The sequence below is a fragment of the Streptomyces sp. NPDC007983 genome, from assembly GCF_042958345.1.
GTDB lineage: Bacteria > Actinomycetota > Actinomycetes > Streptomycetales > Streptomycetaceae > Streptomyces.
Window position 1 is genome coordinate 57,672 of the sequence record NZ_JBIBJI010000013.1, and the last position, 111,172, is coordinate 168,843.

108 protein-coding genes and 2 tRNA genes (2 of these 110 only partly in view) are annotated in these 111,172 nt (G+C 71.4%); 69 read left to right on the top strand and 41 right to left on the bottom strand.

All coding sequences use genetic code 11. The features are described from left to right. The 6 genes from ACFZCY_RS31645 to ACFZCY_RS31670 form a co-directional block, all read right to left on the bottom strand. Positions 1–3,391, bottom strand: the 5' portion of a protein-coding gene (locus tag ACFZCY_RS31645) for a hypothetical protein (RefSeq protein WP_391180906.1). The gene continues 1,139 nt to the left of window position 1, outside the view; the window shows 3,391 of its 4,530 coding nt (coding positions 1–3,391); it begins with the start codon at positions 3,389–3,391; its stop codon lies beyond the left edge, outside the window. Then, positions 3,388–3,840 (bottom strand): hypothetical protein, encoded by a 453-nt coding sequence (locus ACFZCY_RS31650; protein WP_391180908.1) that lies wholly within the window; start codon positions 3,838–3,840, stop codon positions 3,388–3,390. The genes ACFZCY_RS31645 and ACFZCY_RS31650 overlap by 4 nt, the downstream gene beginning before the upstream one ends. A gap of 102 nt (positions 3,841–3,942) precedes the next feature. Beyond that, positions 3,943–5,118, bottom strand: coding sequence for an ATP-grasp peptide maturase system methyltransferase (gene tgmC, locus ACFZCY_RS31655; RefSeq protein ID WP_391180910.1), 1,176 nt, complete (start codon positions 5,116–5,118; stop codon positions 3,943–3,945). Then, a complete protein-coding gene (gene tgmB / locus ACFZCY_RS31660) occupies positions 5,115–6,086 on the bottom strand; it encodes an ATP-grasp ribosomal peptide maturase (protein ID WP_391180913.1) in 972 nt (323 codons plus the stop codon). Before tgmB ends, tgmC begins: the two co-directional genes overlap by 4 nt. An 8-nt stretch (positions 6,087–6,094) precedes the next feature. Then, positions 6,095–6,361 carry a putative ATP-grasp-modified RiPP gene (tgmA, locus tag ACFZCY_RS31665; RefSeq protein WP_391180915.1) on the bottom strand — a complete coding sequence of 89 codons (267 nt, stop codon included), beginning with the start codon at positions 6,359–6,361 and terminating at the stop codon, positions 6,095–6,097. Between the two features lie 119 nt (positions 6,362–6,480). After that, positions 6,481–6,927, bottom strand: a complete 447-nt coding sequence (locus ACFZCY_RS31670) for an ATP-binding protein (protein WP_391180917.1) — start codon at positions 6,925–6,927, stop codon at positions 6,481–6,483. 206 nt (positions 6,928–7,133) lie between these two features. Here ACFZCY_RS31670 and ACFZCY_RS31675 point away from each other — a divergent pair, with 206 nt between their 5' ends. After that, entirely contained in the window at positions 7,134–8,420 is a 1,287-nt protein-coding gene (locus ACFZCY_RS31675; RefSeq protein ID WP_391180919.1) for a helix-turn-helix domain-containing protein, read from the top strand. Beyond that, complete coding sequence (locus ACFZCY_RS31680) at positions 8,417–8,935, top strand: GNAT family N-acetyltransferase (protein WP_391180923.1); 519 nt, start codon at positions 8,417–8,419, stop codon at positions 8,933–8,935. Before ACFZCY_RS31675 ends, ACFZCY_RS31680 begins: the two co-directional genes overlap by 4 nt. Here the strand turns inward: ACFZCY_RS31680 and ACFZCY_RS31685 are convergent. Beyond that, entirely contained in the window at positions 8,928–9,854 is a 927-nt protein-coding gene (locus ACFZCY_RS31685; RefSeq protein WP_391180926.1) for a zinc-binding dehydrogenase, read from the bottom strand. The genes ACFZCY_RS31680 and ACFZCY_RS31685 overlap by 8 nt on opposite strands. Positions 9,855–9,952: 98 nt before the next feature. On the opposite strand from ACFZCY_RS31685, the gene ACFZCY_RS31690 reads away from it, so the two are divergent. After that, a complete protein-coding gene (locus ACFZCY_RS31690; RefSeq protein ID WP_391180929.1) occupies positions 9,953–10,597 on the top strand; it encodes a TetR family transcriptional regulator in 645 nt (214 codons plus the stop codon). Between the two features lie 3 nt (positions 10,598–10,600). Then, positions 10,601–11,035 carry a glutaredoxin domain-containing protein gene (locus ACFZCY_RS31695; RefSeq protein ID WP_391180931.1) on the top strand — a complete coding sequence of 145 codons (435 nt, stop codon included), beginning with the start codon at positions 10,601–10,603 and terminating at the stop codon, positions 11,033–11,035. 9 nt (positions 11,036–11,044) lie between these two features. On the opposite strand, the gene ACFZCY_RS31700 is transcribed toward ACFZCY_RS31695, so the two are convergent. Beyond that, positions 11,045–11,503: a DUF3592 domain-containing protein gene (locus ACFZCY_RS31700; protein ID WP_391180933.1), complete on the bottom strand. Its 459-nt coding sequence runs from the start codon at positions 11,501–11,503 to the stop codon at positions 11,045–11,047. 106 nt (positions 11,504–11,609) lie between these two features. On the opposite strand from ACFZCY_RS31700, the gene dacB reads away from it, so the two are divergent. Next, positions 11,610–13,172, top strand: coding sequence for a D-alanyl-D-alanine carboxypeptidase/D-alanyl-D-alanine-endopeptidase (gene dacB / locus ACFZCY_RS31705; protein ID WP_391180936.1), 1,563 nt, complete (start codon positions 11,610–11,612; stop codon positions 13,170–13,172). Here dacB and yicI read toward each other — a convergent pair. The 4 genes from yicI to ACFZCY_RS31725 are packed head-to-tail and all read right to left on the bottom strand — an operon-like array spanning position 13,153 to position 18,472. Continuing rightward, positions 13,153–15,441 carry an alpha-xylosidase gene (gene yicI / locus ACFZCY_RS31710; RefSeq protein WP_391180938.1) on the bottom strand — a complete coding sequence of 763 codons (2,289 nt, stop codon included), beginning with the start codon at positions 15,439–15,441 and terminating at the stop codon, positions 13,153–13,155. The genes dacB and yicI overlap by 20 nt on opposite strands. Before the next feature lie 15 nt (positions 15,442–15,456). Further along, positions 15,457–16,221 carry an ABC transporter permease subunit gene (locus tag ACFZCY_RS31715; RefSeq protein ID WP_391181303.1) on the bottom strand — a complete coding sequence of 255 codons (765 nt, stop codon included), beginning with the start codon at positions 16,219–16,221 and terminating at the stop codon, positions 15,457–15,459. 53 nt (positions 16,222–16,274) lie between these two features. Next, the gene (locus ACFZCY_RS31720; protein WP_391180940.1) at positions 16,275–17,171 is read right to left on the bottom strand and encodes an ABC transporter permease subunit; all 897 of its coding nucleotides are present in this window, start codon (positions 17,169–17,171) and stop codon (positions 16,275–16,277) included. After that, positions 17,168–18,472 (bottom strand): extracellular solute-binding protein, encoded by a 1,305-nt coding sequence (locus tag ACFZCY_RS31725; protein WP_391180944.1) that lies wholly within the window; start codon positions 18,470–18,472, stop codon positions 17,168–17,170. The genes ACFZCY_RS31720 and ACFZCY_RS31725 overlap by 4 nt, the downstream gene beginning before the upstream one ends. A 269-nt stretch (positions 18,473–18,741) precedes the next feature. Here ACFZCY_RS31725 and ACFZCY_RS31730 point away from each other — a divergent pair, with 269 nt between their 5' ends. The 6 genes from ACFZCY_RS31730 (at position 18,742) to ACFZCY_RS31755 (ending at position 26,485) form a co-directional block, all read left to right on the top strand. After that, the gene (locus ACFZCY_RS31730) at positions 18,742–20,136 is read left to right on the top strand and encodes an MFS transporter (protein ID WP_391180946.1); all 1,395 of its coding nucleotides are present in this window, start codon (positions 18,742–18,744) and stop codon (positions 20,134–20,136) included. A gap of 170 nt (positions 20,137–20,306) precedes the next feature. Beyond that, entirely contained in the window at positions 20,307–21,446 is a 1,140-nt protein-coding gene (locus ACFZCY_RS31735) for a uroporphyrinogen-III synthase (protein ID WP_391180950.1), read from the top strand. A gap of 352 nt (positions 21,447–21,798) precedes the next feature. Further along, entirely contained in the window at positions 21,799–22,425 is a 627-nt protein-coding gene (locus ACFZCY_RS31740; RefSeq protein ID WP_391180952.1) for an ABATE domain-containing protein, read from the top strand. Between the two features lie 265 nt (positions 22,426–22,690). Beyond that, the gene (locus tag ACFZCY_RS31745; RefSeq protein ID WP_391181306.1) at positions 22,691–23,179 is read left to right on the top strand and encodes a sigma-70 family RNA polymerase sigma factor; all 489 of its coding nucleotides are present in this window, start codon (positions 22,691–22,693) and stop codon (positions 23,177–23,179) included. Further along, positions 23,176–23,949, top strand: coding sequence for a zf-HC2 domain-containing protein (locus ACFZCY_RS31750; RefSeq protein WP_391180955.1), 774 nt, complete (start codon positions 23,176–23,178; stop codon positions 23,947–23,949). The genes ACFZCY_RS31745 and ACFZCY_RS31750 overlap by 4 nt, the downstream gene beginning before the upstream one ends. 61 nt (positions 23,950–24,010) lie before the next feature. Continuing rightward, complete coding sequence (locus ACFZCY_RS31755) at positions 24,011–26,485, top strand: UvrD-helicase domain-containing protein (protein ID WP_391180958.1); 2,475 nt, start codon at positions 24,011–24,013, stop codon at positions 26,483–26,485. Positions 26,486–26,683: 198 nt separating this feature from the next. Here ACFZCY_RS31755 and ACFZCY_RS31760 read toward each other — a convergent pair whose 3' ends face one another. Further along, positions 26,684–26,890 carry a cold-shock protein gene (locus tag ACFZCY_RS31760; protein ID WP_055555416.1) on the bottom strand — a complete coding sequence of 69 codons (207 nt, stop codon included), beginning with the start codon at positions 26,888–26,890 and terminating at the stop codon, positions 26,684–26,686. 285 nt (positions 26,891–27,175) lie between these two features. On the opposite strand from ACFZCY_RS31760, the gene ACFZCY_RS31765 reads away from it, so the two are divergent. Continuing rightward, on the top strand, positions 27,176–28,597 hold the full coding sequence (locus ACFZCY_RS31765) for a malic enzyme-like NAD(P)-binding protein (protein ID WP_391180960.1): 1,422 nt from the start codon (positions 27,176–27,178) through the stop codon (positions 28,595–28,597). Between the two features lie 255 nt (positions 28,598–28,852). Beyond that, on the top strand, positions 28,853–29,134 hold the full coding sequence (locus ACFZCY_RS31770; RefSeq protein WP_009717479.1) for an HU family DNA-binding protein: 282 nt from the start codon (positions 28,853–28,855) through the stop codon (positions 29,132–29,134). A 352-nt stretch (positions 29,135–29,486) separates the two neighbouring features. Here ACFZCY_RS31770 and murA read toward each other — a convergent pair whose 3' ends face one another. After that, entirely contained in the window at positions 29,487–30,830 is a 1,344-nt protein-coding gene (murA, locus tag ACFZCY_RS31775; RefSeq protein ID WP_391180962.1) for a UDP-N-acetylglucosamine 1-carboxyvinyltransferase, read from the bottom strand. A 240-nt stretch (positions 30,831–31,070) separates the two neighbouring features. On the opposite strand from murA, the gene ACFZCY_RS31780 reads away from it, so the two are divergent. Continuing rightward, the gene (locus ACFZCY_RS31780) at positions 31,071–31,661 is read left to right on the top strand and encodes a YqgE/AlgH family protein (RefSeq protein ID WP_055555530.1); all 591 of its coding nucleotides are present in this window, start codon (positions 31,071–31,073) and stop codon (positions 31,659–31,661) included. Here the strand turns inward: ACFZCY_RS31780 and ACFZCY_RS31785 are convergent. Further along, entirely contained in the window at positions 31,658–32,575 is a 918-nt protein-coding gene (locus tag ACFZCY_RS31785) for a LysR family transcriptional regulator (protein ID WP_391180964.1), read from the bottom strand. The genes ACFZCY_RS31780 and ACFZCY_RS31785 overlap by 4 nt on opposite strands. A 99-nt stretch (positions 32,576–32,674) precedes the next feature. Between ACFZCY_RS31785 and ACFZCY_RS31790 the strand changes: the two genes are divergently transcribed. The 11 genes from ACFZCY_RS31790 (at position 32,675) to ACFZCY_RS31840 (ending at position 46,025) form a co-directional block, all read left to right on the top strand. Beyond that, entirely contained in the window at positions 32,675–33,865 is a 1,191-nt protein-coding gene (locus ACFZCY_RS31790) for an MFS transporter (protein ID WP_391180967.1), read from the top strand. A gap of 15 nt (positions 33,866–33,880) precedes the next feature. Next, a complete protein-coding gene (locus ACFZCY_RS31795; protein WP_079038663.1) occupies positions 33,881–34,177 on the top strand; it encodes a DUF3039 domain-containing protein in 297 nt (98 codons plus the stop codon). A gap of 135 nt (positions 34,178–34,312) precedes the next feature. Continuing rightward, a complete protein-coding gene (locus ACFZCY_RS31800) occupies positions 34,313–34,783 on the top strand; it encodes a hypothetical protein (protein WP_391180972.1) in 471 nt (156 codons plus the stop codon). Between the two features lie 181 nt (positions 34,784–34,964). Continuing rightward, positions 34,965–36,293 carry an extracellular solute-binding protein gene (locus ACFZCY_RS31805; RefSeq protein WP_391180975.1) on the top strand — a complete coding sequence of 443 codons (1,329 nt, stop codon included), beginning with the start codon at positions 34,965–34,967 and terminating at the stop codon, positions 36,291–36,293. Then, positions 36,290–37,276, top strand: coding sequence for an ABC transporter permease subunit (locus tag ACFZCY_RS31810; RefSeq protein ID WP_391180977.1), 987 nt, complete (start codon positions 36,290–36,292; stop codon positions 37,274–37,276). Before ACFZCY_RS31805 ends, ACFZCY_RS31810 begins: the two co-directional genes overlap by 4 nt. Beyond that, entirely contained in the window at positions 37,273–38,157 is an 885-nt protein-coding gene (locus ACFZCY_RS31815; protein WP_391180980.1) for an ABC transporter permease subunit, read from the top strand. The genes ACFZCY_RS31810 and ACFZCY_RS31815 overlap by 4 nt, the downstream gene beginning before the upstream one ends. Before the next feature lie 4 nt (positions 38,158–38,161). Continuing rightward, a complete protein-coding gene (locus tag ACFZCY_RS31820) occupies positions 38,162–39,823 on the top strand; it encodes a family 20 glycosylhydrolase (protein ID WP_391180983.1) in 1,662 nt (553 codons plus the stop codon). Between the two features lie 275 nt (positions 39,824–40,098). Beyond that, a complete protein-coding gene (locus ACFZCY_RS31825; RefSeq protein WP_391180986.1) occupies positions 40,099–40,998 on the top strand; it encodes an FAD binding domain-containing protein in 900 nt (299 codons plus the stop codon). Beyond that, entirely contained in the window at positions 40,995–43,211 is a 2,217-nt protein-coding gene (locus tag ACFZCY_RS31830) for a 2Fe-2S iron-sulfur cluster-binding protein (RefSeq protein ID WP_391180989.1), read from the top strand. The genes ACFZCY_RS31825 and ACFZCY_RS31830 overlap by 4 nt, the downstream gene beginning before the upstream one ends. Beyond that, the gene (locus ACFZCY_RS31835; protein WP_391180991.1) at positions 43,208–45,529 is read left to right on the top strand and encodes a molybdopterin cofactor-binding domain-containing protein; all 2,322 of its coding nucleotides are present in this window, start codon (positions 43,208–43,210) and stop codon (positions 45,527–45,529) included. Before ACFZCY_RS31830 ends, ACFZCY_RS31835 begins: the two co-directional genes overlap by 4 nt. Before the next feature lie 106 nt (positions 45,530–45,635). Then, complete coding sequence (locus ACFZCY_RS31840) at positions 45,636–46,025, top strand: DUF3592 domain-containing protein (RefSeq protein ID WP_391180994.1); 390 nt, start codon at positions 45,636–45,638, stop codon at positions 46,023–46,025. A 15-nt stretch (positions 46,026–46,040) separates the two neighbouring features. Here the strand turns inward: ACFZCY_RS31840 and ACFZCY_RS31845 are convergent, their stop codons facing one another. Next, on the bottom strand, positions 46,041–46,694 hold the full coding sequence (locus ACFZCY_RS31845; RefSeq protein ID WP_391181309.1) for a DUF4232 domain-containing protein: 654 nt from the start codon (positions 46,692–46,694) through the stop codon (positions 46,041–46,043). A 181-nt stretch (positions 46,695–46,875) separates the two neighbouring features. Here ACFZCY_RS31845 and ACFZCY_RS31850 point away from each other — a divergent pair, with 181 nt between their 5' ends. Continuing rightward, complete coding sequence (locus ACFZCY_RS31850; protein WP_391180997.1) at positions 46,876–47,637, top strand: SDR family oxidoreductase; 762 nt, start codon at positions 46,876–46,878, stop codon at positions 47,635–47,637. 1 nt (position 47,638) lies between these two features. On the opposite strand, the gene ACFZCY_RS31855 is transcribed toward ACFZCY_RS31850, so the two are convergent. The 4 genes from ACFZCY_RS31855 to ACFZCY_RS31870 all read right to left on the bottom strand — a co-directional run bounded on the left by ACFZCY_RS31855 (position 47,639) and on the right by ACFZCY_RS31870 (position 53,946). Then, positions 47,639–48,409 (bottom strand): TSUP family transporter, encoded by a 771-nt coding sequence (locus ACFZCY_RS31855; protein WP_391180999.1) that lies wholly within the window; start codon positions 48,407–48,409, stop codon positions 47,639–47,641. A gap of 134 nt (positions 48,410–48,543) precedes the next feature. After that, positions 48,544–52,551: an amino acid adenylation domain-containing protein gene (locus tag ACFZCY_RS31860; RefSeq protein ID WP_391181002.1), complete on the bottom strand. Its 4,008-nt coding sequence runs from the start codon at positions 52,549–52,551 to the stop codon at positions 48,544–48,546. A 320-nt stretch (positions 52,552–52,871) separates the two neighbouring features. Beyond that, positions 52,872–52,946 (bottom strand) — tRNA-Cys (locus tag ACFZCY_RS31865). A 115-nt stretch (positions 52,947–53,061) separates the two neighbouring features. After that, positions 53,062–53,946, bottom strand: coding sequence for an alpha/beta fold hydrolase (locus ACFZCY_RS31870; RefSeq protein WP_391181005.1), 885 nt, complete (start codon positions 53,944–53,946; stop codon positions 53,062–53,064). A gap of 157 nt (positions 53,947–54,103) precedes the next feature. Here ACFZCY_RS31870 and ACFZCY_RS31875 point away from each other — a divergent pair, with 157 nt between their 5' ends. The 9 genes from ACFZCY_RS31875 (at position 54,104) to ACFZCY_RS31915 (ending at position 62,653) form a co-directional block, all read left to right on the top strand. Next, positions 54,104–55,009, top strand: coding sequence for a LysR substrate-binding domain-containing protein (locus ACFZCY_RS31875; RefSeq protein ID WP_391181007.1), 906 nt, complete (start codon positions 54,104–54,106; stop codon positions 55,007–55,009). A 107-nt stretch (positions 55,010–55,116) separates the two neighbouring features. Further along, on the top strand, positions 55,117–55,677 hold the full coding sequence (locus ACFZCY_RS31880; RefSeq protein ID WP_391181011.1) for a cysteine dioxygenase: 561 nt from the start codon (positions 55,117–55,119) through the stop codon (positions 55,675–55,677). 37 nt (positions 55,678–55,714) lie between these two features. Beyond that, on the top strand, positions 55,715–56,779 hold the full coding sequence (locus ACFZCY_RS31885) for a putative sulfate exporter family transporter (RefSeq protein ID WP_391181013.1): 1,065 nt from the start codon (positions 55,715–55,717) through the stop codon (positions 56,777–56,779). A 131-nt stretch (positions 56,780–56,910) separates the two neighbouring features. Then, on the top strand, positions 56,911–58,389 hold the full coding sequence (locus ACFZCY_RS31890; protein ID WP_391181016.1) for an MFS transporter: 1,479 nt from the start codon (positions 56,911–56,913) through the stop codon (positions 58,387–58,389). 33 nt (positions 58,390–58,422) lie between these two features. Further along, positions 58,423–58,620 carry a hypothetical protein gene (locus ACFZCY_RS31895; protein WP_391181018.1) on the top strand — a complete coding sequence of 66 codons (198 nt, stop codon included), beginning with the start codon at positions 58,423–58,425 and terminating at the stop codon, positions 58,618–58,620. Next, positions 58,620–58,994, top strand: a complete 375-nt coding sequence (locus ACFZCY_RS31900) for a type II toxin-antitoxin system death-on-curing family toxin (RefSeq protein WP_391181020.1) — start codon at positions 58,620–58,622, stop codon at positions 58,992–58,994. Before ACFZCY_RS31895 ends, ACFZCY_RS31900 begins: the two co-directional genes overlap by 1 nt. 112 nt (positions 58,995–59,106) lie before the next feature. Next, entirely contained in the window at positions 59,107–60,903 is a 1,797-nt protein-coding gene (locus ACFZCY_RS31905; RefSeq protein WP_391181023.1) for a DEAD/DEAH box helicase family protein, read from the top strand. 226 nt (positions 60,904–61,129) lie between these two features. Continuing rightward, the gene (locus ACFZCY_RS31910) at positions 61,130–61,771 is read left to right on the top strand and encodes a helix-turn-helix domain-containing protein (protein ID WP_361487424.1); all 642 of its coding nucleotides are present in this window, start codon (positions 61,130–61,132) and stop codon (positions 61,769–61,771) included. A gap of 81 nt (positions 61,772–61,852) precedes the next feature. Next, complete coding sequence (locus ACFZCY_RS31915; RefSeq protein WP_391181025.1) at positions 61,853–62,653, top strand: S16 family serine protease; 801 nt, start codon at positions 61,853–61,855, stop codon at positions 62,651–62,653. Positions 62,654–62,667: 14 nt separating this feature from the next. Here the strand turns inward: ACFZCY_RS31915 and ACFZCY_RS31920 are convergent, their stop codons facing one another. Then, complete coding sequence (locus ACFZCY_RS31920; protein ID WP_391181027.1) at positions 62,668–64,269, bottom strand: methyltransferase domain-containing protein; 1,602 nt, start codon at positions 64,267–64,269, stop codon at positions 62,668–62,670. Continuing rightward, entirely contained in the window at positions 64,266–64,454 is a 189-nt protein-coding gene (locus ACFZCY_RS31925; protein ID WP_391181029.1) for a hypothetical protein, read from the bottom strand. Before ACFZCY_RS31925 ends, ACFZCY_RS31920 begins: the two co-directional genes overlap by 4 nt. 162 nt (positions 64,455–64,616) lie before the next feature. Between ACFZCY_RS31925 and ACFZCY_RS31930 the strand changes: the two genes are divergently transcribed. Next, the gene (locus tag ACFZCY_RS31930) at positions 64,617–65,444 is read left to right on the top strand and encodes a Scr1 family TA system antitoxin-like transcriptional regulator (RefSeq protein ID WP_391181312.1); all 828 of its coding nucleotides are present in this window, start codon (positions 64,617–64,619) and stop codon (positions 65,442–65,444) included. Beyond that, positions 65,441–65,650, top strand: coding sequence for a DUF397 domain-containing protein (locus tag ACFZCY_RS31935; protein WP_361487435.1), 210 nt, complete (start codon positions 65,441–65,443; stop codon positions 65,648–65,650). Before ACFZCY_RS31930 ends, ACFZCY_RS31935 begins: the two co-directional genes overlap by 4 nt. A gap of 54 nt (positions 65,651–65,704) precedes the next feature. Here the strand turns inward: ACFZCY_RS31935 and ACFZCY_RS31940 are convergent, their stop codons facing one another. From ACFZCY_RS31940 to ACFZCY_RS31955, 4 genes are all read right to left on the bottom strand, one after another. Further along, positions 65,705–67,663: a right-handed parallel beta-helix repeat-containing protein gene (locus ACFZCY_RS31940; protein ID WP_391181033.1), complete on the bottom strand. Its 1,959-nt coding sequence runs from the start codon at positions 67,661–67,663 to the stop codon at positions 65,705–65,707. A 137-nt stretch (positions 67,664–67,800) separates the two neighbouring features. Then, positions 67,801–68,001 (bottom strand): hypothetical protein, encoded by a 201-nt coding sequence (locus ACFZCY_RS31945; protein ID WP_391181035.1) that lies wholly within the window; start codon positions 67,999–68,001, stop codon positions 67,801–67,803. 20 nt (positions 68,002–68,021) lie between these two features. Next, positions 68,022–68,618, bottom strand: coding sequence for a helix-turn-helix domain-containing protein (locus ACFZCY_RS31950; RefSeq protein ID WP_391181037.1), 597 nt, complete (start codon positions 68,616–68,618; stop codon positions 68,022–68,024). A gap of 69 nt (positions 68,619–68,687) precedes the next feature. Continuing rightward, a complete protein-coding gene (locus ACFZCY_RS31955) occupies positions 68,688–69,155 on the bottom strand; it encodes an Lrp/AsnC ligand binding domain-containing protein (RefSeq protein WP_391181317.1) in 468 nt (155 codons plus the stop codon). 134 nt (positions 69,156–69,289) lie between these two features. Here ACFZCY_RS31955 and hppD point away from each other — a divergent pair, with 134 nt between their 5' ends. Continuing rightward, positions 69,290–70,435 carry a 4-hydroxyphenylpyruvate dioxygenase gene (hppD, locus tag ACFZCY_RS31960; protein ID WP_391181040.1) on the top strand — a complete coding sequence of 382 codons (1,146 nt, stop codon included), beginning with the start codon at positions 69,290–69,292 and terminating at the stop codon, positions 70,433–70,435. A gap of 45 nt (positions 70,436–70,480) precedes the next feature. Here hppD and ACFZCY_RS31965 read toward each other — a convergent pair whose 3' ends face one another. From ACFZCY_RS31965 to ACFZCY_RS31975, 3 genes are all read right to left on the bottom strand, one after another. Then, positions 70,481–71,707, bottom strand: coding sequence for a mannosyltransferase family protein (locus tag ACFZCY_RS31965; RefSeq protein WP_391181044.1), 1,227 nt, complete (start codon positions 71,705–71,707; stop codon positions 70,481–70,483). A gap of 73 nt (positions 71,708–71,780) precedes the next feature. Continuing rightward, positions 71,781–72,236 (bottom strand): hypothetical protein, encoded by a 456-nt coding sequence (locus tag ACFZCY_RS31970; RefSeq protein WP_391181046.1) that lies wholly within the window; start codon positions 72,234–72,236, stop codon positions 71,781–71,783. Further along, on the bottom strand, positions 72,229–72,729 hold the full coding sequence (locus tag ACFZCY_RS31975) for a SigE family RNA polymerase sigma factor (protein WP_391181049.1): 501 nt from the start codon (positions 72,727–72,729) through the stop codon (positions 72,229–72,231). Before ACFZCY_RS31975 ends, ACFZCY_RS31970 begins: the two co-directional genes overlap by 8 nt. A 246-nt stretch (positions 72,730–72,975) precedes the next feature. Between ACFZCY_RS31975 and ACFZCY_RS31980 the strand changes: the two genes are divergently transcribed. From ACFZCY_RS31980 to ACFZCY_RS32000, 5 genes are all read left to right on the top strand, one after another. After that, complete coding sequence (locus ACFZCY_RS31980) at positions 72,976–74,013, top strand: teichoic acid biosynthesis protein C (RefSeq protein WP_391181052.1); 1,038 nt, start codon at positions 72,976–72,978, stop codon at positions 74,011–74,013. An 80-nt stretch (positions 74,014–74,093) separates the two neighbouring features. Further along, on the top strand, positions 74,094–75,461 hold the full coding sequence (locus ACFZCY_RS31985; RefSeq protein WP_391181054.1) for an FAD-linked oxidase C-terminal domain-containing protein: 1,368 nt from the start codon (positions 74,094–74,096) through the stop codon (positions 75,459–75,461). A gap of 178 nt (positions 75,462–75,639) precedes the next feature. Then, positions 75,640–77,316: an RDD family protein gene (locus ACFZCY_RS31990; protein WP_391181057.1), complete on the top strand. Its 1,677-nt coding sequence runs from the start codon at positions 75,640–75,642 to the stop codon at positions 77,314–77,316. 90 nt (positions 77,317–77,406) lie between these two features. Continuing rightward, the gene (locus tag ACFZCY_RS31995) at positions 77,407–77,985 is read left to right on the top strand and encodes an RDD family protein (RefSeq protein ID WP_391181060.1); all 579 of its coding nucleotides are present in this window, start codon (positions 77,407–77,409) and stop codon (positions 77,983–77,985) included. A gap of 52 nt (positions 77,986–78,037) precedes the next feature. Then, positions 78,038–78,544 carry an RDD family protein gene (locus ACFZCY_RS32000; RefSeq protein ID WP_391181062.1) on the top strand — a complete coding sequence of 169 codons (507 nt, stop codon included), beginning with the start codon at positions 78,038–78,040 and terminating at the stop codon, positions 78,542–78,544. Here ACFZCY_RS32000 and ACFZCY_RS32005 read toward each other — a convergent pair. Further along, positions 78,530–78,802 carry a hypothetical protein gene (locus ACFZCY_RS32005; RefSeq protein ID WP_391181065.1) on the bottom strand — a complete coding sequence of 91 codons (273 nt, stop codon included), beginning with the start codon at positions 78,800–78,802 and terminating at the stop codon, positions 78,530–78,532. The two genes, ACFZCY_RS32000 and ACFZCY_RS32005, sit on opposite strands and share 15 nt — an antisense overlap. Positions 78,803–79,142: 340 nt before the next feature. On the opposite strand from ACFZCY_RS32005, the gene ACFZCY_RS32010 reads away from it, so the two are divergent. Both ACFZCY_RS32010 and ACFZCY_RS32015 read left to right on the top strand, forming a co-directional pair. Further along, positions 79,143–81,530, top strand: a complete 2,388-nt coding sequence (locus ACFZCY_RS32010) for an immune inhibitor A domain-containing protein (RefSeq protein WP_391181068.1) — start codon at positions 79,143–79,145, stop codon at positions 81,528–81,530. A gap of 112 nt (positions 81,531–81,642) precedes the next feature. Then, positions 81,643–81,954: a hypothetical protein gene (locus ACFZCY_RS32015; RefSeq protein ID WP_361487473.1), complete on the top strand. Its 312-nt coding sequence runs from the start codon at positions 81,643–81,645 to the stop codon at positions 81,952–81,954. Between the two features lie 66 nt (positions 81,955–82,020). Here the strand turns inward: ACFZCY_RS32015 and ACFZCY_RS32020 are convergent, their stop codons facing one another. Continuing rightward, positions 82,021–82,605, bottom strand: coding sequence for an isochorismatase family protein (locus tag ACFZCY_RS32020; RefSeq protein ID WP_391181072.1), 585 nt, complete (start codon positions 82,603–82,605; stop codon positions 82,021–82,023). Between the two features lie 100 nt (positions 82,606–82,705). After that, complete coding sequence (locus ACFZCY_RS32025; protein ID WP_391181075.1) at positions 82,706–84,040, bottom strand: nicotinate phosphoribosyltransferase; 1,335 nt, start codon at positions 84,038–84,040, stop codon at positions 82,706–82,708. 82 nt (positions 84,041–84,122) lie between these two features. Between ACFZCY_RS32025 and clpS the strand changes: the two genes are divergently transcribed. From clpS to ACFZCY_RS32065, 8 genes are all read left to right on the top strand, one after another. Then, on the top strand, positions 84,123–84,434 hold the full coding sequence (clpS, locus tag ACFZCY_RS32030) for an ATP-dependent Clp protease adapter ClpS (protein WP_063735273.1): 312 nt from the start codon (positions 84,123–84,125) through the stop codon (positions 84,432–84,434). Further along, positions 84,434–85,042 carry a DUF2017 family protein gene (locus ACFZCY_RS32035; RefSeq protein ID WP_391181077.1) on the top strand — a complete coding sequence of 203 codons (609 nt, stop codon included), beginning with the start codon at positions 84,434–84,436 and terminating at the stop codon, positions 85,040–85,042. Before clpS ends, ACFZCY_RS32035 begins: the two co-directional genes overlap by 1 nt. A gap of 223 nt (positions 85,043–85,265) precedes the next feature. After that, positions 85,266–86,672, top strand: coding sequence for an amino acid permease (locus ACFZCY_RS32040; RefSeq protein WP_391181080.1), 1,407 nt, complete (start codon positions 85,266–85,268; stop codon positions 86,670–86,672). Positions 86,673–86,752: 80 nt separating this feature from the next. Continuing rightward, the gene (locus tag ACFZCY_RS32045) at positions 86,753–87,175 is read left to right on the top strand and encodes a Mov34/MPN/PAD-1 family protein (RefSeq protein ID WP_391181083.1); all 423 of its coding nucleotides are present in this window, start codon (positions 86,753–86,755) and stop codon (positions 87,173–87,175) included. Between the two features lie 93 nt (positions 87,176–87,268). Beyond that, complete coding sequence (locus ACFZCY_RS32050) at positions 87,269–87,385, top strand: putative leader peptide (RefSeq protein WP_361487485.1); 117 nt, start codon at positions 87,269–87,271, stop codon at positions 87,383–87,385. 104 nt (positions 87,386–87,489) lie between these two features. Next, positions 87,490–87,768 (top strand): MoaD/ThiS family protein, encoded by a 279-nt coding sequence (locus tag ACFZCY_RS32055; RefSeq protein WP_055555341.1) that lies wholly within the window; start codon positions 87,490–87,492, stop codon positions 87,766–87,768. Next, a complete protein-coding gene (locus ACFZCY_RS32060; protein WP_391181087.1) occupies positions 87,768–88,718 on the top strand; it encodes a cysteine synthase in 951 nt (316 codons plus the stop codon). The genes ACFZCY_RS32055 and ACFZCY_RS32060 overlap by 1 nt, the downstream gene beginning before the upstream one ends. Positions 88,719–88,911: 193 nt before the next feature. After that, positions 88,912–89,664 (top strand): MBL fold metallo-hydrolase, encoded by a 753-nt coding sequence (locus tag ACFZCY_RS32065; protein WP_391181090.1) that lies wholly within the window; start codon positions 88,912–88,914, stop codon positions 89,662–89,664. Positions 89,665–89,724: 60 nt separating this feature from the next. On the opposite strand, the gene ACFZCY_RS32070 is transcribed toward ACFZCY_RS32065, so the two are convergent. Then, positions 89,725–90,960, bottom strand: coding sequence for a PTS transporter subunit EIIC (locus tag ACFZCY_RS32070; protein WP_391181092.1), 1,236 nt, complete (start codon positions 90,958–90,960; stop codon positions 89,725–89,727). Between the two features lie 196 nt (positions 90,961–91,156). On the opposite strand from ACFZCY_RS32070, the gene ACFZCY_RS32075 reads away from it, so the two are divergent. The 4 genes from ACFZCY_RS32075 (at position 91,157) to rdgB (ending at position 93,431) form a co-directional block, all read left to right on the top strand. Further along, on the top strand, positions 91,157–91,450 hold the full coding sequence (locus tag ACFZCY_RS32075) for a PTS glucose/sucrose transporter subunit IIB (protein ID WP_361487530.1): 294 nt from the start codon (positions 91,157–91,159) through the stop codon (positions 91,448–91,450). Positions 91,451–91,566: 116 nt separating this feature from the next. Further along, positions 91,567–92,292, top strand: coding sequence for a ribonuclease PH (gene rph / locus ACFZCY_RS32080; protein WP_055555335.1), 726 nt, complete (start codon positions 91,567–91,569; stop codon positions 92,290–92,292). A gap of 64 nt (positions 92,293–92,356) precedes the next feature. Beyond that, positions 92,357–92,761, top strand: coding sequence for a hypothetical protein (locus ACFZCY_RS32085; RefSeq protein ID WP_391181094.1), 405 nt, complete (start codon positions 92,357–92,359; stop codon positions 92,759–92,761). A gap of 28 nt (positions 92,762–92,789) precedes the next feature. After that, positions 92,790–93,431: an RdgB/HAM1 family non-canonical purine NTP pyrophosphatase gene (rdgB, locus tag ACFZCY_RS32090; protein ID WP_391181097.1), complete on the top strand. Its 642-nt coding sequence runs from the start codon at positions 92,790–92,792 to the stop codon at positions 93,429–93,431. A 56-nt stretch (positions 93,432–93,487) separates the two neighbouring features. Here the strand turns inward: rdgB and ACFZCY_RS32095 are convergent. The 5 genes from ACFZCY_RS32095 to ACFZCY_RS32115 form a co-directional block, all read right to left on the bottom strand. Next, positions 93,488–93,571 (bottom strand) — tRNA-Leu (locus tag ACFZCY_RS32095). 53 nt (positions 93,572–93,624) lie between these two features. Further along, positions 93,625–94,296 (bottom strand): HNH endonuclease, encoded by a 672-nt coding sequence (locus tag ACFZCY_RS32100; RefSeq protein WP_391181099.1) that lies wholly within the window; start codon positions 94,294–94,296, stop codon positions 93,625–93,627. Then, positions 94,293–94,982 carry an HNH endonuclease gene (locus tag ACFZCY_RS32105; protein ID WP_391181102.1) on the bottom strand — a complete coding sequence of 230 codons (690 nt, stop codon included), beginning with the start codon at positions 94,980–94,982 and terminating at the stop codon, positions 94,293–94,295. Before ACFZCY_RS32105 ends, ACFZCY_RS32100 begins: the two co-directional genes overlap by 4 nt. A 746-nt stretch (positions 94,983–95,728) precedes the next feature. Beyond that, positions 95,729–97,072 carry a hypothetical protein gene (locus tag ACFZCY_RS32110; protein ID WP_391181105.1) on the bottom strand — a complete coding sequence of 448 codons (1,344 nt, stop codon included), beginning with the start codon at positions 97,070–97,072 and terminating at the stop codon, positions 95,729–95,731. 25 nt (positions 97,073–97,097) lie between these two features. Further along, a complete protein-coding gene (locus ACFZCY_RS32115) occupies positions 97,098–97,556 on the bottom strand; it encodes a hypothetical protein (RefSeq protein ID WP_391181107.1) in 459 nt (152 codons plus the stop codon). Positions 97,557–97,678: 122 nt separating this feature from the next. Here ACFZCY_RS32115 and ACFZCY_RS32120 point away from each other — a divergent pair, with 122 nt between their 5' ends. Beyond that, the gene (locus tag ACFZCY_RS32120) at positions 97,679–98,095 is read left to right on the top strand and encodes a hypothetical protein (protein WP_391181110.1); all 417 of its coding nucleotides are present in this window, start codon (positions 97,679–97,681) and stop codon (positions 98,093–98,095) included. Beyond that, positions 98,092–98,286: a hypothetical protein gene (locus tag ACFZCY_RS32125; RefSeq protein ID WP_391181113.1), complete on the top strand. Its 195-nt coding sequence runs from the start codon at positions 98,092–98,094 to the stop codon at positions 98,284–98,286. The genes ACFZCY_RS32120 and ACFZCY_RS32125 overlap by 4 nt, the downstream gene beginning before the upstream one ends. A 457-nt stretch (positions 98,287–98,743) precedes the next feature. Here the strand turns inward: ACFZCY_RS32125 and bcp are convergent, their stop codons facing one another. Then, entirely contained in the window at positions 98,744–99,211 is a 468-nt protein-coding gene (gene bcp, locus ACFZCY_RS32130) for a thioredoxin-dependent thiol peroxidase (protein WP_391181116.1), read from the bottom strand. A 194-nt stretch (positions 99,212–99,405) separates the two neighbouring features. Between bcp and ACFZCY_RS32135 the strand changes: the two genes are divergently transcribed. Continuing rightward, positions 99,406–99,762 (top strand): DUF3618 domain-containing protein, encoded by a 357-nt coding sequence (locus tag ACFZCY_RS32135; RefSeq protein ID WP_391181118.1) that lies wholly within the window; start codon positions 99,406–99,408, stop codon positions 99,760–99,762. Positions 99,763–99,820: 58 nt separating this feature from the next. Beyond that, positions 99,821–100,168: a co-chaperone GroES gene (locus ACFZCY_RS32140; RefSeq protein ID WP_055555322.1), complete on the top strand. Its 348-nt coding sequence runs from the start codon at positions 99,821–99,823 to the stop codon at positions 100,166–100,168. An 88-nt stretch (positions 100,169–100,256) separates the two neighbouring features. Here ACFZCY_RS32140 and ACFZCY_RS32145 read toward each other — a convergent pair whose 3' ends face one another. Further along, positions 100,257–102,548, bottom strand: coding sequence for a transglycosylase domain-containing protein (locus ACFZCY_RS32145; RefSeq protein ID WP_391181121.1), 2,292 nt, complete (start codon positions 102,546–102,548; stop codon positions 100,257–100,259). A 269-nt stretch (positions 102,549–102,817) separates the two neighbouring features. Between ACFZCY_RS32145 and ACFZCY_RS32150 the strand changes: the two genes are divergently transcribed. The 4 genes from ACFZCY_RS32150 to ACFZCY_RS32165 all read left to right on the top strand — a co-directional run bounded on the left by ACFZCY_RS32150 (position 102,818) and on the right by ACFZCY_RS32165 (position 106,313). After that, positions 102,818–103,618, top strand: a complete 801-nt coding sequence (locus tag ACFZCY_RS32150; protein ID WP_391181124.1) for an ABC-2 family transporter protein — start codon at positions 102,818–102,820, stop codon at positions 103,616–103,618. 73 nt (positions 103,619–103,691) lie between these two features. Next, entirely contained in the window at positions 103,692–104,456 is a 765-nt protein-coding gene (locus ACFZCY_RS32155; protein ID WP_391181322.1) for an ABC-2 family transporter protein, read from the top strand. Between the two features lie 6 nt (positions 104,457–104,462). Continuing rightward, on the top strand, positions 104,463–105,506 hold the full coding sequence (locus tag ACFZCY_RS32160) for an ATP-binding cassette domain-containing protein (protein WP_391181127.1): 1,044 nt from the start codon (positions 104,463–104,465) through the stop codon (positions 105,504–105,506). Between the two features lie 9 nt (positions 105,507–105,515). Further along, positions 105,516–106,313, top strand: a complete 798-nt coding sequence (locus ACFZCY_RS32165; RefSeq protein WP_391181129.1) for a DUF1707 domain-containing protein — start codon at positions 105,516–105,518, stop codon at positions 106,311–106,313. A gap of 19 nt (positions 106,314–106,332) precedes the next feature. Here ACFZCY_RS32165 and ACFZCY_RS32170 read toward each other — a convergent pair whose 3' ends face one another. Then, positions 106,333–107,640 carry a GDSL-type esterase/lipase family protein gene (locus ACFZCY_RS32170; RefSeq protein WP_391181131.1) on the bottom strand — a complete coding sequence of 436 codons (1,308 nt, stop codon included), beginning with the start codon at positions 107,638–107,640 and terminating at the stop codon, positions 106,333–106,335. Between the two features lie 274 nt (positions 107,641–107,914). Here ACFZCY_RS32170 and ACFZCY_RS32175 point away from each other — a divergent pair, with 274 nt between their 5' ends. From ACFZCY_RS32175 to ACFZCY_RS32190, 4 genes are all read left to right on the top strand, one after another. Continuing rightward, positions 107,915–109,252: a DUF445 family protein gene (locus ACFZCY_RS32175; RefSeq protein WP_391181324.1), complete on the top strand. Its 1,338-nt coding sequence runs from the start codon at positions 107,915–107,917 to the stop codon at positions 109,250–109,252. A 75-nt stretch (positions 109,253–109,327) separates the two neighbouring features. Next, entirely contained in the window at positions 109,328–110,128 is an 801-nt protein-coding gene (locus ACFZCY_RS32180) for a class E sortase (protein WP_391181134.1), read from the top strand. Between the two features lie 33 nt (positions 110,129–110,161). Next, positions 110,162–110,482, top strand: coding sequence for a DUF6412 domain-containing protein (locus ACFZCY_RS32185; RefSeq protein ID WP_055555308.1), 321 nt, complete (start codon positions 110,162–110,164; stop codon positions 110,480–110,482). A gap of 235 nt (positions 110,483–110,717) precedes the next feature. After that, positions 110,718–111,172 carry the 5' portion of a membrane protein insertase YidC gene (locus ACFZCY_RS32190; protein WP_391181138.1) on the top strand. 232 nt of this gene lie beyond the right edge of the window, so the window shows 455 of its 687 coding nt (coding positions 1–455); it begins with the start codon at positions 110,718–110,720; its stop codon lies off the right edge, out of view.

A 111,172-nucleotide genomic window follows, 5' to 3' on the forward strand; every position in this document is an offset into this window, starting at 1 on the left:
AGCCGCTGACCGATCCGGCCACATCGGTGGTGCCGGGAACCGAGCCCGGTGGCGGATTCCACAGGTGGACCAGGCCGTCGGAGCCGCCGACGGCGATGCCGCGTCCGTCCGGGCGGAAGGTGAGGGACAGGTCCCTCTCGGCGGCCTTGCCCATGCGGGGCAGCGCGGCCAACTCCAGCAGCGGATCCGAGGTGTACGTGTCGTCACGCACTCTGAACAGGTGCGGCCTGCCGTCATACGAGGAGGCCGCCGCGTACTGTCCGTCCGGGCTGAAGGCGATCGACGTCAGGACCTTGTTGGTGACCGATCCCGTGCCGGGGTATCTGTGGGGGCGTTCCGGGTCGGTCACCTTCCAGACGGCCACTTCCCCCGATGCGCCGCCGCCCGCCAGCTGCCGTCCGTTCGGGCTGAAGGCCAGGGACAGTACGCGGGCGTCGCGGATGACCGTGCCCGGCTTCGGGTGGTGGGCGTCCGCGGTGTTCCACAGCTGCACGGTGCCGTCTCCCACCGCCGTGGCCATGACCTTGCCGCCGGGTTTGAACGCGATGGCTTCCACGGGCTTTCCGCGCCTCGATCCCGCCACCACGGTGCGGACCGGACGCCGGGGGTCGCGCAGGTCCCAGAACCACACCCGGCCGTGCTCCGAGCCGACCGCCAGCGTACGGCCGTCCGGGCTGAAGGCCGCCGCGAAGACGCGTCCGTCACGCACCGGCACCCGGGCGACGCGCCGGGGATGCCGGGCGTCGCGGACGTCCCAGACGTACAGCGCATCTCTGGTGCTCGCGGTGAGGTGACGGCCGTCCGGATGCCAGGCGAGGGCCGGGGGACCGCCCACCTTCAGTACGGAACCCGGGGCCGGGCGGTAGGGGTTGGCCGTGTGCCACAGGCGGACCGTGCGGTCGGTCGAGGAGCTGGCCAGCACCTTTCCGTCCGCCCGGTACGCGAGGTTGATCACCTCGCGGGAGTGCCCCCGCAGTGCCACCGGCGGGGTGAGGGAGAACGCCGACTGGAGCACGGCGGACCGCGCGTCGACGGTGGGGGAGCGGCGGTAGGCGGCCAGGCTCAGGTCGAGCGCCGTCACCGGGTCCTCGTCCCGCAGCGAGTCGGCCTGGGCGGCGACGCGCTTCGAGGCCAACTCGTCCGCCCGCTTCCTCGACTCGCTCCGTTCGACGTACGCCACCGTGCCGATCGCGACGAGCAGCAGCGCGACGCAAGCGGCCACGCCGCGCCACAGCATGCGCAGGCGGCGGCCGCGCCGCGCGGCCTCGGCCCCGGCCGTCAGGAACTCCCGCTCGACGGCGGTGAGCGCGATGCCGGGGGTGTTCCCGGGGCGGTCCGGATCCAGGCGTCCGCGCGCCTGGGCCAGCTGCGAACCGGTGTAGAGGTAATGGGGGTCGCGGTCGTGCTCCTCCCAGACGGCGGCCGACTCCGCGAGCCGCTGGTGCTCCAGCAGGTCGGCGTGGGCGTCGCGGATCCACGACCGCAGCTCGGGCCAGGCGTGCAGCAACGCGTCGTGGGAGAACCGCGCGCCGTCGTGATCGACCGTGACCAGCCGGGTCCGGACCAGATGGTCCCAGACGGTCCGTACGCCCTCGGCGCTTCCTTCCTCCAGCAGGTCCGCCGGGGCGACCTCGCGGCGCACCACCTCACCGGCCGGGGTGAGGTGCACCATGCTCAGCAGCAGACGGCGCAGGATGTGCCGCTGGGGTTCCCGTAACGCCTGGTACAGCGTGTCGGTCGAGGTGGTCACGGACTGCCAGATCCCGCCGGTGCGCTGGTACCCGGCCAGGGTCAGGACCGTTCCGCTGCGCTCCCGCCATGTCTCCACGAGGACATGGGCGAGGAACGGGGCCGCCGCGCCCCGCGCCGTCCCCGGGGCCCCGCCCCGGCGCAGGTCCGACAGCAGCCGGTCGACGAGACCGTCCTCCAGAGTGAGGCCCGCCCGCGCGGCCGGGCGCTCGATCGCGGCGCGGAGGGTGTCCAGGTCCATCGGCGCCACGGTGAACTGCCCGTGGTCCAGGGCGTCGACCAGCTCCGGGTGGGCCAGACAGTCGCCGTAGTGGTCGGCGCGCAGCGCCAGGACCACCGTGGGCCGGTCGCCCGGGTCGGCCGGGTCGGTCGGCCGCCCGCACAGCAGCCGGATGAAGCCGCTCCGCCGTTCGGCGTCCTCGCAGCGGGTGAAGACCTCCTCGAACTGGTCGACCACGAGCAGCCGACAGGCCCGGCGGCCGGGCGCCGGGCCGGGGAACCGGCCCGCTTCGAAGGCCTCCCGTACCTCCTCCGGGCGCCGTCCCGTGGCCGACGCCCAGCGTTCGGCGAGGGCCTGCAGCGGGTCGGCGCCGGGGGCCGGCAGCAGCAGCGCGGGCCAGGGGATCGCGTCGCGTCCGACGCCGTGCCGGGTCTCCAGGCCTGCCAGCAGCCCCGCGCCCAGCAGCGACGACTTGCCCGAGCCCGACGCGCCCACCAGCACGACCGGACGGTCCAGTGCCGGATCGCACACCGTCGCGACGAGTTGCTCCGTCAGCTCTTCGCGCCCGAAGAACCACTCCTGGTCGGCCGCCCCGAACGACCGCATGCCCGGGTAGGGGCACGGCACATCGGCCGGTGGCTCGCCGGGCGGCACCGCGTCGGTGCGGTAGGCGGCGTTGCGGGCCACCACCAGCCCGCCGAGCCTGCCCTCGCTCTGCCCGTGCGGACGTACCGGCCCGTCCCGGAACGCACGGTCCAGCGCTCCGTGCAGGTAGTCGACCGTCAGCCAGGGCGGGCCGCCCGGGTCGCCGTTCTCCAGCAGCCGCAGCAGCTGCCCGCTGAACAGCGTGTGCCGGGCGCCCTCGGGGGCGAAGGAGAGCGCGAACTGCGAGGCGGAGGTGAGCAGGAAGCTGCCGTCCGGGCGTGCGGAGGCGTAGGGGCTGCGTTCGCCTCCGCCCGGGGCCGTGGCACGGCCGGAGAAGCAGCAGTCGAGCACGACCACGCTGCCGCCCAGGGCGCCGCCGAGCAGATCCTTGACGGTCCGGTAAGGAACGGAGCCGGAAATCCGGTCGTCGGCCAGGCTGGCGTGAGTGGCGAGGTAGAGCTCGTCCCGCGGGCCGAGGATGCCGTGGCCCACGTACGCGAAGAACACCGGCCCGGTGGCTTCGGCGACGGCGTCCTCCACGGCGGCCACGACTTCCGCCTGCGCGGCGCCCGCCGGAACCCGGTGCACGTGTGCCATGCCGCAGACGTCGCGCAGCACCCGCTCCAGGTCGTCCAGCGTGGTCCCGACGCTCGGCAAGGGCGGCAGCGCGGAACCAGCCACGTGCTCACCGGTCCCGACCAGCACCGCGCGGGCCCCCGGCGCGGCCAGCCCGGTCGGGGACGGGGGCGTGCCGGGCAGGGGGCGGGCGTCGGTCATGACGCCGGTGGCACACCGTCGGACGGCCCCCCGCCTCCGGCCTCCGGGGCGCGCGCGTCCGGTTCAAGGGCGGCCGCGAGCCGCGCCGCCAGCTCACTGGCCTGTTGTGCGTCGAGCGGTCCGACCTCTGTGGAGCTCACGGAGATCTCCGTACCGTCGGGGCGCGTGATGGTGACGGTCCGGCTCCCACGGCGGGTCTGCAGCCAGGCCACCACGGCCCCGGCCAGCACCGTGGCGACGCCACCGGGCTCCAGCAGCGCGAGGATCACGTCCGTCCCCGCGCCCATGGCCCCCGGCGGCGGGCCGGAGTCGGTGGCTCTGCGCACCCTGCCACGCAGCCCCGGCTGACCGGCCAGCCAACGTCGCAGATCGTCGGGTCCGGCACCGGCGGTGTCCGCCCCCGGAGATGGGTTCCGCTCGTCGGCACGGACGGTCAAACCGATACGCATGGGCTCCCCCGGTGGCCTGGTTCGCGTAGGTTGCCCCGGGAGGGTAGCGGTAGTCGTGGCTGAGGAGAGAGACCGGTTCACGCCATGACGGCCGATGTTCGCTCAGGCGATGCGGTGTTCCCAGCGCAACGCGGGCCGGTCGCCGATCCGGTACGTGTGGGAGCGGGCGGTGACGCGGAGCCGCACGGTGCCGATGCCGGGGCGTCCGGCGTCCTGCCAGGCGATGAGCGCCCGCTCGATGTCGTCCCACAGCGCCACGGGTCCGCCCTGCCGGACGGTCCAGCCCGAGCCGTTCTCGGCGAACGCGGCGAAGGATTCGCGGTCCGCATCGAACAGGTAGCGCTGCCGGGCGCCGTCGCCCCGGGTGGCGCGCACGAACTGGGCGCCGGGCGCGGCGAGCTGGGCGAGGAAGGCGGGCATCCACTCTTCCAGCAGCGTCGGCGACACCTTCGCTTCGCGCGCGCTGTCCGCGTAGGCGGTACGTGCCGACAGGTCCCCGGCGAGCGGTACGACGGCTTGGGAGCGAGCTTGCATGAACGACGACTCCCCGACGATCCGCCCCTCGGCCGTGCCGTCGCCGTTCACGGTGATCCTGGCGAGACCGGTGCCGTATGCCCACGAGCCGGGGGCGAGGGTGGCGAGGACGACGCCGCCCGGCGTGGTCTGGCGTACCCAGGTGTAGGGGACGCGGCGTACCGCGCACGTGGCGATGACACGGTCGTACGGGGCGCGGCGGGGGTGGCCGAGGAGTCCGTCGCCGGTCATGGTCCAGGTGGAGTATCCGGCGGCTTCCAGGGCGGCATCCGCACGGGCGGCCACGCCCGGGTCCACTTCGATCGTGGTGACGTTGTCCTCTCCGAGCCGGTGGCACATCAGGGCGCTGGAGTAGCCGGTACCGGTACCGATCTCCAGCACGGTGTGACCGTCCTCGACATCCAGGGCCTCGATCATGCCGACGACCGTCACGGGCGTGGTGGACGACGATGTGGGCACGCCGGGGACGGGTGCGGCGGTCTGGTCGGCGGTGAGGTGGCCATCCAGCTGCGTCACCAGGGACTCATCGCGGTAGGCGATCTCGGACCATTCCTCCGGGTCGGTGCCGAGCGCGGTGACGGGCCGCCAGCGGCCGTCGTCGGTGGGCAGGAACACGCCGGGCTGCAGGAACAGTTCACGGGGTACGGCCTCGACCGCCGCGCGCCACTTCGGGTGGGTGAGAACTCCGGCCTCCTGGAGCCGGTCGGCGAGGGCGCGCCGTTCAGGTGCGGTATCGGGCATCATGCGGGGTTGTCTCCTTGAGCGAGCAGATCGGCGAAGGCGGCGGCCATCGGCAGGCCGGTCTTCTCCTCCAGCCACCCCCATTGGCCGTTCGGGTTCAGTTCAAGCCAGTGGGGTTCGCCGTCGCGGTCGAGGGCGAGGTCGAAGCTCCCGGAGGGGAGGCCGAAATGGTCGAGGCAGGCGAATAGCGCCTTTTCCAGCCGATCCGGCAGGTCTACCACGCTGTACGACAGGGCGGAGTGGTCCTTGCGCCAGTCCAGCAGGCCGGAGTCGATGCGGACGGCGAACGACCGTCGGCGGACGACCAGCACCCGGAGGTCGGCCACCTTGTCCACTCGGGCCTGGAACAGGTGCGGTGCCGCCGTCACGGTGTCGTCGACTTCATCGGCGGTGACGGGCTCGGCCCAGCTCGTCAGACCGACGCCGTCTCGCTCGTACGGGGTCCATCGCAGCGTCTTGCTGATCACTTGCCTGTGCGTGGCGATGAACCGGCGAGCCTCGACAGGGTCGTTGGTGACCAGCGTCGCGGGCACGGTGAGGCCGAGGCGTACGGCTGTGGCGAGTTGGGTGGGTTTGTGGTCAGCTGCCGCAGCGCGGGCGGGATGGTTGACCCACAGGGGGCGATCGAGGGCGTAGAGGGTGCCGGCGAGCCCGTGACGGATCTGCGCGGCGGAGTAGCGCGCGTCGTCCGCGTCCAGGTGCTCGAAGGCGGGCCAGGTGGGGCGGCGCCAGTACACCGCCCGTACCTGCTCCAGGCCGGCGGTCCTCGACGGGGTGCGGAGCTGCCCGGCCACCGGAGTGGAGGCCGGGCAGCCGCCGAACCGAGCCGAGACCGTCAGCTCCCCGACAGGAAGGTCTGCGGGGTTGAAGCGGACCACCGGAACGCCGCGCTCGTTGAGGTGGGTGATCACCATGTCGGCGGTGATGTCGAGCGGTTCCGTGACTACCAGGACGGGGTTCGTGTCGGTCATCGGGGCTGTCAGTCCTGCTGCGAGTCCTGGTCGGAGCCCGCGTCGTTGCGCGAGTCCAGGTTCGTCACGGTCGATGTCGAGGTGGCGGAGCTGGTGCCGTGCTTGCCCATCTCGACCACCAGGCCGTCGCGGTCGCGGAATACGCCGGTCTGGGTGTCCGGGTCGATGGTGACGGTGGTGAACGGCATCTGCGTCGCTGTGGGGTACGGGCCGAGTCGGCGCAGGCCCCACGGGCGGACGGGGGTGGCGTGGCGGGGAACGGCGGACGTGGCCATGGCTTCTCCGGTCGGGTAGGTGGGCGTGGTGTGTCCGTCCCCGCTCACGGCTGAGGGACGTGCGGGCTGTGTGCGGGCGATGAGGTGGGCCGGGCTGCCGGCCCCGTGCAGGTCGGGCGTCACGGCAGGTGGCCCCGGACGGCGCACTCTGCCCAGACGCCCTTGCTCCAGGGCCTCGGGTCGATGCCCCACCGGCAGGCGAGGGCTTCCACCACGGCCATGCCGCGTCCGGACTCGGCGGTCTCGCTCGCCTGGAGGACGCGGGGTACGGTCCGGGACCGGTCGAACGTCGAGATGCGTACCAGGTGATCGCCGGGGCGTTCGACCTTGAGGCGGAAGTTGCCACGCCGCTCCGGGTCGGGGATGCGGTGGACGGCGTGCCGGACCGCGTTGGTGGCCAGCTCCGAGGCAATCAAGCGGGCGTCGTCCACCAGGTCCTCCAGCCCCCAGGCGCGCAGGGTCGCGGCGACGGACAGGCGCGCGATGCCCACGGACTCCTCGGTGCACGGGAGCGACTGGGAGTAGGCCGGATGGCCTGTTCCGGTGGGGGTGAGCAGTGTGGTCATTTCGTCGGCCTTCTGGTGGGCGGGCCACGTAGTGCGGGGCTCTGGGCGTGGCATCACCATGGCGGTTCACCGCGTCGTGCGGGGGCGTGAAGCGTCCTTCCGCACACCGTGTGCCGGACCCGCATACGGCGTGCTTCTGTACGCCCTCCTCACCCGCTAACGGTGCCGCTAGCGTCGTGTCTCTCGTTGTTCCTCGGGAGGTACCTATGGACTTAGGCTCAGCGAGAGTTGACATCGGGTCGATCCTTCGCGGTGCCCGCTGCGCTGCCCGTCTCACCCAGGCGCAAGTCGGCAAGGCGTGTGGCTACTCCGCGTCGGCCGTTTCCCGGATCGAGTCCGGCCGCATGCGGCTCGACTACGCCGCGCTGGTGCGGTTCGCCGCGTTCTTGAACCTTCCACTCGACCGGCTGACGACGACTTCTGTGCCGGACGGACCCGCGGTCGATACGGTGGAGTGTCCATCGGGCGAGGAGGATGCGGTGCGTCGTAGGGAACTGCTCACCGGTGCGTTGGCGGCCGGGGCAACGGCCGTTGCGGGTGCTGCCCCAGCCGGTGCCGCTTCCGGACCCTTCGACCCGGCGGCCGGTCTTGAGGACGCTCTCTTCCGGCTCCCCTCCGCTGCCCCGGTGCCACAGGCCCGTCTCGTCCAGCAGACGGCGGCCGCACGGGCGGACTTCTGCGCTGCTCGCTACGCCTCTCTCGGCCGCGCGCTCCCGGGTCTGCTCGCCGCGGCCTCGGCGACGCGGGACGCGTCGAGCGGGCGGGCGCGAGAGCAGGCGAGCATGGTGCTCGCGCGGGCATACGTGCTGGCTGCCGAGTTGGCGCTCAAACAGCACAACGACTCGGCCTGGGTGGCTGCCGACCGTGCGCTGTCGGCGGCCCGGGCCAGCGGCCACCCGGTTCCGATCGGTGAGGCTTCGCGGGTGCTCGCGATCACCATGCGGCGGTCGGGGCGGTGCCCGGCTGCGGTTCGGCTGCTCACCCAGGAGGCGGCCGATTTGGATGCCGACCAGTCCGCGACCGGGGCTGTGCGTACGACGCTGATGCTGACGGCTGCGTACACGGCGGCCACCAGGAGGGACCGCGCCACGGCGCTGGGCCTGCTGGACGAGGCTCAGGAGGAGACGGAGCGGCGCCAGGCGGTACCGGGGCTGTACACCGTGGACGTCAGCCAGACGCAGGTGGACGTGTACCGGATCGGCGTGCTCAACGCCCTCGGCACGCCTGATGAGGGCGTGAAGGTCGCCGCACGGCTGAACATCGATTCCATGCCCACGGCGGAGCGTCGCGCCCGCGCCTGGACGGATACAGCGCGCATGTGGCACGCCCTCGGCGACCAGCCGCAGACCTTCGCGGCGCTCCGCAGGGTGGAGCAGGAGGCGCCGCAGGAAGTGCGGCGGCCTGCGCTGAGGGCGCTGACGGCGGACCTGTTGTACACGTCCGCCCGCGTGCCGGGAGTGCGGGAATTCGCGGCCCGCACCGGGGCCCTGTGAGCCTCGTCCGGATCGGCGACGTGGAGTCCGTGTGGGATGACCTGATGGGCATCTACAAGGAGTGCTGGGCGCACAAGCTCCACCTGCCGCACTACGACCCAGAGACGTTCGGGGAGCGGCTGCACCGGCATGCCGCCGAGCCGGGATGGGAGGCCGTGGTGGCGTACGACTCGGGCGAGCCGGTCGGCTACCTCTACGCCAACCGGCTCGATGGAGCGGAGGACCGCTGGTGGCGCCGCACCCGTCCGGAGCCCGAGCCGAGCATTGCGGGGGCTTCGACGGTGGCGGTGAAGGAGATGATGGTCCGTCGGCGATGGCGCAGGCAGGGGATCGCCCGCAAGCTGCATGACGTTCTGCTGGCCGGGCGGGTCGAGGCGCAGGCCTCGTTGATGGTGAACCCGCTGAACCAGGACGGGAAGGTGCAGGCCCTCTACACGGCGTGGGGATACCGGGCTGTGGGCACCGCGCAGTCCTCGCCGGAGGCGCCGGTCCTGACGGTGATGGTTCTCAGGTGATCTCCAGGACGGCCTTGCCGTGGAGGCGGCGGTCCAGGAGGGTCGCGATGGCTTCGTCCGCCCGGTCCCAGCCGCCGCGCCAGGAGATCTGCGGGTCCAGGTCGCCCGCCGCGAGGCGCTCGGCGAGCCAGGTCAGGTCCGGGCCGATGTCGGGGCGTTCCAGCAGGTAGAAGGTGACGATCGAGCGGTCGTGGCGGCCGTCGTTCCCGTAGAGGGCGCCGAAGGGGAAGGTCTCGGGCTGGCCCGTCACATGGCCGACGGAGACCAGGGTGCCGTGGGTGCCGAGCGTGTCGTACGCAGCCACGAGTTGCGGGCCGCCGACGAGGTCCAGCACGCCGTGCACCGGGGCGTCGGCCTCTTCCGGTGCCGCGATCACCTCATGGGCGCCGAGGGCGCGCAGGCCGTTGCCGTGGGCCGCCGGGTCGCCGGTGGTGGCGATGACGTACGCGCCGCCGAGGCGGGCGAGTTGGACGGCGTAGCGGCCGACGCCGCCGGTGGCGCCCGTGATCAGGATGCGGCGGCCGAGGGTGTCGCCGATCCGGCGCAGGGCGCGCAGCGCACTGCCGCCCGCGACCGGGAGGGTGCTGAGGGCGGCGGGGTCGGCGCCCGCGGGCGGGATGCCGATCAGGCCGGTGTGTACGGCGCGCAGTTCGGCCCATCCACCTGCCTCGCCGATGGTGACGACGGGGGTCCCGGCGGCGGGTCCGGAGCCATCGGCGGCGGCGCGCTCGATCACCCCGGCGGCGTCCCAGCCGAGCACTGTGCCGTCGGGGGCCTCGTCGCGGTGGGCCACCTCGCCGTAGTTGAGGGAGGTGGCGGTCACCCGGACGAGCGCCTCGTGCGGGGCGGGTTCGGGGTCGGCGGTCTCGCCGAGGCGGAGACCGGAGGGGGAGGTGGAGTCGACGAGCAGCGCGCGCATGGGGGTTCGGCCTTCCGGAAGGGGGCGTGGGGCTTATTTATGCCACTGAGTGGCAGAAGCGTGCAAGTGGCATTCGCGTTCGCGTTAGACTCGTCGTCGTGACTGCCGCCGCCCCCACCCCGTCGCTGCGCGAACGCAAGAAGCGGCGCACCCGTCAGGCGCTGATCGACACCGCACTGGAGCTGTTCACCGAGCGCGGCTTCGGCGGTGTCACGCTGGATGAGCTGTGCGAGGAGGTGGAGGTCTCCAAGCGCACCTTCTTCCGGTACTTCACCGGCAAGGAAGACGTCGCCATGGCCGCCGACCAGGACCTGTGGCGGGCCTTCCTGGAGGAGCTGGAGAGCGTGGAGCCGGGCCCACGGACGCTGGTGGAGCTGGGGCGGGACGCGCTGCTGGCCGCGTTGGACCGCATGGACGACGAGGGCTGGGCCCGCCGGGTCCTGCTCAGCCGCCGACTGGCCGAGCGGACCCCCTCGATGGCGGCGCACGGACTGCAGTTCTGCGAGGCCGCGACCCAGCGGGCGCTGGAGATCCTGCACCGCCGGTTCGGGGTCGGGGCGCCGGGCGACGTACGGCCCCGACTGGCCGTGGACATGCTGATCGCCGCGCACCACTGCGCCGTCGCGGGCTGGGTGGCCCGGGCGGGCAGTGCCGCGCCCCCGGCCACGCGGGACTTGGCCGTACGCCTCCGGGAGGCCGTCGCCGCCCTGCCGGGCAGCCTCACGATGTCCGTGGAGGGCTGACCGATGCGCGCGTGGACCCTGCCGGTGCTGCTGGTGCTCTGCGGTTCCGGCCTCGCGACCGCGCTGGCCTTCCGGGGGAATCCCGGTGGGGCCGCAGTGCTCCTGCTGGGGTTCGTGCTGCTCGCGGGCGTGAACTCGCCGCTGGTCTTCCCGAGGTCGATCGGCGCGCTGGAGGCACAGCGCCGCAGCGCGGCCGACGGACGGCCCGTCGTCTACTGGCGGCCGGGCTGCGCGTACTGCGTCCGGCTGCGCACCCGGCTGGGCCGCCGCGCCCGCCGGGCGCATTGGGTCGACATCTGGCGCGACCCGCAGGGAGCGGCGGCGGTGCGGGTGGCCAACGACGGCAACGAGACTGTGCCCACGGTCGTCGTGGCGGGCCAGCCGCACACCAACCCCGATCCTGGATGGGTGCGCGAACAGCTCTCCGGCGGGATCTGACGGCTGGCGTCAGCTGAGGGCGACCAGCAGGCCGAAGCCGAGGAAGAGCGTGCCGCCCAGGATCATGCCCAGCGCCGGGCCCACCAGCTGGCGCCGCATCCATACCCGGGCCTTCTGCGACTCGCCCGGGAGGTACATCACCTCCACCCTCCGGCCGGTCGCCAGCCCCAGGCCGATGCCCTGGATCGCGGTCGTGAACTCCACCTCGTGGCCCTGACGGTCGTGGAACTGGATGACCGGTGTCGGGATCGTATTCCGGTTCTGCTTCTGCTTCTGCTTCTGCTTCAGGTTCTGGTTCTGCTTCCGGTTCTGGTTCCGGGCCTGGTGGTCCACGTTGGCGACCACCAGCCCCTCCGTACGGACTCCCTCGCGGCGCAGCCGCCACACCAGCCGGGCGTCGCGCAGGGCGTATGCGTAGAGGAACAGGCCGATCGCGATGCACAGCAGATCGGCTCCGGGCATGCCCATTGGTGGTTCGCCTCTCGTCGTGTTCGGTATCCCCCGATCCGGAACCCAGGTTGTCACCTCCGGGCGCTCTGTCGCGAAGTGACGGGGTGCGGGATCCTGCCGTCGCATGAGGAGACCTGTGAACCGTCGTGCGCGTGCCTGGAGCTGGCCCCTCGTCATCGGGCTGGTCTTTACCCTCACCTGGAGTTCCCCGGCCGGGGCCGACGCCTCGCGTGCCGGGCTCGGCGAGGCGGTCGACCGCATTCTCGCCGACCCCCTGCTGAGGGGCGGGGCCGCCGGGGTGGTGGTGGCCGACGCCGACTCCGGCGACATCCTGTACCGGCACCGGGCCGACGACCGGCTGATGCCCGCCTCCAACACCAAGCTGTTCACCTCGGCCGCCGCCATGGGGCTGCTCGGTCCCGACCACACGTTCGGGACCGATGTCCTGGGCGAGGGGACCCGCCACGGGCGGACGCTGCGTGGGGATCTGTATCTTCGGGGGACCGGTGATCCGACCCTGCTCGCGAAGGACTACGACCGCCTGGCCAAGGACGTCGCCGACGCGGGGATCACCCGGGTCACCGGGCGGCTGATCGCCGACGACACCCGGTTCGACGCGCAGCGCGCGGGCCGCTCCTGGGCGGCCGACGACGAGTCCTCGTACTACGCGGCGCAGATCTCCCCGCTCACCGTCGCCCCCGACACCGACTACGACGCGGGCAGCGTCATCGTGGAGGTCGCGCCCGGTGCCGCCACGGGGGAGCGGCCGAAGGTCACGGTCACGCCCAAGACCGCGTATGTACGTATCGACAACCGGGCGACCACCGGCAGCGGCGGTCTCACCATCGAGCGGCGGCACGGCAGCAACACGATCACCGTCAGTGGCGCCATCGCGGCCGGGGCGCAGACCGCCAAGGAGTGGGTCAGCGTCTGGGAGCCCACCGGGTATGCCGCGGCCGTGTTCGCCGATGCGCTCGACAGGCACGGCGTACGGGTGGGAAGGGCCACTCGGCTTGGGGAGGGCACACCGGCGGATGCGCGCACGATCGCTTCGCACCGGTCGATGCCGCTCAAGAAGCTGCTGATCCCGTTCATGAAGCTGTCGAACAACATCCACGCCGAAGTGCTCACCAAGGCCATCGGCTACGAGACGGCGGGCCGGGGCACCTGGAGCGCGGGCCTGGCCGCGATCGCCGACTGGCTGAAGAAGCAGGGCGTGGATACCGGGGCGATGTTCCAGGTGGACGGCTCGGGGCTGTCCCGGATGGACAACATCGCGGCCGGGCAGCTCACCGAGCTGCTGCTGTCGGTCCGTCAGCAGCCCTGGTACCCGGACTGGTACGGCTCGCTGCCGGTGGCCTGCGCCCCGGACCGCTTCGTCGGCGGCACGCTGCGCTCGCGCATGTGCGGCACCCCGGCGGCGGGCAACGCGCGCGGCAAGACCGGCTCCCTGACCGGCGCCTCCGCGCTCTCCGGGTACGTCACCGACGCGGACGGCCGGGAGCTGGTCTACAGCATCGTGCTCAACAACTACCTCGCGCCGTCGGTGAAGAGCCTGGAGGACGCGATCGTGGTGACGCTGGCGAAGTCCGGCGAGGGCCGCACCGGGGCGGTGCGGCCCCGCGCCGTGAGGGGCGCACGGACAGCGGACCTGGAGTGCTCCTGGGTCAAGCCCCGGCGCTGCTGAGCTCCAGCGTGAGGGCGGCCGTCCCCGCCTCCGCGTCGGCGGACGGCCCGCCCACCACCTCCACACGCCACGGCCCCGGTGCCCGATCCGCCTCGGCGCGCAGGGTGTCCCCGTCCCGTACGACGGTGAACGCGACGGCCGTCGAGCCGTCCGGGGCCGGGACCCGCACCGTGACCCCGGTGCCGGGCAGGGCGGAGGGTTCGTACACCCGCAGCGTGACGCCGTCCGCCCAGTCCGCGTCCGGCCGGTCGTACGCCGCGCCGAACGGGATCACCGATCCCGGCCGGGCCAGCAGCGGCACGCTCAGGAAGCCGTGCCGCTCGCGCACCCAGCGCGGGCCGCGCACGGTCCGGCCGCTCAGCACCTGGGTCCAGGTGCCCTCCGGGACGTAGTACGCGACCTCGCCCTCGTCGTCGAAGACCGGCGCGACCAGCAGATCCCCGCCGAGCATGTACTGCCGCTCCAGACCCGCGCACCCCGGGTCGCCGGGGAATTCGAGGACCATGGCGCGCATCACGGGCAGGCCCTCGCCGTGCGCCTGGCGCGCCGCCTCGTACAGATACGGCATCAGCCGCAGCTTCAGCCGGGTGAAGAAGCGCAGCACCGCGACCGACTCCTCGTCGAAGTGCCACGGCACGCGGTACGAGGACGAGCCGTGCAGCCTGCTGTGCGAGGACAGCAGCCCGAAGGCGATCCACCGCTTGAAGAGCGCGGGGTCGGGGGTGCCCTCGAAGCCGCCGATGTCATGGCTCCAGAAACCGAAGCCGGACAGCCCGAGGGACAGCCCGCCGCGCAGCGACTCGGCCATCGCCTCGTACGTGGACTCGCAGTCGCCGCCCCAGTGCACCGGGAACCGCTGACCGCCCGCGGTCGCGGAGCGCGCGAAGACGACGGCCTCGCGCTCGCCCCGCCGCTCGCGCAGCGCCTCGAAGACGGTGCGGTTGTAGAGGTGGGTGTAGTAGTTGTGCATACGCTCCGGGTCGGAGCCGTCCGCGTACACCACGTCCAACGGCACCCGCTCGCCGAAGTCGGTCTTGAAGCAGTCCACGCCCATGTCGAGCAGCGCGGTCAGCTTCCCGGCGTACCAGGCCCGCGCGGCGGGGCTGGTGAAGTCGACCAGGGCCATGCCGGGCTGCCACAGGTCCCACTGCCACACCGAGCCGTCCGGCCGCTTCAGGAGATGACCGGCCGCCTTGCCCTCGGCGAAGAGCGGGGAGCGCTGCGCGATGTACGGGTTGATCCATACGCAGACGCGCAGGCCCCGGTCGCGCAGCCGCCGCAGCATGCCCGCCGGGTCGGGGAAGACCTGTGGATCCCAGGTGAAGTCGCACCAGTGGTGCTCGCGCATCCAGAAGCAGTCGAAGTGGAAGACGGACAGCGGCAGGTCGCGCTCCGCCATCCCGGCCACGAAGCCGGTGACGGTCTCCTCGTCGTAGGAGGTGGTGAAGGAGGTGGACAGCCACAGCCCGAAGGACCAGGCGGGCGGCAGCGCGGGGCGGCCGGTGAGGGCGGTGTATTTCCGGAGGATCTCCTTCGGCGTCGGCCCGTGGATGACGTAGTACGTCAGCTCCTGGCACTCGGCGCTGAACTGGATGCGGGAGACCGCCTCCGAGCCGACCTCGAAGGACACCTTGCCGGGGTGGTCGACGAAGACGCCGTAGCCCGCGTCGGTGAGGTAGAAGGGGACGTTCTTGTAGGCCTGTTCGGTGGCGGTGCCGCCGTCGGCGTTCCAGATGTCGACGGTCTGGCCGTTCTTCACCAGCGGGCCGAAGCGCTCGCCGAGGCCGTACGCGGAGGTGCCGACGCGCAGGGTCAGCCGCTCGCGCAGATAGTGGTGGCCGTCGGCGGTCTCCATGATGCCCATGTCCTTGGGCCCGCTGCCGGTGAGCGTGCGTCCCGCCGCCTCGAAGGCGACCCGCCAGGGGCCGGTGCGGGCGATGCGTACGGTGAGGGCGCCGGAGGTGAGCCGGGCCTCGTCCTCGTCGCAGTCCACCTCGGCGGTGCCGTCCTCCCCTGCCGGCTCGAACGACGGGCCCCGGTCGACCCCGCCCGCGAAGTGGGTGAGCCGGACCCCGATCACGCCGGGCATCGGCGCGGTGCAGGTCAGGGTGAGGACCGGGCCCTTGAGGAGGTCGCCGCGGCGGCGGACCGGATGGGTGGGGGCGTGCACGGTGAGGCTGCCGGGGCCGGTCTCCACGTCCAGGACCCCGGTCGGGTACCCGGCGGTGACGCCCTCGCGCAGCAGCCAGTAGCCGTCGCTGAACTTCATGGGCGGCGCTCCTCGTCACTTGACCGCGCCCGCGGCGATGCCACGGGTCAGGGTCCGCTGGAAGATCAGGAAGAAGATGATCGCGGGGACCACGCCGAGCAGGGCGGCCGCGTTGGTCATGGTGGCGTCCATCAGCCGCTGGCCCTGGAGGACGCCGAGGGCGACCGACACCGTCTGGTTGTCGTTGGAGATCAGCATCACCAGCGGCAGCAGGAACTCGTTCCAGGTCCAGATGAAGAAGAACACCAGCAGCACCCCGATGGTCGGGCGGCTGACCGGCACCACCACCCGCCACAGCACCTGCCACTTGTTCGCGCCGTCGATCCGGGCCGCCTCGATGATCTCCCTGGGGAAGGCACCGAGGACGGAGGAGAACAGATACGTGCCGAACGCGGCCTGGATCACGGTGAAGACGAGGATCACGCTCAGCCGGGTGTCGTACAGCCCCACCTCCTTCGACAGGTAGTAGACGGGGTAGACCAGCGCCTCCTGCGGCAGCATGTTCGCCAGCACGAAGAAGGCCAGCACCCAGGGGCGGCCCTTCACCCGGCCGATGCCGATGGCGTACGCGTTGAGCACGGACAGCACGGCGGCGCCGACCGCCACCGAGCCCGAGATCAGTACGGAGTTGACCAGCTTCTGCCCGAAGTCGACCCGTTTCCAGAAGTCCTCGATCCCGTCCAGATAGAGCCCCTTCGGCAGGCTCAGCGGCCCGTTCGCGGAGTACTCGGCGGGCGACTTCACCGCGTTGAGGGCGACCACCAGGAACGGCAGCACCATCAGGACGGCCGCCACGATCAGCGCCGCCAGCACCGGATATCGCTTCACGGCCCTCACCGCTCCTGGTCCTCCGCCCTCGTCTGGAGGCGCAGGGCGACCAGGGCCAGCGCCAGGATGATCACGGTGAGCACGGTCGAGACCGCGGAGCCGTAGCCGACCTGCGTCTTCTCGAAGAACGACTGGAAGGAGAAGTACGAGGGGACATTGGTCGCCCCGCCCGGGCCGCCCTTGGTGAGCACATACACCGCGCCGAACACCTTGAGCGCGGCGATCGTGCACCACAGCAGCACCACGGAGATCTCCGGGCGGATCTGCGGCAGCGTCACATGCCAGAACCGCCGCCACCACGAGGCGCCGTCCAGCTCGGCCGCCTCGTACAGCGCCGGATCGACGCGCTGCAGCCCCGCCATGAACACCACCAGCGGAAAGCCCAGCTGGACCCAGACCATCACGCCCATCACGCTGTACAGCGCGAGGTCCGGGTCGCCCAGCCAGTCGTGGCGCAGCGAGCCGAGGCCCACCGCCTTCAGAGAAACGTTGAGGGCGCCGCTCTCGGGGGCCAGGATCCAGCTCCACACGATGCCCGCCACCGCGATCGGCAGCACCTGCGGGAGGTAGAAGCAGGCGCGCAGCACGCTCGCGGTGCGGCTGCCGAAGTGCTTGCCGACGAAGTCGAACAGCGCGGCGGCCAGCACCAGACCGAGCGCGGTCGGGATCGCGGCCATCGCCACCACCATGGCGAGGCTGTGCCGGAAGGACTCCCAGAAGGCGTCGTCGTCCAGCAGGTCCCGGTAGTTGTCCAGACCGGCCCACTCCGGGGTGCCGACGCCCTGCCAGTGGGTGAAGCTGATCCCGGTGTTCATCAGGAACGGCACGACGATGACGGCCAGGAAGGCCAGCGCGCCGGGGATCAGGAAGAGCGTGTACGGATACTCGCGCTGCCGGTTCATCCCTTCGGCGCGCCCGCCTCGTACGCCTTCTCCAGCGCGTCCAGATAGGCGCCGGGCTTCGAGTCGCCCGTCATCAGCTTCTGGGTCTCGGAGACGAGGGTGTCGTAGAAGCCGGGCACCGGCCAGTCCGGGTAGAAGGCGAGGCCGCCGCGGTCGGAGTAGGCGGTGAAGTCCTGGATCAGACTCTTGGCCTTGGGGTCGGTGATCGCGGCCGGATCGGCGGCCACGGGCACGCCGCCCTTGTTGCCCAGGGTGTTCTGGATGCCCTTCTTCATCGTGATGTCGATGAAGTCGTACGCGAGCTGCTTGTTCTTCGCGCCCTTGGGGACGACCCACAGATTGCCGCCGGAGCCGAGCGTCAGCTTCGAACCGGGGAAGGGGAACGTGCCCCACTCGTCCTTGATCTCCGACTTGAAGCGGCCGAACCACCAGCTGCCGGAGAAGAACATCGGGTACTTCCCCGCGATGAACGCCGCGCCCGCGTCCTCGGCCTTGGTGCCGCTCGAACTCTTCGCGATCCAACCCTTCTTCACCCAGTCGGCGAAGGTGGTGGCGCCGTAGGTCCAGGCGGCGTCGTGGAAGTCGGGCTTGCCCTTGTACTGCTCGTACGCGTCCACCCACGAGCGGTCGGCCTTGGACAGGGCCAGCTGGTACACGTACTGCTGGGCGGGGTATTCGGCGCCCGCGCTCGCGAGCGGGGTGACGCCCTTGTCCTTGAACGCCTTCAGCGCGGCGGTGAACTCGGCGAAGGTGGTCGGGACCTTCACCTTGTGCTTCTCGAAGAGGGTCTTGTTGAAGTAGACCATCGTGTACTCGGCGTAGTTCGGCACCCCGAACCACTTGCCGGAGCCCATCACGCCCCGCTCGTCGTACCGGCTGGTGGTGCGCACCCCCGCGCTGAGCGGTTTGTCCCAGCCGCGCTTGGTGACCTCCGGGGAGAGGTCGGTGAGCAGCCCCTGCTTGGAGAGCAGCCCGGTGGTGGCGTTGCCCTTGTTGTACTCCATGAGGTCGGGCGCGCTGTCCGATCCCAGCACCATCGAGGCGGTCTTCTGGATCTGTTCGAAGCCCTTCTCCTCGAACTTCACCGTGACGCCCGGATGGCTCTTCTTGAACTCCTCGATCGCCTGCTTCCAGGCCGCGCCCATGGCGCCATTGGGCGCCTCGTAATGCCATAACGTGAGCGTCTTGCCGTCCCCGGCCTCGTCCCCACCGCCCCCGCACCCCGCCAGGACCAGGGCCCCAGCGAGCGCGGCCGCGATGACGGCCCCCGTTCGTGTCGTCCGTTTCCGTGCCGTCAACATCCACTGCCTCCGGGAGGGTTGGGAGGAATGTGCACGTGCAACGTTCGTCGAAGCGCTTCGATGGGCAGAGGTATAGGTGTGCGCGGAGAGGTATGTCAATGGCGTTGACAAAATGGTGGGGAAGCCCGTGATTCCGGCGGGCCCCGCGGCCTCACCGCACCCCGCCCCCGCGGGTGAGAGCAAGGTTTCGTGCCGGTCACCTGGCGCCACGGGCCGGAAATCCGCTGTGCCTAGCGTCGGGCAGCGACACCGAGCACTGTGGAGGCGCGATGACTGCCCCGACCACCACCGCCGCCCGTAAGGGGGGCCGCTGGATCGAGGAGTGGGACCCGGAGGACGAGACGTTCTGGCGCGAGAAGGGGGAGCGGATAGCGACCCGGAACCTGGTCTTCTCCATCCTGTCCGAGCACATCGGCTTCTCCATCTGGAGCCTGTGGTCGGTGATGGTGCTGTTCATGGGGCCGGAGTACGGGGTCGACCCGGCCGGGAAGTTCTTCCTGGTCGCGATGCCCACCCTGGTCGGCGGGGTGCTGCGGGTCCCGTACACCTTCGCCGTGGCCCGCTTCGGCGGACGCAACTGGACGATCATCAGCGCCGCGATGCTGCTGGTGCCGTCGGTGGTGGCGGCCGTGGTGATGGAGCCCGGCACCTCGTACACCACGTTCCTGGTGGTCGCGGCGCTCACCGGGGTCGGCGGCGGGAACTTCGCGTCCTCCATGACCAACATCAACTCCTTCTACCCGCTGCGCAAAAAGGGCTGGGCGCTCGGGCTCAACGCGGGCGGCGGCAACATCGGCGTGCCGGTCATCCAGCTGATCGGCCTGCTCGTCATCGGCACGGCCGGGGCCTCCCACCCGCGGATCGTGCTGGCCGTCTACCTCCCGCTGATCGTGGTCGCGGGGGTGCTCGCGGCGCTCTTCATGGACAACCTCGCGCCGGTGAAGAACGACACCGGGGCGGCCCGGGAGGCGGCCCGGGACGCCCACACCTGGATCATGTCGCTGCTCTACATCGGCACCTTCGGCTCGTTCATCGGCTACAGCTTCGCCTTCGGCCTGGTGCTGCAGAACCAGTTCGACCGCACCCCGCTGCAGGCCGCCTCGCTCACCTTCATCGGCCCGCTGCTCGGCTCCCTCATCCGCCCCGTGGGCGGGCGGCTGGCCGACACGTACGGCGGTGCGCGGATCACCCTGTGGAACTTCGGCGGGATGGCCGCCGCGACGCTCGTGGTCGTCTACGCCTCCGCGCAGCGCTCGCTGCCCGTCTTCCTCACCGGCTTCATCGCCCTGTTCGTCCTCAGCGGGCTCGGCAACGGCTCCACGTTCAAGATGATCCCCGGCATCTTCCAGGCCAAGGCCGCGGCGCGAGGGCTCACCGGCGAGGAGGCCGCGGCCTACGGGCGGCGGCTGTCCGGCGCGGCGATGGGGCTGATCGGGGCGGTCGGCGCGCTCGGCGGCCTCGGCATCAACCTGGCCTTCCGGGAGTCCTTCGGCAGCGCCCACTCCGGCACCCCGGCCTTCGTCTCCTTCCTCGCCTTCTACGCCCTGTGCTCGGCGGTCACCTGGGTCGTGTACCTTCGCCGCACCCCGGCGGCGGCCCGGCCCGCGGGGGCCGGTGCGCCGGAGGCGCAGGCCGCGCCGCAGCCCGCCTACGCGGACGTGTGAGCCATCCGTCGCGGAGGCGTACGGTCGGAGGGTGCCCGTGACCGTACGCCCCGTTACACCCGGGAAACGTGCCGGAACCGCGTCCGACACGGGACCGCGTCAGGATGACGACTCACCCCAAGGCGCGCATACGACAGTGAACCGGGACGAGAGCCGAGAGCCAGAGCCACATGCAGCGAGACCACCAACAGGCGACGACCGTCGGACCCCTCGCGGGGTTCACCGTCGGCGTCACCGCCGCGCGCCGCGCCGATGAACTCGGCGCCCTGCTGCTGCGGCGCGGCGCGGCAGTCCTGCACGCGCCGGCGCTGCGGATCGTACCGCTCTCCGACGACTCCGAACTGCTCACCGCCACCAAGCGGCTGATCGACCACGCCCCCGATGTGGTGGTCGCCACCACCGCCATCGGCTTCCGCGGCTGGGTCGAGGCCGCCGACGGCTGGGGGCTCGGCGACGCCCTGCTGAACCGGCTGCGCGACGTCGAACTCCTGGCCCGCGGGCCCAAGGTGCGCGGTGCCGTACGGGCCGCCGGGCTCACCGAGAAGTGGTCCCCGGCCTCCGAATCGATGGCCGAGTTGCTCGACCGGCTGCTGGAGGAGGGCGTCGACGGCCGCCGCATCGCCGTCCAGCTGCATGGCGAACCGCTGCCCGGCTTCGTCGAGTCGCTGCGCGCCGGGGGCGCGGAGGTGGTCGGCGTGCCGGTCTACCGGTGGATGCCACCGGAGGACATCGGCCCCGTCGACCGGCTGCTGGACGCCACGGTCGCCCGCGCCGTGGACGCCATCACCTTCACCAGCGCCCCCGCCGCCGCGAGCCTGCTGGACCGGGCGGAGCGGCGGGGCATGCGCGAGGACCTGCTCGACGCGCTGCGCCACGATGTGCTGCCCGCGTGCGTCGGGCCCGTCACCGCGCTGCCGCTGGAGGCCCAGGACGTCCCCACCAGTCAGCCCGAACGCTTCCGGCTCGGGCCGCTCGTGCAGCTGCTGACCGCCGAGCTGCCCGGCCGGGTCCGCCCGTTGTCGGTCGCCGGGCGACGGCTGGAGATCCGCGGCCACGCGGTGGTCGTGGACGGCGAGCTGCGCACAGTACCGCCCGCCGGGATGGCCCTGCTGCGTGCCCTGGCCCGGCACCCGGGCTGGGTCGTGGCCCGCGCCGAACTGCTGAAGGTGCTGCCGGGGGCGGGCCGCGACGAGCACGCCGTGGAGACGGCGATGGCCCGCCTGCGCGCGGCGCTCGGATCGCCGAAGCTGATCCAGACGGTGGTCAAGCGGGGCTACCGGCTGGCGCTGGACGCCGCGGCGGACGCGTAGCCCTACCTGGGCCTTCGCTCCCGGGCGCGGGCCGGTGGGTGGGTTGTGCCCCTGGCGTTTCGTTTCCGGGTGCGGGCCGGTGGTCGGCTTGGGCCCACCCGTTCCGCCCTGCGGAACGATTGCCCACAACCAGGTCACCTCCCAGCCCCTCCGGGCAGTACCTCCCAGCCCCTCCGGCGTTTGAGGAGCGGGGGTGTGGGGGCGGAGCCCCCACCCGGGGCCCGGGGGCTTGCCCCCGGTTCGGGGAGGGGCGGGGTGGGGAACAAAGCGCGAGCCCCCACTGGCGGCGGGGTACCGGGGCGCGCCCCGGACGGGCACCCTGGGGGGAGCACACCCTGGAGGTGACAGGAACATGGCGGCGGACGCCTTCGCCCTGCGGTTCGACGCCGGGCGGATCTGCCTGGACCTGGTGGCCACCGTCGACGGACGCCTCAGCGAGACCCCCGTGGAACGCCTCGACGGCGTCGAACCCCTCAGGGCGTGGCTCCTCGGCACCGGACTCATCCCGCACGGCACGGCCCGCGAAGTCCTCGACGCCGTCGACACCACCTGGCTCACCCGCTTCCGGGCCGCCCGCGACCTCCTCCACCGCATCGTGCACATGGAGGTGGAGGGCAGGGCGGCGGGGCCGGACCTGGAGCGGGTGAACGCGCTCGCCGCCACCGCCCCGCCCGCCGTACGGGCCGTACGCGCCACCGACGGCACCCTCGTCGCCCGGCTCGCCGCCGCCCCCGACTGCGGGGCGCTGCTGGCCCAGGTCGCCCGCGACGCCGTCGCGCTGCTCACCGACCCCGTCGCGCGCGGGCAGCTGCGGCGCTGCGAGGGGGAGAGCTGCTCGCTGGTGTACCTGGACACCTCGCGGGGCCGGCGCCGCCGCTGGTGTTCCAGCGAGGTGTGCGGCAATCGGGAGCGCGTGGCACGCCATCGCCGCCGTCTAAACCCAAAGCACGAGCAAAACATGAACGAGTTTCAGACATGACGCAGGCCCCGGATGGGGGGACCGGGGCCTGCGGGGCGGGGTTTGGGGAGGGAGCCCTTTATGGTGGCCGACGCCCGCCCGGCGCCGGGTTCTCGGCCTCAAGTACGTGCCGTGGCCCGGCAAATGTTCACCGCGGAAGTGGGAGGAATGTCACAGGGTTGTGAATGAACTGCGGATCATTCCAGCCCGTACGCCCCTCGACCCAGCGGCTTGCGTACGCAAAGATGCCCTCGTGACCGAGAGGACGACACCGGACGACGCGCTGATGCGCGCGCTCTATGCGGAGCATGCGGGCCCGCTTCTCGCCTTCGTCCTGCGCCTGGTCGCAGGCGACCGGCACCGCGCCGAGGACGTGGTTCAGGAGACGCTTTTACGGGCGTGGCGCAATGCCGACCAGTTGCAGCGCAGCGGCGGTTCCGTACGCCCGTGGCTGGTAACCGTGGCTCGCCGCATCGTCATCGACGGCCACCGAAGCCGCCGTGCCCGCCCCCATGAGGTCGACGCGGCCCCCCTGCATGTCATGCCCGCAGCGGATGACATAGACCGGGCGCTGCGCCAGATGACCATTTCCGATGCCCTGAATGACCTGTCCGATGCGCACAGAGAGGCGCTCGTCGAGACATACTTCAAGGGACGGACGGTGAGTGAGGCTGCGGAAGTGCTGCGCGTGCCGCCCGGGACCGTACGATCCCGGGTTTTCTACGCGATGCGTGCCCTCAAGCTCTCACTTGAGGAACGGGGGGTCACGGCATGATGCCGACAGCGGACGACCAGCAGCACACCGCCGTCGGCGCCTATGCGCTCGGCGTCCTCGACGCGGCCGACGCGGCGCGTTTCGAGGAGCACCTGATCGGGTGCGACCGGTGTGCGGCAGAGCTGGACGGGCTGATGGGCATCCCCCCGCTGCTGGCGGACTACGCGACCAACGCGGACGGCACGGCCGTTCCCGACCCCGCCACCCTCACCGCCCGCCCCGGGCCCGAGCTGCTGGGCCGGCTGCTCGGCGAGGTGACGGCGAGCCGCCGTACGAAGGGCCGCAGGCGGCTCTTCCTCGTCGCCGCGGCGGGCATCCTGATCGTCGGCGGCCCGTTCGTGGGCGCGGCGCTCACCTCGGGGTCCGACGAGGGCGGTGGCGGCACGAACCCCCCGGTCGCCGCGGCCAACCCGGCGCGGGCGGCCTACGACCAGGGCAAGAAGTACAGCTCGGTGGACCCCGAGACCAAGGTGGACGCCTCGGTCTCGCTCACCCCGAAGGGCTGGGGCACCGCCATCGCGTTCAAGCTGGGCAACGTCAAGGGGCCCAAGAGCTGCGATCTGATCGCCATCGGCAAGGACGGTCACGAGGAGACCGTCACGACGTGGGCCGTGCCCGGCGCGGGCTACGGGATCAAGGACGGCGACGGCTCCCGCTGGAACAAGGAGCCGCTGTACGCGCAGGGCGGCGCGGCGATGAACCAGAGCGACATCGCCCGCTTCGAGGTCCGCACCCTCGATGGCCAGCGGCTGGCCGAGGTCAATATCTGAGTCGCGCGTACGGGTGGGTGTACGGTTGACGGCTGCCCTATGTACACAGAAGGGGGCTTGGGTGGCCGCGCAGAACGCCACGCAGAACGTCACGCACGTCAGCCGGACGGCCCCGCCGCATGACGGCGGGGACGGGGTCCGGGACCGTGAGATCCGGATCGAACAGACCCATCTGGACCGCGTGTACCGCCGCTTGGAGGAGAAGATCCACGAGGCGGAGTTCCTCATGGACGACGCCGCCAAACGCGGACAGGTCGGCACGCCGGGCGCACTCGCCGAGCGCGACGCACAGGTGTTCCGGGCCGGGGTGCACCTCAACCGGCTGAACAGCGAGTTCGAGGACTTCCTCTTCGGCCGCATCGATCTGCTCCTCGGCAAGGACGGCGAGCGCGGCCCCGACGGGGCGTACACCTCCGTGGAACCCGCCGACGACGCCATCCGGCCGGGCGCGGACGGGGACCGCGCGGAGATCGCGGAGACCCTGCACATCGGCCGCATCGGGGTGCTGGACGCCGACTACTCGCCGCTGGTGATCGACTGGCGGGCCCCCGCCGCCGCCCCCTTCTACCGCTCCACCCCGGTCGCCCCCGGCCGGGTCGTCCGCCGCCGCGTGATCCGCAGCAAGGGCCGCCGGGTGCTCGGCGTCGAGGACGACCTGATGCGCCCCGAGCTGATCGCGACCCTCGGCGGCGAGGTGCTGCCGGTGGTCGGCGACGGCGCGCTGATGGCCGCGCTCGGCCAGGCCCGCGGCCACACCATGCGCGACATCGTCGCCTCCATCCAGGCCGAACAGGACCTGGTGATCCGCGCCCCCGCCGCCTCCGTCACCGAGGTCGAGGGCGGCCCCGGCACCGGCAAGACCGCGGTCGCGCTGCACCGCGCGGCGTATCTGCTCTACCAGGACCGCAGGCGGTACGCGGGCGGCATCCTGGTCGTCAGCCCCACCCCGCTGCTCGTCGCGTACACCGAGGGCGTGCTGCCCTCGCTGGGCGAGGAGGGCCAGGTGGCGATCCGCGCGGTCGGCTCTCTGGTCGAGGGCGCCGAGGCCACCACGTACGACGAACCGGCCGTGGCCCGGATCAAGGGCTCCTCGCGCATGATGAAGGTCCTGCGCAAGGCGGCCCGCGGCGCCCTGGAGCTGCCGTCCCGCGCCCCCGCGGGCCCGGCGCCCGCCGACGACGGCCAGCTCACCCTGGACGACGTGGCCCTGACGGCATCCGACGCGCCCGGCAGAGGCGAGAGACCCGGCGGGCCGCCCGAGCGCCTGCGGGTCGTCGCCTTCGGCGCCCGCGTCGAGCTGGGCGCCGACGAGCTGCGCCGCATCCGGCAGAACGTGCTGGGCGGCACCGCGCCCGTCAACCTGCTGCGCCCGCGCGCCCGCCGGCTGCTGCTGGACGCGCTGTGGGCCCGTACGGGCGGCCCGCGCCGCTACACGGACCCCGAACTGGCCGCCGAGGCGCGCGAGGGCTTCGACGAGGACATCTCCGGCGAGGACGCGTTCACCGGCTTCCTGGACGCCTGGTGGCCCGAGCTGACCCCGCGCTCGGTGCTCGCCGCGATGGCCGACGAGAAGCGGCTGGGCCGCTGGTCACGGCGGGTGCTGAACCCGCGCGAGGCCCGTCTGGTGGCCCGCTCCCTGGCCCGGCTGGGCCCGGACGGACAGGGCCCGCTGTCGGTGCACGACGTGGCGCTGCTGGACGAGCTGCACACCATCCTGGGCGCCCCGGCCCGCCCGGCGAAACCCCGCGAGGCCGATCCGCTGGACCAGCTCACCGGGCTGGACGAGCTGACCACCTTCGCCGACCGCACCACGCCCCGGCGCGGCCGCGCGGACCGGGCGGAGCAGGAGCGCACCGACTACGCGCACGTCATCGTCGACGAGGCCCAGGACCTGACGCCCATGCAGTGGCGGATGGTGGGGCGGCGCGGCCGCCACGCCACCTGGACGGTGGTCGGCGATCCGGCCCAGTCCTCCTGGTCCGACCCGGACGAGGCGGCCGAGGCCCGCGACGAGGCGCTGGGCACCCGCCCGCGCCGCCGCTTCACCCTCACCGTCAACTACCGCAACCCGGCGGAGATCGCCGAACTGGCCGCCAGGGTCCTGGCGCTCGCGATGCCCGGCACCCCCGCGCCCCGCGCGGTCCGATCGACCGGCGCCGTACCGCGGTTCGCGCCGCTCCCGGCGCACGCGGACGGCGACCTGGGCAGCCATGTCCGCGCCGAGGCGGCCCGGCTGCTGGACGAGGTGGACGGCACGGTCGGCGTCGTCGTCGCCATGGGCCGCCGCGAACGGGCCCGCCGCTGGCTGGCCGGGCTCGGCGACCGGGTGGTGGCGCTGGGCAGCCTGGAGGCCAAGGGGCTGGAGTACGACGCGACGCTGGTGGTCTCGCCCGCCGAGATCGCCGACGAGTCACCGGCCGGGCTGCGGGTGCTGTACGTGGCGCTCACCCGGGCGACCCAGCGGCTGACGGTCGTCCCGGGCGAGCGCGACGACCCGGACCGGGAGGGCGTCCCGGACCTGCTGAGGGCCGACTGAGGGACGACTGGGGGACGGAACGAAAACGGCCCCTCCGACGGGGAATCGCTTCCGGGGATGGTTTGTTAGCCTTGCTGTGGCACCGGCTCGATCCAAGCCCCCGGGCCCAACCATCGTCGCTACGAGCGACCACTTGCCGCGAGGCGAGCATGGCGGGTCGGTGCCACCTACAACGTCATGGCGAAGAGGTCCGCGTTCTCAGCTGAGGACGCGGACCTCTTCGGCTTGTGGCCCCTTGCGGCCCTGCACGATCTGGAATTCGACCCGCTGGTCGTCGGCAAGGCTGCGGTAGCCGTTGCCGTTGATCGAGCTGTAGTGGACGAAGACGTCCGGCCCGCCGCCCTCCTGGGCGATGAAGCCGTAGCCCTTCTCGGCGTTGAACCATTTGACGGTGCCCTGAGCCATGCCCGCTGCTCCTTGTGTTCCTCGACGCCGGTGGACGTCGTTCGGCGCTGTGCGCGCCAGAGCCTAGGGGCGTGCGCTGCGGGAACGGTCCGCCTCGCCCGGCGTTCCCGCGAAGGAGTGGGGCTTTCCACTCGGCTGACCCCACCCCTGGTATGTCAGAACAATATGTCCGAAAGTCGGGCCGGGTTACCTCGTACCAGAAGGTAGGTGCAACCATCTGAGGATGTGGCCCGGCCATCTCGGGCCCGGCACACCTGGTTCAAGGGAAAGCAGAGGAAGACGGTCATGGCAACGGCGCCCAGCGTCTCGTACTCGATGACGGTCCGGCTGGAGGTCCCCGCGAGCGGTACCGCGGTCAGCCAGCTGACCACGGCCGTGGAGTCCTCCGGTGGCTCCGTCACCGGCCTCGATGTGACCGCTTCCGGCCACGAGAAGCTCCGTATCGACGTCACCATCGCGGCGAGCTCGACCGCGCACGCCGATGAGATCGTGGAGAAGCTGCGCGGTATCGAGGGCATCTCGCTGGGCAAGGTCTCCGACCGTACGTTCCTGATGCACCTCGGCGGCAAGATCGAGATGTCGTCCAAGCACCCCATCCGCAACCGTGACGACCTGTCCATGGTCTACACCCCGGGTGTGGCGCGGGTGTGCCAGGCGATCGCGGACAACCCCGAGGACGCCCGGCGGCTGACGATCAAGCGCAACAGCGTCGCGGTCGTCACCGACGGCTCCGCGGTGCTGGGCCTGGGCAACATCGGCCCCAAGGCCGCACTGCCGGTCATGGAGGGCAAGGCGGCGCTGTTCAAGCGCTTCGCCGGGATCGACGCCTGGCCGATCTGCCTGGACACCCAGGACAGCGACGCCATCGTGGAGATCGTCAAGGCCATCGCCCCGGGCTTCGCGGGCATCAACCTGGAGGACATCTCCGCCCCCCGCTGCTTCGAGATCGAGGCGCGGCTGCGCGAGGCGGTGGACATCCCGGTCTTCCACGACGACCAGCACGGCACCGCGATCGTGGTGCTCGCTGCGCTGACCAACGCGCTGCGGGTGGTGGGCAAGAAGATCGAGGACGTGCGGGTGGTGATGTCCGGCGCGGGCGCGGCGGGCACCGCGATCCTGAAGCTGCTGAGCGCCGCCGGGGTGCGGCACGCGGTCGTCGCCGACATCCACGGCGTGGTCCACTCCGGCCGCGAGGACCTGGTCTCGGCGGACCCGGACTCCCCGCTGCGGTGGATCGCGGACAACACCAACCCCGACGGTGTCACGGGCACGCTGCGTGAGGCTGTGCGGGGCGCGGACGTCTTCATCGGTGTGTCGGCCCCGAACGTGCTCTCCGGCGAGGATGTGGCGGCGATGGCGGACGACGCGATCGTCTTCGCGCTGGCCAACCCGGACCCCGAGGTGGACCCGGCGATCGCCCGCCAGACGGCGGCTGTGGTGGCCACCGGCCGCTCGGACTTCCCGAACCAGATCAACAACGTGCTGGTCTTCCCGGGTGTCTTCCGTGGCCTCCTGGACGCCCAGTCCCGTACGGTGAACACCGACATGATGCTGGCCGCGGCGGGTGCGCTCGCGGATGTCGTCCACGACGACGAACTGAATGCCAACTACATCATTCCGAGCGTCTTCAACGACAAGGTCGCGGGAGCGGTCGCCGGAGCCGTGCGTGAAGCGGCGAAGCCTGTGACCGGGACCACCGCGGTCTGAGCCGGGCACGGCGCGTCGCGGCCCTTGGGCTACCTGGGGCCGCCATAGGGTGGCGGGCAGGAAAACGACCGCCACGGCGCTTTTCGTGTGACTCTCCGGGGTTCCGGATTGGCTTTCCCGCCACAGGTGGGGGCAGGATGCGTTCCGGGCGCGAGGGTCTGAAACAGCAGACCCGGGTCCGGGGACTGTCCGAGGGCCCTGGCAGCATCGGCTTCGATCTCACGCCTAATGGCAAGATGAACACGGGAGTACAACATGAACCGCAGTGAGCTGGTGGCCGCTCTGTCCGAGCGCGCCGAGGTGACCCGCAAGGACGCCGACGCCGTTCTGGCGGCCCTGGCCGAGGTGACCGGCGAGGTCGTCGCCAAGGGCGACGAGAAGGTCACCATCCCCGGCTTCCTGACCTTCGAGCGCACGCACCGTGCCGCTCGCACCGCGCGCAACCCGCAGACCGGTGAGCCGATCGAGATCCCGGCCGGCTACAGCGTGAAGGTCTCCGCGGGCTCCAAGCTGAAGGAAGCCGCCAAGGGCAAGTAAGACGCCTGGCGACACATAGTGGGGCGGCCACCCGGTGCGGGTGGCCGCCCTTCGCCGTCCTCCACGGCCCGCTGAGTCGCCTCAGACGCCTTACGCGGCCCCTCAGGGCCCATCACCCCCGCTCAGCCCCCACGCGCCCCGTCTCCCCCGCCCCCAGCCACGCCGTGGCGGGGCCAGAAGCGGCAGACGCGGCCCCGCGGGCCTGAGCCCCCACGCACCCCGCCCGCGCGCCGGAGGCGCCGGGGGCCCAGGGGGGTGCCCGGCCACGCCCGCGCCCCGGTCGCGGCGGCTACGCCGCCCGGCGCGCCGGGCCCAGGGGTGGTGCCCCGGTTTCGGGGAGGGGCGGGTGGCGTTACACGGCGTCGGCGTCGCCCGGGAGCTCCACCTTGGCGCCCAGCTCGACCAGCTTGTGCATGAAGTTCTCGTAGCCCCGGTTGATCAGGTCGATGCCGTGGACCCGGGACGTGCCCTGCGCGGCGAGGGCCGCGATCAGGTACGAGAAGCCGCCGCGCAGGTCGGGGATGACCAGGTCGGAGCCCTGGAGCCGGGTCGGGCCCGACACGACCGCGGAGTGCAGGAAGTTCCGCTGGCCGAAGCGGCACGCCGAGCCGCCCAGGCACTCGCGGTAGAGCTGGATGTGCGCGCCCATCTGGTTCAGCGCGGAGGTGAAGCCCAGCCGCGACTCGTACACCGTCTCGTGGACGATGGACAGGCCCGAGGCCTGGGTCAGCGCCACCACCAGCGGCTGCTGCCAGTCGGTCTGGAAGCCGGGGTGGACGTCGGTCTCCAGGGCGATCGCGTTGAGCTTGCCGCCCGGGTGCCAGAACCGTATGCCCTCGTCGCCGATGTCGAAGGCGCCACCGACCTTGCGGAAGGTGTTCAGGAAGGTCATCATCTCGCGCTGGCGGGCGCCGCGTACGTAGACGCTGCCCTCGGTCGCCAGCGCCGCGCTCGCCCAGGAGGCGGCCTCGAGGCGGTCCGGGAGGGCGCGGTGGTTGTAGCCGCCGAGTTTGTCGACACCGGTGATCCGGATCGTCCGGTCGGTGTCCATGGAGATGATGGCGCCCATCTTCTGCAGCACGCAGATGAGGTCCTCGATCTCCGGTTCGACGGCCGCGTTGGAGAGTTCCGTCACACCCTCGGCGAGCACCGCCGTGAGCAGCACCTGCTCGGTGGAGCCCACCGACGGGTACGGCAGCCTGATCTTCGTACCCCGCAGCCGGTGCGGAGCCTCCAGGTACTGGCCGTCCGCGCGCTTCTCGATCGTCGCGCCGAACTGGCGCAGCACGTCGAAGTGGAAGTCGATCGGCCGGCCGCCGATGTCGCAGCCGCCCAGGCCCGGGATGAAGGCGTGGCCGAGGCGGTGCAGCAGCGGACCGCAGAAGAGGATCGGGATGCGCGAAGAGCCGGCGTGCGCGTCGATGTCGGCGACATTGGCGCTCTCCACATGGGTGGGGTCGAGCACCAGCTCACCGGACTCGTCGCCGGGGCGCACCGTCACACCGTGCAGCTGCAGCAGCCCGCGCACCACCCGCACATCGCGGATGTCGGGGACGTTGCGCAGTCGGCTCGGCGCACTGCCGAGCAGGGCGGCGACCATGGCCTTCGGCACGAGGTTCTTCGCGCCGCGGACATTGATCTCGCCCTCCAGCGGGGTGCCGCCATGGACGAGCAGGACATCGTTCGAGCGGGTCATCTGGTCTCGCGTTCCTGAGACGGGCAAGGGGCCAAAAGGCAAGACTAAACGCCTTCGAGGCCGCCCCCGTAAGGCTGTTGCACCCACGAAATGGATCGGTATGCGTCGCGCCACACTCCGTTCCGTCCCCGAAACCGACCGTCACGTGCGCCGCTCCTGCTGTCGTACGCCCCGACCTGCTCTCATACGGGTCTCGTCTTCCACTCCCCGTCCGGACCGGATATGCGGGATCATGTGGCCATGACCGAGGTGTCCTCCCTCACAGGACGGCTGCTTGTCGCGACACCGGCGCTTGCTGACCCGAATTTCGACCGCGCGGTGGTGCTGCTCCTCGACCACGACGAGGAGGGCTCCCTCGGCGTGGTCCTGAACCGGCCGACCCCCGTGGGCGTCGGGGACATCCTGGAGTCCTGGGCCGAGCTGGCCGGTGAACCGGGCGTGGTCTTCCAGGGCGGTCCGGTGTCGCTGGACTCGGCGCTGGGCGTGGCCGTGGTGCCGGGGGAGGCGGGCCGGTCCCCGGCGCGCGGCGAGGACGCCGGGCCACTCGGCTGGCGCAGGGTGCACGGGGCGATCGGCCTGGTGGACCTGGAGGCGCCGCCGGAACTGCTGGCGGCCGCGGTGGGATCGTTGCGGATCTTCGCGGGGTACGCGGGATGGGGCCCGGGGCAGCTGGAGGACGAGCTGTCCGAGGGCGCGTGGTACGTGGTGGAGTCGGAGCCGGGGGACGTGTCGTCGCCCTCCCCGGAGCGGCTGTGGCGGGCGGTGCTGCGCCGTCAGCGCAGCGAGCTGGCGATGGTCGCGACGTACCCGGACGATCCCTCGCTCAACTAGCTCCCGGCCAGGGCCATCGCGAAGAAGCGCTCCGCCAGGGGGTGCGGGCCGCGGGCCGGGATGGCCAGCCGTACGGTGACCGGCGGCGCGTTCTTGAGCCGCAGGAACCGGATCCCGGGGTGGCTGTGGCGCTGTGCCGCGGCCTCGGACACCACGCCGATGCCGTGGCCCGCTGCGACGGCCTCCAGCCACTCGTCGAAGTTGTCCGCGGTGCACGCCAGTCGCGGCCGGTGGTCCTCGGGCCACAGCTCGGGCCGGGTGGTGCCGCTGACCGTGTTCACCACCAGCGGGAACCGCGCCAGTTCGGCCCAGTCCAGCACCCGCCTGCGGGCGACCGCCGCGAGCCCGTCCGCCGCCGTACGCGCCACCGCGGCCACCCGCGCCTCGCGCAGCAGCACCCGGGAGCGCACCTCGTCGCCGAGCGGCGCCTCACCCCGTACGACCGCGACGTCGCACGCCCCGGCCCGCAGCCCGGCCAGCGGCGCGTCGCGGCGCACCAGGCGCACCCCGGCGCCGGTGGCGGCCTCGAAGGCGCTGGTGAGCGCGGCGCAGCGGTCGGGCAGCAGCGAGGTGAAGCCGAGCCGCAGCATGGCCCGGCCGCCCACCGCGCGCAGCGCGTCGTCCAGCCGGGCCAGCAGCGGGCCGAGGTCCGCGTACAGGGCCCGGCCGTCCTCGGTGAGGGCGACGCGGCGGGTGGTGCGCTCCAGCAGCCGCGCGCCCACGGTCTCCTCCAGCGCCCGGACGGTACGGGTCAGCGCGGGCTGGCCGATGCCGAGCCGGTCGGCGGCGTGGGTGAAGTTGCGCTCCTCGGCGACCGCGAGGAAGGCGCGCAGCTGACGCAGCCGGAGGGCGTCGATGTCCCGTTCGCTGTCCCGATCACTGTCCCTGTCCCGATCACTGTCCCATGCACTCATGCCGATTGAGCATAGGTCGGTCCCGGACGGCATTTCCCCGGCCAACCGGAGACTGCCTACGTTTCCGGCGTCACTGTGGTTGATCAGGGGAGTTGAGTCGTGCGCAAGGTCTGGCTGCTGGCCCTGGGGTCGTTCACCCTGGGCCTCGACGCTTATGTGATGGCGGGGCTGCTGCCCGTCGTCGCGGACGACATCGGGACGACGGTGTCCCTGGCCGGGCAGATGGTGACCGTCTTCACGCTCGCCTACGCGATCTCCGCGCCCCTGGTCGCGGGGCTGCTGCACGGCGCCCGGCCGCGGCTGGTGCTCCTGGCGGCGCTCGCCGTCTTCACCGCGGGCAACGCGCTGACCGCCCTGGCGCCGTCGCTGGGGGCGCTGCTGGGCGCCCGGGTGGTCGCGGGCGCCGGGGCCGGGGTGTACTCGGCGATGTCCACCGCCGCCGCCTCCGCGCTGGTCCCCGGCGAGCGGCGCGGCCGGGCGCTGGCCGTGGTGATGGGCGGCATGAGTTCCGGCACGGTGCTCGGGGTGCCGCTGGGCGTCCTGCTGGCCGAGCACACCGGCTGGCGGGCCACGCTGTGGCTGGTCACGGGGCTGGGCGCGGTGTCGCTGACCGGGCTCGCGGCGCTGCTGCCGGCCGTTCCGGCCGCTCCGGCGGTGTCGGTACGGGCGCGGCTGACGGCCGTCACCGACCGGGCGGTGGCCCCCGTCGTCCAGGTGTCGTTCCTCGCGGCGGTCGCGAGCCTGGGGCTGTACACCTACCTCGCCCCGGTGCTGGAGTCGGCGGGCGGGGTGCGTGAGGTGGCGCCGTATCTGTGGGCCTGGGGCCTGGGCGGGGTGGCGGGCAGCCTGCTGATCGGGCGGCTCGTGGACAAGGTGACCGGGGCGGCCGGTGCGGGCCGGGTCGCGGCGCTGGTCGGCGTGATCATGGCCGTGGTCACGGGCGCCGAGGCGGTGCTGCCCGTGCTGGCCCCCGTACCGCCGCTCGCCGCGGTGGCGCTGGTGATCTGGGGTGCCGCGGGCTGGGCGCTCCAGGTTCCGCAGCAGCACCGGCTGCTGGCTTGTAAGGAGGAGCGTGGCACCGTCGCACTGGCCCTCAACAACTCGGCGCTGTACCTGGGCAGCGCGGTCGGCTCGGCGCTGAGCGGTGCCGCGCTGTCGGCGGGGCTGTCCGGGGCCGTGCTGCCCTGGGCGGCGGCCGGGGTCGCGGCCCTCGGTCTGGCCAGGCATCTGTGGGCGGTGCGGGACCGGCGGACGGCCGGGGCGTGCGCCCGCCGGGCGTCGCGGGCATGAGTACCCTAGGGCTGTATGAGCACTCTTGAGCCCGAGCGCGGGGCAGGCACGGGGACCCTCGTTGAGCCGACACCTCAGGTGTCGCACGGTGACGGCGACCACGAGCGCTACGCCCACTATGTACAGAAGGAAAAGATCATGGAGAGCGCGCTCTCCGGATCTCCCGTCGTCGCACTGTGCGGCAAGGTCTGGGTTCCGGGCCGCGACCCGAAGAAGTACCCGGTGTGCCCCATGTGCAAGGAGATCTTCGAGGGCATGGGCGCCGGCGGCGACAAGGGCAAGGACGGCAAGGGCGGCGACGGCAAGAAGTAGCCTCCCGGCCCGCCCGCGCCGGAGCTTCGCGTAGACGGCACGTCCGACCCGTGGCCCGAGATGGGGCCGCGGGTCGGACGTGCCGTGCTGTCCGGCCCCGTGTCGCGCGGCGGGTGATCCCAGTAGGGTCGGCCCATGAGCGGGCGTACGGAGAACGGGTTACGGGACGCGGCCGGGAACGGCGCGGCGGACGCGACGGACACGGCGGAGAACGACGGGGCGCCGCGGGTGGCGTATCTGGTGTTCGGCGCGCGCGAGGTCGACGAGCCGGACGCGGAAGGCGCGGGACTGTACTGCCAGTTCGAGAAGGACTGGGACGCCCAGCTGGAGCGGTGCGGGCGGCTGGCCGAGGAGCGCGGCTACCGGCCCGCGGGCAGCTGCGTGGTGTCGGCCGCGCAGCCGGGTCTGCCACGGCTGCTGGAGTGGGCGGACGACCCCGGCTGTGAGATCGTCCTCGCCCCGAGTGCCCGCATTCTGGGGCGGATCGAGAAGAGCTGGCCGGACTGGGGCCAGGTGGTGGAGCGGCTGGCGGCGGCGGGCGCCCGGGTGGAGGCCGTGCCGTATCCCGAGCCCGCCTACCCGGGCGAGAAGCTGACGCACTCGTAGCCGACGGCCTTCCCGGCGCACGGCTTCCCGGGGGCTCGGTTCATCCGGCCCGGGTTTCCCCGGCACAAGATTGGTCGAGACCTCTTGTCCGGACCTCAAACGTTCCCTAGCCTGCCGCATATTGTGCTGTGCGAAACACGCGTTGCATGTTATGCAACGCCCTCCCCAAGGGTGCGTTTCCATGAAGCTCTCCAGCCCCCTCTCCCTCTCGCGTCGCCTCGCCGTCCCCACCGTGGCGCTCATCCTCGCCGGGCTCACCGCCACCGCCTGCGCCCCCTCCACCTCTGACAACAGCGCCAAGGAAGACGACAAGAGCGGCAAACTGCGCGTCTGGCTCTTCCAGGAGGTCGACAACAAGCCGAAGCAACGCGTGGTCGACGGCGTCGTGTCCGCCTTCGAGAAGAAGCACGACGGGGTCAAGGTCGACGTCACCTACATCCCCATCGACACCCGCGCGCAGAAGATCAAGGCGGCCTTCAACGACCCCAAGAGCGCCCCCGACATCATCGAGTACGGGAACACCGACACGGCGGGCTACGTGGAGGACGGCGGACTCGCCGACATCGGCAAGGAGTTCGGCGCCTGGGACGAGTCGGCGAACACCGACTCCACCGCCAAGAACTCGGTGACGGTGGGCGGCAAGGTGTACGGCGTGCCGCTGTTCGTCGGCGTACGGGCGCTGTACTACCGCACCGACGTCTTCAAGGACCTCGGCCTCGAGCCGCCCACCAGCCAGAAGGAACTCATCGCGACCGCGAAGAAGATCCGCGAGCGGCGGCCCGATCTCTACGGCATATCGGTCGGTGGCGCCTACACCTACGGCGCGCTGCCCTTCATCTGGGCCAACGGCGGCGAGCTGGCGACCGAGAAGGGCTCGTTCGGCTCCAACGAGTACGAGGCGGCCATCGACAGCGCCGACGCAAAGAAGGGCATCAAGAGCTACACCTCGCTCATCACCGACGACAACTGCCCGCCCGCCAAGTGCGCCCAGTGGGGCGGCAACGACAGCGTCGCCGCCTTCGCCGCGGGCAAGTCGGGCATGACGATCGGCGGCGACTTCAACCACCAGGCGATCGAGGCGGGATCGGTGAAGGGCAAGTACGCGGTCGTACCGCTGCCCGGCGTCAAGGAGGGCAGCATCGCCCCGGCGTTCGCGGGCGGGAACAACCTGGGCGTGCTCAGGAGCAGCACCCACCGCTCGCTCTCCATCGACCTGCTGGAGCAGCTGGCCGGGAAGAAGACCCAGGCCAAGCTGTACGACGCCATGGGCTTCCTGCCCACCTTCACCGATGTGCGCGGGGACATCGCGCGCAAGGACCCGTTCGTCAAGCCCTTCGTGAAGACGCTGGACACCAGCTCCACGTTCGTGCCCGCCTCGCCCGGCTGGTCGGCCATCGACTCCCAACTCGTGCTGCCCACCATGTTCCAGCAGATCATCAGCGGCCGTAAGAGCGTCGACGCCGCGTCCGCCGAGGCGGCGAAGAAGATGGACGAGGCATTCGGCAAGTGACCTCGGGGACCATCACCCAGCACGCCGGGCCGGAACCGGCCCGGAAACAGCCGCCCCGGCGCACCGCGCGCGGCGCCCGGCGGCGGGCCGGGCGGGGGAGCCGGACGCCCTGGCTCTACCTCGCCCCGGCCCTCGTCGTCCTCGGCGGGCTGCTGATCTATCCGATCTACCAGCTCGGGCTCATCTCGTTCCTGGAGTACACCCAGGCCCAGGTGAGCGGCGGGCAGCCGACCAGCTTCCAGGGCTTCGCCAACTACGCGGAGCTGTTCCGCGACGGCGAGTTCTGGAGCGTCACCCTCGCCACCGTCGTCTTCGCCGCCGTGTGCGTCGTCTCCACCCTCGCGGTGGGCTGCGCGCTCGCGGTGCTGCTCACCCGGGTCCGGGCGATACCGCGGCTGGCGCTGATGCTGGCCGCGCTCGGCGCCTGGGCCACCCCGGCGGTCACCGGCTCCACGGTCTGGCTGTTCCTGTTCGACCCCGACTACGGCCCCGTCGACCGGGTGCTGACGTGGTTCGGGCTCTCCGGCTTCCAGGACTACTCCTGGACGTACGAGCGCTACAGCGCTTTCGCCCTGGTGCTGTTCGAGATCGTGTGGTGTTCGTTCCCGTTCGTGATGGTCACCGTGTACGCGGGCATCAAGGCCATCCCGGGGGAGGTGCTGGAGGCCGCCGCCCTCGACGGCGCCTCCGCCTGGCGGATCTGGCGCGGGATCATGGCCCCGATGCTGCGGCCGATCCTCGTCGTGGTGACGATCCAGTCCATCATCTGGGACTTCAAGGTCTTCACCCAGATCTACGTCATGACCAACGGCGGCGGCACCGCGGGCCAGAACATGGTGCTCAACGTGTACGCCTACCAGGAGGCGTTCGCGTCCTCGGAGTACGGGCTGGGCTCGGCGATCGGCGTGGTGATGCTGCTCATCCTGCTCGCCGTCACCCTGGTCTATCTGCGGCTGCTGCGACGGCAGGGAGAAGAACTGTGACCCACTCCAGCGCCGCCGCGCCGCGCCGCGCACCGCTCATCCGCCGCCCCTGGCGGCTCGCGGCCGAGGTCACCGCCCTGGCCGTCGCCGTCGTCGTCGCCTTCCCGCTCTACTGGATGGTGCTCTCGGCGTTCAAACCGGCCGGGGAGATCCGGTCCGCCCACCCCCGGCCGTGGACCTCCGCCCCCTCGCTGGACTCCTTCCGGCGCGTCTTCGAACAGCACGACTTCGGCCGCTACTTCTTCAACAGCCTGCTGGTCGCCGGGGCGGTGGTGGTCGCCTCGGGGCTGATCGCCTTCCTCGCCGCGACCGCCGTCACCCGCTTCCGCTTCAGGTTCCGCACCACGCTGCTGGTGATGTTCCTGGTCGCCCAGATGGTCCCCATCGAGGCTTTGACCATCCCGATGTTCTTCCTGATGCGGGATCTGGGCGACGCCGTGCCGGGGGTCGGGCTCAACACCCTGGGCTCGCTGATCCTGCCGCACATCGCCTTCTCGCTGCCGTTCGCCATCTGGATGCTGCGCGGCTTCGTGAAGGCCGTACCCGAATCCCTGGAGGAGGCGGCCTATCTGGACGGCGCCGGCCGCTCCCGCTTCCTGTGGCAGATCCTGTTCCCGCTGGTCCTCCCCGGGCTCGTCGCCACCAGCGTCTTCTCCTTCATCTCCGCCTGGAACGACTTCCTGTTCGCCAAGTCGTTCATCATCAGCGCGACCGAGAACTCCACCCTCCCGATGGCGCTCCTGGTCTTCTTCAAGGACGAGGGCAACGACTGGGGCGGCATCATGGCGGCGTCCACCGTCATGACGATCCCCGTGCTGATCTTCTTCGTACTCGTACAGCGCCGCCTGGTCTCCGGCCTCGGCGGAGCGGTAAAGGACTGACGTGATGAACCGGCAGCCCGGCCTTCTGCCCGCCCCGCTGCGGGCCGTCCCCACCCCCGGCGGCGGCCAGGGCTACGTCCTGGACGAGTCCGGCCGGATCGACGCCCGGCCCGGCACCGAGCGCGTGGCCCGCTGGCTGCGCGCCACCGTCGGGGCCGCCACCGGGCTGCCGCTGGCGCCCCAGACCGGCGACGGCAACCACATCGTGCTGGAGATCGCCCCCGCCCTCGGGGCACGGCTCGGCCCCGAGGCCTACCGCCTCGTCATCGACGGACTCGCGGTGGTCCTCCAGGGCGGCGGCGAGCCCGGCCTGTTCTGGGGCGCCCAGACGCTGCGCCAGCTGCTCGGCCCGGACGCCTTCCGGCGCGCGCCGATCGACCCGGACCGGCGCACGTGGTCCCTGCCCGCGCTCACCGTCGAGGACGCGCCCCGGTTCGCCTGGCGCGGAATGATGCTGGACGTGGCCCGCCACTTCATGCCCAAGGACGGCGTGCTCGCCTACATCGACCTGCTGGCCGCCCACAAACTCAATGTGCTCCATCTCCATCTGACCGACGACCAGGGCTGGCGGCTGGAGATCCGCCGCTACCCGGAACTGACCGCCACCGGCGCCTGGCGGACGCGCACCAAGCTCGGCCACCGCGCCTCCCCGCTGTGGGACGAGCGCCCCCACGGCGGCTACTACACCCAGGACGACATCCGCGAGATCGTCGCCTACGCGGCCGAACGCCACATCACCGTCGTCCCGGAGATCGACATCCCCGGGCACAGCCAGGCCGCCATCGCCGCCTACCCGGAACTGGGCAACACGGACGTCATCGACACCGCCTCCCTCGGAGTCTGGACCACCTGGGGCATCAATCCGAACGTACTCTCCCCCACCGACACCACGCTCCGCTTCTTCGAGAACGTCCTGGAAGAAGTGCTGGAGTTGTTCCCCGGCCCGTTCGTCCACCTCGGCGGCGACGAATGCCCCAAGGAGCAGTGGAAGGCCTCCCCGGCCGCCCAGGAACGCATCCGCGAGCTGGGATTGGCGGACGAGGACGAGCTGCAGAGCTGGTTCATCCGCCACTTCGGCCACTGGCTCGGCGCCCGCGGCAGGCGGCTGATCGGCTGGGACGAGATCCTGGAGGGCGGCGCGCCCGACGCCCCGCTGCCCGACGGCGCCGCCGTCTCCTCCTGGCGCGGCTGCGCGGGCGGCATCACCGCGGCCCGGGCGGGCCACGACGTCGTCATGTGCCCCGAACAACAGGTCTACTTCGACCACCGGCAGGCCCCGGGCGAGGACGAGCCGGTCCCCATCGGCTACGTCCGCACCCTGGAGGACGTCTATCGCTTCGAGCCGGTTCCCCCGCAGCTCACCGGGGCCGAGGCCGAACGCGTGCTGGGCGCGCAGGCCAACGTCTGGACCGAGGTGATGGAGGACCGGCGACGGGTCGACTACCAGACCTTCCCCCGCCTCGCCGCCTTCGCCGAAGTCGTATGGTCCGCCCTTCCGCCGCCGTCCGAGCGGGACTTCGCGGAATTCGAGGGGCGCATGGAAGCACACTACGCCCGTCTGGACGCGCTGGGCGTGAGCTACCGCCCGCCCTCCGGTCCGCGCCCCTGGCAGCGCCGCCCCGGCCTGCTCGGACGTCCGATCGAGGGATCGCCCCCGATCGTGTGAGCCCGGCGCAAGGTGCTCGCCCCCGCGCCCCGCCCCTGGGACGGTGGACGTCCGGCTGTTACGCAAGTTCGTACAAGGGTCCCTGAAACGTGGCAATCCACACTCGACGGAGACGTCACCCGAAACCCGTACCATCCCCCAGGTCAGGGACGGAACCATGCTTCCTGGACCCTCGCGACGGCAGGCATGCGAGATGTGCCAGAGTTGCCACGTCCGGGCTGTGAGCACGTACCGTACGGCGCAACAGCCGGGACACCGGGGAAGGGGCAGCTGGGTTGACCACGCACGCACCGCAGGCGGCGCACACGGTGACGTTGCCGGGCTCGCTCGATGAGGCCGTGGCGGCGCTGGCCGCCATGCCCGCCGCCGTGCCCGTCGCCGGCGGCACCGATCTGATGGCCGCGGTCAACTCCGGCCTGCTGCGGCCCGCCGCGCTCGTCGGGCTCGGCCGGATCAGCGAAATCCGCGGCTGGCGCTACCTGGACGGACACGCCCTGCTCGGCGCCGGACTCACCCACGCCCGGATGGGCCGCCCCGACTTCGCGGCGCTCATCCCGGCCCTGGCCGCGGCCGCGCGCGCCGCGGGCCCCCCGCAGATCCGCAACGCCGGAACGCTCGGCGGCAACATCGTCAGCGCCGCGCCCACCGGCGACGCGCTGCCGGTGCTCGCCGCCCTGGAGGCCACCCTCGTCATCGCCGGGCCCGAGGGCTCGCGCCGCGAGATCCCGGTCAGTCATCTGCTCGCCGGAGTCGAGATGCTGAGCCCCGGTGAACTCGTCGGATTCGTCCGGGTTCCGCTGCTGCACGCCCCGCAGGCCTTCCTCAAGGCCACCGGGCGCACCGGCCCCGGCCGGGCCACCGCGTCCGTCGCCGTCGTCCTCGACCCGGCGCGCCGCGGGGTGCGCTGCGCGGTGGGGGCGGTCGCGCCGATGCCGCTGCGCCCGCTGGAGGCCGAGCGCTGGGTCGCCTCGCTCATCGACTGGGACGGCGACCGCGGCCATCTCGATCCGCAGGTCACCACGGCATTCGGCGAATACGTGGCCGCCGCGTGCATCCCCGACCAGCCGCCACCGGAGGACGGCTCCGAACCGGTCCCCCTGCCGCCCGCGGCGATCCATCTGAGGCGTACGGTGGCAGCCCTGGCCCGCCGAGCATTGGGGAGGGCACTCGCGTGAGTGACGAACAGCAGCCGCACCGGCCGGACCCGGGGAGCGGGTGGCAGCCGATGCCGCACGGCCCGGAGTACGACGCGGAGTCGACGGCTTTCGTCCAGCTTCCGCCCGACTTCCAGTTCCCGGAGCCGGGCGACCCGGACTCCGGCTGGGACCCGCTCGCCGCACCCGGTACCGGCTACACCCCGCCGCCGGTGCCCGGCGTGCCCTCGCAGGGCGGTGCGCCCTCGCAGGGCGGCCAGTGGCAGCCCGCGGGGCACGGCAGCCCGTACGACACGCCCGGGCACGACTCCGGTCACTCCGTGCACTCCGGTCACTCCGGGACGGGGCACTGGACCATGCCCCACACGGACACCGGCGGTTCCGGCGGCTACGGGTACGGCGGCCACCAGGACCCGCACGGCACCCCCCAGTGGCCGGCGCCCGCCGGGGACCCCTCGGGTCACTCCGGACATGTGCCGCACACCGGTCACTGGCCGTTGCGCACCGAGGAGCCGGTCGACGACTGGCCGCTGCCCGAGGGCGCGTCCCACGGCGAGGGCACCCCGGTGCAGGCCGGCCAGTGGACGATCCCGGTCGCGGGCGACGACGGCGTGGACGAGACGGGCGAGTACCGGGTCGACGACCACCCCGGCCCGGCGGCCCCGCCGTACGGCGCCCCGGCCGGTCACGGCGGTCCGGCCGGTCCGGTCCTCCCCGGTGATCCCGGCGACCTCGGCGATCCGCAGGAGACCGCCCAGCTGCGGCTGCCGTTCGGCCGTAACGCGCGGCAGCAGCAGGCCGCCCCGTACCAGCAGCCGCACGTCGACCAGGGACATACCGACCAGACGGGACACAGCGGCCAGTGGTCGGTCCCGCCGGCCGACGAGGGCGTGGAGGACTCCGGGGAGTACGCGGTCGAGGGCCACCCCGGCCCGGCCGCCCGGCAGGGCGCTCCGGCGCGCCGCCCGCTGCGCATGCCCGAGGACGACACGGCGCGCGAGCACTCCGGCCCGGCGACCCCGCCGCACGGCACCCCGCCCCAGGGCACGCCCGCCCACGGCACCCCCGCCCACGGCACCCCCGCCCACGGCACTCCGGCGAACGGCATCCCGGCCCAGGGCACTCCGCCGCACGGCACTCCGCCGCACGTCACGGACGGCCACGGCTGGCACGGTGCGGCGGCCGGGGACTCCGGCGCGTTCGTACGGGAACGGGAGCCGGAGCGGGACGACGACCGGCACGCGGGCCCCGCGGTGAACGGCGTCCTGCCCGAAGAGGCCGCCTGGCACGGCGAGTTCACCGACGGCACCGGCGCACACACCCCGCCGCACGGCAGCCAGGCCCTCGACGGGCCCGAGGCCGAGTCCATGGCCGAGGCTCCGGCCGGCCCCATGGCAGAGCCCATGACCGAGTCCATGCCCGAGGCCGAAGCGCCCACGGCCGAGGAGGCGTTCACGGACGCCGCGGAGCAGTCCGCCCCGGCCGAGGCCCCGGCGGACGCCCCCGAGGCCGTCGACGCCCCCGCCGAGCCCCTTCCCGCCCCCGCCGAGGACGAGGCGGGCGGCGCGGCCGCGGACCCGGTGGACCCGGTGGACCCGGTCCACAGCGAGCACCCCCAGGCGTCGTACGTGCTGCACGTCAACGGCGCCGACCGGCCCGTCACCGACTCCTGGATCGGCGAGTCGCTGCTGTACGTGCTGCGCGAGCGGCTCGGCCTCGCGGGCGCCAAGGACGGCTGCTCGCAGGGCGAGTGCGGCGCCTGCTCGGTCCAGGTCGACGGGCGGCTCGTCGCCTCCTGCCTGGTGCCCGCCGCGACCGCCGCGGGCTCGGAGGTCCGTACGGTCGAGGGCCTGGGCCAGGACGGCCAGCCCTCCGACGTCCAGCGCGCGCTGGCCGAGTGCGGCGCCGTCCAGTGCGGCTTCTGCGTACCCGGCCTCGCCATGACCGTGCACGACCTCCTGGAGGGCAACCACGCCCCCACCGACCAGGAGACCCGCCAGGCGCTCTGCGGCAACCTGTGCCGCTGCTCCGGCTACCGCGGAGTGGTCGACGCCGTGCGCGAGGTCGTGGCGTCCCGTGAGGCGGCCGAGGAGGCGGCGCGGGCCGCGGAGGCCGCGGAGGACGAGGCGGCGGCACACGACCCGGCCCGCATCCCGCGCCAGGCGGGCCCGCCCGGCACCGGGAACCGGGGCGACGGCGGCAACGGCAGCGGTATGGGAAGGGCATCGGCATGACCGGAATCGCGGACGGCGCGGGAGCCGTCACCGCAACCCCCTCCGCCGGAACGCCCGTCCCGCCACCGCCCCACATGGGGCTCGGTGTGTCGCTCCAGCCCGCCGACGTGACGGCCAAGGCGTCCGGCACCTTCCCGTACGCCGCCGACCTGTGGGCCGAGGGGCTGCTGTGGGCCGCCGTGCTGCGCTCACCGCATCCGCACGCCCGCATCCTCTCCATCGACACCTCCCCGGCCGCCGGGATGCCCGGGGTGCACGCCGTGGTGACCCACGCCGACGTCCCCGGTGACGCCTCGCACGGCCGCCGGGTCGCCGACCGGCCGGTGTTCGCCAAGGACCTGGTGCGCCACCATGGCGAGCCCATCGCCGCGGTCGCCGCCGACCACCCCGACACCGCCCGGCTGGCCGCGGCCGCCATCGCCGTCGAGTACGAGGTGCTGGAGCCGGTCACCGACCCCGAGCAGGCGTTCGCCGCCGAACCGCTGCACCCCGACGGCAACCTGGTCCGCCACATCCCGCTGTCCTTCGGCGACCCGGAGGTCATCGGCGAGGTCATCGTCGAGGGCCTGTACCGGATCGGCCGCCAGGACCCGGCGCCCATCGGCGCCGAGGCGGGCCTCGCCGTACCGCGCCCGGACGGCGGCGTGGAGATCTACACGGCCTCCACCGACCCGCACGCCGACCGCGACCTGGCCGCCGCCTGCTTCGGTCTGGAGCCCGAGCGCGTCAAGGTCGTCGTCACCGGCGTCCCCGGCGCCATGGGCGAGCGCGAGGACCCCGGGATGCAACTGCCGCTCGGGCTCCTCGCGCTGCGCACCGGCCACCCGGTCAAGCTCGCCGCCACCCGCGAGGAGTCCTTCCTCGGACACGCCCACCGCCACCCCACCCTGCTGCGCTACCGCCACCACGCGGACGCGCAGGGCAAGCTGGTGAAGATCGAGGCGCAGATCCTGCTGGACGCGGGCGCCTACGCGGACTCCTCGCACGACACCCTGGCCGCCGCCGTGTCGTTCGCCTGCGGCCCGTACGTCGTCCCGCACGCCTTCATCGAGGGCTGGGCGGTCCGCACCAACAACCCGCCGTCGGGCCATGTCCGCGGCGAGGGCGCGATGCAGGTGTGCGCGGCGTACGAGGGGCAGATGGACAAGCTCGCGGCCAAGCTCGGCCTCGACCCGGTCGAGATCCGCATGCGCAACGCCATGGCCACCGGCGATCTGCTGCCCACCGGACAGACCGTCACCTGCCCGGCGCCGGTCGCTGAGCTGCTGCAGGCCGTCAACGACGCGCCGCTGCCCGCCCTCCCCGCCGACGACCCCGAGGAGGACTGGCTGCTGCCCGGCGGCCCCGAGGGCGCCGGCGACCCGGCCGCCGTGCGGCGCGGCGTCGGCTACGCGCTGGGCATGGTGCACATGCTGGGCGCGGAGGGCGCCGACGAGGTGTCCACCGCCACCGTCAAGGTCACCGGCCCGGTCGCCACCGTCATCTGCGCGGCCGTCGAGACCGGCCAGGGCTTCACCACCCTGGCCCGCCAGATCGTGCAGGACGTCCTCGGCATCGAGGAGGTCCACGTCGCCCCCGTCGACACCGACCAGCCCCCGGCCGGGCCCGCCTCGCGCGGCCGCCACACCTGGGTCTCGGGCGGTGCGGTCGAGCGCGCCGCCAAGATGGTCCGCACCCAGCTGCTCCAGCCGCTGGCGCACAAGTTCGGCATGTCCACCGAGCTGCTGACCATCGCCGACGGCAAGATCACCTCGTACGACGGCGTCCTCAGCACCACCGTCGAGGAAGCCCTCGAGGGCAAGGAGCTGTGGGCCACCGCCCAATGCCGCCCCCACCCCACCGAACCGCTCGACGAGACCGGCCAGGGCGACGCCTTCGTGGGCCTCGCCTTCTGCGCGGTACGGGCCGTGGTGGACGTCGACATCGAGATCGGCGCGGTCCGGGTCGTGGAGATGACCGTCGCCCAGGACGTGGGCCGGGTGCTCAACCCGCGCCAGCTGCGGACCCGTATCGAGTCCGGCATCGCCCAGGGCATCGGCGCCGCCCTCACCGAGAACCTGCGCACCTCACGCGGCGTCATCCGCCACCCCGACCTCACCGGCTACGCCCTGCCGACCGCCGTGGACGTCCCCGACATCCACATCGTCAAGCTGGTCGAGGAGCGCGACGTGGTGGCTCCCTTCGGTGCGAAGCCGGCCAGCGCGGTCCCGGTCGTGACCTCCCCGGCGGCGGTCGCGGCGGCCGTCCGCGCCGCCACCGGCCGCCCGGTCAACCGCCTTCCGATCCGCCCCCAGGCGGCCGTGGTCAACCGTACGTAGCGGAGGCTGTACGAGTACGTCCGCTGCCGCCGGAGCAACTGAAGCACCGAGGGAACGCGTCCTTCTTCATGATCCCCTCGGTCGCGGTTTCGGAAGGTGTCGGCTCGTGCTCCTCCTGCTCATGTCGATCAGCACGGTCCTCCTCCTGGCCACCGCGCTCTGGGCCCCCGCCCGGGCGCAGTGGCTGAAGCGGACCGGGCGGCAGGCGGAGGCGCGGGTGACCGGCCGCCGGGTGGTCGACGGCAGGGAGGACCACCACACCGAGCTGACCCTTGCCTTCACCGATCACGACGGGCGCGCCCGTGAGTTCGAGACCCGCCTGATGACCACCAGGTCCGCCCCGCCCCTCGGCACGCGCGTACCCGTCGCCTACCCCGCCGACCGCCCGGAGGCGGCGCGGATGCTGGCGTACACCTGGCGGGCGACCCGGTCGTACCTGGCCTTCCTGCTGCTGGGCGTGATGTGGATGACGGCGCTCGTGCCGCACGTCCAGTAGCCGCCCCGACCGGGCCTACTCCGGTGGGTTGACCGGGCCGACGAAGGTCCCCGGGCGGGTGGCGGCCGCCTGGTCCAGCAGCTCGCCGCCGTACGGCCAGTCCAGCGAGAGGCTCCGCCGCTCGTTCGGCGGGGTGACGATCACCTGGGCCGGCTTGAACTTCTTGTCGTCGTCGCGGGTCGACGCCAGGAACGTGATGTCGAAGGTGGCCCGGCCGCCGGCGTCGAGGCGGACGGTCCGCGGCTTGTCGTCGGTGCGCCGCAGGTCCCACGTCTCGCCGGTGGCCGCCCGGAGCTGGACGCCGGGGAAACCGGCCATGGCGCAGTCGGCCGAGCCGGTGTTCTTCAGCACCACCCGGGCGGTCTGCTGCCCGTCGTACTCCATGTCCGGGCCGCCTTCGAAGTTCGACCAGGCGGCCTTCAACCGGCCGGTGGCGCAGCTGCTCGCCGACGTGGAACCGCCGGAGCCGCCCGCCTTGCTGCCGATGTCCCCACCGGAGCCGCCCGTGCCGTCGGAGCGGCCGGACGCGCCGTTCGCGGCGGCCGACGGCGAGCTTGCCCTGGCGCCGGTCCCGTCGCCCTGGCAGGCGGTGAGCGAGAGCCCGGCGGCGGCGACCAGCGAGGCGACGGCGACGGTGCGGGTGCGGCGAAGAGCGGTCGTGCGCGACATGGAATCCCCAGGGATGGTCGAGTTGCGTCCGGGGACGCGGTGCGCTCTCTGTGGTGCGTTCCGCGTCTGGAACCACCTTGTCCGCCGCCGCTGTTGATCGGCTAACCCACCACTAACACCGCGCTGGCGCGCTTGATCAACCGGTTTCGCCGGGCCGCGCGCGTTTGCTAGTCCTGTCCGCATGAGCGAGACGTTGCGGACGGACCATGTCGCCATCGTGACCGGAGCGAACCACGGGATCGGGGCGGCGACCGCCAGAGCGCTGGCCGCTCGCGGCGCCGCGGTGCTCTGCGCCCACCTCGGGCCGGGCGGCGAGGAGGTGGCGGAGGAGATCCGCCGAGCGGGCGGACGGGCGGATGCCTTCGAGGCGGATCTCACCGACCCCGCCGCCCCCGGAACCCTCTTCGACCGGGCCGAGAAACGCCTGGGCCCGGTCGACATCCTGATCAACAACGCCTCGGGATGGGTACAGGACACCTTCACCCCGGATCCGGCCGACCGGTTCGGACGGCCGCTCCAGCCCGTCACCGCGGAGACCTGGTCGCGGCAGTTCGCCGTGGACGCGATGGCCCCGGCGCTGCTCATCGGCGAGCTGGCCCGGCGCCACCGGGCGCGGGGCGCCGGGTGGGGGCGGATCGTCGGGCTGACGTCCGGCGGGGACCTCGGCTTCCCCGGTGAGGTCTCCTACGGCGCCGCGAAGGCCGCCCAGGTCAACTACACCCTGTCCGCCGCCATGGAGCTGGCCGACCTGGGTATCACGGCCAACGTGGTGCATCCGCCGGTGACCGACACCGGCTGGGTGACGGACGAGGTGCGGGAGTTCGTCGCGTCGAGCGGCACCCACTTCCACGTCGCGGAACCGGCCGAGGTCGCGGAGACGATCGTCTTCCTCACGTCCGACCAGGCCGGTCTCGTCACGGGCAACACCATCACCCTGCGATGAGTCACCGCAGCACCAGCTGCACGATCGCGGCCGTCCCCACCGTCACGATCAGCGCCCGCAGCGCGGTCGGGCTGAAGCGGCGGCCCACCGCGGCGCCCGTCATGCCGCCGAGGGCGGAGCCGACCGCGATGAGGACGACGGCCGTCCAGTCGAAATGGGCGGCGAAGAGGAAGAACAGCGCGGCGACGGAGTTCACGACGGCGGCGAGGACGTTCTTGATGCCGTTGAGGCGCTGCATCGGCTCGTCGAGGAGCATGCCCATCAGGGACATGTAGATGATCCCCTGGGCGGCGGCGAAGTAGCCGCCGTAGACGCTGGCGAGCGTCAGCCCGAGCAGCAGCAGCGGACCGACGTCCCGCCGGGCGGAGCCCTCCGCCCTCGCCTCGCGGCGGCTGCGCGTCTTCTTGGAGATCAGCGGCTGCAGCACGACCAGGACGAGCGCCAGCCCCACCAGCGTCGGCACGATCCGCTCGAACGCCGTGCTGGGCAGCGTCAGCAGCAGCGTGGCACCCCCGAGCCCCCCGACCAGAGCCCCCGCGCTCAGCTTCAGCACCCGCTTGCCCTGCCCCCGCAGCTCCTTGCGGTAGCCGATGGCCCCGCTGATGGAGCCGGGGATGAGGCCGAGCGCGTTGGACACCGTGGCGGTGACGGGCGGCAGCCCGGTGGCGAGGAGCACGGGGAACGTGATCAGCGTCCCGGACCCGACGACGGAGTTGATCCCACCCGCACCCACACCCGCCGCGAAGACGGCCACCATCTCCCACGGCGTCACGCGGTCACTCCTCGTTCTCCGGCTGATGGAAATCGCATGGACCCGACGCTAGACGGTGATCGGTTCGGTGTCCGCCGAACGTCGGGCGGCGGGCCTGCGGCGGGGCACCGGCCGGGGCGCCCCGCCGCCGGGGTTCAGGGGGTGTCCAGGGCCTGGGCCACCGTCGGGCCTATCAGGGTCAGGGCTTCCTCGCGCAGCAGGTGGTAGTGGTGGGCCGGGATGCCGTGGACCTTGAGGGCGCCGGAGACGTACGGCTGCCAGGCCTGCGGGACGTGGGTGGCGTCGCGCTGGTAGCCGGGTATCTCCTCGTCGGCGGTGAAGAGGAGCATGTCGCCCTCGAAGCGGTCGGGGGCGAACTTGCGCATCAGCTCCTGGTCGTTGAGGAAGATGTCGAGCAGCGGGAAGCTGTGCTCGCCCTCCAGGAGCCGTTCCGGCAGGCCGGTTTCGCGGCAGAGGTCGGCGGCCAGCTGGTCGCCGTCGTCGACGCCGTCGGGGTGGGCGGCGAGCCAGCCGGGGGCGAAGATGTCGCCGCCGCCGATGTCGTCGAGGAGGACGCCGAGCCACTGGCGCTTGCTCAGCTCGGGGAGGTCGGGCAGGGCCAGGTCGTTGTCGGGGTAGGCGTCGATGACGGTGAGGCTGGCGACTTCCTCGCCCTCGCTCTGCAGCCGGGTGGCCATGGCGTGCGCGATGAGCCCGCCGAAGGACCAGCCGAGCAGGTGGTACGGGCCGGTGGGCTGGACGGTGCGGATCTGGTCCAGGTAGTCGGCGGCCATCTCGGGGATGCTGGCGGGCAGCACGTCGGGCTCCGTCAGACCGCGCGCCTGGAGGGCGTAGACGGGCTGGTCGGGGGCGAGGTGGCGCATCAGGCCGGTGTAGGACCAGCCGAGGCCGCCGCCGGGGTGGACGCAGAACAGCGGCGGGCGCCCGCCCTCGCCGCGCAGCGGCAGCAGGATGTCGAGCGGGTGCGACTGGGGCGTGTCGGCGGGGGTGGCGGCGTCGAGGCGGGCCACCAGGCGGGCGACGGTGGGGGCCTCGAAGAGGTCACGCATCGACAGCTCGGTGTCCAGGGCGGTACGGGCCTGGCTGGCCAGCTTGGAGGCGAGCAGGGAGTGGCCGCCGAGCAGGAAGAAGTCGTCGTCGATGGTGACGTCGGGGACGCCCAGCACCTCGCCGAACAGCGCGCACAGCGTCTCCTCGCGGGGAGTGCGGGGCGCGCGGCCGCCGCGGGCGGCCTCGTGGGACGGCACGGGCAGCGCGGCCCGGTCCAGCTTGCCGTTGGGGCTGAGCGGCAGCGTGTCGAGCACCATGAACGCGGTGGGCACCATGTGCTCGGGCAGATCGCGGTGCAGCATCTCGCGGGCGGTGGCGACGCACGGCGCGGCCTCGCCCTCGGCCGTCAGATAGGCCACCAGCCGCTGGTCGCCGGGCTGGTCCTCGCGGACGACGGCCGCGGCCTCGGCGACGTCCGGCAGGGCGCGCAGCGCGGCCTCGACCTCACCGGTCTCGATGCGGAAGCCGCGCAGCTTGACCTGGTCGTCGGAGCGGCCCAGGTAGGCGACGTTGCCGTCCGGCAGCCGCCGGGCCAGGTCGCCGGTGCGGTACATGCGGGCCCCGGGCGCGCCGAAGAGGTGGCCGTACGGGTCGGGGACGAAGCGCTCGGCGGTCAGCGACGGCCGGTCGTGGTAGCCGCGGGCGAGCTGCGGCCCGGCGAGGTAGATCTCGCCGACGGCCCCGGCGGGGACGTGCCGCAGGGCGGAGTCCAGGACGTACAGCCGGCTGTTCCACACCGGGGCGCCGATCGGGACCGGGCCGGTCGCGCCGGGCTCGCAGGTGTGGGCGCTGATGTCGACGGTGGCCTCGGTGGGCCCGTACACGTTGTGCAGGGGCACGCCGGGCAGCAGGCTGTGGAGGCGGTCGGCCGTCTCGCGCGGCAGCGCCTCGCCGCCGCAGAACACCTGGCGGAGGCTGCCGGCGCACTGGGCGGCGACATCCGGCTCGGCGAGGAACGCGCGGAGCATGGAGGGCACGAACTGGAGCGTGGTGATGCGCTCTTCGCGGACGGTGCGCACGAGGTACGCGGGGTCCTTGTGGCCGCCGGGCTGGGCGAGCACCAGGGTGGCGCCGCTGACCAGCGGCCAGAAGAACTCCGCGACCGAGGCGTCGAATCCGGCCGGGGTCTTCTGCAGCAGCCGGTCCTCGGGGGTGAGGGGGTGGCTGCCCCGCATCCACTCCAGGCAGTTGACGATGGCGCGGTGGGGGACCAGCACGCCCTTGGGGCGGCCGGTGGAGCCGGAGGTGTAGATGACGTACGCGGGGTGCTCGGGGTCGAGGGCGACGCGCGGCGCGCCGGTCTCCGCGTACGGGCCGACGTCGTACGAGGAGTCCAGCAGCAGCCGCTCGACCCCGTCCGCCGCGGGCAGCCGCTCGGCGTGCTCGGTCCGGGTGACGAGGAGCGCGGGCGCGGCGTCGTCGAGCATGAACGCCAGCCGGTCGGCCGGGTAGTCCAGCTCCAGCGGCAGATACGCGGCGCCCGACTTGAGGACCGCCAGCAGGGCGATGACCAGCTCGGGGGAGCGGGGCAGGGCGATGGCGACGGTGCGCTCCGGCCCCGCGCCGCGCTCGATGAGGCGCTGGGCCAGCCGGTCGGCGGCGCGGTCCAGCTCGGCGTAGCTCAGCCGGGTGTCGCCGAAGACGACGGCCTCGGCGTCCGGGGTGCGGGCGGCCTGGGACGCGAACAGCGCGGGCAGGGTGGTGCCCGAGGTGGCGTGCGCGGTGTCGTTCCACTCCTCGGCCGCGCGCCGCCGCTCCTCGGCGGACAGCAGCTCGATGCCGCCGACGGTGCGCTCCTTGTCGGAGGTGTCGGCGAGGGTGCGCAGGAGTTGCAGATACCGCTCGCGGTGGGCGATGAGTCCGTCGGCGGTGTAGAGGTTGGAGTTCGCGTTGAGGTCGATGCGGATGCCGGTGCCGTCGGAGCGGTCGTATCCCATGATCGAGAGGTCTTCGACCGTTCCGTTGGACAGGTTGTGCCCGACGACGCGATGTCCCGCGAAGTCGAAATCGTAGTCGTACGTCATGATATTGACGTGCGGGCCGAGGAAGCCGTTTCCGCCGTCCGGGAGGTGGAGATCCCGGGCCAGGTCGATATGGCGGTAGCGCTGATGGCGCAGTGCCTGCCGGACTTCCCGGGAGACCTTTCGCACCAGATCCCGTATCCGCATATCCGAGCGCACCTGGATGCGCAGCGGCACCACATTGGCGAACATCCCGGGAATGCCGCGCAGGGTGGCATCGGTCCGGGCGGTGACCGGCAGCGTCAGAATGATGTCGGATTTACCGGTCAATCGATGCAGATAGGTGGCGGTCGCCGCGATAATCATCGCCGACCAGTGGGTCGCGTATTTCCGCGCTGCGGCGCGCAGCTCGACCGCTTCCGCCTCGGTCAGGTACGCGGTCTCGCGCAGCACGCTGGAGAGGTCGTCGCCGGGGCGACCGGAAAGCCGGGCCGGTTCCGGGGAATCCGCGAAGTGTTCCGTCCAGTACGCGCGGTCCTTGGCGAAATCATCCGACGACCGGTATTCCTCGTCCCGGTCGAGCAGGGTCCGCAGGGAGCCGAAGACGGTTTCTCCCGCGGCCGGGTCGGTGCCTTCGGTGAGCGCGGTGTAGATCTCGGCGGTGCGCCTGCCCAGCAGGGCGGCGCTGCCCGCGTCGGACACGATGTGGTGGCTGCCCTGGTACCACAGGAAGCAGTCGTCGTTCAGCTTGAGCAGGGCGAACGAGAAGAGCGGGTGGTCGTCCAGCTCCAGCTTGGTGGCCAGGTCGTGCTTCATCCAGCGGACCGCGGCGGCGTGCGGGTCGGGCTCACCGCCGAGGTCGAGGACGGGGAGGTCCCAGTCGGTCACCGGGTCGAGCACCTGCCAGGGCACCCCGTCGTCCTCGCCGACGCGGACGTTGTACGGCTCGGCTTCCAGAACCGCCTGACGCAGTGCCCGCTCGAATATCGCCGTGTCTATGGGGCCTTGGATCTCAAGGTATTCGCCGACCTTGAACGTCGTGCTCTCCGGCGGCTCCAGCTGCTGAATGAACCAGATCTCGCTCTGGCCGGTCGACAGTGGCAGACGGGTGGCCGGTACGGCGGGCTGCACATTTCCCCCAGACGGAACACAGGATCGCAGGTCGAAACAAAGGGTGCCTGTTCAGTCACGGCGGGTTCTCCGCCATCGGACTGCAGGCACCACGGTGACCCTATGCGCCGAAAACGCGCTCACTGCGGGGAATCGGAGACCATTCAGTGGGGAGAATGTGAAAAAGGTCAGGCGGCCAGTCGCGTGAACGCCGTTCGCGAGTCTGAGCATGCGCCTCGTAAGGCCTCTGTGTCCAGAGGGTGTCCGGCAGTTCACCAAGAGAAATATCGGGCAACATGGATGAACGGCCCTGAAGAAGGCGGAAGCGCGCGGGGGTGCTGTGGAGGCCGTGGCGGGATTCGAACCCACGTAACTCGCTTTGCAGGCGAGCCCCTGAACCACTCGGGCACACGGCCAATGTCGTGCTCGTGCTTATGACCATAGGGAGCGGTTCAGGGGGGATCAACGGTTCGGCCGCCGCTGCCATACGACTGACATACGCCGTTCACAACCACCGTCCCAGGGGAGCCGTTACGGGCGGCCCGGGCCGTGCGGGTGCTCCAGGAAGTCCTCCACCACCGGGCCGAACAGCTCCGGTTCGTCCACCCAGGGGTAGTGGCCCACGCCGTGCAGCGGCCGGGCGCGCCCGGCCGGGAACGACTCCGCGACCAGCTCCCCGGCCCGTACCCCGGTCACCGCGTCCCGGTCCCCGGTGATCACCAGCACCGGGCACGGCACCTCGCGCAGCCGCGCCAGCACCGCGCGGCGGCCCGCCTCGTCCACGCCCTGCCAGAAGCCCGCGCGCGGCACCGGGTTCAGCTGCTCGCCCTCGCCCGCCGCATGCGCCCGCTGCGGTTCGTCCCAGCGGCCGTACGCCATCGGGGCGGCCCGCAGCAGCAGCTCCCGCACCTCGGCGAGGTCGGTGGTGTCCGGCAGCATCTGGATCGCCACGTACGCGTCCTGCCACCACGGCTCGTCGGCGCGCGATTCGAAGATCTCCCGGGCGTCATCGGGCAGTTCGCCCTGCATCCGGGCGCCCGGGCAGACCAGGACCAGATGGGTCAGGCGCTCCGGATGGGCCGCCGCGTACGCCTGCGCCGTGGCCGCCGCCGCGTCATGGGCGAGCAGTGCGAAGCGGGTGAGCCCGAGGTGGCGGCGCAGCGCCTCCAGGTCCTCGGCGAGACTCGGGAACGCGTAGCCGCTGGGGTCGGCGACGGGTGGCGAGTCCCCGGTGCCGCGGCTGTCGGGGATGACCAGGGTGCGGTGGGCGTCGAGGCCGCCGAGGTCCCCCAGGTACGCGGCGTTCCGCCCCGGGCCGCCCGCGAGGCAGATCAGCGGGGGCCGCGCGGACCCGTCGCGGGCCTCCAGGACGCGGTAGGCCAGCTCCGTTTGGTCGTACGACGTGTAGTGCGGCATAGGGCCAGCCTGCCTGATCAGAGGGGCGTCGGCGATGTGGCCGCGGAGATCGGGGGCAACGGGAGGGGGTGGGAGGGGCACGGTGACTCAAAAGCGCCGGGAGGGGGGATGTTCCGTTCCCCAAAACGCGCTTATGGATACCCTCTATGATGTCCGTGTGTTCGATTCCCGGCACATCAGGACGTTCCACGAGGTGGTCCGCGCCGGTTCCTACTCGGCCGCCGCCCGCGAGCTGGGCTATACCCAGCCGGCCATCACCCAGCAGATGAAGGCCCTCGAACGCACCGTCGGCAGCCCGCTGTTCATCCGCGTCGGCCGCGGCATGCGGCTCACCGAGGCGGGCGAGACGCTCGCCCGGCACGCCGACACCATCCTCTCCTCCATCTCCGCCGCCCAGGCGCAGATGAACGCCATCACCCGGCTGCGCGCCGGACGGGTGCGGGTGTGCGCCTTCCCCAGCGCCAACGCCACCCTCATCCCCGAGGCCATGGCCCGCCTCGCCGCCGCCCACCCCGGGGTGCGGGTCGACCTGCTGGAGGGCGAGCCGCCGGACTCCCTCGACCGCGTCGTACGCGGCGAATGCGACATCACCCTGGCCTTCACCTATCCCGGGCTGCGCGAGGAGACGCCCCCCGAACTCGTCGAGATCCCGCTGATGGAGGACCAGCTGACGGTCCTGCTGCCGACCGGGCATCCGCTGGCCCGGCGGCGCGCGGTCAAGCTCGGCGAGCTGAGCGGGGAGCGGTGGATCGCCGGATGCCTGCGCTGCCGCGCCAACTTCCTGCACGAATGCGCCGAGCAGGGCTTCGCGCCCGACATCGCCTTCACCACCGATGACAACCTGGTGGTGCAGAGCATGGTCGCGTCCGGGCTCGGCGTCGCGATGATGCCGGGCCTGGTGCTGTCGTTCCTGTGCCACCAGAGGGTCACCGGGCGCGCCCTCGACCCGGCGTCGCGGCGCCATGTCTCCGCGTACGTACTGCGGGAGCACCTGGAGATCCCGGCGACGGCGCGGGTGCTGGAGGAGCTGAAGACCGTGGCCGCGAACCGGATCGGCTGCTGACGGCCCGCCGGGCGCCGTGCCCAAGGGTCCAGATATAAGCGGAGGTTGGCCCCCGGCCAACAATCTGTCGTTGGACGTGATGGACGGTCCGTCCGCACGCTGCCGATATGACCACCGCGTATCCGTCCTCTCGTGTCACGGCCCCCCTCGGCGCTTTCGTCGACGGCGTCCGCGAGGCCGTCGGACGCGGCCTGCCGCCCGATGTGACCGCCTACCTGGTGGGGGAGCGCCTCGCCCCCTTCCTCGGCGCGCCCGATCTGCTCACCCCAGCCCAGCGCGAGGGCGACCCGGACGGCTACCGCCAGCACGTCCTGCACGCCGAACCCGACGGCAGCTTCTCCGTCGTCGCCCTGGTGTGGCTGCCCGGTCAGCGCACCGCCGTCCATGACCACGTGTCCTGGTGCGTCACCGGCGTCCACGAGGGCGAGGAGCACGAGCGGCGCTACCGCCTCGTCCCCGACGGCGCGGCCTCCCGGCTGGTCGCCGTGGAGGACGTGATCAACCCGCGGGGCGCGGTCTGCGGCTTCGCTCCGCCCGGCGATATCCACAGGGTGTGGAACGCCTGCGGCACGAAGGCGATCTCGATCCACGTCTACGGCGCGGACATCGTGCGGCTCGGCAGCAGCGTACGACGGGTGTACGAGGCCCCCGTGGCGGACGGGCTGTGACCGGGTCCCGGCGCGCGGACGCAGCCGAGGTGACGGCATGGCGGTGACCGGGGCGCGAGCTCTGACCGGGGCGCGCGGTCCGTCCACCGCGGCGCCTCCCCGGCCCCGGATGCCCGCCGCCGCGTACGGGCTCGGGCTGGCCGCCTGCGGGGTCGCGGTCGCATGGGGCGTGCACCGGGCCGTACCCGCCGTGCCCCTGCTCACCGCCGCCGTCGTGCTCGGCATCGGCGCCGCGCATCTGCCCGGCACCCGGGGGCTCGTACGGGGCCGCTGCCGGGCCGGGCTCACCCTCGCCGGGAAGCGGCTGATGCGGCTCGGCATCGTGCTGCTCGGCCTGAAACTCAGCCTGGACGACGTCCTCGGCCTCGGCTGGGCCACCGTCGCGATGGTGTTCTGCGTGGTCGCCGCCACCTTCGGCGGCACCTGGTGGCTCGGGCGCCGGATGGGGCTGCGCGGCGACCAGCCGCTGCTGATCGCCACCGGCTACTCGATCTGCGGCGCGTCCGCGATCGGCGCGGTCGGCGAGGTATCCGACAGCGACGAACAGGACGTGGCCACCTCCGTCGCGCTCGTGACGCTGTGCGGCACGCTCGCCATCGCCGTCCTGCCCCTGCTCCAGCAGCCCCTGGGCCTCGGCGACGTGCCGTTCGGCCGCTGGGTGGGCGCGAGCGTCCACGACGTGGGCCAGGTCGTGGCGGCCGCGCAAACGGCCGGGCCCGCGGCGCTGAAGGAAGCGGTGCTGGTCAAGCTGATGCGGGTGGCGCTGCTCGCCCCGCTCGTCGCCGCGCTCGCCGTGTCCGTACGGGCCCGGGCGGGAGCCCGCCGCACCACGGCGGCCCGGCGGCCCCCGCTGGTGCCGCTCTTCGTGGCCGGGTTCCTCTACATGGTCGCGCTGCGCAGCACCGGCCTGCTGCCCGCCGCCGCGCTGGACACCGCCGCCACCGGTCAGGAACTCCTGCTCGCCGCCGCCCTCTTCGGCCTCGGCAGCGCGGTCCACCTCCCCTCCCTCACCCGCACCGGCGCCCGGGTCGCGGCGCTGGGCCTGTGCGCCTGGGTGGTGATCGCGGGCGTCTCGTACGCGGGCGTGCTGCTCACCACCTGACGCACGGCCTGACGCACGGCCTGACCCACGGCCTGACGCACGGCCTGACCCACGGCCTACGTCCGACGGCCGAGGCGGATCACGACTTCCGGCAGGTGTCACACCGTGCCACGGCTCTTACGCTGACCGGCATGACCGCTCTCGACCCGCCTGACGCCGGCCTCGGCACCCCCTCGCGCACGGCCGAGCCGGACACCGACCCCGCATCGGACCGCACGGGCGACACCATCCTCGGCCGCCGCCACCGCGCGCTGACCCTCGGCATCGTCACCGTCGTCTCCCTCATCGCCTTCGAGGCGAGCGCGGTCAACACCGCCATGCCGATCGCGGCCCGCGCCCTGGACGGCGTCGAGCTGTACGCGTACGCCTTCTCCGCCTACTTCACCGCGAGCCTCTTCGCGATGGCGCTGTCGGGGGAGTGGTGCGACCGCAAGGGCCCGCTCACGCCGCTGTTCAGCGGCATCGTGGCGTTCGGCGCGGGGCTGCTGATCGCGGGGACGGCGCAGCGGATGTGGATGTTCGTGGGCGGCCGGGCCGTCCAGGGCATCGGCGGCGGCCTGGTGATCGTCGCCCTGTACGTCGTCGTCGGCCGGGCCTATCCGCCGCGGCTGCAGCCCGCCGTGCTGGCCTCCTTCTCCGCCGCGTGGGTGCTGCCGGTCATCGTCGGCCCGCTCATCGCCGGGACGATCACCGAACAGGCCGGGTGGCGCTGGGTGTTCCTGTCCATCCCGGTGCTGGTGCTGCCGCCGCTCGCGGTGATGCTCTCGGCCCTGCGCACCCTGCCGCCCGGCGGCCGCTCCCCGGCCATGAACGGCCGCCGGATCCTCCTCGCGCTGGCCGTCGCCTGCGGTGCCGGGCTGCTCCAGTACGCGGCCCAGGACCTGGCCTGGTACTCCCTCCTCCCGGCCGCCGCCGGGCTCGCGCTGCTCGTCCCGTGCGTGCTGCGCCTGCTCCCCGCGGGCACCTTCCGCGCCGCCCGCGGGCTGCCGTCGGTGGTGCTGCTGCGCGGGGTCGCCGCGGGCGCCTTCCTGGGCGCGGAGAGCTTCGTCCCGCTGATGCTGGTCACCCAGCGCGGCCTGTCCCCGACCGCCGCCGGGCTCACCCTCGCGGGCGGAGGGCTGACCTGGGCGCTCGGCTCGTACACCCAGAGCCGGGCCCGGCTGGAGCCGTACCGGGAGCGGCTGATGGGTCTGGGCATGCTGCTGATCGCCGCGGCCATCGCCCTGGTGCCGCTGGCGCTCGCCGGCTCCGTACCGGTGTGGACCGTCGCCGTCGCCTGGACGGTCGGCGGCTACGGGATGGGGGTGACCATCTCCAGCGCCAGCGTCCTGATGCTGAAGCTGTCCGGACCCGACGACGCGGGCAGCAACTCCTCCTCGCTCCAGGTTTCCGACGCGCTCGGCAACATCACCCTGGTCGGGCTGAGCGGCGTCCTCTTCGTCGCCTTCGGCGGCGCCGCGATCGCCCCCGCCCACCCCACGGCCGCCGCCCCGGCCGTCCCCTCCTCCCACCCCGCCGCCTTCGCCGCCGTGTACGCGGCGATGGCGACCGTGGCCCTGGTCGGCGCCTGGGTGACCACCCGCCTGCGGCCGGGGCCCGTGAAGCGGTAGTACCGAGTGGTACCGCGCGGTATCATGGGCCCCATGGCTGCCTTGAATGTGCGTTTCACGGACGACGAACTCGATGCCCTGCGTCGGCGCGCCGAGGAGGAGGGCCGGAGCATGCAGTCGTTCGCGCACGATGCGGTGATCGCGGCGATCAACGAGCACTCCCGGCTGTTCAACGAGGCCGCGGCCCATGTGCTGAAGGTCAGCGAAGAGCTGAACCGGAGGCTCGCCTGATGCACTACCTCACCTTGCCCGAGCTGCTGAACCTCGCTGAGCGTCTCGGGGCGGATGAGGTGCGCGACTACGGTCTGCTGGAGTCCGCGCTGGCACGTCCGCAGGCGAGCGTGTTCGGGCAGGACGCTTACCCGGACCTCTGGCAGAAGGCGGCCGCGCTGATGGAGTCGCTGGCCCGCAACCACGCCCTCGTGGACGGCAACAAGCGCCTCTCGTGGTACGCGACCTGGGTCTTCCTCCACGTCAACGGACACCCGCTCAGCGCGGACTTCGACGTCGACGAGGCGGAGCGGTTCGTGCTCGGCGTTTGCCAGGGCGAGCTGGACGTACCCAAGATCGCGGAGGGGCTGCCCGGCTTCGCGGTCCAGATGTGAGCCTGATCCCACCCGCGGGTGGGATCGGGGCGTACCCCCGGAGCATGAAGCACGGCACCGGTAGGCTGACGCGGTTCCCGATCGACCCCGCCGAGCCAGCCTGACGGAGACCGTGAGTACTACTGCCGCCTCCACCAGCCATCACCTCTCGCCCGCCTTCCCCGGACGGGCGCCCTGGGGTACCGCGAGCAAGCTGCGCGCCTGGCAGCAGGGCGCGTTGGACAAGTACATCGAGGAGCAGCCGCGGGACTTCCTCGCGGTCGCGACCCCCGGCGCCGGTAAGACGACGTTCGCGCTGACGCTCGCCTCCTGGCTGATGCACCACCACGTCGTGCAGCAGATCACCGTGGTCGCGCCCACCGAGCACCTGAAGAAGCAGTGGGCGGAGGCCGCGGCCCGCATCGGCATCAAGCTGGACCCGGAGTACAGCGCGGGCCCGCTGAGCCGCGAGTACCACGGCATCGCCATCACCTACGCGGGCGTCGGCGTGCGGCCCATGCTGCACCGCAACCGGATCGAGCAGCGAAAGACGCTCGTCATCCTCGACGAGATCCATCACGCCGGTGACTCCCGCTCCTGGGGCGAGGCCTGCCTGGAGGCGTTCGAGCCCGCGACCCGGCGGCTCGCGCTCACCGGCACGCCCTTCCGGTCGGACACCAACCCCATCCCCTTCGTCACCTACGAAGAGGGCAACGACGGCATCCGCCGCTCCTCCGCCGACTACACGTACGGCTACGGCAACGCGCTGAACGACGGCGTCGTGCGGCCCGTCATCTTCCTCTCCTACAGCGGCAACATGCGCTGGCGGACGAAGGCGGGCGACGAGATCGAGGCGCGGCTCGGCGAGCCGATGACCAAGGACGCGGTCTCGCAGGCGTGGCGCACCGCGCTCGACCCGCGCGGCGAGTGGATGCCGAACGTGCTGCGCGCAGCCGACCACCGGCTGTCCGAGGTCCGCAAGGCGATCCCGGACGCGGGCGCCCTCGTCATCGCCTCCGACCAGGACTCGGCGCGCGCGTACGCCAAGCTGCTCCGCGAGATCACCGGCACCAAGGCCACCCTGGTGCTGTCCGACGAGGCCGCCGCCTCGCAGCGCATCGAGGACTTCAGCAACTCCGACGACCGCTGGATGGTCGCGGTCCGCATGGTGTCGGAGGGCGTGGACGTGCCGCGCCTCGCGGTCGGGGTGTACGCGACGACCATCTCGACGCCGCTGTTCTTCGCCCAGGCCGTGGGCCGTTTCGTACGGTCGCGGCGGCGCGGCGAGACCGCGTCCGTCTTCCTGCCCACCATCCCGAACCTGCTCGGCTTCGCCAACGAGATGGAGGTCGAGCGCGACCACGTCCTCGACAAGCCGAAGAAGGAAGGCGAGGAGGAGAACCCGTACGCGGAGGAGGAGAAGCTCCTCGAAGAGGCCGAGAAGCAGCAGGACGAGGACACCGGCGAGCAGGACGCGCTGCCCTTCGAGGCGCTGGAGTCGGACGCGGTCTTCGACCGGGTGCTGTACGACGGCGCCGAGTTCGGCATGCAGGCGCACCCGGGCAGCGAGGAGGAGCAGGACTACCTCGGCATCCCCGGGCTCCTCGAACCCGACCAGGTGCAGATGCTGCTCCAGAAGCGGCAGGCCAAGCAGATCGCGCACAGCCGCAAGAAGCCGGACGCGGAGGCGGACCTGCTGGAGATGCCCGCCGAGCGACGGCCTGTGGTCACCCACAAGGAGCTGCTGGAGCTGCGGAAGCAGCTCAACACGCTGGTGGGGGCGTACGTCCACCAGAGCGGCAAACCGCATGGCGTGATCCACACCGAGCTGCGCCGGGTCTGCGGCGGGCCGCCGAGCGCGGAGGCGACGGCGGGGCAGATCCGCGAGCGCATCAAGAAGGTGCAGGAGTGGGCCACCCGGATGCGGTGACACCGTGATGCCGTCGGTGACGGCGCGCATGCCGTGTTGTGTGCGGTGAGCGAGGGATCTGCTCGGATTCTGGACAACTACTTCCGCTGAGCGGACCCGCTCGCTACCGTTCGTGCACGCACACGCCCCGTGGCAGCGTCGCCGCGGAGTGCAGCCGGTGCGTACCACCGCGACCGGCGGAGCACCTTCGCGGGGAGCCGCCACTCATCACCGAGGAGGGGGCGTCGTGACCGCGGAGACCTCACAGACCCTCGACCGGGGACTGCGTGTCCTGAAACTGCTCGCCGACACCGACCACGGGCTGACCGTGACCGAGCTGTCCACCAAGCTCGGCGTCAACCGCACCGTCGTCTACCGGCTGCTGGCCACTCTCGAACAGCACTCCCTGGTCCGCCGGGACATCGGCGGCCGGGCGCGGGTCGGGCTCGGGGTGCTGCAGCTCGGCCGCCAGGTGCATCCGCTGGTGCGGGAGGCGGCGCTGCCCGCGCTGCGGTCCCTCGCCGAGGACATCGGCGCCACCGCCCATCTCACCCTGGTCGACGGCACCGAGGCGCTCGCCGTCGCCGTCGTCGAGCCGACCTGGACCGACTACCACGTCGCCTACCGGCCCGGTTTCCGGCATCCGCTGGACCGGGGCGCCGCCGGGCGCGCGATCCTCGCCGCCCGCGCGGGCCGCCCCGACGACCCCGGGTACGCGCTCACCCACGGTGAGCTGGAGGCCGGCGCGAGCGGCGCGGCCGCCCCGCTGGTCGGGGTGACCGGGATCGAGGGCAGCGTGGGCGTGGTGATGCTGTGCGACGCGGTGCCGGAGCGGGTCGGCCCGCGGGTGGTGGACGCGGCACGGGAGGTCGCGGACGCCCTGCGGTGACGAACGTCCTGCGCTAGCCACTGACCCCGGCTGACCAGGGCGGCGCGTCATCCGTCCCGCCGGTCAACTAAATTCACTCCTATGCCTGCCGTCTCCCCCCGCGCTCTCTCCCCCCGCGCCCGGATCATCGCCGTGTGCGCCGCGCTCGTCATCGTCCTGTTCGCGGTCGCCGCGCTCGCGCCCCTGCCGTTCACCGTGGCCCAGCCGGGCTCGACGGTGAACGTCCTCGGCGCGAACGGCGGCAAGCAGGTGATCACCATCTCGGGAAGCGGCACCCGTAAGACCAAGGGCCAGCTGCGGATGACGACGATCGCGGCGACCGGACCGGAGGCCACCGTCCGGCTGGGCGACGTGGTCAGCGGCTGGTTCCGCACCGACCGCGCCGTGCTGCCGCGCGAGGCGGTGTACGTGGGCGACACGACCAAGGAGATCGAGCGGCACAACGCCGACCAGATGCGGGAGTCGCAGAACACGGCCACCAGCGCCGCCCTCGGCTACCTCCACAAGTCGCCCCGCGACATCAAGGTGACGCTGCGCCTCGCGGACGTGGGCGGGCCCAGCGCCGGGCTGCTGTTCTCCCTCGGCATCGTCAACAAGCTGGACGGCGACGGCCGCGGCGGCGACCTCACCGGCGGCCGCACCATCGCGGGCACCGGCACGATCGACGCCCACGGCAAGGTGGGCGCGGTGGGCGGTGTTCCGCTCAAGACCCAGGCCGCCAAGCGGGACGGCGCGACGGTCTTCCTGGTCCCCAAGGCGGAGTGCGGGGACGCCAAGGCCGAGCAGCCGAAGGGACTGCGGCTGGTCCCCGTCACAACCCTCGACGGCGCCGTGCGGGCCCTGCAGAACCTCCAGTCGGGCGGCGCGGTCCCGCACTGCTGAACCCCGTGGTCCTGTCACGCGCCCATTGACGCACGCCACTGGCCCCGCGACAGGTGGCACACCCCGTCGGGCGTGATGCGGACGCGTGCGCCGAGCAGCGGCAGCCCACCCTCGGCGTTGAGCCGGTTCCGTACGCGTTCCAGGGCGTCCCAGAGGCGGCGCGGGCCGCTCTGGTGGACGGTCGGGGGTTCGCTGTCCTCGGCGGAGGCGCGGGTCCAGGACCCGTCGGGGTGCACCAGGTACGCCGTTCTCGTCCGCCCGTCCGTCGCATAGTCGAGTTCGACGCCGGGTGTGGTCACCTCCAGCAGGGACCGCACCTCCCAGGCGTTCGCGACGTCCACCACCGGATAGCGTCCGGTGCTGATCACCTCGCCGTCCGTCTCGCGGGCGAGGGCGAACAGCTCGGCGTGGGCGGGCGGGTGGTGGATGCCCGACCGGGTGGGCATGAAGCCCGCCATGTCCCGTTCCACGTGCCCCACCACGTCTCCGTCGCGGTGCTTCCACCCGGTGACGATCAGGGACGTACGGGCGAGGGTCGTCGCGATCCGCCCGCCCGGAGCGAGCGCGCCGACCACGGCCCGGAGCCCCGGACCGGGAGTGAGCGCGACCGTGGAGACGATGCGGTCGTACGAGCCGGGCACCGCCTCGGCGGCGTCCGCCACGATCATCGTCGGGTGGTGGCCCATGGCCGCGAGTCGCTCGCCCGCCGCGCTGACGACGTACGGGTCCACGTCCAGGCTCGTCACCCGCCGGTCCCCGAGCCGCAGACAGGCGTACGCGGCGAGCCCGCCCGCCCCGGTGCCCAGGTCCAGCAGGGACAGCCCGTCGCCGAGCCGGCCGTGCCGCAGCATCCGTACGGCCAGGCCGGGCGGGGTGGCGGACGAGGTGGGCTGTCCCTCCGGCCGCTCCCCGGGTTCGGCATGGTCCGCGTGCAGCGCGCCGACCCTCGTGACCAGCGCGCGGTCCGCGTACGCGATGTCCGCCCACACCTCCGGATTGCCCGGGCCGTCACGGAGCACCCACCGTCCCGCCTCGTCGCGGTCCCACCACCGGGGAACCAGCTCGTGCCGGGGCACCCGCGCCACGGGGGCGAGCCATCGGGAGTCCGGATCGGTCACCTGGTCGGCGAGCCGTTCCGCGCATCGCACCCAGTCCATGCTGTTCGGCCTTTCCGTCCTGTCATTCATCGCTGGCATCGCTGGCATCGCTGCCATCGGGGGAGTCGCGGGCGCCCGGAGGGGCCATACGGAGAGCGTGTACCGGCACTCGGTGTCGGGGACGACGACCGACAGCGGCTCACCGCCCTCGATCCGCGCCCGCGCGGCGCGCTGCGCGCCGGGCTCCTCGATCTCCTCGGCCCACACGCGGAGTTCGGCGGGGCCGTCGGGTACGGGGACACGTACCTTCCGCATCGTCCGTCGCACCCAGGCGGAGCGGGCCGGGTCGGGGTCGAGCCGGTCCGCGATGTGCAGCGCCGTGTCACGCAGCCACCGCAGGGCGCGGGCGGGGGATACGGTCCGGCAGGTCCCGAGGACGTACGGCATCTCGCGATCGGTGCCGTACACCAGCCCCACGGCGAGCGCCTGGCACCAGTAGACCCCGGGCTCGCCCGTCACAGCAGCTCCCCCCGGCTCCGCGCGTTCCGGCGGGCGGTCTCGGCGCGCAGGCGCTGTTCCGGTGTCACCGGTCGCGTGCTCCCGGGGACGACGGTCCACTCCGTCCCGCCCGTCACGGGCCGCAGATACCACAGCCCGAACCACTCGCCCCGGAACTCACCGACCCGGTCCTGTAAGACGTCCACCAAGAGCGTGCCGAGGGCGGGGACTGATGGGGGTTCCTGCCGTTTCACGACCACATCCACTCCTCTCCGTAGCGAATCCACTACCAAGGGGGGTCAGCGTGGCCTAGAGTCGGAATGTCCTTCAACGTGTCAAGACAGGACGAAAGGTCGGTGTCGACCCCTTTGAACATCAAGGAGTTGCACCCGGACAGCTCTCCGCAAGCTGCCTTTGGGGCGCGTCTGCGCAAGTTACGTATCGAGCGCGGCTGGACGCAGGACGAGTTGGGCGACCGGATGGGGTATTCGAGTACGCACATATCGTCCGTGGAAACCGGTCGCAAAATGCCGACCTCGCGTCTCGCGCGGCGCGCGGATCAGGCGCTGGGGAGCGGCGACATATTCGAACGCGAGTGGCGCGAGATCCGGCACGGGGTGCTGCTGGAAGGCTTCCCCGAGTACCTCGAGTACGAGGGCTACGCGGCGGAGATCCGGCTGTACGAGGTCGGCGTGATGCCCGGTCTGCTCCAGACGCCGGAGTACGCGACGGTATTGGCCCAGAGCGCTCTGCGGCGGGGCGCGATCACGCCGGAGCAGGCAGAGGAACGAGTCGCCCTCGTGACGGAGCGACAGGCGACCTTGATCCGGACGCCTCCACCGCTGGTGCTGGTGGTGCTGGACGAAAGCTGCCTCCGTCGGCCCGTCGGTGAGCCCGCCGTCATGGACGCCCAGTTGGCACGGCTGATCGAGTTCGCGGAGCTGCCGAACACCGTGCTCCAGGTGGCCCCGTTCACGATGGGGGCCCGGCGACCGTTCGACCTGTCCATCACCATGCTGACCCTGCCGGACCGCTCGCTCATGTCGTACGCCGAGTCCGCCCAACAGGGCCATCTCGACCGTGAAATCACCTCTGTGGTGCCCATACTGACGGCCTACCATCAGCTACAGGCAGAAGCGCTCTCCCAGGCGGAATCTGTGGCCATGATCAGTCAGTTGCGAAAGGGCACCCCGTGACGACCGAAACCCCGCGTTGGTTCACGTCCTCGTACAGCAATAACGGCGGTCAGTGCGTCGAGGTCGCCGCCAACCTTGCCGCTTCGCGCGGCGTGGTTCCCGTCCGTGACTCGAAGAACCCGGGCGGGCCGGTGCTGGGCTTCCCGGTGGAGGCGTTCTCGTCGTTCGTGGCGAGCGTCAAGGCCGGAGACCTCGGCACCGTCTGAGCACCCGGCACGCGCTCGGCCGGGGCCGTTCCCCGGCCGAGCGCGCGTGGATGGTCAGACCGGTTGCCAGTCGAGGATCGATTTGTACGACGACTCGATACCGGCCGCCGCGATGAGGGACGACGGGATCTGGTCCGGGTCGGCGATGTTGTGGTTCTTCTGGATCAGGACGCCCTTGTCGTCGTAGTCGGCCGGGCCGTTCGGCCAGTAGTTGCCCTCGATGTCCGTCGGGTCGTACGTCCCGTCGCCCAGGGTGTAGTTCCCGTGCTTGCTGCCCCACGGGGTGACGTTCACGTTCCACACCGCGTTGCCGAGGATGGACACGTAGGTGGCGCCGTTGTCGGTGTACAGGACGTGGCCGCCCGAGGTGTTGAGCTGATCGTGGACGACGTTTCCGGTGACGTGTTCACCGGTCGCCATCGACGTGCCGGTGATGCCGTTGGTGTAGACGGCGCCGCCGTCGTCGAGCAGTGACATGTGCTGGTAGATCAGGTTGTTCGAGATGGTGTTGTTGTTGGAGTAGTTCGGCTGCGCGGGGAGCTTCACCTTGTCGGGCCAGCCGCCCCAGCCGATGGAGATCGCCGTGTAGGGCACGTGGTCGATCTGGTTGTGGGTGATGGCCGACGTCTCGATGTACCCGGCGTCGATCGCGACCCCGCCGTGGTATTCGGCGGCGATGTCGTAGAAGTGGCTGTCCTTCACGGTGATGCCGCTGGTGCGCTGCGCCGTGGCGGTGGGCTGGGGAATGTCGACGCCGCCGAGGTCGAGGCCGTTGCCGGAGATGTCGGTGAACACGCACGCGGTGACGGTGGCGTTCTGCGAGCCGTTGCCCAGGTCCAGCCCGGCCGCGCCGAGATGGACGAAGTAGTCGTGATCGAAGTGGATGTTCCGGTCGTAGGTGAAGCGCACCGCCGCGGGCATCTTGGTCCAGCTGCCGTACGGGCAGGTACCGTCCGCCACGAAGTCGCACAGCCCCTGGGTGGCGTAACCGTTCGTCCCGGTGACCTGGTAGGTGGCCTGGATCTCGGAGAAGCCCGTGCCGGTGTTGGGCACCCTGTAGTTGGCGTAGCTGAACTGGATGCCCTGGAAGCCGATACGGCTCGGTATGTCGGACGCCTTGCCCGAACTCGCCATCAGGGTGTCCAGCGACGGGGCCTCGATGTCCGCCGTGGTCGGGTCCTCCCCGGAGCGGGGGATGTAGTAGAACCGGTGCTCGGACTTGTCCAGGTAGAACTCACCTGCCTTGTCGAGCAGTTCGTAGGCGTTCTCCACCGCGGTGGGCGACTCCGTGATCGACTTGCGGCCGACCAGGTTGACGGTGCGGCCGGAGTCGTCGGTGCGCATGACCCGCCGGGTGGAGTTGTTCCAGCAGGGCTGGGCCATGGTGATGGCGGTGCCGGTGACGGAGGCGACGGGGCAGCGCGGCTCGGTCCACGCCCCGAGACCGCCCCGGTAGACGAACTCGATCGCCGGCGGGTTGCGCCATCCGGCCATCGGGTCGCCGGACGCCGTGGTGTACCCCGCCGCCGTCTGGGTGACCTTGACGGGGAGCGCACCGGTCGCCCGCTGGGCGCGTACGCCGTTGACATACAACTGCCGGGTGTCCAGATCGGCCGGGGCCGGGGCGGACCAGGCTTTACCGCCGGCGGCGCCGCTCTTGGCCCATCCGGTGATCCGGACGCCGCCGCTGATGACCGGGGACTGTCCGGACGCCGCCTTCCACCAGACGGTCCCGGCCGTGCCGCCGCCGGAATCCGCGGCGGTGAAGGCCAGCGTTTTGGTGAGCCGGTAGACGCCGCCCGCCAAGGTCACGGTGACCGGGCCGGAGGTCGACTTGTCGATGGCCCGTACCGCGGTCTGCGCCTTGGTGAGCGTACGGAACGGCTCGGCGGCGCTGGTGCCCGCGTTGCTGTCGCTGCCGGTGGGCGAGACGAAGTACGCGACGGCGTCCGCCGCCCGCGCCTGCTCGGTCAGTCCCCCGGCGGGCAGGAGCACGCATACGAGCGCCGCCATCACCCACCAAGGTCGGATGACTAATCGTCTCGATCCTGTGTCTCTCATGGAGCACACCCCTTGATGTGTGGGAAATATGCACGGAAAGTAGGGGTGAGCGCATGAAGGGTCAATACTCGCCACAGCAATAGATCGGATCAATCGCCGTGTTGGCCCGCCGGGACGTGTAGCGGGACCTGGGGCACGCGCGGCGTCGCCAGCCGCAGCCCGACCTCCACGAGCCGCCAGCCGAGCCGGGTCCGCAGCGGATCCGCGCGCGGTGGCCTGCGCGGGGCCTCGATCCGCAGCTGCTCGGCGCGCAGCCGGTGCAGTAAGTGGTGGACGTAGTCGCCGTGCATACGCTCTCCCAGAAGTCCGGTCAGTCCTCGTCGCGCGGGAAGCCGTGCAGATGGACGCGGTACCGGGCGGAGTGCTCGGTGTCCCGGTCGACCTCCTGCTCGCGGTAGCCGTTGATCACTTCGTGCACTTTCTCGAGCATTTCCCGCGCGAGCGCGGGCGTGAGGCGCAGGGTGAAGTCGCTCAGGTCCGAGCCGTTGCGCCACTCCGCGGGCCACTCGTGCAGGGTGCCCAGCCAGGTGGACAGATCCTGGCCATGGGTGGTGGCCAACTCATGAAGCAGCGTGTGCATCGCCCCGCGTACGGACGGGTCGGGGTGGCCGAGCAACACGTCATCGTCAACCCGCGTACGGGCCTGCGCCGCCTTCCACCACCGCTCCCGCCCCTTCCCGCGCTCTGGATCGTCCGTGACGAAGCCGTAGGCCGCCAGCTGCCGCAGGTGGTAGCTGGTGGCGCCGCTGGACTCGCCCAGCCGGTCGGCCAGTTGGGAGGCGGTGGCGGGCCCGTACTCGCGCAGCGCGTAGAGCAGCCGCATCCGCAGGGGGTGGGCGAGCCCGCGCAGGGAGCGGGGGTCGAGCACCCGTACGTCGTCGTCCACGTGGTCGTCGTGCTGGGCCATGCGGAGCAGCGTAAGGATGCAAAGGTTTCTTTGCAACGGGTTTTTTGCGCGCACGCAGGCGTCAGGCGGTCAGTCCTGGGCGGCCTGCTGGACCAGGGGGATGATCCGCAGGGGGACCGGGTTCTCCATCACGATCGCCGTCGAGGCGCGCACGATGCCCTCGATGCCCACGACGCGGTCGATCACCCGCTGGAGGTCGGCGTTCGAGCGGGCGACCAGGCGGCAGAGCATGTCGCCCTCGCCGGTGGTGGTGTGCAGCTCCAGCACCTCGGGGACACCGGCCAGATGGGTGCGTACGTCCGAGCCCTGGCCCTGCTTGATCTCCAGCGTCGCGAAGGCGGTGACCGGGTACCCCAGGGCCGCCGGGTCCACGTCCGGGCCGAAGCCGCGGATCACGCCCTGGGTGCGCAGCCGGTCCAGTCGCGCCTGCGCCGTGCCGCGGGCGACGCCGAGACGGCGCGATGCCTCCAGGACGCCGATGCGTGGCTCCCGGGCGAGGAGTTCGATCAGGCGGGCGTCGAGCGCGTCGATTCCCATGGGGCCTCCGGGGTGGTCTGTGATGGTGGTCACTCTGTACAGAATGCTGCCCCGCATGCGGGCCGCGCTATGCAGTCTGTGCAGCGATTTCGCGGACTATTGCGCACCCTGAGCCCCGGGGAGACGCTGAGCATATGACTGACATCCTGAACCCCACCCCGACCACCGCGCGGCAGGCAGACCCCTTCCCGGTGAAGGGTATGGACGCGGTCGTCTTCGCCGTCGGCAACGCCAAGCAGGCCGCTCACTTCTACGCCACCGCCTTCGGCATGAAGCTCGTCGCCTACTCCGGACCGGAGACCGGCAGCCGGGAGACCGCCAGTTATGTCCTCGTCTCGGGCGGCGCCCGCTTCGTGTTCACCTCCGTCGTCAAGCCGTCCGGCCCCTGGGGGCGCTTCCTCGCCGAGCACGTGGCCGAGCACGGCGACGGCGTGATCGACCTCGCCGTCGAGGTCCCGGACGCGCGGGCCGCGTACGCGTACGCGGTCGAGCACGGCGCCACCGGGATCGAGGAGCCGCACGACGTCAAGGACGAGCACGGGACGGTGGTGCTCGCCTCGATCCGCACGTACGGCGACACCCGCCACACCTTCGTCGAGCGCTCCGGCTACGACGGCCCGTATCTGCCGGGGTACGTGGCCGCCGCCCCGATCGTCGCAACGCCCGAGAAGCGGCTGTTCCAGGCCATCGACCACTGCGTGGGCAACGTCGAACTGGGCCACATGGACGAGTGGGTGGCCTTCTACAACCGGGTCATGGGCTTCACCAACATGAAGGAGTTCGTCGGCGACGACATCGCCACCGAGTACTCCGCCCTGATGTCGAAGGTCGTCGCGGACGGCACCCGGAAGGTCAAGTTCCCCCTGAACGAGCCCGCGATGGGGAAGAAGAAGTCGCAGATCGACGAATACCTGGAGTTCTACGGCGGCCCGGGCGTCCAGCACATCGCCCTCGCCACGAACGACATCGTCGCGACGGTGCGCGCGATGCGCGCGGCGGGCGTCCAGTTCCTGGACACGCCCGACTCGTACTACGACACGCTGGGGGAGTGGGTCGGGGACACGCGGGTGCCGATCGAGACCCTGCGGGAGCTGAAGATCCTCGCGGACCGGGACGAGGACGGATACCTGCTGCAGATCTTCACCAAGCCCGTGCAGGACCGGCCGACGGTCTTCTTCGAGATGATCGAGCGGCACGGGTCGATGGGGTTCGGCAAGGGGAACTTCAAGGCGCTGTTCGAGGCGATCGAGCGCGAGCAGGAGAAGCGCGGCAACCTCTGACCACCGCGCCGCCGGGGCTCGTCGGCGGAGCCCCGGCGCCCGTGGTCAGCCCGCCCATCGCCCCGACAGGAAGGCGAGGGTGAAGACCGTGCTCACGGGCGCGACCAGGCAGAGGTAGAGGGTCTTGACCTGGGGCTTGCGCAGACTCCAGGCGGCCAGGCCGATCCACAGGGGCCACCACAGCAGGGTGGAGCGGGGGATCGACATGTACCAGTACGAGGTGCCCAGGGCCCACAGCGTGATGCCGATGTAGACGGCCTCGGCCCAGCGGCGCCGCCACAGCAGGACGACGAGGACGAGCAGCCCGAGGGCCATGGCCACCAGTTCGGCCTGGAACATGACGGCGTATCCGGCGCTCTGCGTCCTGTCGAAGGCCGCGTCCCAGGTGTGGGACCAGCCCTCCCAGGGGGTGTGGAAGGTGCGGAACCAGCCGCGCTCCTGGGCGTGCTTCCAGGCCATCCAGTCGTCGGTGTGCGCGTGCAGGTACCAGGCGTATAAGGCCGCGGGCAGCGCGGGCAGTGCCAGCCAGGGCAGCGAGCGCCAGTGCCCGCGGGCGCGGGCGGCGGTGAGGACGAAGTGGACGGCGATGGCGGCGGCCACGAACAGGCCGCTGATCCGCACGGTGGTGGCCAGGGCGGTCAGCAGGGCGGCGGTGGCCCAGCGATGCCGCTGGGCGGCGAGCCAGCCGGGCAGCGCGAACGCCAGGAACAGCGCCTCCGTGTAGCCGACGGCCAGGAAGATCGCGCACGGGGAGAGCAGGAAGAACAGCACGGTGCGCCGGTCGGCGCCGGTGCCGGGCAGATACAGCCGGGCGATCCGGGCCAGCGCCAGCACGCCGACGGCCCCGGCGACGAAGGAGATCAGCAGCCCGGCCGCGGTCCAGCTCGGGACGACGGTGTGCACGGCGCGCAGCAGCAGCGGGAATCCGGGGAAGAACGCCTCCCGGCTGTCCCATTTCTTGTCCCAGGGGCCGCTCTCCCCGGGGAAGTAGCCGTCGCGCGCTATGTGGAGGAAGTGCCCCCAGTCCCACCGCGCGAAGGGTTCGAGGAGGGGCGAGGGCTGGTGGGCGTCGCCGTTCCCGGGGAACAGCCACCGCACACAGTAGGCGGTGATCCATATGGATATTCGGGTCAGCAGATACAGCCACAGCACCTCGCGGTCGCCCGGGTTCAGCCGGACGAGGCGCGGGACCCGCAGGCGCGGTGAGGGCCGCTCGGGCAGTCGGGCGGACCATGTGGGGCTATGGCGCGGCTCGGGCGGTGCGACTGTCATACAGGGATCTTTCGCGTAGGCGTGAGGGTACGGAGCTGCCCGGCGACGGCCGACGGGTCACGGTGGGAGGGGATCAGGGGGCGTCGTCTCCTGGGGGAGACGTCGCCGTGGGCGGGTACGTCACGCCCCCGGACGCCTCGTTTGTGGCCTCGCCCGTCGACGGAGGCGGGCCGGCCGTCCCCGTCGAGGGCCGGCCGGTCGACGGCCGGCCGGACGAGGACTCGGCGGACGGCCGGCCGGTCGGGGGCCCCGTCGAGGACCCGGACGAGGGCCCGGTCGACGGCCGGCCGGTCGGGGGGCTGGTGGCCGGGGCCGCGGGCGGCGGCGTGCCCGGCAGGAGCGCGGCCGCGGCCGCCCCGCCGCCCGCGATGACCAGGCAGGCCCCCGCCGCCAGCGCGGCGACGCGGCGCCGGTGCGCCCGCCTGCCGCGCTCGGCGATACGCGCCACGGGCGCCGCCCCGGCGTGGGCCTGCCCGACGTCACCGGCCTGCCGGAACAGCGTCCGCAGCGGATCCTGGATCTCAGACATCGGCGATCTCCTCGATGCGCGGGTCCCGCAGGCGGTGGGCGAGCGCGGTGCGTCCGCGGACCAGGTGCGTCTTGACGGTGCTGGTGGACAGGCCGGTCTCCCCGGCGATCTGCTCGACGGTGAGATCGCACAGGTAGTGCAGGGTGAGCGTGCGCCGCTGCTGGGGCGGCAGTTCGCGCAGCGCGTCGACCAGCACCACCTGGTCCGGGCCCGGGCCCTCGACATGGGGTGGCGAGACGCCGCCGCGATTCCAGGCGTCCGCCGTGCGCCGCCGGAAGCGCCAGCGGCTCACCGCCAGCCGCCAGGCGACCGTACGGATCCAGGCCTCGGGCTGACCGCCGCTGTCGAGCTGCCGTCGCCGGCTCCACCCCTTGACGAACGCCTCCTGCACGACGTCCTGCGCCTCGTGCAGATCGCCGAGCATCACGTACAGCTGCCCCGTGAGACGTGTGACCGCCTGGGCGTAGAACTCTTCGAACTCCTCGACGGTCACCTGTCACTCCCGGATCTCTGTCTTCGCCGGGTATACGCCCGTCATCCGGCATTCGGTCTACCCCAAGGGCGGAGAAAGAGAGTGATACAGCACACAATGCGCCGCTCATGCCAGAAAAATGGAACACCAGCTCGGCCGCAGAATCGCACCGTCTACACTCTCGGCGTTCCTGTTCACTCCAACACGGTGTGTTTTCTTGGGAGTTGTTGAGTACGCATGCAGACGGACAAGTACGCTGCGGGTCGGTTGACAAGGCGTAGGTTCGCCCTGGCCGGTGGCGCGGCCGCCGCGGGCGCGCTCGGGGCGTTCGCGGTACGGCCCACCGAGGCCGCCGCCGCCGAAGCCGCCGCCGGGGCCGCCGCCACCACCGAGGCCTCCGCCGGGGGCCGGTTCGACCTCTCGGTGCCCTCCACGCAGCTGATACGCGAGAAGGCACCGCACAACAACACCGTGCTGCAGTCCTTCGCATTCGACGACGTCAACGGCCACCTCTACACGATCCAGCTGATGCAGGGCGGCATCCGGCTCAGCGGCGAATCCGCCCCCGTCTCCGGCGCCGACCGGGCCGCCCGCGGCGACATGTGCGTCACCAAGCTGTCCCTCACCGGCGGCGAGCTGGGCTCCATGTACGTCAGGGGCTTCGGCCACGGCGTCTCGATCGGCTGTGAGCCCGTCGGCGCCACCGCCTATCTGTGGACCGAGTCGGACGCCAACCCCGACTCCGGCTTCGGGCGCGCCATCAGCCGCTTCGCGTATCAGGACGGCGCCGTCCTCGACAACGGCTCGTCCGCCCTGGCCACCCACCGCCCGGTGCCCGGTTCGACCAGCAACCAGCCCGCCGTCGACATGCTCAACAAGCGGCTGCTGCTGCGCTACCGCCAGGACGGCCAGGTCCGCTACCGGCTGATGAGCCTGGCCGGGGTCACGGCGGGCGACTACTCGGCGGTGTACGACGACATACCCCAGGTTGGCGTCGAGGACAGCGAGGTCTTCCAGGGCTTCACGGTGCTCGGGGACTACGTGTACCAGCTCACCGGGACCGCGTACTCCGACGAGAACGGCCCCAACCCGCCCTCCGGCCACGGCAACGCCCAGGTCTCCTGCGTCGATCTGCGCACCGGCCAGCTGGTCCAGCGCGCCCGCACCGAGGCCGGGTACTCGCTCGACTACCGCGAGCCCGAGGGCATGGCCGTCCAGCTCACCAGCCCGCGCCGGCTGTGCATGGGCTTCGCCTCCGGCCTGTCCGGCGCCCGCGAACTGAGCGTCTACTACAAGCCACAGTGAACCGGGCCGCGGTGAACACCCTCTAACCCAGTCGCCGCGCCGATCTTCCCTGGCGCCCGGCCGAGTGCGAGCCTGGACGTATGACCGACCTCATCGAGTCGCTGCGGGAGGGCCTCCCCGAGGAGGCAGTGCTCACCGACCCCGATGTCACGGCGGCGTACGCGCACGACATGGCGAGCTTCTGCGACGCGGGCGCGCCCGCCGTGGTCGTCCTCCCACGCACCGTCGAGCAGGTGCAGCACGTATGCCGTACGGCCACGGCGCTGCGCGTGCCCATCGTCCCGCAGGGCGCGCGCACCGGCCTGTCGGGCGCGGCCAACGCGTCCGACGGCTGCATCGTGCTGTCCCTGGTCAAGATGGACCGCATCCTGGAGATCAACCCGGTCGACCGGATCGCGGTCGTCGAACCGGGCGTGGTCAACGCGGCGCTGTCGCGCGCGGTGCTGGAGAAGGGGCTGTACTACCCGCCGGACCCCAGCAGCTGGGAGCAGTGCACCATCGGCGGCAACATCGGCACGGCGTCGGGCGGGCTGTGCTGTGTGAAGTACGGCGTGACCGCCGAGTACGTCCTCGGCCTGGAGGTCGTCCTCGCCGACGGGCGGCTGCTGTCCACCGGCCGCCGCACCGCCAAGGGGGTCGCGGGCTACGACCTGACCCGCCTCTTCGTCGGCTCCGAGGGGAGCCTCGGCATCGTCGTACGGGCCGTCCTCGCGCTCAAGCCCGCCCCGCCCGAACAGCTCGTCCTGGCCGCCGAGTTCCCCTCCACCGCGGCCGCGTGCGACGCGATCTGCCGCATCATGGAGCGCGGCCATGTGCCCTCGCTGCTGGAGCTGATGGACCGTACGAGCGTGCGCGCCGTCAACGCGATGGGCGCCATGGGGCTCCCCGAGTCCACCGAGGCCCTGCTGATGGCCGCGTTCGACACCCCGGACCCCGCGTCCGACCTGGCCGCCGTCGGGGAGCTGTGCACGGCCGCCGGGGCGACCGAGGTGGTCCCGGCGGAGAACGCGGCCGAGTCCGACCTGCTGCTCCAGGCCCGCCGCATGACGCTGACCGCGCTGGAGGCGGTCAAGGGCGTCACGATGATCGACGACGTGTGCGTGCCGCGCTCCCGCCTCGCCGAGATGATCGACGGTACGGCGGCCATCGCCGAGAAGTACGACCTGACGATCGGCGTCGTGGCCCACGCCGGGGACGGCAACACCCATCCGACGGTCTGCTTCGACCCCGCGGACCCGGACGAGTCGCGGCGGGCGCGCGAGTCGTTCGACGAGATCATGGCGCTGGGCCTGGAACTGGGCGGCACGATCACCGGGGAGCACGGGGTGGGCGTGCTGAAACGGGAGTGGCTGGCGCGCGAACTGGGGCCGGTGGGCGTGGAGCTGCAGCAGGGCATCAAGGAGGTCTTCGACCCGCTGAATCTCCTCAACCCGGGCAAGCTGTTCTAGGGAGGCCCCCTCGCTCCCTCACCGGCTTCCCGTATTGACCGCCAAAAAGTTGCGAGGCGGTGCCACAGTAGGTACGGGCCGCGGGCCGGTCTGATAGACCTTGACAGCGCGCTCCGGGTTGCACTGCGGCGGCGCAGCACAGCAGCACGGCGAGCACAGATACGGGACATCGGAGATCATGAGCGCCCCTTCCTCAGGATCCGCTGACGGCAGTTCCATTCCAGGTTTTTATCCGGATCCGTCCATTCCCAACTACATCCGGTACTGGAACGGAGCCGCCTGGGTGCCCGGCACCAGCCGGCCCGCCCCGGCCGAGGGCGAGGCCATGCCCGCCGCACCGCCAGGGGTGACCCACACCCAGGTCACCAGCCCGGTGCCGGACGAGACCGGCCCGATGTTCCTGGACGAGGACCCGCAGCCGCTGCCCGCGGAGGAGCCCGGCGGCGCCGCCCTGCCCGAGGTGCGGCGGCGCGCCGAGATGGACATACGGGACGCCGCTACGGGCAGCGTCATGGGCACCGAGCCGGTGCCGCCCGGCGGGACGGCCGCCCCGGTGGACTGGGACGATCCGCAGCGGCTGCACGGCACCCGCCCCGGGGCCGGGGCCGCCTGGCAGGCCGACGCGTCCCGGCAGTCCGGGTTCGGCGGCGAGCAGGACCGCCGGATCTCCTGGGGCTCGGAGGGGGACGACCCGCGGGCGGCGGTCCCCGATCCGCGCGGCGCGGCGGACGGCCCGGGCGGTGAGGGGAGCGGCCGTGGTGAAGGCGGTCGCGACCAGGGCACGCTGACGATGCGCGGCGGCGGCGCGGAGGGCGCGGGCGCTACGGACCGTACGGGCGACCGCAAGGATCGCGCCACCCACGCCCTCCCCGCCGTACGCAGCACCCCGGAGCTGCCCTCGGCGTCGGCCCCTGGCTCGGCCTCGGGCTCGTCCGAGCCCGGTGCGGCGGACGGCACGATGGCGATCCGCGCGCTGCGGCCGGCCGGCCGCGACGAGGGCACGATGACGTTCCGTACGCTCGACCGCGACGCCCCGCAGGGTCCCCAGCACTCCCCGCAGCCGTCCCAGCCCCAGCCACAGCCCCAGCAGCTACCGCGGCAGGCGCACCCCCAGCCGCAGCAGCCGCCCCAGCAGCAGCAACCCCCGCAGCAGCCCTTCGGCGGCATCCCGGCCCAGCAGTCCCACGGCGGTGGCCCCGGCTGGCAGCAGCAGGTGCACCAGCTCGCCCAGCAGCAGCCGCAACAGCCCCAGCAGCCCCAGCAGCCGCAGTCCCATCAGCCCCCGGCCCCTCAGCAGGGCGCGCCCGAGGGCGTCATCCCCTGGAAGCCGCCGGTCGACAATCCGTTCCTCCTGGCCGCCCAGGCCCAGGGGCGGCCCGCCGGGCTCGGCCGCCGCTTCTCCGCCCGGCTGATCGACATGGTCGTGCTGCTCGCCCTCGCCGGAGCGGTCGCGTTCCCGCTGTGGGGGAAGGCCGCCGATCACATCGACGAGAAGGTGGAGACGGCCAAGCAGTCCGGCGAGACCGTCACCGTCTACTTCCTCGACGGCACCACCGGCGGCTATCTCGCCCTCGTGCTGGGCGTGCTGCTGCTGGGCGGGGTGCTCCTGGAGGCCCTGCCGGTGGCCCTGTGGGGCCGTACGCTCGGCAAGAAGCTGTGCGGGGTGCGGGTCCTGGACATCGAGGAGCACGACAAGCCGTCGTTCGGTGCCGCCCTGCGCCGCTGGTTGGTGTACGGGGTGCTGGGGGTGCTGGTGATCGGCGTGGTGAACGTGCTGTGGTGCCTGGTCGACCGCCCCTGGCGGCAGTGCTGGCACGACAAGGCCGCCCGTACGTTCGTCGCCACGGCCGGCTGATCGGGCGCCGCTGAGGCGGATGGACCATCCGGATCGCCCGAACGGGGCGATCCGGATGCGATCGCCCTCGATCGGCGGTCGACTCGGGCCATGAGCACCGACCAGCCGCCGCCACCCGGGGACGAGCCCCGCGACCGGGATCCGTTCGCCAAGCAGCCGCCGCCCCGGGCGAACGGCTCCCCCTACGGCGATCACGGCGGCGGCGACGATCCGCTCGCGGGCATGCCCCCGCTCGCCCACCTCGGCCGCCGCCTGGCCGCCCGGATCATCGACGGGCTGATCATCGGCATCCCCGTGGGCCTGATCATGGCCCTGGTCCTGGGCACCTACTACCCGATGGGCAGCGGCGGCGACGCCCGCTCGTCCGTCTTCACCCTCGCGTACGTCCTGGTCTACTTCGTCTACGAGGGGCTGATGCTGACCCACTACGGCCAGACGGTCGGCAAGAAGGCGATGAAGATCCGGGTGGCCATGCTGGAGACCGGTGAGCTTCCGTCCGGCGCACCCGGCTGGGCACGCGCCGCCACGTATGCGCTCCCCGAGATCGTGCCCTGCTGCGGCTTTGTTTTCTGGCTGGTCAACGTCTTGTGGTGCACCTGGGACCGGCCGTATAGGCAGTGTCTGCACGACAAGGTGGCCAAGACGGTCGTGGTACAGGCCGAGCCCTGACCCCTACGGCCCGCCGAGGAGGGCCGGAAGACCTGCTGATGTAATCGTGGGCATGAGCCCCGACCAGCTGTCGTCGCCCCCGTACCCCGACCTCGCCGGGATGCCCCCGCTGGCCACGCCCGGTCAGCGCTTCGTGGCCCGGCTGATCGACGGCCTCGTGCTGGGCGTCATCTGGACGGTGGCCCTCGGCATGACGGGCGCGCTCCGGTACGGCATGGAGCACCCGGGCCAGCAGGACCTTCGCAAGGTGATGGCCGCGCTGATCATCACCATGCTGGTGTACCTCGGCTACGAGGGCACGATGCTGGCCCGCAGTGGCCAGACCCTCGGCAAGAAGGCGATGCGCATCCGCGTGGCGATGCTTTCGGACGGGAACATTCCGGGCGGCCAGGGATGGGTGCGCGCTGGCGTCTACACGCTGCCGGGCCTGCTGATCCCGGTGCTCGTCGGCACCCTGTTCTGGGTGCTGAACGTGGTGTGGCAGCTGTGGGACAAGCCGTTCCGGCGCTGCCTGCACGACAAGGCGGCGCGGACGGTCGTCGTGTCAGCCGTGCAGTGAGTGCTCCCGCCGGGGCTCGGCCACCGCGGACCCGGCGAGCGGGCGGTGGCTGCGCACCGTACGGCCCGTGCGGGCGGCGCGGGACTGACGGGGCACCGGCACGGTGAGGGCTACCAGCAGCCCGAGCGCGAGACCGGCCACGGTCACCATGCCCACTCCGAGGCCCGAGCGGGTCTCGGAAAGCAGCAGCATGGCCAGTGTCGACAGGACGACGGTGGCCGAACCGTAGGCGAGCTGGGCGGAAGTCGGACGCGGCATGGCGGGATCCGTCCTCAGGGCATCGATATGCGGGGCATGAGTCGGGCAGATGTGCGCCGTCAAAATGACTCTACGGTGCTGGATGCCCGATGGGGAGCGGGACCAATCGTGACCCCAGCCACGGCGGGGGTGCACGGGGGGCGCACGGAATCACGCACAGCCCCATCTGCGGGCGCGGCCGCGTTTCCCCCTGCCCGGGCGGCGCGCCCAGCGGTGTCCGGTAACCGGTACACGGCGGACCGGGAAACGTAACGACCCCTCAAGCCCAAGTCAAGGACTGTCTTTTCGCTTGCCTCTCCGGTCAAATGTGCGGCACCGGTGTGTGGAAGGGGAGGAACAAGTGAACAGCCAACGGAGGGCGGTCAGATCGGCCGCGGTGGCCACGGTGGTGGCCGCGCTCGGCGCGGCCGCGCTGTCAACGGGCGTGGCCCAGGCCGATGCGCCGTCTACGCGTGTCGAACGCCATGACCCGGCGCCCGCGAAGACGGACGTCGAGCACGATCTGGCGGGCCCGTTCAGCAAGCAGCAGGAGGCGCAGCGCCAGGACGCGCTGCGCCAGGTCATATCCGGGGACAAGGAGGCCACGCGGCGCGGCGCGTCGCAGGTGGTGAAGCTCGGCAAGAACAAGTACGTCGAGCTGGCCCGGGAGAAGACCGACAAGATCTTCACCGTGCTCGTCGAGTTCGGCGACAAGGTCGACGACACCACGATGTACGACCCGGACGGCCCCGACGGCCCCCAGCCGCCGGTGAAGAAGTACGGCGGCGCCCCGGGCCCGGCGCACAACACGATCGCCCAGCCGGACCGCAAGGTCGACAACAGCACCGCCTGGCAGAAGGACTACAACCGGAAGCACTTCCAGGACCTGTACTTCTCGGACGCCAAGGGCAAGGAGTCCCTGAAGAAGTACTACGAGAAGCAGTCCTCGGGCCGCTACTCGGTCGACGGCGAGGTCTCCGACTGGGTCAAGGTCGGCTGGAACGAGGCCCGTTACGGCTCCAACTACTGCGGCGACACCAACTGCGCCAACGCCTGGGACCTGATACGCGACGGCGTCAACCAGTGGGCCAAGGACCAGAAGGCGGCCGGCCGCACCGACGCGCAGATCAAGGCGGACCTGGCCCAGTACGACCAGTGGGACCGCTACGACTTCGACGGCGACGGCAACTTCAACGAGCCCGACGGCTACATCGACCACTTCCAGATCGTGCACGCCGGCGAGGACGAGTCCGCGGGCGGCGGCGCCGAGGGTGAGAACGCGATCTGGGCGCACCGCTGGTACGCGTACGGCTCCGACGCGGGCAGCACCGGCCCCGGCGCCAACAAGGCGGGCGGCACCCAGATCGGCGACACCGGCATCTGGGTCGGCGACTACACCATGCAGCCGGAGAACGGCGGCCTCGGCGTCTTCGCCCATGAGTACGGCCACGACCTCGGCCTGCCCGACGAGTACGACACCACGGGCAAGGGCGAGTCCTCCGTCGCCTACTGGTCGCTGATGTCCGCGGGCTCGTGGCTCGGCACCGGAGAGGACTCCATCGGCGACCTCCCGGGCGACATGTCCGCCTGGGACAAGCTCCAGCTCGGCTGGCTCAACTACGGCACCGCGAAGGCCGGTACGAAGTCCCGGCACACCCTCGGGGTCGCCGAGTACAACACCAAGCACCAGCAGGCGCTGGTCGTCAACCTCCCCGACAAGCCCGTCACCACCGAGATCACCAAGCCCGCCGAGGGCGGCAAGCAGTGGTGGAGCGGGATGGGCGACGACCTGAAGAACACCCTCACCCGGTCCGTCGACCTCACCGGCGCGTCCAAGGCGAGCCTGGACCTCCAGGGCTGGTGGGACATCGAGGAGAACTTCGACTACCTCTACACCGAGGTCTCCACGGACGGCGGCGCCAACTGGACGCCGGTCGACGGCACCGCGGACGGCAAGGCCGTCCCGCGCGACGCGGGCGACAAGCCCGCGCTGACCGGCACCTCCGGGGCGTACCGGAAGCTCTCCTTCCCGCTGGACGCCTACGCCGGTAAGAAGATCGACCTCCGCTTCCGCTACCAGACCGACAGCGGGGTCGCGCAGAAGGGCTTCGCCGCCGACGCCATCACCCTCACCGCGGACGGCAAGCCCGTCCTCACCGACGGCGCCGAGGGCGACGACAACGGCTGGACGGCGAACGGCTTCTCGCGCGTCGGCGCATCCTTCACCAAGAACTACCCGCAGTACTACCTCGCCGAGAACCGCCAGTACGTCAGCTACGACAAGACCCTCGAGGCCGGCCCGTACAACTTCGGCTGGGCCTCCACCCGCCCCGCCTGGGTCGAGCACTTCCCCTACCAGAACGGTCTGCTGATCTGGCAGTGGGACACCTCGCAGCCGGACAACAACACCGGCGTCCACCCCGGCAAGGGCCTCATCCTGCCGGTCGACGCGCACGCCACCCCGGAGAAGTGGGCGGACGGCACGCTGATGCGCAACCGGATCCAGGCGTACGACTCCACCTTCAGCTGGTACCGGACCGACGGCTTCACCCTCCACCAGGACGGGAAGGCCGCGAAGGTCAAGGGCAAGTGGGGCGCCCCGGTCTTCGACGACCGTAAGGGCACGTACTGGGACAAAACCAACCCCACCGCCGGGGTCCAGGTTGCTGACACCAACACCCGGATCGCGATCCTCCGGGAGCGCCCGGACGGCCAGACGATGACCGTCCAGGTGGGTCCGTCGTCATAACCGCAGGTCAAAGCCGTGACGGCCGTCACCCACTAGCGGGCGGCGGCCGTTAGCGTTTAGATGCACCCAGACCTTCTTATTGACACGACGTCTCACGGGGGACATGAACCGTATGGCCGACGGAGGATTCACCAAGCTGCCGGGTGGCAATGTGGTGGTGGCACTGACCCTGCCCCGCCCGCTCGGCGAAGGCGGCGTCCGCGTCCTGGTCCACGCCGCGAACCGGGCGCGCGCCCTGACCAGGCTGCGCAACCTGGGGCTGCGCGCCGTGTATCTGCGCGGCAACAGCGCGCCACCGACGCCCGACGAGGTGACGGCGGTGCTCCACCACCCCGACGGCCTCATCTGGCGCACGTCCCCGGACATCGGCGGCGAGCTGTGGCACCCCATCGCCGCCCTTCTGCGCCCCGCGGCGACCGCCTGACCCACCCGGCCCGGGGAGCGCCCGGGACACGCCCGGGACACGCCTGACGGGGCCCTGAGCGCCCCGTCAGGCCACCGGCCGGCCGCTCAGCCGGACGCCCGCCGCCAGCAGCTCCTCCAGGGCGTGCTCGGTGGTGGCCGGGGCCACTCCCACCGTCAGCCCCAGCAGCACATGCGTCACGAACCCCTCACGCCGCGCGTCCAGCGCCGTGGCCCGTACACAGTGGTCCGTGGCGATCCCGGCCACGTCCACCTCCGTCACGCCCCGCTCCCGCAGCCACGCCGCCAGCGGCGTGCCGTGCTCGTCGACGCCCTCGAAGCCGCTGTACGCCGCGGCGTACGCGCCCTTGTCGAAGACCGCGTCGATCGCGCCCGAGGCCACCGCGGGCGCGAAATTGGGGTGGAAGCCCACCCCCTCCGTGCCCGCGACGCAGTGCGGCGGCCAGGTGCGCTCGTAGTCCGGGTGGTCGGAGAAGTGATCGCCCGGGTCGATGTGGCGATCGCGGCTGGCCACGATGTGCCGGTAACCGGCCGTCGCCTCCCCGATGTAGTCGGTGATCGCGGCGGCGACATCCGCGCCGCCCGTCACCGCGAGGCTTCCGCCCTCACAGAAGTCGTTCTGGATGTCGACGACGATCAGTGCCCGGTGCATCACGCACGCCTTCCGGCTCGGCCCGAGGTGGGCACGGCAGTGGTCACAACAGCGAGGGGTATGGTCGCCGCCGGCGCCATGGTCGTCATGGACGTACCCCTCACGCCCGCACGTACTCCGTCGGCAGCACCGGATCGCCCTGCGACAGCTGCGTCGCGGACAGCGGCAGCCCCGCCCGCGCCGCCGCGTGGCGGTCGCGCGCCGCGTCCAGCGGCTCCCGGGCCACGATCTCGCCGCCGCGCACCAGCTCGACCAGCAGCTCGCGGCCGGCCAGGGCCTCCGGTACGGGCCCGCTGCCGACGACCTCGGCCTCGGCGACCCCTTCCGCGTCCAGCCGCCGGGCCGCCCACTTGCGGCCGCCGATCGAGGTCTTCGCGCCCATGGACTTCTTCGCCACCGGCACCAGCGGCGCGTCCCGTCCGGCGGCCTCGGCGCGGGCGACCAGCTTGTAGACCATCGAGCAGGTCGGATGGCCGCTGCCGGTCACCAGCCGGGTGCCGACCCCGTACGCGTCCACGGGGGCCGCGGCGAGCGAGGCGATCGCGTATTCGTCCAGATCGCTGGTGACCACGATCTTCGTGCCCTTGGCGCCCAGGTCGTCCAGCTGCTGCCGCACCCGGTGGGCGAGCAGCAGCAGATCGCCGGAGTCGATCCGGACGGCGCCCAGCTCCGTGCCGGCGATCTCCACCGCGGTGCGCACGGCCTCGGCGACGTTGAACGTGTCCACCAGCAGGGTGGTGTCGCTGCCGAGCGAGTCGACCTGGGCGACGAAGGCGTCGCGCTCGCTGTCGTGCAGCAGGGTGAAGGCGTGGGCGCTGGTGCCGACGGTGGGGATGTTGTAGCGGAATCCGGCCGCGAGGTCGGAGGTGGTGGCGAAGCCGCCGACGTAGGCGGCCCGGGCGGCGGCCACGGCGGCCAGCTCATGGGTGCGGCGCGCGCCCATCTCGATCAGCGGCCGGCCGCCCGCCGCGACCGACATCCGGGACGCCGCGGCGGCGACCGCCGAGTCGTGGTTGAGGATGGAGAGGATCACCGTCTCCAGCAGCACCGCCTCGGCGAAGCTGCCCTCCACCCGCATGATCGGTGAGCCGGGGAAGTAGACCTCGCCCTCCGGGTAGCCCCAGATGTCGCCGCGGAACCGGAAGTCGGCGAGCCATTCGAGCGTCGGCTCGTCCACGATCCGGTGCTGGGCGAGGAAGTCCAGCACGCCGCCCTCGAAGCGGAAGTTCTCGACGGCGTCGAGGACCCGCCCGGTGCCCGCGACGACGCCGTAGCGGCGCCCCTCGGGCAGGCGCCGGGTGAAGACCTCGAAGACCGAGCGGCGGTCGGCGGTGCCGGCCCGCAGCGCGGCCTGCAGCATGGTGAGTTCGTACCGGTCGGTGAACAGCGCAGTCGACGGCACGTCCACCGGCAGTCCCAAGTCCGCAGTGTCCATGTTGATGATGTTACCTCGCATACTCGTCAGAGTGACGAGATCTGGGTGCCGGTTTAGGCGACCGCCCCCACCGGGTGGCAGCATTGGGGGTGTGAGTGTCAGTCCGGTGGAGATCGAACGTCCTGAAGCCAGCGAGGCGCCGATGGAGGTGCCTGAGCCTGACGTTCCCTGGGTGACGGTGGTCCACAACGACCCCGTCAATCTCATGAGCTATGTCACGTACGTGTTCCAGAGCTACTTCGGCTACTCCAAGGACAAGGCGCACAAACTGATGCTCGACGTTCATCACAAGGGGCGCGCGATCGTCTCCAGCGGCAGCCGCGAGGAGATGGAGCGCGACGTGCAGGCGATGCACGGGTACGGGCTGTGGGCGACGCTCACGCAGGAGCGCTGATGTCGGGACGATTCGAGCCGCTGCCCGGCGGCGGTGCCGCCGTCGCCCTGGATGAGGTGGAGATCTCCATCCTGCGCAGCCTGGCCGTGCAGCTCGCCGAGCTGATCGGCCCCGGCGACCAGCCGGCCGGGGCGGAGGACCCGCTGGACGCGCTGTTCGCCGAGGGGCCCACCAAGCCGCCGAGCGACCCGGCGCTGGCCCGGCTGTTCCCGGACGCCTATGTGGCGCCGGACCAGGAGCTGGACGCGGACGCGGAGAAGGAGGCGCGCGCCGCCTCGGCGGAGTTCCGCCGGTACACCGAGAACGACCTGCGGGCCCGCAAGCGCGATGACGCCCTGGCGATGGTGCGCGACCTGGACTCGCTGTCCACCGGGACGGGCGCCAAGGAGCAGGCGGTGCTGGAGCTGGCCCCGCAGAAGTCCCGGCAGTGGCTCGGCGCCCTCAACGATCTGCGGCTGGCGATCGGCACCCGGCTGGAGGTCACCGACGATGACGACGGCGGTGAGCTGCTCGGACTCCCCGACTCCGATCCGCGGAAGCCGATGGTGATGGCGTACTTCTGGCTCGGAGGGCTGCAGGAGACGCTCATCGAGACGCTGATGGCGTAACGCTTATGGCGTGATGGCTTCCGCTTGTGATCACTGAGTGTTCGTTTAGGGAGTGCTCAACTCCGAATAACGATCGCATCACCGCGTCCGCACGCTTTGTCGCGCGCGATTCCCTTTGTCCTCTTCTTCTTGTGGTGTGCCTCACATTCCACTGAGTGGATCAGTGCTGCTCTCGTGATAAATCTTCACGATCGCCAGCCGCACAGGGAGAAAGGCACACCACATGACCTCAGCGGCGCCCGAAGAGGGCTACGAGCGCGGCCTGGGCAGTCGACAGGTACAGATGATCGCCATCGGCGGTGCCATCGGTGTCGGTCTGTTCATGGGCGCCGGGGCCAACATCGCCAAGGCGGGGCCCAGCATCATCCTGATGTACGCCCTCGCGGGCGTGGTCATCTTCTTCATCATGCGAGCGCTCGGAGAGCTGCTCCTGTACCGCCCCGTCTCGGGATCCTTCGCGGAGTACGCCCGCGAGTTCCTCGGCCCGTTCTTCGGTTACGTCACCGGCTGGACCTACTGGCTCATGTGGGTCGTGACCGGAATGGCCGAGCTGACCGCCGCGGCCATCTACATCCACTTCTGGTTCCCGTCGATCCCGCAGTGGGTCAGCGCCCTGGTCTTCCTGGTGCTGCTCTTCGGCGTCAACCTGATCTCGGTGAAGATCTTCGGCGAGGTCGAGTTCTGGTTCTCGATGGTCAAGGTCACCGCGATCATCGGCATGATCGTCATCGGTCTCGGCGTGCTGACCCTCGGCTTCTCGGACGCCGGTGACACCGCGGCCGTCTCCAACCTCTGGTCGCACGGCGGCTTCTTCCCGAACGGCATAGGCGACAGCCTGATGACGCTCCAGGGCGTCATGTTCGCCTACCTCGCCGTCGAGCTGGTCGGCATCACCGCGGGTGAGTCCCAGGACCCCGAGAAGACCCTGCCCAAGGCGATCAACACCCTGCCGTTCCGCATCATCGTCTTCTACGTCGGCGCCCTGGTCGTCATCCTCTCCGTCGTGAAGTGGACCGAGTTCTCCGCCGGTGAGAGCCCCTTCGTGCACGCCTTCTCGGTGATCGGCATCCCCTTGGCGGCGGGCATCGTCAACTTCGTCGTCCTCACCGCGGCCCTGTCCTCCTGCAACTCCGGCATGTACTCCACCGGCCGCATGCTGCGCGACCTGGCCGCCAACAGCGAGGCGCCGGGCATCTTCGGCAAGCTCAACGCCCGCAAGACCCCGTTCGCCGGTATCGCCCTCTCCGCCTTCCTCATGGGCATCGGCGTGATACTGAACTACACCGTTCCGGACAAGGTCTTCACCTACGTCACCTCGATCGCCACGGTCGCGGGCATCTGGGCCTGGGCGATGATCCTGATCAGCCACATCCGCTACCGCAAGGCCGTCGTGGCCGGCCGGCTGCCCGCCTCGTCCTTCCCGGCGCCCGGCGGCACGGTCTTCAGCTGGGTGGCGCTCGTCTTCCTCACCGGCGTCACCGGTCTCATCGCGTACGACTCGGAGACCCGCATCTGCCTGTACGTCGGGGCCGTGTGGGCGGTGATCATGGTGATCGGCTGGTTCGTGCTCAAGAGCCGTACGCCCGAGGTCACCGACCCGGAGCGCAAGCCCGAGTTCGCCAAGGACTGACGCTTCCGCCCCTTGGGCACATCGTCTCAGCAGGCGGGCTCCGGACCTCGGTCCGGAGCCCGCCTCCTATTCTTTTCGGCATGCTGACCATCACCCAGGCCCTCCACGACCAGATCGTCGCCCACGCCCGGGCCGACCACCCCGACGAGGCGTGCGGCGTGATCGCGGGCCCGGCCGGAAGCGGCCGCCCCGAGCGGTTCATCCCGATGCTGAACGCGGCCCGCTCTCCCACGTTCTACGAGTTCGACTCGACCGATCTGCTCAAGCTCTACCGCGAGATGGACGACCGTGATGAAGAGCCGGTCGTGATCTATCACTCGCACACCGCCACCGAGGCTTACCCCTCCCGTACGGACATCTCCTACGCCAATGAGCCCGGTGCGCACTACGTCCTCGTGTCCACCGCCGACTGCGGAAACGACGAGGGCCCCTTCCAGTTCCGTTCCTTCCGGATCGTCGACGGCGAGGTCACCGAGGAGGGAGTCGAGATCGTCCCGGGCTGACCCGATAGCGGTCGTCTCGCATCGCGGATGTTACCCGCCCGTATAGCGGGACGTGCTTCCGAGGGCCGGACCGGGAATCGATACGATGAGTTCATGGTTTCCGAAGACGTGAGCGAGAAGACGCCGGGCATGCTGCTCGTGGCGCGGCTCCACGTCGACCTGTGCCGGCTCGCCAGCGCGATGTGTCCGCGCCGCGCCGAGGCTGCCTGAGCGCGTCCCGCGTCCTCTCGCGCCCGCCGCCCGAAGCCCTTCGACGACGCCCTCCGGCCCTTCCGGCCGGGAAGTCCACCCCGCCCTCCCACAGGAGATTGAGAATGGCCATCGAGGTCCGCATCCCGACCATCCTCCGCACCTACACCGACGGCCAGAAGGCGGTCGAAGCCAGCGGGACCACGCTCGCCGAGCTGTTCGCCGACCTGGAGTCCCGGCACTCCGGCATCCAGGAGCGCCTGGTCGACGGCGGCGAGCTGCGCCGCTTCGTCAACGTCTACCTGAACGACGAGGACGTCCGCTTCCTCGACGGCATCTCCACCAAGCTCTCGGACGGCGACAACGTGACGATCCTCCCGGCCGTCGCCGGCGGAATGCGCTGATGCGGTACGACAGCCCCCTGGCAGCGGTCGGCAACACGCCGCTCGTCCGGCTGCCACGGCTCTCGCCCTCCCCGGAGGTCCGGGTCTGGGCGAAGCTGGAGGATCGCAACCCGACCGGTTCGATCAAGGACCGCCCCGCGCTCCATATGATCGAACAGGCCGAGAAGGACGGCCGGTTGACCCCCGGCTGCACCATCCTGGAGCCGACCTCCGGCAACACCGGCATCTCGCTCGCCATGGCGGCCAAGCTCAAGGGCTACCGCATCGTGTGCGTCATGCCGGAGAACACCAGCGAGGAGCGGCGCCAGCTGCTCGCCATGTGGGGCGCGGAAATCATCTCCTCGCCCGCCGCCGGCGGCTCCAACACCGCCGTCCGGGTGGCCAAGGAACTGAGCGCCGAGCACCCCGACTGGGTGATGCTCTACCAGTACGGGAACCCGGACAACGCGGGCGCCCACTACGCCACCACCGGCCCCGAGATCCTGGCCGACCTGCCCTCCGTCACCCACTTCGTGGCGGGCCTGGGCACCACCGGCACCCTGATGGGCGTCGGCCGCTTCCTGCGCGAGAACAAGCCCGGCGTGCGGATCGTCGCCGCGGAGCCGCGCTACGACGACGTCGTATACGGGCTGCGCAACCTGGATGAGGGCTTCGTCCCCGAGCTGTACGACGAGTCCATACTGACCACCCGCTTCTCCGTCGGCTCCGAGGACGCGGTGGCCCGCACCCGTGAACTCCTTGCCGAGGAGGGCATCTTCGCGGGCGTCTCCACCGGTGCCGCGCTGCACGCCGCCCTCGGTGTCGCCCGCAAGGCGGTCACGGCGGGCGAGAGCGCCGACATCGTCTTCGTCGTCGCCGACGGCGGCTGGAAGTACCTGTCGACCGGCGTCTACACCGCCGCCACCACCGAGGAGGCGGTCGAGACCCTCCACGGCCAGCTCTGGGCGTAGACATCGCGGCCCGGGTGCGGGCATACGCGGCTGCCCAGGGGCTCCGTCCTGGTGATTCCGCCCACAACGTGGGCCTGTGGAGGAGCTACCAGGGCTTTAGCGCCTTACGCTCGTGGGCACCCCGTATGACCCCGCACCCGCCGCCTCGCCCATGGCCCTCGGCATGGGGACCCTCCAAGGAGGTTCCTGCTCCATGAAGCTCACCGTCGTCGGATGCTCGGGGTCGTTCCCGTCCGCGGAATCGGCCTGCTCGAGCTACCTCGTAGAGGCCGACGGCTTCCGGCTGCTCCTCGACATGGGCAATGGCGCCCTTGGCGAGCTGCAGCGCCACTGCGGTCTCTACGACCTCGACGCCGTGATCCTCTCCCACCTCCACCCCGACCACTGCATCGACATGTGCGCCTACTTCGTCGCCCGGTACTACCGGCACGACGGAGGCCGCGCCGAGGCGATCCCGGTCTACGGCCCCGAGGACACCGAACGCCGGCTGGTCCAGGCGTACGACGACGTGCCCGACGAGAAGTCGATGCAGGAGGTCTTCGACTTCCGCACCCTGACCCCGGGCACCTTCGAACTGGGCCCCTTCACGATCCGCACCGCCCGGGTCTGCCACCCGGTGGAGGCCTTCGGCTTCCGCGTCGAGCACGGGGGCCGCGCCCTGGTCTACTCCGGTGACACCGGCCCCTGCGAGGCCCTGACCGACCTGGCCCGGGGCGCCGACCTCTTCCTCTGCGAGGCGGCCTTCACCCACGGCAAGGAAGACATCCCGGAGCTGCACCTCAACGGCCGCCAGGCCGGTGAGCACGCGCAAGCCGCGGGCGCCGCCGCCCTGGTCCTCACCCACATCCCCCCGTGGACCGACCCGCACCTCAACCAGCGCGACGCCGAGGCCGTCTTCGACGGCTCGGTGACCCTGGCGCGCGCGGGCGCCGTCTACGAAGTCTGACGAACGCGAACGGGCCGGATCTGCCTCGCAGATCCGGCCCGTTCGCGTTCGCGTGTGCGGCTAGCGCTTCGCGGCGGTCGTCGCGGCCGCGTCGTCGAGGGAATCCTCCGGTTCGCGGCCCGGTGTCGGGATGTTGAACTTCGTGATCACGAAGCGGAAGACCACGTAGTACAGGACGGCGAAGGCCAGCCCGATCGGGATGATCATCCAGGCCTTCTCGCTGTGCGACCACCCCAGCAGATAGTCGAAGAGCCCGCCGGAGAACGTGAAGCCGCTGCGTATCCCGAGCGCCCAGGTCAGCGCCATGGACACGCCCGTGAGCACGGCGTGGATTCCGTACAGCACCGGCGCGATGAACATGAACGAGAACTCGATCGGCTCCGTCACACCGGTCACGAAGGCGGTCAGCGAGACCGAGATCATCATGCCCATCACGGCCTTGCGGCGCTCCGGGCGGGCGCAGTGCGCGATCGCGAGACCGGCGGCGGGGAGGGCGAACATCATGATCGGGAAGAAGCCGGTCATGAACATTCCGGCCGACGGGTCGTCGTGGAAGTAGCGCGCGATGTCGCCGTGCCAGGTCTGACCGCCGGAGGAGAAGTCGCCGAACTGGAACCAGGCGAACGAGTTCAGCAGCATGTGCATGCCGACGGGGATCAGCAGCCGGTTGACCACGCCGAAGATCCCGGAGCCGACCGCGCCATTGGCCGAAAGCCACTCGGAGAAGCTGTTGAGACCGTCACCGATCGGCCCCCACAGATAGCCGAAGACGACGCCGTACAGCACGCCCGCGAAGGACATCAGGATCGGGATGAAGCGGCGTCCGCTGAAGAAGCCCAGCCAGTCCGGCAGCCGGGTGCGGTGGTACTTCTCCCACAGCACGGCCGCCGTGATGCCGACCACGATGCCGCCCAGCACGCCCGGGTCCTGCGGCTTGCCGGTGACGTCGCTGACGAAGCCGGTCAGCACGTTCTTGTAGACGAGGAAGCCGACCAGGGCCGCGAACGCCGTCGTGCCGTCCGACTTCTTCGCGAAGCCGATGGCGACGCCGAGGCAGAACAGCAGGGCCAGGTTGTCGAAGAGCGCGCCGCCCGCGTGGGCGAAGATCTCCGCGAGTTTGTTCCAGCCGAGCCCCGCCTTGCCGAAGACGTCGTCCTGGCCCAGCCGGCTCAGGATGCCCGCGGCGGGCAGGGCGGCGACGGGCAGCTGGAGACTGCGTCCGATCTTCTGCATACCCTTGATCAGACCGGCGCCCCGCTTCTGGGCGGGCGCCGCCGAGGCGGTGGCCGTACTCATCGGATTCCTCCTGGTGAGGCGGGCGCTCGGGATACTGGGGACGGCCCGCGATATGGTCTACACCACATGTGGTGTAGACCTGTTGTAGCACGTGAGGATCGAATAAAGGAATCTGTCATTCCTGTGTGGTCTGAACCACTGACGATCCTGCGCGGCCGGGCCCGCATGGTTACCGTAGGGATGGCGTTCACCCGGTATCCGGAAGGGCCGAGACAACAGGACAACACAGGACAGCTCAGGACAACAGGGAGTGGACATGGCCAGCAAGGCTGAGAAGATCGTCGCGGGACTCGGCGGCATCGACAACATCGTCGAGGTCGAGGGCTGCATCACCCGTCTCCGCACCGAGGTCAAGGATCCCTCCCTGGTCGACGAGGCCGCCCTGAAGGCCACCGGCGCCCATGGTGTGGTGAAGATGGGCAGCGCGATCCAGGTCGTCATCGGCACCGACGCGGACCCGATCGCCGCCGAGATCGAAGACCTGATGTGAAAGCCCTGAAGTGAACGCGCTCACGGTCACGGCCACGGTCACAGCCACGGCCTGAGACCGCCCGGCCCCGCTCCTCACCGGACCGGGGCCCGCCGCGTTGCCGATAGGCTCGTCCCATGTCTCGTATCGACGGCCGTACGCCCGACCAGCTCCGCCCCGTGACCATCGAACGCGGATGGAGCAAGCACGCCGAGGGCTCCGTCCTCGTCTCCTTCGGCGACACCCGCGTCCTGTGCACCGCGAGCGTCACCGAGGGTGTCCCGCGCTGGCGCAAGGGCAGTGGCGAGGGCTGGGTCACCGCCGAGTACGCGATGCTGCCGCGCGCCACCAACACCCGCGGCGACCGCGAGTCCGTCCGCGGCAAGATCGGCGGCCGCACCCACGAGATCTCCCGCCTCATCGGCCGCTCGCTGCGCGCCGTCATCGACTACAAGGCCCTCGGCGAGAACACCGTCGTCCTCGACTGCGACGTCCTCCAGGCCGACGGCGGCACCCGCACCGCCGCCATCACCGGCGCCTATGTGGCCCTCGCCGACGCCATCACCTGGGCCCAGGGCAAGAAGCTGATCAAGGCCGGCCGGCAGCCGCTCACCGGCACCGTCTCGGCCGTCAGCGTCGGCATCGTCGGCGGCGTCCCGCTGCTCGACCTGTGCTACGAGGAAGACGTACGCGCCGAAACCGACATGAACGTCGTCTGCACCGGCGACGGCCGCTTCGTCGAGGTCCAGGGCACCGCGGAGGGCGAGCCCTTCGCCCGCGACGAGCTGAACAGCCTGCTCGACCTCGCCGTCGGCGGCTGCGTCGAGCTGGCGGGCAACCAGCGGGCGGCGCTTGGCGTGTAATCAGATGACGGGGGCGCGCGACACCTGCGCGCGCCCGCGTCCGATCCCAGGGGAGGGACCGTCCATGACGCCACGCCAGGCCCGTAGCGACCGCCACCGTTTCGCCGCCGTCACCACGCTCGCCGCGGTCGCCTTCCTGGCGCCGCTGACCGTCGGCTGCGACGCCGTGGACAAGGCCCTCGACTGCGGCCGGCTCGCGGTCGAGATATCCAACGACGTGGACGACCTCCAGGACGCCGCCACCGGCGCCGCCCTCGACCCCACCGAGGCCGACACGGTCCTCGACGCCCTCGCCAAGGACATCGACAAGATCGGCGACCGCACCGACGACACGGACGTCGGTAAGGCCCTCGACCACCTCCGGAAGGCCCTGGACAACGTCCAGGCCTCCGTCGACAGCGGCGACCGCCCCGACCTGACCCCGGTCAAGGACGCCACCGGCGAACTGTCCAAGGTCTGCACCTCCTGATCTCCAGGCCCTGATCTAATCGAGAGCTATGCAGCCACAGCACACCGCAGGGGCGGACAGCGCACACCCCCGACGCCTGATCCTGGCCACCCGTAACGCGTACAAGATCACCGAGCTGCGCTCGATCCTGGGCGACGCCGGGCTCGACGTCGAACTCGTCGGCGCCGACGCCTATCCGGACGTTCCGGACGTCAAGGAGACCGGCGTCTCCTTCGCCGAGAACGCCCTCCTCAAGGCCCACGCCCTGGCCCAGGCCACCGGCCACCCGGCCATCGCCGACGACTCGGGGCTCTGCGTCGACGTCCTGGGCGGCGCCCCCGGCATCTTCTCCGCCCGCTGGTCCGGCCGCCACGGCGACGACCGCGCCAACCTCGAGCTGCTGCTCGGCCAGCTCCGCGACGTCCCCGACGAGCACCGCACGGCCCACTTCGAATGCGCCGCGGCCCTCGCGCTCCCCGACGGCACCGAACGCGTCGTCTCCGGCCGCCTCACCGGCACCCTCCGCCACGAACCCACCGGCGGCGGCGGCTTCGGCTACGACCCGATCCTCCAGCCCCACGGCGACACCCGCACCTGCGCCGAACTCACCCCCGAAGAAAAGAACGCCATCAGCCACCGCGGCCAGGCCTTCCGCGCGATGGCCCCGGTGGTCCGGGAACTGCTGGGGTGACAACGCGAAGGCGCGGTCCGCTGATGTGCGGACCGCGCCTTCGAATCCAAGGTACGTGCGGCCGGTGGGACTCGAACCCACATGGGATTTCTCCCAAGGGCACCTAAAACCCTCGCTTATACCAATTCAGCAACGACCGCCAGGTGCTAGCCATCCTAGCGGGCCGACGGCTCCTGTGACACGCGGGTATGCGTCACGGACCGGCCTGATGCTTTCCCCGGGATCTGCCGCCCCGACACCAGGTTGCCGTGACGGCATGGCAGTTTGGGCAGAGGAGCCGTAGATTCTCGGGCCGGTCATCGCTCCAGTCGCCGTTGATGTGGTCGACTTCCAGCGTCATGGGTCTGCCGCCCCACGACGCTCCGGTCTTGCATTCGAAGCACCGTTCGGGTACGCCGATGTCGTGAAGCGCTCGACGTAAGACAGATGTTCGTGTGCGCCGTGCGCCGTCATGCTTGACCAGCACCTGCTCGGGTGGCTTGGCTTCCCGCCGCTTTCCTTGTTGATGCGCCTGTCCGAGAAAGTGCTCGGTGTCGAGGCCGTCCTCTGCCACCCACTGGCGGAAGAGTGTCCGAGCCCTGGTGCTGTCAGGCCTGCCCAGCTGTCGCAATGCGCCGGCGATGGAAATGGAGTTATTGACGGCTTCCCGAAGTTGGTCCTTGGAGGGCCGGGGTGCGGCCTCGCGGATGCCGCGCCGTTCGAGGTGTGAGACGTCGATGCCGAAGTGGGCGAACCGCTTGAACAGGTGGCGACGGAGCTGGTGGTAGGGACGAGCGTCGCAGAAGGCGATGACCTCGTCGATGTTCACGCAGGCTGCTGCCGCCCTTTCCAGGAGTTCCTGGGTGTACTGGACGCCGCCGCTCATTCCGCGGCCCCGGTCCTGGCTTCCTTCCGTTGACCGCCGGCGCGTCGGCCCTTGCCGCGTCCACGATAGGTGTCTGTGGTCGAGTGGCAGTTGGGGCACAAGAGCCGCAGATTCTCGAGCCGGTTGTTCCGCCAGTCGCCGTCGATGTGATCGACCTCCAGAGGGAGGGGGCGTCCGCGCCAGAACGGCTCGGTGCCACATTGCGCGCAACGCTCATCAACTCCGCGCTCCAGCATCGCGAGCTTGAGGCGCGCGCTGGGCGCGCGACGGGCGGTGAGCTGATCTGCTTCCACGAGCAGTTCCTCGGGCGACCGCCGACGCCCGATATTCTTCGTCCTTTCGCTGCGGGGCGCTCGTTCGAAATGCGATGTTTCAATTCCGAAGGCGCGAATTCGGCGGCTGATGTGAGTGTGCTGGCCGCCTACGATGTCAACCCCTAGGTGTCGCAGGACGTCACACATGTTCGTTGACGCCGCCACTGCGCATTCGAGGATCTCCCTTGTCCAACGGCCGCCCTCTCGTTCGAAGTGCGACGTGTCGATGTCCATCCTCTTCATGCGCTCGTGGATATAGCGTCGGGTCGTGCTTTCGGGGTCGACCCCGAGTTTGATCAAGGCCTCCGACAGCGTCGTTGAGGATCCTGCGGCTTCGGCAAGGCGTTCTCGCGTATACGGGCTGACTGGCACGCTTTCCTCCCCCATGCGACCACATGTCGCACCATCGCACTGAGTAACGAACTACTCGCCCGGCGGTTACGCGCGGGACCGCGCAGGCGGAGTTCGATCGCCCCGGCTGTCTGGAACCCTCCCTATTGGGCCGACACTTCGTGCACGACTGTCCCGGGCTGCCAATGTCCGCTGTTGCCCGCACGCTGGAGGGGTAGCACACGCCTGCACTGGCGAGTGCCCGTGGGCCCTACCGGGCATTGACCGACCCCGGACGGCTCCGCGAGGCCCCTGGTGCGGGCGATCGCCGTTGAGCCCGCCGAGGGGGCAACGTCCCGGTGAGCCTTCACGACTACCAGGCCGCGTCGTGATCGCGATCGAGCCCGGCGCGAACGCGGGCGACGGCACTGCCCCCGAGCCGAGCGGTCTGAACTCGCCGCTTTATCGATTGTGAGTTGGAGGGCTACCGGAGATCCTGGGCTCATGAGACCTGGATTACGTCGCATGGCTGGCGTAGCAAGTGTGCTGGTCGGCGTCAGTGTTGCGCTCTGGCTGGTCTTCGGTCCTCCCCAGGACTGGGAGGGCGGCATGAGGTGGCTCCGTCATGGCCTGGCCTTGGGGTCCCTGGGAGTGATCGTCTTGGCCGCCCGGCTGATATTTCCTACCACTCGGGAAGACACGGCGTCCGACTAGGTCGGTCGAACGACCACGTCCCGTCGGTTCCGGCGAATCGAGCCTTCGCCCGCGCCGTCGTGCTCCTCGTTGCATTAGCTGCCGAGTATGTCGATGAGGTGGTCGTCCAGGTCCGCGACGAATTTTTCGTGGCGCCAGGGTCGGAGGGCTTTGCGTGCCTGGCGTAGGCGAAGCGCGGGCACGCGTCCGCCGGTGGTGGCTGTGGTGCTGATGCAGTCGTGCAGGAGGTTCACGGCTGTTTCCGGTGCGTTGAGGCGGATGCAGGCCAGCGCCTGATCAGTGGTGACGATGGTCCGCTGTACGCGCTCACGTGGTCCTCGCAGGGCCTTTGCGCTGCTGGCGAAGACGTCGTGGGCGACCGCCGCGTCTCCTACGTACAGCTCGCACAATCCCTCGAAGCCTCGCAGGTGATCAGCACTGAAGCTCGTGGGCACCGGGTCGCCGTCCGCGTCGCGTTCGACGTCGTACCAGGCGAGCGCCAGCGCGGTCTGGGCATGCCGTTCGGCGTCCGAGCGGGCGGCGATCTCGGCTTGCAGGGCATGGGCTCGGGCGCGTACGCGGATGCTGTCGCCCGTGCGGGCATCGCGTACCGCGGCGTCGACCAGCCCACGGGCCGCGCCGATGCCGGGGGTTGAGTAGAGCGTGACCAGGGCGTGGCTCATGTGAACGATGGCTCGGCGCCACTTGGTGTCGAGCAGTCCTGCCGCGTGTGTTGCGGCCGCATACAAAGCGTGGGACGCCTGGTCGTCGCGGGTCTCGAACGCCAACCGTCCAGCGAGGGTGTACGCCTGAGCGGCGACCGTGCGTAACCCGGGCAGCAGCGGCTCGGGCGCGCCGCCGGCCAGTAGCAGTCGGCAAGATTCGGTCACTGGGGCGAGCAGTAGCTGCAGTCGGGCGAAGGGGATAGACCCTACTTGTGTGTTGACGTCCTCGACTGCCGTCCGCAGCCCGTCGAGGAGTGCGTCGTCGGCGAGTGCTGGATCGGCGAGCGCGGCTGCCATGGACGCCTCAGTGGTGGGCCCGAGCAGGGCGAGGAGGCCGGTGCCGCCGTCGGTTGCCGTGCGGACCAGGAGGGTGCGCAGTTCATGGAGTTGCGCTTCTGCTTCGCCCAGGTGCGCGAGGGCGTCGAGCAGTTCGGCGAAGTCGCTGCCGGGCCCGAGTGAGATGTGACCGTCGGTGCTTCGGGCGTAGAGGTGGGCCAGCAGGAGTTGGTACCGGTCGCTGGGCAGGATGGGGCTCGTGGTGCTCTCCCACCGGGCAACGGATCGTTGCACGCTCGGGACGGATGGGGCGAGGGGCTGGCCGAGGCGGCGGGCCGTCTCGGTGAGTGCCCGCGCGGTATCGGCCAGAGACCAGCCTCGTGCTTTGCGGAGGGACTTGAGGGCAGCAGCGCCGAGGAGGGTTTCGCACGTGCTCATGGCCTCATCATGCCGGTGATCCACGTCACACGGGCACGATCAGGTGTGGTTTCCCCTGTTTGGCACCGTGGTTGAGGGTCTGCCACGTACCCGCCGTCCCCTGTGGCCCGATGAGGGGGAACCCGATCACCATGTCGGAGTGGTCGACCATCCACCGGTTCCGGGCGTGGAAGGCCGGGCTGTTCAGTTCTGCCGCTTGCAGCTCGACGATCTCCGTTATGCGGCCGCGGCTGCGGGCGATGGCCTCCTGTGCCTCAGCGGGCTGCTGCCGGATGGTGCCGGGGACGACGATGGTGATCTGCGCGTGGGTGTTCTCGGCCAGCCAGAGCAGGGACAGGCTGTCGATGCCCTTGGCACCGCCGATGTAGAAGCGTGTCTCGGCGTCGGCGAACGGGGCGAGGTAGCGGGTGAACAGCTCGGCATAGCTGTCGAGATCACGATGCCCTGTGGACCGGGTGCCGGTGATGGTCACAGCCCGAGTCATGATCTACTCCGTGTCATTGGTTGTCATATCCCGCTGCGCCTGCCGGTGCGGTGACATCGATGCATGGACACATCCAGCTATCGCGGTCTCGTCGGCCACAGGGCGTTTCCGGGAGCAGCGACATGACAACGAGAACTGTGCCATGGATGCCGCCGCGTGGCAGTGACGTCGAGATGGTCAAGGTCGGCCCGCACTGGGACGTCCTGCGCGCGCCCGCTGAGATCGGTGAACGGGCGCTGGGGTTACTCGGCGACGCGTCCGGCGCCGTCATCGCCGACTACGGATTGATGTACTGGCTCATCCCGGCGGGTCATGCGCAGGACTGGCCACGTCTCCAGGCGGGGATCCACGCCCTGGGCGCGCAGGGCGTCGAGGTCACGTACGTCGGTGTACCGCCCGCGCACTGGAGGGGCGGTCCGCGTCTGCACTGGCGCGTGCCCGTGGGTCCGGACCGGTACCTGACCGACCCCGGGCGGCTCCGCGAGGCCCTGGTGCAGGCGATCGCCGCAGAGCCCGCCGAGGGGGCGACGGCCCGGTGAGTGTTCAGGTCTGCGCCCGTTGCCAAACGACCACCAGGGAACCGGTCGTCGTCGCGATCGGGCACGGCGCGAGCGCCGGTGGGGGCACGGTTTACGCCTGCCCCGACTGCGCGCCCACCTTCCCGCAGCAGCGCGACCCGTTCGACGGCGGTCTCCTCGCCCGCCGCGATCCCGGCAGGCGGCAGCCGTGAAGGTCTTCTGGAAAAAGGCCTGCCGAGAGCCCGCCACACACCGGACGCCCTGGAGCCGGTTCCTCGACCACGCCGAAGTCTGCCCCGACTGCCGCACCAGCCAGCGATGCCCGGACGGTGAGCGCCTGCACGACGCTGTCCGGCGGGCGGCGCGCGCCGTGGCGCCATGACCGGGCGGGCCGCTGGTGTCCGGGCCCCCGTACCGGACACGTCGACAGCGGCCCGCCCCCTTGCCCTGCGGTCGGCCGCAGGTGACGGGGCTCCGGCCCCGGCGGAATGCGTGGCCGGGCCCTGCACCGTCGTGATCATCTGGGGATGCGGCATCCATGTGGCATCCAGACGCGAGAAAGGCCCCCCGTTCGAATGAACGAGAGGCCTTGTGGCTCTCTGACCTGCTGCGCAGCTGGTGCGCCCGGCGGGATTCGAACCTGCGACACCCGCTTTAGGGGAGCGGGGGTCAGAGGCCCAGGTCCTTGATGATCTTGGCTACGTGGCCGGTGGCCTTGACGTTGTAGAGGGCGCGCTCGACCTTGCCCTGTTCGTCGACGATGACGGTGGAGCGGATGACGCCGGTGACCGTCTTGCCGTAGAGCTTCTTCTCACCGAAGGCGCCGTAGGCCTCCAGGGTCTCCTTGGAGGGGTCGGCGAGCAGGGTGACCTTGAGGGATTCCTGGTCGCGGAACTTGGCGAGCTTCTCCGGCTTGTCGGGGGAGACGCCGATGACGTCGTAGCCGTGTCCGGCGAGGAAGTCGAGCTGGTCGGTGAAGTCGCAGGCCTGCTTGGTGCAGCCGGGGGTGAGGGCGGCGGGGTAGAAGTAGATGATGACCTTGCGGCCCGCGTGGTCGGCGAGCGAGACCTGCTTGCCGTCCGCGTCGGGGAGGGTGAAGGCGGGGGCGGTGTCGCCGGGCTGCAGTCGCTCGCTCATGGTGGGGTGCTCCTCGTGGCTTCTGGTGTTCCGTAACGGCAGGCGTTCCGTGACGGCAGGCGTTACGTGACGGCAGGCGTTACGTGACGACATTAGCCAGCATCTTCGCCGGGGGTGCCGTGGGGCGGGGGTGGGGGGAAACTGACAGACTGTCGTCCACCAGGAATCATCGGGACGACGACGGAGGCAGCGCGGTGTCGGATGCCAGGACCCCTGCGCAGATCGAGGCGGACATCGCCCGGCGGCGGCAGGATCTCGCCGTGACGCTCGACGAGATCGGGGTGCGGGTGCACCCGAAGACGATCATGGGTGACGCGAAGGCGAAGGCGGCGTCGGCCGTGGACCGGACGGCGGGGCGGGCGTATGTGTCCGCGAACCGGGTGGTCACCCATGTGCGCGGCCAGCTGGTCACCGAGGACGGGGCGCCGCGGATGGAGCGGATCGTGCCGGTCGCGCTCGTCGTGGTGGGGCTGGTCGGGCTGCTGGCCGTGTCGTCGTCGCGCGGCGGCGGGCGCGGTGGCGGCCGCAAGGGCTGCAAGCGCCGTAAGTGAGGGTCCGGGGCGTTCTGGTGCCCTGCGGCACCGGTACGCCGTTCGGGCGGGTACGGTCATGACCGTGAGTGCGAACACGTCCCATGACAAGCTGCCCATCCGGATGCTGCACGACCGTGTGCTGGTCCGTACCGACATTCCGGAGGGTGAGCGCCGGTCCACCGGCGGTATCGTCATCCCCGCGACCGCGGCGGTCGGCAAGCGGCTGGGCTGGGCCGAGGTGGTCGCGGTCGGGCAGAACGTGCGGACCGTGGAGCCGGGCGACCGGGTGCTCTACGACCCGGAGGACCGGGCCGAGGTCGAGGTCCGCGGAGTCGCCTACGTGCTGATGCGCGAGCGCGATCTGCACGCCGTCGCCGCCGAGCGGCTGGAGGGCGCGGAGGACTCGACGGGGTTGTACCTGTAGGGGTACCTGCAGGAGCGTACGTAGGAGACGTGCAGAGGGTGGTGACGATCCCGTCACCACCCTCTGTCGTGTCTTCCGGCGCCGGGGCTCAGCCGCCGTCCGGGCCTCCGATGTCCCCGCCCGGGTCGCCGGGCCCGCCGGGGCCGCCGTCGGTCGGCGGGCCGGTCGGGAAGTCCGTGGGCGCGGTCTGCGGGGGCTCGGTGCTGGGCTCGGTCGGCGGGTCGAACGTCGGGAACGTGGGGGGCTCGCTGGGGGCCGTCGGCTCCGTGCTGGGCGGCGTGGTGGGGATCGACGGGGCGGAGGATGGGGCCTCGGTGGGGGTGGTCGGCAGATCGGGGGTGCCGCCGCCGTCCTCCAGCTTGAGGTCGAAGTCGGCCGGGGGCTTTCCGTCCAGCGCCCCGGAGACGTAGTCCGCCCAGATCTCGGCGGGGTAGCCGCCGCCGTTGATGCGGTCCAGCCCGGTGGCCCCGTACAGCGGCTTCTGGACGCCGGTGTTCGAGTCCTGGCCCATGACGGCCACGACGGTCGCCAGGTCGGGGGTGTAGCCCGCGAACCAGGCCGCCTTGTCCTCCTCGGCGGTGCCGGTCTTGCCGGCGGCCGGGCGCTCGGCGCCCTGCGCGGCGGTGCCGGTGCCGCCGTCGACGACGCTCTGCAGTATCGAGGTGGTGGTGTCCGCTGCGGTCCGGGGGATGGCCTGCCGCTCCGCCCGGTCCGGCAGCTTGACCTGGGCGCCGTCCTTGGTGACCTGGGCGACCAGGCTGTACTGCCCGTGCCGCCCGTGGTTGGCGAGGGTCGCGTAGGCCTCGGTCATGTCCAGCACGCTGGCGGTGGCGGGGCCGAGCGCGATGGAGGGGGAGGCGTGCAGGTCGGGGGTGTCCTTGGGGATGCCCAGGTCGATGGCGGTCCGCTTGACCTTGGCGGGGCCGACGTCCTCGGCCATCTGCGCGTACACCGAGTTCACCGAGTTGTCGGTGGCCGTGGTGACGTCGATGTCGCCGTAGTCGACGTCGTCCTCGTTGGCGGGCGCGTAGCCGGTGGGGCCGTCCGGTCCGATCACCTCGCGCTTGTTGTCGCCGTTGTAGAGGGTGTCCGGGGTGATCGTCTGGCCGTCCTGGGTGGTGGCCTCGTTGGCCACCGCCGAGGTGAAGACGAATGGCTTGAAAGTGGATCCCACTTGGTAGTCACGGCGGGTCGCGTTGTTGACGAACTGCTTGGTGTAGTCGATGCCGCCGTAGAGGGCGACGACCTTCCCGGTCTTGGGGTCGATCGAGGCGCCGCCCGCCCGGACGTAGCGGTCGACCTTGCGGTCGCCGTCGAGCTTGCTCATCAGCCGGTCGCGGACGGCCCCCGCGAAGGCGTCCTGCTTGTTCTTGTCGATCGTGGTGGTGATCCGGTAGCCGCCCCGGGCCAGGGTCTGCTCGTCGATGATGCCGTTGCTGGTCAGGTAGTCCTCGACCGCTTCGACGAGGTAGCCGCGCTGGCCGGACATGCCGGAGGGGGCCTTGGCCTCGGTGGGCTCGGGGAAGGTCATCTTGTTGCGCTCGGCGCGGCTGAGCCAGTGCTTCTTGACCATGCCGTCGAGGACGTAGTTCCAGCGGGCCTCGGCCCGCGGCTTGTTCTGCGGGTGGGCGATGATGTCGTACGCGCTGGGGGCGTTGAGCAGAGTGGCCAGGTAGGCGCTCTGCGCGGTGTTCAGCTCGTCGATGTTCTTGCCGTAGTAGGCCTGGGCGGCGGCCTGGATGCCGTAGGCGTTGCGGCCGAAGTAGCTGGTGTTGAGGTAGCCCTCGAGGATCTTGTCCTTGCTCACCTCGCGATCCAGCTTGATCGCGATGAAGAACTCCTTGGCCTTGCGGGTGACCGTCTGTTCCTGGTCCAGGTAGTAGTTCTTCACATACTGCTGGGTGACCGTCGAGCCGGACTGCTTGCCCTTGCCGGTGGCGGTGTTCCAGACGGCCCGGACCATCGCCTCGGGGTTGATCGCGGACTCGGTGTAGAAGTCCCGGTCCTCGGCGGCGAGCACCGCGTGCTGGGTCCGCTTGGGCACCTGGCTGAGCTGTACGTTCTCCCGGTTGACCTTGCCCTCACGGGCGAGCGGGGAGCCGTCGGAGTACAGGAAGACATTGCTCTGGGCGATGGCCGCCTTGTTGGCCGCGGGGATGTCGACGAGCAGGTAGCCGGTGACCAGGCCGCCCGCGACGAGCAGGAGGAACAGCAGCGATCCGCCGACCACCATCCGCCAGGTGGGGAGCAGCCGGCGCCAGCCGGTGCGCCGGGGGCGGCCCTTTCTGCCCGCGGTGCCGCCGCTGCCGGAGCCGTTGCGGCTGCTCGGGTCGCCCACACCGGCCGTGCCGCCGTGGATCAGTTGGGGCTCGTCGCTCATGTCTCCTGAGACTCCTCGGCCGCCGTCGAGGGTTGCGCCGCGGCGGAATCGTGCACGGTCGGGCGATTCGCGTCGTACGCCCCATAAAACACTGTCGCATCATCCGTTCCGGGCCAGGGACGTGGCACGCACCCGTGACTGGTCTGTGACCGGCCGGATGAGTGATTCCCCTCACACCATCCGGTGAAAAACACCTGGCTGTGTCACCTTCCCGCGGACTAGGCTCCCAAGCTTTGGTGCCGTGCGGACGGGGGAGGGGGAAGAGGCTGATGCGGCTCTACGCGGCCGTCGCGCTGAGCGGCTTCAAACGCTACGCGACGTACCGGGTGGCCACCGTGGCCGGGGTGTTCACCAACACCGTTTTCGGCTTCATCGTGGCGTACACGTACCGCGCGCTGTGGGACGAACGGCCGCATCTCGGCGGGTACGACCTCTCCCAGGCGCTCACGTTCGTCTGGCTGGGTCAGGCGCTGCTGGCGACCGTTGCGCTGTTCGGCGGCGGCTTCCAGGACGAGCTGCAGGAGCGGATCCGGTCGGGTGACATCGCCGTCGACCTCTACCGGCCGGTCGACCTCCAGTTGTGGTGGCTGGCCTCGGACCTCGGCCGGGCCGCGTTCCAGTTGCTGGGGCGCGGCATCGTGCCCATGGCGTGCGGCGCACTGGCGTTCGAACTCACCCTGCCGGGCTCTGTGTTGACCTGGCTGTGTTTTCTGCTGTCGGTGGTGCTCGCGGTGTGTGTGGGGTTCGCGGTGCGCTATCTGGTCGCGCTGGCCGCCTTCTGGCTGCTGGACGGGTCGGGGCTGAGCCTGATGAGCGGTCTGTTGTGCATGTTCTTCTCCGGGATGGTGCTGCCGCTGAACGTGTTCCCCGGGCAGCTCGGCGAGGTGGCCCGGGCGCTGCCGTGGGCGGCGATGCTCCAGGTGCCCGCGGATGTCTTCCTGGGGCACCACCGGGGGGCCGCGGTGGCGGGGGCGCTGGCCTTCCAGGCGGGGTGGGCGGTGGTGCTGTTCGCGGCCGGGCGGGCGCTGCAGTCGGTCGCGACCCGGAAGGTGGTGGTCCAGGGTGGCTGAGCCGGGGGCGGGTGAAGAGGCGTTCGGGGCGCGGGTGGGTCAGGGGCTGCGCGCCTATGTGCTGATCGTCGGCATGTGGGTGCGCTCCACGATGGCGTACCGCACCTCGTTCCTGATCATGGCGTTCGGGAACTTCGCGGTGAACGCGCTGGACTTCGTCGCGATCGCGCTGATGTTCTCGCACATCGACACGCTCGGCGGCTTCACCCTCGCCGAGGTCGCCTTCCTGTACGGCACGTCCGGTACCGCCTTCGGGCTGGCCGATCTGACGCTCGGCAGCATGGAGCGGGTCGGGCGGCGCATCCGCGACGGCACGCTGGACACGCTGCTGGTGCGGCCGGTGCCGATCCTCGCCCAGGTCGCCGCCGACCGGTTCGCGCTGCGCCGGCTGGGCCGGATCGGTCAGGGGGCGCTGCTGCTCGGCTGGTCGCTGACCCGGCTGGACATCGACTGGACGGCCGGCCGGGTGCTGCTGGTGCCGCTGATGCTGCTGAGCGGGGCGGTGATCTTCGGGGCCGTGTTCGTGCTGGGCGGGGCCTTCCAGTTCTGGGCGAAGGACGCCTCCGAGGTGCAGAACTCGTTCACGTACGGCGGGACGACGATGCTCCAGTACCCGCCGACGGTCTTCGCCGAGGAGCTGCTGCGCGGCGTCACGTTCGTCATCCCGCTGGCCTTCGTCAACTGGCTGCCCGCGCTGTACGTCCTGGGCCGCCCGAACCCGCTGGGGCTGCCCGGCTGGATCGGCTTCGCCGCGCCGCTGGTCGCGCTGGGCTGCGCGGCGGTCGCGGGGCTGGCCTGGCGGGCGGGGCTGCGGGCGTATCAGAGCACGGGGAGTTGAGGAATCATGGACGACTTCATCGAACTCGACGGCGTCGAGAAGGTGTTCGAGGTGCGGCGCCGGGCCGGGCTGCTGCGCCGGGAGCGGCGCGAGGTGCGCGCGGTGGACGGCATCAGCTTCCGGGTGCCGCGCGGGGAGATGGTCGGCTACATCGGCCCGAACGGCGCCGGGAAGTCCACCACGATCAAGATGCTGACCGGGATCCTGGTGCCCAGCGGCGGCCGGCTGCGGGTCGCGGGGATCGACCCGTCACGGGAGCGCACGCGCCTCGCGCGCCGTATCGGGGTGGTGTTCGGGCAGCGCACCACCCTGTGGTGGGACCTGCCGCTGCGCGACTCGTACGCGCTGGTGCGGCGGATGTACCGGATTCCCGACGACCGCTACCGGGCGAACCTGGACCGCTGTGTCGAACTGCTGGACCTCGGCGACCTGCTGGACGTGCCGGTCCGTCAGCTCTCGCTGGGCCAGCGGATGCGCGGCGACATCGCGGCCGCCCTGCTGCACGACCCCGAGGTGCTGTATCTGGACGAGCCGACGATCGGGCTGGACGTGGTCAGCAAGGCGAAGGTACGGGCCTTCCTGCGCGAGGTGAACGCGGAGCGCGGCACCACCGTGCTGCTGACCACCCACGACCTGACTGATATCGAACAACTGTGCAAGCGGGTGATGGTCATCGACCATGGCCGTCTGGTGTACGACGGCGGGCTGGACGGGCTGCACGCGGTGGGCGGGAGCGAACGCACCCTGGTGGTGGACCTGGAGCGGGAGCTGCCGCCGGTCGACGTCCCCGGTGCGCGGACCGTGCGGGTCGAGGGTCCGCGGCAGTGGCTGGCGTTCCCGGCCGCTGCCAGCGCGGCACCCCTGGTCGCGGCGGTGGCCGACCGATATCCGCTGGTGGATCTGTCGGTGCGGGAGCCGGAGATCGAGGACGTCATCGCCCGCATGCTCTTCCCGGGGGAGGACCCCGAGAAGAACCCCGGGGAAAACCCCGAAACGGACCCGGGTGCCGAGGGGCCGCGAGGGGCGGTCAGGTCGGTCGGTCCGCATTAGTCTGTCCGTATGACAATTGAGGGATCTCCGCAGGGAGCGGTCCCCGACCTTCCGGGCGGGTCCCAGATGCGTGCCTCCGACGCCGAACGCGAGCGCATCGCCGAGGTGCTGCGGGACGCCGTCGCCGAAGGCCGCCTGGACATGGAGGAGTTCGAGGAGCGGCTGGAGGCGGCCTACACGGCGCGCACCCACGCCCAGCTGGAGCCGCTGATCCGGGACCTCCCGGCGCCCGGTGCGGCGGCCGCTCCCGCGCCGCTGTCCCCGGACGCCACGGCTCCCGCTGTCCGGGACGACTGGGCCGGGCGGATCGGCGGCGCCCCGACGTCGAGGATGGCCCTCGCGATCATGGGCGGCTTCCAGCGCAAGGGCACCTGGACCGCGCCCCGCGCCTTCACCGCCTTCGCGATCATGGGCGGCGGCGAGATCGATCTGCGGGAGGCCCGCTTCGAGGGCCACGAGATCGTGGTCCGCTGCTTCACGCTCATGGGCGGCATAGAGGTCATCGTGCCGCCGGACCTGGAGACGCACGTCAGCGGCATCGGCATCATGGGCGGCTTCGACCACCGGGGGTCGGCCGACGGCGACCCCACCGGTCCGCGGGTGACCATCACGGGCCTGGCGATCTTCGGTGGGGTCAACGTCCAGCGCAAGCTCCGCAAGGAGGAGCACAAGCGGCTCAAGGCGGAGCGCCGCCGGGAGAAGGAGGCGCGCAGGGAGGAACTGCGCGCCGCGCGCCGTGAGCGCCGTGCGGAGCTGGAGGACGAGCGGGCCGAGCGCCGGGCCCGCAGGCACGACTGGGGGCACTAGCACGCCCTGCATCGGCCTCTCACAGCTCGGCGGCCGCGCTCCCCCGCAGGTAGTCCAGGGGGAGCGCCCGTGCCATCGCCCGGTAGCCCTCGTCGCTCGGGTGCAGATGGTCGCCCGAGTCGTACGACGGCCGCAGCCGCAGCGGGCTGGCCGGGTCGCGCAGCGCCTTGTCGAAGTCCACGACCTCGTCGTAGACCTTCCCGGCCCGGATCTGGGCGTTGACCCGCTCGCGCACCGAGTCCAGCAGCGGGGTGTAGCCGCGGTGGCCGTAGAACGGCGAGAGGGTGGCCCCTATGACCCGCAGGCCCCGGGCGTGCGCCTGCTCGGTCATCCGCCGCAGCCCGTCCACGATCTTGTTCGGGTCGGTCTGGTGGGGGATGCGCAGGATGTCGTTGACGCCCAGCTCGATGATCACGGCCTTGACGTTCGTGCGGTCGAGCACGTCCCGTGTGAAGCGGGACAGCCCGCTGGGGTTGTTCGGCGGGAACTGGGTGCCGTCGCTCAGCACCCGGTTGCCGCTGATGCCCTGGTTGAGCACGCCGAGGCGGGGCGCTCCCGGCTCGGTGCGCAGCCGCTCGGCGAGGAAGTCGGTCCACCGGCGGTTGGCCCCGGCGGTGGAGGTGATGCCGTCGGTGATCGAGTCGCCGAGCACCGCGACCGAGCCCTGCGCCTCCTTGGACCACACGTCCACGGCGCTCAGGTAGCGCCAGAACGGGCTCTGTTCGGTGTACGCGGCGCCCGCCGTGTCCTCCGTACGGTCGCCGCGCGCCAGGTACGAGGTCTGGCGGGCGTGCGGGTGGTACGTCACCGAGCCCGACGCCTGCGGGGCGTAGGTGGTGATCAGCAGGTCGGCGGCGGTCGGGATGTTCATGCGCACCGGGTCGCTGGTGGTGGCCTGGCCGGGCGGAATGGTCACCCAGGAGCGGTTGTCGAAGGTGAGCCGGCGCATGGTGCCGGCCGCGGCCGTCGGGTTGCTGGGGGCGGCCGCCAGCGCCAGCGAGGCATGCGTGATCGTCAGCGGGCGCGCGCTGTACAGGTTGGAGAGCTGGATGCGGGCGCCGGTGCCGCCGATGCTGGTGTGGATGACGTTCCGAATCGACATGCCGGACAGGCCGCGGAGCGTGTTCGGTTCGGCCGCGGCGGCGGACGCCGACCAGGTACCCACCCAGGACCCCGACGAAGCGGGGGCCGCGGAGTTTCGGGTACCCTGCGCGGCCTCGTTCACATTCCGGTCCCGGCCGCCGACCCCGACGAATATCGCGGTCGAGACGAGGACCACCACAGCCGCCAGCGCAGCGAACACGGCATAGGCCGTGCGTCTGGGCATAGGGGGCACGCTCATGGGCGGAGGTCTCCTCGGGCAGCCGGAGCTTCAGGCTCCGAAAGTGAACGGGAACGGCGAGCGACGCTGCTTCGCCGATGCGGTCCGGTCGGTCCTCCATGATCCCATGTCCGGACAGAGGTCCGCCTGTCGGCCTGCCCCCGGTTGGACGGGGTCGCTCCCCCAGACAGACGACGGGAACTCGCCGTTCGTTCCACTCAAGGACGAGTGAGACAGGAACGAGACAATGCAGAGGGGACGGCTCGACCGGGTGGAGGCCATGAACCGGACAACGGCGGACGAAAACGGGCCGATCGCGCCCGGCGTGAGAGCGGCGGCCGGTGGCGTCGCCGCGTTCACGGACACCCCCCTCGACGAGGAGCGGCGGCGCGGCGTGCGCCGGATGAAGACGATCGCCACGGGCATGCTGCTCGCCGTCGCGCTGGTGTACGCGGTCGCCAAGTGGGCGCAGAACTCCGGTGCCGGGGGCTGGGCCGGGTATGTGGCGGCGGCCGCCGAGGCGGGCATGGTCGGCGCGCTGGCCGACTGGTTCGCGGTCACCGCCCTGTTCCGGCGGCCGATGGGGCTGCCCATCCCGCACACGGCGATCATCCCCACGAAGAAGGATCAGCTCGGGGCGACCCTCGGCGACTTCGTCGGCGAGAACTTCCTGTCCGGGGACGTCGTACGGATGCGGCTGCGCGCCGTCGGCATCGGCGGCCGGCTCGGCACCTGGCTGGCCGAACCCGCGCACGCCGACCGGGTGACGGACGAGTTGGCGACCGCGCTGCGCGGCGCGCTCACCGTGCTGCGCGACGCCGATGTGCAGGCGGTCGTCGGCGAGGCGATCACGCGGCGCGCGGACGCCCAGGAGATCGCGCCGGGGCTCGGCAAGCTGCTGGAGCGGATCGTCGCGGACGGCGGCCACCGCCGGGCCGTCGACCTGGTGTGCGTACACGCCCACGACTGGCTGGTCGAGCACAACGAGTCGGTGATGGGCGCGGTGACCGGCGGCGCCCCCGGCTGGACGCCGCGGTTCGTGGACCGCAAGGTCGGCGAGCGGGTCTACCGCGAACTGCTGCGGTTCGTCCGGGAGATGCGCGACATGCCGGACCATCCGGCGCGCGGCGCCGTGGACCGCTTCCTGTCCGACTTCGCCGGGGACCTCCAGTCGGACACCGGCACCCGCGACCGGGTCGAGCGGCTCAAGGGCGAGGTGCTGGGCCGCGGTGAGGTGCAGGACCTGATCGCCTCCACCTGGGCCTCGGTGCGGTCGATGATCGTCGCGGCGGCCGAGGACGAGCGCAGCGAGCTGCGGCTGAGGGCCCGGGCGGCGATCCTGTCGCTGGGCACGCGGATGGTGACGGACCCCACGATGCGCGGCAAGATCGACGGCTGGCTGGAGGACGCGGCCGTCTATGTGGTGACGACCTATCGGAACGAGATCACCTCGCTCATCACCGAGACGGTCGCGGGCTGGGACGCGGAGCACACCTCCCGGAAGATCGAGGCCCATATCGGCCGCGATCTGCAGTTCATCCGCATCAACGGCACCGTGGTGGGAGCGCTTGCGGGGCTGGTCATCTACACCGTCTCGCGGGCGCTGGGCGGCGGCTGACGGGTCGCGTGTCTGGCAGGTGCGCGCCGCAGGGCCTATGGTGCCCCTCCCGGTGGCCTGGGTGGGGAGGTCGGTGTGCGACGGCGGCGGCAGGTCCTTTTGGCCCGGGTGCTGTGGACCGGCGGCGAGATCGCCGTCACCATCGGGCTCGTCGTGCTCCTGCTGGTCGCCCACCAGTTGTGGTGGACCAACCGGGAGGCGCGGGCGGGCGCGAAGCGCCAAGTGGCGGAGCTGGAACAGCAGTGGGACACCGACGATCCCTCGGTGACGGCCCCCTCCGGCGATGCGGGCTCCGCGGAATCCGGCGGTACGGACGACACGGGCGGTACGGCCTCCGGGGGTACGGGCGGTACGCACCGTCAGAACGGCACCGCCACCACCACCCTCCGCGCCGGGACCCCCAACCGGAACCAGACGTACGCGGTGATCCGCATTCCGCGCATCGGGCTCACCGCCCCGATCGCCGAGGGCATCAGCAAGCCGTACGTCCTCAACCAGGGCTACGTGGGCCACTATCCGGGAACCGCCCAGCCCGGGCAGACGGGCAACGTGGCGCTCGCGGGCCACCGCAACACCCACGGCGAACCGTTCCGCCACCTCGATGAGCTGCGCCCGGGGGACCGGGTGAGCGTCGAGACCTTCCGCGCCCGCTTCACGTACGTCGTCGAGCGCACCCTGCCGCGCACCTCGCCCTCCGACGGCACGGTGATCGCGAAGGTGCCGTACAGCTCGTTCCACCCGCGCTACCGGTACACCGAGCCCGGTTCCTATCTCACGCTGACCACCTGCACCCCCGAATACACCTCCCGCTACCGGCTGGTGGTGTGGGCCAGGCTGAAGACGGCCGGGCCGCGCGTTGTCGGTGGCGCCCCTTAGAGTGGTGGTGGCCGAGTGGAGAGGGGGAGCCGCATGACTCATCGCGTCGAGACGCTGCGCATGCACCTGGGCGTTCTCCTCTTCCTGCTGACCGGAGCCCTGCTCACCCAGACCGGGCTGCTCAGCGCCGTCGCCCTCGCCGCCACCACCGCTGCCACCGCCGCCGTCGCGGCCGCGCTGCTGACCTGCGCGGTGCTCGCCGCCCGGGCCCGCGTGCCCGCGCCCCCGGGGCGCATACGCACCGCCATACGGGACCGGGAGCGCCGCACCGCGTTCCTGCCGCAGCGGGACCCCGATGCCGCGGGCCGCCCCAGGCCCCGGGCGCCCGGCCGTCGTCTCCCGACGGCCGCGTAGGCGCACGCACCTTTTTTAGGGCTCGGTTCGCCTCCGGGGCGCCTCAGCCACTGTCGACGGTCGACCGTGCTCGACTCCTCGTTCCTCGGAGTCTCCGCGCGCTCTCCCTTTCGACAGCGGCGCGCCCCTTCGGCTCACTCGCCTGAGGGCGAGTAGCCGCGCCCACGTGGCTCGTCACGCCGATCCGTTTTCTCTTCGGTCATCCGGCCCATGACGAGACCCGTGGAGGGCTCCCATGTCTGTTTTCGCATCCCTCGGCACCCTGCTGACCACCCTGGCCGACCGGCTCGATCCGCTGTTCGGGGCCTCGGCGACGGCCGCCGCCATCGTCCTGTTCACCCTGTGCGTCCGGGCCGCGCTCCATCCGCTCGCCCGTGCGGCGGCGCGCGGCGAGAAGGCCCGGGCCGCGCTGGCGCCGAAGATCGCCGAGCTGAGCCGTCAGCACAGGAACGACCCCGAGCGGCTGCGCCGCGCGATGGCCGACTTGCAGGCCAAGGAGGGGGCGTCCCCGCCGGCGGGCTGCCTGCCGACCCTCGTCCAGCTGCCGGTTTTCTTCGTCATGTACCACGTGTTCTCCACCGGCAGCGGCGCCGGTGATCTGTTGGACCACACGCTGGCCGGGGCTCCGCTCGACGGCCGCTGGGGCGGGGCGCTCGACGGGCAGCGGGGGCTGGTCTACCTGGGCCTGTT

Excerpts from the sequence above, each read along its gene's own strand:
- ACFZCY_RS32175 (WP_391181324.1), top strand. The coding sequence starts at position 107,915 with ATGAACCGGACAACGGCGGACGAAAACGGGCCGATCGCGCCCGGCGTG.
- ACFZCY_RS31805 (WP_391180975.1), top strand. The coding sequence starts at position 34,965 with ATGAAGCTCTCCAGCCCCCTCTCCCTCTCGCGTCGCCTCGCCGTCCCC.
- ACFZCY_RS32120 (WP_391181110.1), top strand. The coding sequence starts at position 97,679 with ATGACAACGAGAACTGTGCCATGGATGCCGCCGCGTGGCAGTGACGTC.
- ACFZCY_RS32100 (WP_391181099.1), bottom strand. The coding sequence starts at position 94,296 with ATGAGCGGCGGCGTCCAGTACACCCAGGAACTCCTGGAAAGGGCGGCA.
- ACFZCY_RS31730 (WP_391180946.1), top strand. The coding sequence starts at position 18,742 with ATGACTGCCCCGACCACCACCGCCGCCCGTAAGGGGGGCCGCTGGATC.
- ACFZCY_RS32140 (WP_055555322.1), top strand. The coding sequence starts at position 99,821 with ATGACCGTGAGTGCGAACACGTCCCATGACAAGCTGCCCATCCGGATG.
- ACFZCY_RS31675 (WP_391180919.1), top strand. The coding sequence starts at position 7,134 with ATGGACTTAGGCTCAGCGAGAGTTGACATCGGGTCGATCCTTCGCGGT.
- ACFZCY_RS31940 (WP_391181033.1), bottom strand. The coding sequence starts at position 67,663 with ATGGCGGCGCTCGTATGCGTGCTCCTGCCCGCCGGGGGACTGACCGAG.
- ACFZCY_RS32155 (WP_391181322.1), top strand. The coding sequence starts at position 103,692 with ATGTGGGTGCGCTCCACGATGGCGTACCGCACCTCGTTCCTGATCATG.
- ACFZCY_RS31750 (WP_391180955.1), top strand. The coding sequence starts at position 23,176 with ATGATGCCGACAGCGGACGACCAGCAGCACACCGCCGTCGGCGCCTAT.
- ACFZCY_RS32065 (WP_391181090.1), top strand. The coding sequence starts at position 88,912 with ATGAAGCTCACCGTCGTCGGATGCTCGGGGTCGTTCCCGTCCGCGGAA.
- ACFZCY_RS31785 (WP_391180964.1), bottom strand. The coding sequence starts at position 32,575 with ATGAGTGCATGGGACAGTGATCGGGACAGGGACAGTGATCGGGACAGC.
- dacB (WP_391180936.1), top strand. The coding sequence starts at position 11,610 with ATGAGGAGACCTGTGAACCGTCGTGCGCGTGCCTGGAGCTGGCCCCTC.
- ACFZCY_RS31990 (WP_391181057.1), top strand. The coding sequence starts at position 75,640 with ATGAGCGCCCCTTCCTCAGGATCCGCTGACGGCAGTTCCATTCCAGGT.
- ACFZCY_RS31890 (WP_391181016.1), top strand. The coding sequence starts at position 56,911 with ATGACCGCTCTCGACCCGCCTGACGCCGGCCTCGGCACCCCCTCGCGC.
- ACFZCY_RS31985 (WP_391181054.1), top strand. The coding sequence starts at position 74,094 with ATGACCGACCTCATCGAGTCGCTGCGGGAGGGCCTCCCCGAGGAGGCA.
- tgmA (WP_391180915.1), bottom strand. The coding sequence starts at position 6,361 with ATGGCCACGTCCGCCGTTCCCCGCCACGCCACCCCCGTCCGCCCGTGG.
- ACFZCY_RS31725 (WP_391180944.1), bottom strand. The coding sequence starts at position 18,472 with ATGTTGACGGCACGGAAACGGACGACACGAACGGGGGCCGTCATCGCG.
- ACFZCY_RS31995 (WP_391181060.1), top strand. The coding sequence starts at position 77,407 with ATGAGCACCGACCAGCCGCCGCCACCCGGGGACGAGCCCCGCGACCGG.
- ACFZCY_RS32165 (WP_391181129.1), top strand. The coding sequence starts at position 105,516 with ATGACAATTGAGGGATCTCCGCAGGGAGCGGTCCCCGACCTTCCGGGC.
- ACFZCY_RS31820 (WP_391180983.1), top strand. The coding sequence starts at position 38,162 with ATGAACCGGCAGCCCGGCCTTCTGCCCGCCCCGCTGCGGGCCGTCCCC.
- ACFZCY_RS32160 (WP_391181127.1), top strand. The coding sequence starts at position 104,463 with ATGGACGACTTCATCGAACTCGACGGCGTCGAGAAGGTGTTCGAGGTG.
- ACFZCY_RS32000 (WP_391181062.1), top strand. The coding sequence starts at position 78,038 with ATGAGCCCCGACCAGCTGTCGTCGCCCCCGTACCCCGACCTCGCCGGG.
- ACFZCY_RS31870 (WP_391181005.1), bottom strand. The coding sequence starts at position 53,946 with ATGCCGCACTACACGTCGTACGACCAAACGGAGCTGGCCTACCGCGTC.
- ACFZCY_RS32025 (WP_391181075.1), bottom strand. The coding sequence starts at position 84,040 with ATGGACACTGCGGACTTGGGACTGCCGGTGGACGTGCCGTCGACTGCG.
- ACFZCY_RS31895 (WP_391181018.1), top strand. The coding sequence starts at position 58,423 with ATGGCTGCCTTGAATGTGCGTTTCACGGACGACGAACTCGATGCCCTG.
- ACFZCY_RS32170 (WP_391181131.1), bottom strand. The coding sequence starts at position 107,640 with ATGCCCAGACGCACGGCCTATGCCGTGTTCGCTGCGCTGGCGGCTGTG.
- ACFZCY_RS32035 (WP_391181077.1), top strand. The coding sequence starts at position 84,434 with ATGTCGGGACGATTCGAGCCGCTGCCCGGCGGCGGTGCCGCCGTCGCC.
- ACFZCY_RS32145 (WP_391181121.1), bottom strand. The coding sequence starts at position 102,548 with ATGAGCGACGAGCCCCAACTGATCCACGGCGGCACGGCCGGTGTGGGC.
- ACFZCY_RS31915 (WP_391181025.1), top strand. The coding sequence starts at position 61,853 with ATGCCTGCCGTCTCCCCCCGCGCTCTCTCCCCCCGCGCCCGGATCATC.
- bcp (WP_391181116.1), bottom strand. The coding sequence starts at position 99,211 with ATGAGCGAGCGACTGCAGCCCGGCGACACCGCCCCCGCCTTCACCCTC.
- ACFZCY_RS31955 (WP_391181317.1), bottom strand. The coding sequence starts at position 69,155 with ATGGGAATCGACGCGCTCGACGCCCGCCTGATCGAACTCCTCGCCCGG.
- ACFZCY_RS32060 (WP_391181087.1), top strand. The coding sequence starts at position 87,768 with ATGCGGTACGACAGCCCCCTGGCAGCGGTCGGCAACACGCCGCTCGTC.
- ACFZCY_RS31780 (WP_055555530.1), top strand. The coding sequence starts at position 31,071 with ATGACCGAGGTGTCCTCCCTCACAGGACGGCTGCTTGTCGCGACACCG.
- ACFZCY_RS31685 (WP_391180926.1), bottom strand. The coding sequence starts at position 9,854 with ATGCGCGCGCTGCTCGTCGACTCCACCTCCCCCTCCGGTCTCCGCCTC.
- ACFZCY_RS31795 (WP_079038663.1), top strand. The coding sequence starts at position 33,881 with ATGAGCACTCTTGAGCCCGAGCGCGGGGCAGGCACGGGGACCCTCGTT.
- ACFZCY_RS32055 (WP_055555341.1), top strand. The coding sequence starts at position 87,490 with ATGGCCATCGAGGTCCGCATCCCGACCATCCTCCGCACCTACACCGAC.
- ACFZCY_RS31885 (WP_391181013.1), top strand. The coding sequence starts at position 55,715 with ATGGCGGTGACCGGGGCGCGAGCTCTGACCGGGGCGCGCGGTCCGTCC.
- ACFZCY_RS31700 (WP_391180933.1), bottom strand. The coding sequence starts at position 11,503 with ATGGGCATGCCCGGAGCCGATCTGCTGTGCATCGCGATCGGCCTGTTC.
- ACFZCY_RS31945 (WP_391181035.1), bottom strand. The coding sequence starts at position 68,001 with ATGCACGGCGACTACGTCCACCACTTACTGCACCGGCTGCGCGCCGAG.
- ACFZCY_RS32150 (WP_391181124.1), top strand. The coding sequence starts at position 102,818 with ATGCGGCTCTACGCGGCCGTCGCGCTGAGCGGCTTCAAACGCTACGCG.
- rph (WP_055555335.1), top strand. The coding sequence starts at position 91,567 with ATGTCTCGTATCGACGGCCGTACGCCCGACCAGCTCCGCCCCGTGACC.
- ACFZCY_RS31715 (WP_391181303.1), bottom strand. The coding sequence starts at position 16,221 with ATGGTGCTGCCGTTCCTGGTGGTCGCCCTCAACGCGGTGAAGTCGCCC.
- ACFZCY_RS31970 (WP_391181046.1), bottom strand. The coding sequence starts at position 72,236 with ATGTCTGAGATCCAGGATCCGCTGCGGACGCTGTTCCGGCAGGCCGGT.
- ACFZCY_RS31695 (WP_391180931.1), top strand. The coding sequence starts at position 10,601 with ATGCGCGCGTGGACCCTGCCGGTGCTGCTGGTGCTCTGCGGTTCCGGC.
- ACFZCY_RS31670 (WP_391180917.1), bottom strand. The coding sequence starts at position 6,927 with ATGACCACACTGCTCACCCCCACCGGAACAGGCCATCCGGCCTACTCC.
- ACFZCY_RS31760 (WP_055555416.1), bottom strand. The coding sequence starts at position 26,890 with ATGGCTCAGGGCACCGTCAAATGGTTCAACGCCGAGAAGGGCTACGGC.
- hppD (WP_391181040.1), top strand. The coding sequence starts at position 69,290 with ATGACTGACATCCTGAACCCCACCCCGACCACCGCGCGGCAGGCAGAC.
- ACFZCY_RS31800 (WP_391180972.1), top strand. The coding sequence starts at position 34,313 with ATGAGCGGGCGTACGGAGAACGGGTTACGGGACGCGGCCGGGAACGGC.
- ACFZCY_RS32185 (WP_055555308.1), top strand. The coding sequence starts at position 110,162 with ATGACTCATCGCGTCGAGACGCTGCGCATGCACCTGGGCGTTCTCCTC.
- ACFZCY_RS32110 (WP_391181105.1), bottom strand. The coding sequence starts at position 97,072 with ATGAGCACGTGCGAAACCCTCCTCGGCGCTGCTGCCCTCAAGTCCCTC.
- tgmC (WP_391180910.1), bottom strand. The coding sequence starts at position 5,118 with ATGATGCCCGATACCGCACCTGAACGGCGCGCCCTCGCCGACCGGCTC.
- ACFZCY_RS31900 (WP_391181020.1), top strand. The coding sequence starts at position 58,620 with ATGCACTACCTCACCTTGCCCGAGCTGCTGAACCTCGCTGAGCGTCTC.
- rdgB (WP_391181097.1), top strand. The coding sequence starts at position 92,790 with ATGCAGCCACAGCACACCGCAGGGGCGGACAGCGCACACCCCCGACGC.
- ACFZCY_RS32005 (WP_391181065.1), bottom strand. The coding sequence starts at position 78,802 with ATGCCGCGTCCGACTTCCGCCCAGCTCGCCTACGGTTCGGCCACCGTC.
- ACFZCY_RS31770 (WP_009717479.1), top strand. The coding sequence starts at position 28,853 with ATGAACCGCAGTGAGCTGGTGGCCGCTCTGTCCGAGCGCGCCGAGGTG.
- ACFZCY_RS31745 (WP_391181306.1), top strand. The coding sequence starts at position 22,691 with ATGCGCGCGCTCTATGCGGAGCATGCGGGCCCGCTTCTCGCCTTCGTC.
- murA (WP_391180962.1), bottom strand. The coding sequence starts at position 30,830 with ATGACCCGCTCGAACGATGTCCTGCTCGTCCATGGCGGCACCCCGCTG.
- ACFZCY_RS31835 (WP_391180991.1), top strand. The coding sequence starts at position 43,208 with ATGACCGGAATCGCGGACGGCGCGGGAGCCGTCACCGCAACCCCCTCC.
- ACFZCY_RS32045 (WP_391181083.1), top strand. The coding sequence starts at position 86,753 with ATGCTGACCATCACCCAGGCCCTCCACGACCAGATCGTCGCCCACGCC.
- ACFZCY_RS31740 (WP_391180952.1), top strand. The coding sequence starts at position 21,799 with ATGGCGGCGGACGCCTTCGCCCTGCGGTTCGACGCCGGGCGGATCTGC.
- yicI (WP_391180938.1), bottom strand. The coding sequence starts at position 15,441 with ATGAAGTTCAGCGACGGCTACTGGCTGCTGCGCGAGGGCGTCACCGCC.
- ACFZCY_RS31845 (WP_391181309.1), bottom strand. The coding sequence starts at position 46,694 with ATGTCGCGCACGACCGCTCTTCGCCGCACCCGCACCGTCGCCGTCGCC.
- ACFZCY_RS32115 (WP_391181107.1), bottom strand. The coding sequence starts at position 97,556 with ATGACTCGGGCTGTGACCATCACCGGCACCCGGTCCACAGGGCATCGT.
- ACFZCY_RS31650 (WP_391180908.1), bottom strand. The coding sequence starts at position 3,840 with ATGCGTATCGGTTTGACCGTCCGTGCCGACGAGCGGAACCCATCTCCG.
- ACFZCY_RS32040 (WP_391181080.1), top strand. The coding sequence starts at position 85,266 with ATGACCTCAGCGGCGCCCGAAGAGGGCTACGAGCGCGGCCTGGGCAGT.
- ACFZCY_RS31720 (WP_391180940.1), bottom strand. The coding sequence starts at position 17,171 with ATGAACCGGCAGCGCGAGTATCCGTACACGCTCTTCCTGATCCCCGGC.
- ACFZCY_RS32085 (WP_391181094.1), top strand. The coding sequence starts at position 92,357 with ATGACGCCACGCCAGGCCCGTAGCGACCGCCACCGTTTCGCCGCCGTC.
- ACFZCY_RS32020 (WP_391181072.1), bottom strand. The coding sequence starts at position 82,605 with ATGCACCGGGCACTGATCGTCGTCGACATCCAGAACGACTTCTGTGAG.
- ACFZCY_RS32015 (WP_361487473.1), top strand. The coding sequence starts at position 81,643 with ATGGCCGACGGAGGATTCACCAAGCTGCCGGGTGGCAATGTGGTGGTG.
- ACFZCY_RS32070 (WP_391181092.1), bottom strand. The coding sequence starts at position 90,960 with ATGAGTACGGCCACCGCCTCGGCGGCGCCCGCCCAGAAGCGGGGCGCC.
- ACFZCY_RS31850 (WP_391180997.1), top strand. The coding sequence starts at position 46,876 with ATGAGCGAGACGTTGCGGACGGACCATGTCGCCATCGTGACCGGAGCG.
- ACFZCY_RS31735 (WP_391180950.1), top strand. The coding sequence starts at position 20,307 with ATGCAGCGAGACCACCAACAGGCGACGACCGTCGGACCCCTCGCGGGG.
- ACFZCY_RS31950 (WP_391181037.1), bottom strand. The coding sequence starts at position 68,618 with ATGGCCCAGCACGACGACCACGTGGACGACGACGTACGGGTGCTCGAC.
- ACFZCY_RS32050 (WP_361487485.1), top strand. The coding sequence starts at position 87,269 with ATGGTTTCCGAAGACGTGAGCGAGAAGACGCCGGGCATGCTGCTCGTG.
- ACFZCY_RS31965 (WP_391181044.1), bottom strand. The coding sequence starts at position 71,707 with ATGACAGTCGCACCGCCCGAGCCGCGCCATAGCCCCACATGGTCCGCC.
- ACFZCY_RS31765 (WP_391180960.1), top strand. The coding sequence starts at position 27,176 with ATGGCAACGGCGCCCAGCGTCTCGTACTCGATGACGGTCCGGCTGGAG.
- tgmB (WP_391180913.1), bottom strand. The coding sequence starts at position 6,086 with ATGACCGACACGAACCCCGTCCTGGTAGTCACGGAACCGCTCGACATC.
- ACFZCY_RS31880 (WP_391181011.1), top strand. The coding sequence starts at position 55,117 with ATGACCACCGCGTATCCGTCCTCTCGTGTCACGGCCCCCCTCGGCGCT.